The sequence below is a fragment of the Chitinophaga varians genome, assembly GCF_012641275.1.
Classification (GTDB): Bacteria; Bacteroidota; Bacteroidia; order Chitinophagales; family Chitinophagaceae; genus Chitinophaga; species Chitinophaga varians_A.
The window spans coordinates 807,399-922,741 of sequence record NZ_JABAIA010000001.1 but is presented as its reverse complement, the minus strand read 5'-3'; the positions used below and the strand labels follow the sequence as shown (position 1 = coordinate 922,741).

Below are 115,343 nucleotides of genomic sequence, written 5' to 3'. Positions count from 1 at the left end.
GTGGGCTACATCAACGAAAGTAATTGACAATTTAAATACTAGACAACTTAAAATTGCGGATCATGAAGTTTAAACTTATTCTATCATTTTTGCTTTTGACCACTTGTTTTGCAGCATTTAGCCAGGCAAAGCCATCTGAGAAATCTAAAACCCACAACATGACTGCTAATGAAAAAGGCCTGATTAAGGTGTCCATCCTGTACCCTTATGCTGAAGGTAAAACCTTTAATATGGAGTACTATGAAACTAAGCACATGCCCATGGTAGCGGGTTTTTTAGGGGCAAATCTGGTTAAATACACTATTGAAAAGGGACTTTCCGCCGGTGCTCCTGACCAGCCATTACCTTTTATGGCCATTGGTACTTTTTATGTAAAAAGTTTAAGTGAGTATCGGGCGGCTATTGCTCCAAATATAGATGCGATCCGTGCGGATTTTGCCAACTATACCAATGCCATTCCTGAGATTTTTGTGAGTGAAGTGGTAAAATAAGGCAGGCTTTTATCAAAACTCACCAGGGGTAGTCCGAAAAAAGATAGTTCGTCTTTACGAAACAATGCCAACTGAAAGCCCCCTCGGGCTTTCAGTCATTGAACCTATCTATTGTCCACGCCAATAATTCTACTGCTAACCAGAACGATCCCATGCCTAATATATAACCCACCAGTGACAAAACATATCCCTTTATCTTCTTTCCACCCAATATCTGGCCAATAGCCCACATGCTGTATAACAGCGATACCACTTCCGATGTCAGCTTCATATTTTTTCCGCTGATTCCCTGCACCATTGCAAACAACGTATATATCAACATCCCCGTGCCAATCACGAAACATAACATGATTAATACCTCATAATAATTGTACGCGCTTTTGCGCATAAACAATTTCAGCCAGGCGCCGATAAAAAGGCCCATGATGATATTGGCATAGCCGTAATGCCCTTCTATCCATGTGGTAAGGGCTGCAAAGGTTTCGTGCCGTATAGACCCGTCTACGTAATGGTCATGCTCGATATGAAAGAAATGGGTAACCAGCGTATACAGCAGCGAACATATGACAAGGAAAAGGACTGGTTTCACCAGCCGGCTCCTGTCTTCTGTAAGGAACCTCCTGATATTTATTCCGGGGCGGACCAACAGCTCTCTGATCGTATACAATATTCCCTTCTCAAAATGCAGCACGTGCTGCACCTCATGAATGATATAATGGCTATCCACTCGCTTCAATGCTACCGGATAGCCGCAGTGTCCACAATACTTATCAGCAACAGCCGCATTACATGATTTGCAATTCATCGTAGAAAATTATTTAGCTGAAGCTGCTGCACGGGATTGCAGCTCTTTTTTAATAGCTTTCAGCTGTTGAAATAAAGGGAAAAAGACCAGCGACAATGAAAACATCGGGGCTATATACACCACCTTCTTTTCTTTAATCATCAAAACACATACGATCGTTATGATGCACAGTACCAGGAATCCTGCTAGTATTCCCTGAATCCTGCTTTTTCTTTTCAGCAGATCTTTAGTGTCAGTACTTGATAGGTTCATATTTTGATTTTCACCAAAAATCCTGACTTTTTTCCTTTAAAACCCTACACTTGAGTGTAAATCTATGGCGATTTTAATGCTTATAATGAAAAATAACTCCCGGCCATGCGGTGTTGACAACCCACACAATTGATGAAGTGATTCAGATGGTATGAGGGGGCACGTTCGCGTTACCACTATCTCTCTGATCTGGCAATTGGATAACCCAACAATAGAAGGCTTACCAGGGCTGCAATGGCGTTTAGTAAACTGAACCAATCCCCCCATTTGTTGTACAATGTGGCATGATGCTGGATATTAACATTGCCTGACAACAAGGCGGGCGTGCCATTGTCGCTATTGGCTTCATACAAAACCCTGCCGCAGTAGTCATTGATAGTCAGTCTGCCGTGCCTGGCATTTCTCGCCATGCCATAACCGCCTTCCACGCATCTCATTATTGCCATCCGGCTGTGCAGCCAGCCATCCCGCTCAAAGTCCCAGGCCGGCACATATAAAACATTACAGTTTGAGCTGCCGTACCTGCTGATATCTTGCTGAAAATCCATGTCTTTACAAATAGCCACCCCTTCTGTGCCACCGTTCCTGAGAAACAAACCGGGTTCCTTTCCTGGTTTCAGGCTGTCCAGGAGTTCTCCTGCAAATAGATGTACTTTTTGATAATCTGCCAGCAAAGTTCCATCCTCCCCGATCACCCAGGCCCTGTTTTCGTAATAGTCTCCTTTTTGCAGTGTCACACAGGCTACGATGCCTATTTGATGTGCTATGGCCGTATCTTTAAACTGCCGGATAAAACCCGCCCGGCGATTGTCTCTTACGGTAAACATTTTTTCAGGAAACACCACCATCTTTGCCCCCTGCTTTACTAATTCCCCTACGCGGCGCAGGTAGAGGTTGGCCAGGTACATATCTCTGTCTTCTCCTTTTGTATCCTGCTGGTGATAGGCCTGTTTATCAATGGTAACCATACCTATCCGTAATGATTGAGTAGCAGGAGACATGTGATTCAAACGCACCACTCCCCACACGATTACCGCTGAAAGAATACTCAAGGTTACCAGGGAAAGTGTCCGGATAGACTGGTTTCGCTGATACCGATAGATAATGAGCGCGACCGCTGTCGGGAAAAAAGTAACAAGGAAGGTGATCCCTTGTATGCCTGTCAAAGCAGCTACCTGTACTACTGGTAAAAAATCGCATTGCGTATAGGCAATACTGCCCGCCGTTCCATCCCTGCTGGTAAGGAAGGAGATATATTCCATCGTGGTAACCAAAACAGGGAGCACAAATACAGCGGACCAATGCCGATAGGTGAGCGTTAGTTTTCTTGCAGCAATCACCTGTAAGGCAAAAATCAGCGGAAATAGCAGGGTAAACATAACCGCCAGGGGTAACGGCATAACACTTTGTAAATAAGGCAGCCAGCTAAGCCTACCTATTAAGTAACCCGTAAAAGCGATTAAAAATGCCCATTTGCTGTTAACTCGTAAAGAAAAATACAGTATAGGAACCGGCGCCACCCATAATAACCACCAAATGTGTGCAGACAGGCTAAAGGATAAATACCAGCAAATTCCCGCAAAAAGCACTCCTGCGGCTAACAGTGCTTTCGAAACCGGTTTTAAGTCCGACATGATATGAATTTAGTATTATTGTCAAAGCTATGCGGTTTTTCCGGTGTAGAATTGTATATTTTAGACAGGTTGGTGCTTTATGAGAAAATCCGCTACTCTGTTATTCTCCTTTTTAAACTGACTGGGAGTAGTGCCGGTAAACAACCGGAACTCACGAATAAAATGCGCCTGGTCAAAGTAATTGCATACATGACAGACATCCGTTAAGGTTTGGGTAGTTCGCATATACCTGACCGCCTTATTGAAACGCAATACTCTATGGTAATGCTTAGGGGTATAGCCGACATTCTTCAGGAAAACCCGCTCCAGTTTTTTATAGTACCAACCTGTTTGCCGGCAGATAGTGTCAATGGATATATCATCCGGGGTGTTTCGCAGTATGTCTATGGAATGGTTAACCACCTGCAGGTCCGTTGGTGTATTTTTTAGTTCGGTTTTCAGTAAAGTATCCAGTAGTTGTATCCGCTTATCATCAGTCGAATAGTCTGACAACTGGGTTTCCAGTCCTTTTACTGCTTTTCCCAATAGCAGCTCCGCCGGTAACAGGGTATTTAATAAATCAGCCATTGGCATATTGGTAAATGCTGTCATGCCTCCTGGCTTAAAACGAACGCCTAGTATGCTGGTTTCTCCCTTACCTTTTACATAAAAAATCTGGTTGCGCTGTCCCATAATTACCGGCCCATGCTGACGGATACCCTGCGGATTGTCAGCAGTGATCAACCAATCTGCCGGCAAACCAAAATTAAAGATTAACTCCACACGGCCTCCGGGTATTAAGCGGTCAGGTACATCCATGGTCCTGGCCGGTGCATGTAGCACCCAGTAGCATTCTATAAAGTCCGCCAGTTGCATGGATGGATAATATTGCCGGTAATGGTTCATGTATGGATTAAAATCAGATGTTATGGTTTATAAATCCTGATCCCTCAGCACTCCGCTGATCTAATATACAATAATCCTGTGGTACTTGTCAGGGTAGCCTGTCTCTGATATACTTTTTCATTACCAAACAAACGACTGATTGAACATTAAAGCAGCTTTAAACCACTACAAGAGGCCCGCTTCTACGGCTTTCTTAATCAGTGCCGCAGCATTGCCCACGTTGAATTTCTGCATTAAATTCCTCCGGTGCGTATCTACCGTTTGGGTACTGATGCTCAGTTGATCAGCAATAGCATGGGTAGTGATACCTGTGCCCACCAATTGTAATATTTCACGCTCCCGGGTAGTGAGCCGGGGATACGATTTACGGGAATGACCTGGTGAAAAAATAATTTGTTGCAGCGCCGGATGCATAGTGAAACGGTTGTCTATCACCTGGAAGATGGCTTCCACCAGTTCCTGCCTGGATATATTCTTTAGCAGGTAGCCGTCAGCCCCGCTGTCCAGCATTTCCAGTATCACACTTTTTTCGGTGTGATTGGTAAGGGCAATGACTTTGATATCGGCATATTTACTTTTTACGAGACGACAAAAGTCATGTCCCGACATTGCCGGCAAACTGATGTCCAATAGTACAAGGTCCGTATCCTGTTTCTCCAGGAACAGCAACGCTTCTTCCGCACCGGGAAAGACGCCGGTTAACTGTATGCCTTCAGTTCTGCTTAAAATACTGTTGAGTCCTTCCGCAACAATGACATGATCCTCCACAATAATTACCGAAATACTACTTGTTTTCATCTACATGTAATTCAATATTGATAATGGTGCCTTTGCCTACCGACGACCTACATTCCATTTTACCTTTCAAAAATTCCACCCGGTTTTGGATATTGTCCAGGCCAATACCCCGCTTGCCGGCGGCTACTGCCGTATCCATCCCTTTGCCATTGTCCTCCACCGTAATATAAACGACAGGCCCCTCTTGGCTGCATTGCACTAGCGCCTCAGTGGCTTCGGCATGTTTGATTACATTGGTCAGCAGCTCTTGGATGATGCGATAAATGATGATTTGGGTTGGCTTTGGGATATCCGTACGGAGGTTGATAGCACTAAAATCGACCTGCAGGTTTTCGCCGGACAAAGACCCACAGAGGTCTGTGATAGCAGTTTCCAGCCCTGAGCGAAGGAGTGCCTCCGGCATCATGTTACGGGCAATACGCCGTAACTCCGACACTGAATCATCCAGCTGTACAATCACCTTCTTCATTTCGGCGACAGGGTTGTCCCGCAAAGCATTCGTAAGGTTCAATTTTACCGCTGCCAGTGTTCCCCCCAAACCATCATGCAGATCGCGGGCCATCCTGGAACGCTCTTTTTCTTCTCCCTGCAGCAAGGCCTGGGTTAAAGCCGTGCGCTGCTGCTGTTGCAGGGATTGTACCGCCTGTTCGGCCCTTAATTTTTTTGTCTTATAGAAATATATAAAAAACAGCAAAACAGGTATCAGTACAAGCACAACACCCCAGATAATCATTTGTTGTGTTTTGGCATGGCCACGGATCACCAGTAGTTCCTTTTCCTTTTGTGCCAGATTATACTTTGTTTCCAATCCCGCTATCTGTATTCTGGTGGTGGTTTCATTCAGGCTGTCTGAAATAGCCACATACTTTTTCAACCATTGATAGGCATCCGCCGGGTGGCTCAATTCCGCCTCCAACCCGGAGAGATCATGATAGAGCTGTCGCCGGTCTGCCGCAGTAAAGTTATATTCCCGGTACATCTTCAATAAAATATCCCTTGCTGCGGCGATATGGTGCAAGTTTTCCATCAGCCGGGCTTTCTGATAAAGCAGTATCTGGGCATAATGACGGTTGTTCAATTTCTCCGTAGCTGCCAGCCCTTCATCGATATTAAATGTTGCCTGTTTAAAATCATTTGTATTGATAAAATACTGGGCATTGATACTGTAATAATAAGGGGCATACAGTGATCCAGGATTAGCCATCACATAAGCATGGGCGCTATCCAGGCAGTTCCGGGCCTGCTGATATGCCTGTTGCTCAATATAAATTTTAGCAAGATTGGTAAAATTATCAATCTGCCGGGGCTCGCCTGCCTGGTTGCGCTGATAGATACGAATTGATTGCATGCTATAGAGGATGGCTTTTGCATGATTACCCGCATTCAGAAAAGAAATGGCCAGGTTCGTATATCCTCTGGCCATGGCAGCGCTGTCACCCGATTTCATGGCCAGGGGGATTGCTTTATTCAGGATGATGTCTGTAAATTTCCGGTCATCACTTTCGCCCTGTGCAATCACCCCCAGATTGGCCCAGGCACGGCTTTGGTAGTGCCACGACAAAGGCGTTTCTCTTTTCTCCAGCAAGGAAATGGCTTTATTAAAAGCAGCAGCGCCACGCTGCGGGTCATCATCCATGTACAACCGACCAAGGTAAAAATAGCCCAACCCGGTATAGAACGGGTCATCTCCCGCCAATCGCAACCCCTGCTGATGGTAGGTTAACGCCAATGCGGTATCACTGCCGGCAATACTGTCTCCCGCCATAAATAGAGCCCGTGCCCTGGCTGTATCCACCATGATGCGTTGCTGCGCAATAGCTTCAAACGATACCAGCATCGTCCATAGTAACAATATTCCACCTCTTACTGCGTACATCCGAATGGTTTTAAAAATCATGGATAAAAGTCCGCTTTTCTTTTCGGGGAAAACATCACTGTTTTCCCTAAGTTTTTCTACCGGTTTTTATGGAGCTGAGAATGAATATTTTCTCCAATTGTCTGCCATTCCATTTATCAGGAATTTAGCAGCATACTTTTTACCTAACATACAGTATGTAAAAGATATGAAAAAAGTTCTTATTTGGTTAGCACCCCTTTTGATAGCGGCCTCCTTTTCCTGTAAAAAAAGTGATGGCAATAATGGCGTCGGCGGTACCGGTAAAGGCACCGGAAGTATCTATTTCCACGACACCAATGAAGGAATATTTAAAATGGATGTAAGAACAGGTAAGAAAACCCAGGTACTTCCCTATGATGTGAGCCGGTATTATTGGGATGTTAGTCGCGATGGGAAAAAAATACTGGAAACATCTGATCCGGACGATCCCAATAACCGGAACTACGATTTATACAAAATTAGAGACGCTAATAGTGGCGCCGTACTCTCCTCTTTCAAATGGTACAGCGGCTACGCCAATGCTACCCGTCCCATCTTTTCTCCTGATGGCGCTATGATTGCCATTACAGCTCCTTACAATGGGAAAATATTTATCGTAGATACCCAGGGAAACGCCCTGTACAACATATACGCCACCTCCGGGAGTTTCACCGGCAATCTGCAGTGGATGCCTGATAATACATTGCTCTTCACTATTAACAAAACCCTGTACAGGAGCAACACCACCTTTTCCGACTTTCGCAGGATTGCCTCTTTCAATAATTTCAATATGATTAGCCAACTGGCAGCGAACAATGCGGGTACCAGCCTGGTATTTATGGGCGCTATGCCCGGCGACGACAATGCCCATCTCTGGATGATCAACGCCGATGGCTCCGGGCTGAAGCAGATTACCCAGGGTAATGAAACAGAAGGCGCTCCCGCCTTTTCACCCGATGGCGCCTTGCTGGCTTTCGGCTCCGACCTGATACAATCCGTGGGAGTACCCTGGACCATCGGCGGCTCAGGACAGGGCATCGCACTGGGCAGCAGCGTATGGGGAATTTCTATTATGCCTGCCGACGGGAATGCCTATAATGTAGAAAACAATAATGCAGTATTTCACTTTCCGCAACAAGGAAAAAGAAACAACCGGGTGCCGGCAGACAGCGATCCTATGGAATGGCGATAGGACTATTATATGACGCTAATCCCCAATGGCCTGGTTTTATCTCTAAAATGCCGGGAGGTCAAAATGCTGCGTAGAATCTGCGGCTTTAATTGAGTAAAAAAGAGCGTAAATGAATAAAGCCTGCGCTGGTCGCAGGCTTTGAAATTTCTAGTGGTCCGGCTCCTCCTTTGAATACCTTCTACATAATTTTTTTGTTATCCACATTTTTTCATCCCAAATTCATATTTTAAAAAACTACTGAACTAGTAACTTAGCATATCTATCGGGTTTTTAGGACCCACCGGTTTTTTTAATAAAAAACACCTGATTAGATACTTATTTTTAGCCTATTTATCAGGATTCCATGCCTCTGGTTTCTCATTCTTAGGTTTAGGAGGAGGAGTCACTACTGTATCGGAAACCGGAGTATCATTCTTAACCTTATCAGAAGTCTCTCTGGCTTTACCCATCACTCCTGCACCAGGATCAACTACCGTCGAAGGATTAGCCATCGATGTTTCCACGCTGTTACCACATTGGTTAATATCAGCCGTCACTGATTTGATGAAGTTGAATACTATATTGGATTGTGGAGAAGTTTCTCTCACGATTTTCGGATCTTGTTGAACTGGTTGTTCTGGTTTAAACGGATCGTGAGGAGCGACACTGACTGATTCATTTTCTTTTTTTGGTATGAATCCAGAAAGTTGCTCTTCTGCTGTACTTCCCCCACCAGATAAACTGCGGGCAAAATTGAAAATATCTTGAAATGCCATATTGTTGTATTTAGATAAGTTATATTAATTTTACAAATTATGAGGACGCTCTGTTCCAAATTTTTGATTAGCATCTCTATAAAGCGGCTTAGTGTCAAAAATAGCATGGACTACATCCAGAACTGATACTGTTTCTGCCATTCCTTTTGCTCTGTATAATTTACTTGACTCTACAAGCTGCAAATAAGATATATTAACAGGAATTACTTTAGACGGAGTTAAATAATTAGTACTTGCAAGTGGCGGTCCATTCCCATCCGCAATAGGAAGAACTAAGTCGTCATAATTCAATGCAATATATCCACCAAACGTAATGGGTATTTCATAGGTAAATTGCTTCACCTGACGCCTTTGTGTTGCTGTGGTTTCAACGCGGGAGTTGGGAGAAATACTACCTGAAACATTAGAACTTGAATTCCATGATGTTGTTACTGTACCAGAAATTGTGCCCGTCAAAGAAAGCCCTAGTTCTGCATGTAACTCTCCACGACCGATAGCAGTACCTGTTCCTGTGAAACTTACCATGTTTGAATTGGTGGAAGCAATATCCGTTTTTGTAGTAACTTCCGATTTACTTTCAGCACCAGATTCATCTTCAGTACCTATATCGTCTTTATGATTATGATCATGATGGTTTTGTTTGGTAACATTGCCGGTAAGATTTTGTAGGCTATTAGTCAAACTCTCTGTCAAAATCGTCTGTATAGTCTGTGAAATTTGTCCTTGAAGTTCCCCGGCAACCAATCCGCCAAAAGTAGCACTTCCCGTAGTTGATAAAGTCCAGGAGATGGTATTTTCTATAGTAAATTCAATAGTGTCGGAAAACTGACGTACCTCAGCAGATCTATTGTCATAGGTCCTGGTAGATATTACGTCCGCAACGGGTGGAATGATATTCGACCTTTCTTCAAATAAGGGGGCTCCAATTTCGAAAAATCCGATCCATCCTCTTTGTGCAGCGTTCGGATCAGGGAAATTACCAAATTTCTGATCGTTTATAGAAACCCCTACTGGCCATAACGGGATTTGTTGATTTTTACTATCCAGCACAGGTACTCCTTTTTGATCTACTTTAACCCTTTTTAATTCAGGTACTTTTTTATTCAAAAAATCCTGAATTAAGTTAGGTGTTATTCCTAACTCTTCCATGTTTTCAACTGTGATGATGCGGCGTTTCGCGGCATCCACAGTGTAAGTGGTGATTTGTGGCATATTTTGAGATTATATTTGATGTTATTATGTTGCTTTCTTACAACAATAGTCCGGTGGTTTTTTAAACTAAGAATTTGGGATGAAAAGATGTGGGTAACAAAAAAGTTGTACAAAATATATTCAAAGAAGGAGAAAGAGCATGAAAAAGGGGCATGATTTGGTATGAAACAAAAGAGAACCGTCTTTAATAAATCGATAGGATTTATCAGCACAAGTATGGATCAAATAATTGGAATGACCCAACCTCAGAAGACATTTCTTACATGGCTTTTTGAAAAATGAGGAATGCTTCGGGCGGATCATCATTTATTAAACCTGTTCCGCTGTAGTGAGGTCATTATTGCGAAAAGAATATTCGTGGGTAATTTAGCCGGAAAATAAACTTCCCGGGATTGTTTGATAGCGCGTTTCTTAGTCTGGTGCATGATAAACCAGCAAACGGCGTCATGACTAATGACATTTTAAATCTTTTCATAAGGATTAACATTTTAGGAGCTAAAGAATAAAAAATTTAATCAATGCTACTGGATTAAATCGATGTTGAAAGTATTCTTATCTGGTATTCATCCGTATAACTTTTTTTAAGGCATAACAGGTTTACATTAAGTATTAACGGCGCTAAAAGCCGGATCAATATGAAAAGATCATAATGACTTCCGGTTGTTCTTTGGAGATTATCACTGTTAATAATTGAAGTATCAATATACAGTACACTTAGGGCTTAACAGGCATTACAAACCAGTCTTAACAACAATTATATTATTTTTGAGTTAACTGCTCTATGAGGTTCTTTGGGGATCTCAATTGATGCTGTATCTCCTGATTTTATTTCTTATTTCAGATACAATCTATATCAACCGTTGTTATATGGAGTAAACCTCAACAGCCGTAACTCAGTACATTTCTTAGATACGACAATTGGATTTCTTTAATGGACTTATTGAATGGTTAATACAAACTGGTTTACAAACTAAAAGAAACTGAGCTATAAAAAACTTTTTTGTCCAATCAAATGAAGCTGCTTTTTCCAGGTTATTTCAAGTTGATCAATATGAATATAGGATTTATTTATTGAAGTTGACAATTTTTTTTTGACAAAAATTTTTTAAAATGAATAGCAATATAAAATATTCCGATTTTCAAAAAAACAAACTTAAAATAGTGTGACTTAGAGGTCATCCAGGATAATGATTTGAATTGCAAATAAGAGTTAGAGGCGTCTGCTATCTTCATTTTTTAGCTGCAGCTACGGCTGGCATGAGAAGCGCTATTGCCCCTATTTTCCAGGCAGCCGCCACATCAAACATTACCACCGATCCTTTTCTTCAAACTGCAAACAAATGCAGTACGAAAATTGATGACAATCCATTTCTTCAAGCCGCAAACAAAGATGCCGTGAAGCAATCTCCACCCCCTGATATTGCTAAAAAGAAAGCAACCGAGAAAAACTGCCTGCTAAAAATAACAGACAAAAACACCAAGAAATAAAGGACAATTAGAACAAGAGTTTAAAACTTAGGCCCTAAGGATTATGTAACAGATAATATACTTTAGTAAAGGGTAATTAACCTGTATAAAGTACGGGAAAGAAATCGGGGTTATATAAAAGGAACTCAACTAAACGCTCGACTAAAAAACAAAACCCCGCGACTAGCGCGAGGTTTGTAAGTTGCTTGTGATCCCTATGGTACCAAACTCGAACTTTTTGTATATAGATCTGTGTAAGTTAGCCGAAATTGCGCTAGTTTAAGAGCAGCTTGCAGTGCTCTTAAACTGACGGCTGTGAATGGCAGTTGACGACCATTTCGCTAGGTATCGTTATGTTCAATTCGGCTATTCCCTATTGTGAATCCAGAGCAGCGAACCTAAAATATGCAACAACTGCTGATAGGATAAAAACTATCATCAACATTGGGAGCATTTTGTATTCCTTCTGCCTGACGTGAACAACCATACCCGCTAACATGATTGAGCAAAAGGCTGCTGCTGTCATAGGTGTCATAATTGGCGCGATGCCAGAAAGCCATGGGACTATAATGCCGATACATCCTAATAATTCCAGAACTCCTAAAATTCGAATTGGTATTATAGAGCTGCTCGGTTTCAAATGTCCGTCTGCGATGTGCTTTTCTTTACTTCCTGCAATTTTTCCATAACCCGGCAAAATAAAAAATGCGGAGAGAAGCCCCTGTATTATCCACAAAATTGTATTCATCTTTTCATTATGAAGTTAAAAATAATCGATTGAAAACGTTGATGGATGAGCACAGAAAGATGTCCGGAAAAATTTCCAGATTGCTCATCGAAAGATTTTATTTAAATAAAACCTCCTTATTCTTAACTTCTAATTAACCTTTTCTGGGCTGGTCTAACCAAAGATTGACATCTTCCATTTTATGGAGCAATTTGTGATAAACTAGGCTAATATAGTAAAAAATTATGCGAGTAAAAGTTGATTAACCTGTATAGTACGGGAAAGAAATCGGGGTTATATAAAAGGAACTCAACTAAACGCTCGACTAAAAAACAAAACCCCGCGACTAGCGCGAGGTTTGTAAGTTGTCTGTGATCCCGCTGGGACTCGAACCCAGGGCCCATACATTAAAAGTGTATTGCTCTACCAACTGAGCTACGGAATCATCATTCGGTTGAATGGAGCGCGAAGGTATACATTTATTTCATACTTCCAAAAAAATATTTTTACGGAATAATCAATCTGTCTACAAAACCTTCTCCAATAGCGGATTTTAGCATTTCTTTCGTCAGGTAACAATGATTGATAGCTTCCATATGTACGGCTGTTACACGGGTTTGTGCGGGGTGTTGCAGCACCTGCAACACATCTTCGGCCGTCATGGTGATAGGATCTCCGGTGATAAACTGTGCGGCGCCGGCATTGACGATGGTGTCTGTTGGCTGGTACTGGTCAAGTGTGGCTTTTACTTCATCGCACCAGATGGTGTCACCGGCGATATAGAGGCGGTCTGCGCCTTCTTCCAGTACAAAACCGGATACGGGCGCCATCATTTTGCCTATTTCACCGGTGCCATGTTGTCCACCGGTGCGGGATATACGAATTCCTTCCCAGGTGGTGCTGGTGTGGACTGGTATGAGCTGTGTAAAACCTTGTGCTGTGAGTTTTTCCACATCTTCCGGTTGACAGAACAGGGGTAGGTGTTTGGGCACGAGCTGCTGTGCCGCCACGTCCCAGTGGTCCCGGTGAAGATGTGTGACGATCAAGGCGTCAATTGTTTCCAGCATGGCTGACAGTGCCGCATCGCTCAGGGGCAGGTCTATGAGCGGGTTTCGGCGTGTGTTGGCGGCATTGGGAACGGTGTCGAGGGCGTCTTTGTGGCTGAGCATCGGGTCGACCAGTATCTTGTGACTGCCCCATGCTATGATAACGGTAGCGTGACGAAGAAAGTGTATTTGCATGATATTAAGATGAGAAACCAAATATACCATAAAAAATAGTCCGTACCTGCTAAGTACGGACCGGTGGTCATATAACGCTAACGAATAAACGTTTAAGTCTTCCGCAGTTTAACGGACTGCACAAAATGATGGTGCCCTTTTTCCAGTATCAGGCTGGCGCGGTAGCGGGTAGGGGCGATATTCTGTTCCAGGTTGGGTTTGTTGATGTCATCCCATATCTGGGTGGCAAGTTCCACGGTAGCGGCATCTGACAGGTGCGCATAGCGGTGGAAGAAAGATTCCGGGTTCTGGAAAGCGGTGGCCCGCAACGATTCGAAGCGGGAGATATACCATTTGCGGATATCTTTTTCTGCGGCATCTACATAAATAGAAAAATCGAAGAAATCTGACACGAAAATGGCCGGGTCTTTCTGTTGTTGCCGGGGTCTTACCTGCAACACGTTCACGCCTTCTACGATCACGATGTCGGGCTGTTCTATCCATTGCAGCTGACCGGGCAGCACGTCATATTCCAGGTGGGAGTAGAGCGGCGCGGCCACTCTTTCCTTGCCGGACTTCACATCTGCGAGGAAATGAATCAGCCTTTTGATATCATAACTTTCAGGGAAGCCTTTACGGTTCATGATTTTATTGGCTTCCAGTGTTTTGTTGGGATACAGGAACCCGTCGGTGGTGACAAGGTCTACACGCGGGTGATCGGGCCAGGCCTGTAACAGCCGTTGCAATACACGGGCGGTGGTGCTTTTGCCGACGGCTACACTACCTGCTATGCCGATGATGTAAGGCACTTTCAGCTCCTGGCTGCCGAGAAAGCTGCTGGTGGCTTTGTGTAATGTCTGTGACGATTTTACGTACAAATTAAGCAGGTGGGCCAGGGGCAGGTATATCTGGGTGATTTCCTCCTGCGTAAGCGGTTCGTTCATGCCCTGCAGCTGTTCCAGATCGTAATAGTCCTGCAGCTGCAGCAATGCATCGCCGCTCGTTTCTGCCCATTCTTCACGGGAGAAAGTGATATAGGGAGTATATCGTTCTCGTTTAAGGGACGTGGTCATTTTACAGTTATTCTTGTATATAAACAGTCTTGATGTTCAAAAATTCGTGTGTGCCTTCCAGTGACAGCTCCCTGCCATAGCCGGATTGTTTGACACCGCCAAAAGGCAGCCGGGCATCGGACCGCACCATCGCGTTGATAAATACGTTGCCGCTTTCTATCCGTGTGGCCAGGCGGGCGGCTTTGTCCAGGTCGCTGGTCCACAGCGCGGAACCAAGGCCGAAGTCAGTCTCGTTGGCCAGCGCTATGGCTTCGTCTTCGTCGGCAGCTTCAATAATCACGGCCACCGGTCCGAACGTCTCCTCCCGGAAAGCGGTCATATCACTGGTGACGCCGGTCAACAGTGTCGGGGCAAAGTTACATCCTTCATAGGTGCCGCCCAATTCCAGTTTGGCGCCCTGGCGGATGGTGTCCTGCAGTTGTTTGGCCAGTTCTTCAGCAAGGTCCGGACGGGCCATGGGCCCCATATTGGTACTGTCGAGGGTGGGATCGCCCTGCTGCAGGTGCTCCAGCAGATGGCGCACGGCGGCGGTAAAGGCGGGCACGATCTCTTTTTCCACGATCCATCGTTTGGCGGCAATGCAGGACTGCCCCGCGTTTTGCATACGTCCCTGTACGGCGGTCCTGGCGGCGGCTTCCAGGTCGGCATCTTTTAACACGATGAACGGATCGCTGCCTCCCAGCTCCAGCACCGTTTTCTTCAGGTATTTGCCTGCCAGTGCGGCCACACTTTTGCCGGCGGGCGTGCTGCCGGTCAGCGTTACGCCCTGCACCCGCGGATCGGCCACAATCGGCTCCAGGTCTTTGGAAGATACGAGCAACGACTGGAAAGTGCCCTCAGGAAAACCGGATTCCATAAACACTTTTTCGATGGCCAGCGCACAGCCGCTTACATTGCTGGCGTGCTTTAGCAGGCCGGTGTTACCGGCTAATACGTTAGGAATAGCGAAACGGAAAACCTGCCAGTAGGGGAAGTTCCACGGCATAATGGCGAGAATGATGCCCTTGGGCTCATAACTCACGTAACTTTTGTAGGCCTCCGACTCAATAGGCCGTGGCTGTAATATTTGAGTGATGTTCTCTGCGAAGTATTCTGCGGTGGCGGCACATTTCAACACTTCTGCCCTGGCTTCCTTCAGTGTTTTGCCCATCTCCTGTGTGATCAGGGCGGCATGTGCTTCCACGTTAGCTTTTAATGAACCTGCAACCTGCATCATCCATTTCCGGCGCTGCTCCAGCGGTACCTGTAACAACGTGCGGTAGGCCTTTTCTCCTGTCTGTAGCTTCTGTTCAATTTCCGCAGGGGTATGCGGCGTATATTCAGCAATGGTCTTCTGTGTAAACGGATTGATACTTGTAAACATAGCTGTAACCTTTTTGCCCGTAAGCAGTGAAATAATCACAAATTTAGCCATTTCATATTAAACACTCTTTCCCGCCGGGATGAGTGGAGAACTGTATCTTTGCATCTCCAAAAGACAGGTTATATGGCATTAAGCAAATGGAATATCATGATCATGGCCCTTTGCACGGGCCTTATCGTAGCTAATATTTACTACAGTCAGCCGCTGCTGGTACTGATGAGCCAGGAGTTCGGCGTATCTGAAAGCAATGCGGGGCAGGTGACTTTTTTTACACAGGTAGGTTATGCGCTGGGGCTCCTCTTCTGTGTTCCGTTGGGTGACAAGCTCGAGCGTAAAGGGCAAATTATCGCCATGACTGCAACGGCCGTAGTGGCCCTCGCAGCAGCAGGCTTCTCCCAAAACATCCTGATGCTGAAAATCACAGGACTGCTGATAGGTTTTACGTCTGTGGTACCTCAACTGATACTGCCGCTGGCAGCACATCTGACTGATGCGGCCAACAGGGGCAAGGTGATCGGCACTATTATGAGCGGACTGCTGGTAGGCATATTGTTGTCCCGCACGCTGAGCGGCGTAGTGGGGCACCACTGGGGCTGGCGTGCCATGTTCTTCATCGCTGCGGGTATCAGTGCGTTACTCGTGGTAATCATGATCTTTTCGTTTCCCCAAAGCAAACCACAGTTCACCGGTACCTACGGTGACCTGATGAAGTCGTTGCTCACGCTGGCCAAAGAACAACCGATGCTGCGTGAGGCATCTGCTATCAACGCCTGCTGTTTTGCGATGTTCGGCATGTTCTGGACCACCGTCGTGTTCCTGTTGTCTGATAAACCGTTCCTGTACACCAGCGAACAAATAGGCCTGATGGGCCTGGCTGCTGCTGCGGGCGCACTGGGCGCCCCGTTGATAGGGCGCATCGCAGACAAAAAGAATCCGCGTATAGCCATTGGGTATGGTATCATCTTCCTGCTGGCCGGTTACGCGATGTTTTATGTCTTCCAGGCAAACATCATCGGAATCATCATTGGAATCATCGCGATAGACCTTGGTTTACAAGGTATCCATGTCTCCAACCAAACACGCATATACGCACTGCTGCCGGAAGCACGCAACCGCCTGAACACCGTGTTTATGACGACCAGCTTTATCGGCACTTCCGTTGGCTCAGGCTTAGGGTTATGGGTTTGGTCAGTAGGCAAATGGAATGGGGTGTGTTTAGCCGGCACACTGCTGATACTTACCGCGCTGATGATATATTTGGCTACCTACAAAAAGCCTTCCCAGGGCTGAAGCCCTGGGCTACGTTTAGAAACCAGGGCTGCGGTTTCTTTACATCACATATAAACGCTATACACCTATCATTAGGGCTATAGTTTCTTTATATAACATTACAAAAGCTATACTCCCATCATCAGGGTCATAGCCTCCTGTATCACCTACCAGGACTACACGCCAACAGTCATAGCTACCACTGATGCAAGGACCCAAAAAACTAATCGTAGCCCAGGGCTTCAGCCCTGGGCCAAAAGGAGAGGCTCGCCATTTAGGCGAGCCTCTCCTTTTATATAAATGTCAGATTTTCTGCAGAAAACTATTCCACACGGGTAATTTTGAGCATGTTAGTTGGCAGGTGCAGTTTTACTGGTGTGCTGCCGGTGTTTACTGCCACATCGCCCACTTTGATGAATCCTCTTTCTTTCAGGATGTTGATCTGATCGAATACGATATCATCGAGGCTTTCTTCTTCTTCATAGTAGAAGGCGCGTACACCCCAGCTGAGGCTCAGTTGGTTTACCAGTGTTCTTTCTTTGGTGAACACGTACAGCGGTGAACGTGGACGGTAGCTGCTCAGCATAAAGCCGGTATAACCGCTCTGGGTCATGCCGATGAGGGCATCTGCGTCCAGGTCTTCAGCGATTTTACAAGCGTTGTAGCAGAGGGCGTCGCTGAGGAAGGTAGGGGAGTGGCGGTGAGGGATCAGGTTACGGTTGTAGATGATCGCTTCTTTTTCCACTTCCATGATGATTTTGTGCATGGTCTGGATCACCAGTTCAGGGAACTGTCCGGTAGCGGTCTCACCGCTGAGCATCACGGCGTCAGAGCCTTCCAGTACGGCATTGGCCACGTCGGTGATTTCGGAACGGTTCGGACGGGTGCGGTCGATCATGCTTTCCATCATCTGCGTAGCTACGATAACGGGCTTCGCGCGGTGGATACATTTACGGATAATATCTTTCTGGATCATCGGGATCTGCTCTACCGGCAGTTCTACGCCGAGGTCGCCACGGGCGATCATTACGCCGTCACTTTCCCAGATGATTTCTTTCAGGTTTTGGATCGCCTCCGGTTTTTCTATTTTGGAGATGATTTTGATTTTGGAGTTCCTTGCTTCCAGGCGCTTGCGCAGATCGGTCAGGTCTTTTACGCTGCGTACGAAAGACAGGGCTACCCAGTCCAGTTCCTGGTCGATGATGAACTCGAGGTCCACCACGTCCTTTTCGGTCAGGGCCGGCAACGATACTTTGGTGTCTGGCAGGTTAAAACCTTTTTTGGAAGACAGCACGCCGGGCAGGCTTACTTCGGCTTTGATTTCACCGGTAGGAAGCAGTTCCTTTACTACTGTTTCGATTTTACCGTCGTCCAGCAGGATTTTCTGGCCAACGCGAAGATCTTTGTACAGGTCAGGGTAGGAAACGTAGATTTTTTCCATGTTGCCCACTACTTTTTCGTTGACAAAGGTGAGGATATCACCTTTTTTCAGCGGCAGGGCGTTATTTTCAATTTCACCAACGCGGAGTTTCGGTCCCTGAAGGTCTCCGAGCATGGCTACGTTGTAAGGTTCGGTCTTGTTGATCTGACGGATATATTCAATGATCCGCAGTTTATCTTCGTGCGAGCCGTGGGAGAAGTTGAGGCGGAATACGTTTACGCCCGCTTTCACCAGCGCCAGCAGTTGTTCATAGGTATCACAGGCCGGACCAACAGTTGCCACGATTTTTGTTTTACGGGAAGAGTGTGCTCTGCCGGCAGCGTTGTCCATCTGCTTGTGATAGTATTTCGAAAGATCCTTTGTACTCATAAGTCTTATTTTTTAACTCGCAAGAATTTTAACAATCTTAAACCATTCGGGGTCAATTTCCTGTTTGGCTTTAACGGCTTTGTCCAGGGGGGTATAATGGATCTTGTCGTTTACGATCCCGATCATGACATTGTGAATGCCTTCGAGGAGGGCGTCTACAGCGGCATAGCCCATACGGCTTGCCAGGATACGGTCTGTACAGGAGGGAGAGCCACCCCTTTGGATATGTCCGAGGATACATACTCTGGTATCCAGTTGCGGACAACTTTCTTTAATGCGGCGTGCTACTTCATTGGCGCCTCCGGTTTCGTCACCTTCAGCCACCACGATCAGATTTACCAGTTTTTTGCGGCGTTCATTGGCCTGCAATTCTTCAATAATGTCGTGCAATTCGGTTTTGCGCTCAGGCATCATAATATGCTCGGCACCAGTGGCGATACCGCTGTGTAAAGCGATGTAACCGGCGTCACGGCCCATTACTTCGATCACAAACAGCCGGTCATGCGCGTCTGCGGTGTCCCTGATTTTGTCAATGGCATCGATCGCAGTATTCACCGCCGTATCAAAACCAATGGTGTTGTCAGTTCCCGCAATGTCCTTGTCAATAGTACCAGGCAAGCCTATACAGGGAATGTCAAATTCCTGGCTGAATTTCTGAGCTCCATTGAACGAACCATCTCCCCCGATCACAATCAACCCGTCAATGTTGTGCTTTTTCAGATTTTCATAAGCTTTCTTTCGCCCTTCATATTCATAGAACTCTTTGCACCGGGCGGTCTTTAAGATGGTGCCTCCGCGTTGAATAATGTTGGCAACAGATTTGGACTCCATCGGGAAGATTTCGTTCTTTAAAATTCCCCTATATCCATACATGACGCCGAACACATTCAGCTGATGATAAATGCCCGTTCTTACCACCGCACGAACGGCTGCGTTCATGCCCGGGGCATCTCCACCGGAGGTAAGGACTGCAATGTTGTTCAATTTTTTCATATAAATTGCTAAAAAAATATCTTAAAGGCGCACAAAAATAACATTTTGCAATTGTTTTCTAACAGTTATCTTATGAATTAACCTAAATATTTAATTTTAATCAAACAAAGTAGCTAATTTTTTTAAAAAATATAGGCATGTTGAAAAAGACTAATAAGAGTTGGTTGATATTAGGCATGAGTTTAATGACAATGGAAGGTATGGCACAACAAAAAAACTGGCAATATCCGGTAGCTAAAAAAGTAGATACCATTGATGATTACCATGGCACCCGTATCCCTGATCCCTATCGCTGGCTCGAAGATGACCACAGCGCAGAAACAAAAGCCTGGGTGGACGCTGAAAATAAAGTGACCCGGGAGTACCTCGAAGCCATCCCTTTCCGCCCCGCGGTTAAAAAAAGACTGGAGGAGCTCTGGAACTACCCCAAAAACGGCGCACCGGTTAAACATGGCAATTATTATTACTTCTTTAAAAATGATGGCCTGCAGAACCAGGCCGTCCTGTACCGCAGCACTACCCCCGACGGTACCCCGGAAGTATTTATAGATCCTAACAAACTGTCAGCCTCCGGTACTACCGCCCTGGGAGCCCTCACTTTCTCCAAAGACGGGAAATATGCGGCCTACCTGATCGCCAAAGCGGGGTCCGACTGGCAGGAGGCATATGTAATGGACGTGGCCACCCGCCAGCTGCTGTCGGATAAACTGGAATGGATCAAATTCAGTGGCCTCAGCTGGAGAGGCGATGGCTTCTACTACAGCCGCTACGACAAACCGGACGAACAAAGCAAACTGTCCAAAAAGAACGAATTCCAGAAAGTATATTTTCATAAAATCGGTCAGCCACAGGAACAGGACGAGCTGATTTACGTGGACAAGGAACATCCGCTCCGCAACGCTACTGTCAGCGTAACGGAAGATGAACGTTTCCTCATCCTCTCCACCACGGAAGGCACTTCCGGCAGAGAGCTCTGGTACCGGGATATGCAAAACCCGGCACAGAGGTCCTTCTCCCTGCTGGTGAAAGGTTTCGCGAACGAGCCCTCTGTAATTGACAACGACGGCGGCAAACTGCTGGTGCTTACCAACCATCAGGCGCCTAATTATAAAGTGGTGCTGATCGATCCGGCCAGCCCGGCGGAAGCCAACTGGAAACTGATAGTGCCGGAGAAAAAAGAAGTACTGCAGAATGTAGGCAACGCCGGCGGTAAAATGCTGCTGTCATATCTGAAAGACGCTTCTACCCGCGTATATCAATATGATTACAGCGGCCGCCTCGAACATGAAGTCAAACTGCCGGGCATCGGTACTGCCAGCGGCTTCGATGGCCGGAAAGAAGACCAGGAGCTGTTCGTTACCTATACCTCTTTCGTAGCGCCGCCAACGATTTACCGTTATGATATCAAAACAGGTAAGATGTCCCTGTTCAACAAAGCGGCGGTAAAATTCAATCCGGACGATTATGAAACCAAACAGGTATTTTTCACCAGTAAAGACGGCACCAAAGTGCCGATGTTCCTGTCTTCCAGGAAAGGCATGAAAAATAACGGCAACAACCCCGTGCTGATCTACGGTTACGGTGGTTTTAATATCGCACAAACACCCGCCTTCAGCGTTTCCAACCTGTACTTTATGGAACAGGGCGGCACCTATGCCGTGGTGGCGCTGCGCGGTGGCAGCGAATATGGCGAAGCATGGCATAAAGCCGGTATGAAGGAAAAGAAACAAAATGTGTTCGATGACTTCATCGGCGCAGCAGAATACCTGGTTAAAACCAAATATACCAATCCCGCTAAAATAGCGATCCGCGGCGGTTCCAACGGCGGCCTGCTGATAGGCGCCTGCATGACGCAACGTCCCGATCTCTTTAAAGTGGCGCTGCCGGCAGTAGGAGTAATGGATATGCTGCGCTTCCAGAAATTCACCATCGGCTGGGCCTGGGCAGTGGAATATGGCAGCAGTGACAACGCAGAGGATTTCAAATACCTGGTGAAATACTCACCGCTGCATAACCTGAAACCCGGTGTTGCTTACCCGGCTACGATGATTACAACCGCTGATCATGACGATCGTGTGGTGCCGGCACACTCCTTTAAGTTTGCCGCCACATTGCAGGCCAGCAACGCAGGCCCCAATCCGATGCTGATCCGCATTGAAACACAGGCAGGCCACGGCGCAGGCAAACCTACGTCCAAACTGATCGACGAGGCAACGGACATGTGGTCTTTCACCATGTATAATCTCGGTATGAAACCCTAGATAATTACGAATTACGGATTACGAATTACGAATTGAGGGTTGTCTTATAGAGCGGTTAATTATTGGCCTTTCTATAAAACAGCCCTCAATTCGTAATTCGTAATCCGTAATTCGTAATTGCTTTTTTCTTATCTTTAAAGACAGCGTACTAATATGGCATTATGAAGGTATTAATTACAGGTAGCAATGGACTGTTGGGACAACATCTGATCCCGGTATTCGTCCAAAACAAGACATACGATGTAATAGCCACAGGCAGAGGTACTAACCGTTCCCCTCAACGCGACCATTACATTTACGAAGCGGCAAACCTGCGGGACGCCGGCAGCGTACAGCAGCTGGTCCAGAAACATCAGCCGGACCTGATCATCCACAGCGGCGCCATGTCACAGGTGGACGACTGCGAGAAAAACAAAGATGCCTGCTGGGATACCAACGTAGGCGCTACCCGTTATCTCGTCAATGCGGCAGAAAAAATAAACGCCTCCTTTATCTTCCTCTCTACAGACTTTGTGTTCGATGGCCTTAGTGGCCCGTATGACGAAGAAGCTCCTGTCAATCCCATCAATTATTATGGTACAAGCAAAGCGGCGGCAGAACGACTGGTGCGTAACAGCAAGCTGTCATGGGCCATCGTGCGTACCGTGCTGGTATACGGCGTGTCCAACGATCCGCATCGCAGCAATATGATCACATGGGTGAAAAACAATCTCCAGCAGGGCAAGAAGATCAAAGTGGTAGACGACCAGTGGCGTACGCCTACCCTGTGCCAGGACCTGGCCACAGGATGCCTGCTGCTGGCAGAAAAGAAAGCAACCGGTACGTTCAATATTTCCGGCAGTGAAGTATTGACGCCTTATGATATGGCCCTTAAAACGGCCGAGTATTTTCAGCTGGACACCAGCCTGATTGAAAAGATTAGCTCCAAAAGCCTCGCCCAGCCAGCCGCCCGTCCGGCCAAAACCGGTCTGATCATCGATAAGGCGGTCAGGGAGCTGGGATATCATCCGCATACTTTCGCAGAAGGACTGGACATCGTGGCTGCGGAAATCAAATAAGCGCTAGTATTCCAGGTATGCCTTATTGATACCGAACTTACTCCTGTTTTCCTGCAACTCGCTTGTGGTATCTATCGGTAAAGATCTTACCGGTACGGCTACTTTATAAAGATTATCGCGGCGGTACATCACTACATTCTGTTTCCAGCTTTGCCTTTTTACCGCTTTTTTGGCGGCTGAAAGGCTGTCCTGGAACTCCTCCAGCACAACGAAATACGAAATAGAGTCTGACACAGCAGGCGTTGCCGCCCGGCTGCTGTCGGGAGCAGGCCTATGTTTGGTGCTGTCTATCGTCACTACCGGTGCAGGGATATTGACAGGCGCCTGACGGCCGATATACCACCAGGCGGCCAGTCCGCCAAGCAGGATCACCGCGCCGGCCACGGCCCACCACCATCTGAAAATACTGCCTTCTGTCACGGCCTCGAGCGTGTTTTCCTCTTCAGGGGTCATCACCGGCTCTACGGCCTCCGCGGACGGCGGCACCGGCACCTCGGCCGGCATGGCAGAAGCAGGGGGAATGGCCGGCGGTGCGGACGGAACAGCAGGTTCTTCCCGCTGTATCGGCGCAATGGGAATGTCGGCAGGGTCTACCGGCAGCTCTTCCGGATGGAAATGCAGATTGCCGGCAAAATCGCCCTGTAACTTGCCAATACCGGGCAGTTCCAGCGCCTGCCCGGGCTGCAGGGCCTCCCTGAATTCTTCAATGTACTTTTCCAGCTTCCGCTGCGCTACAGCCGGCACCAGGTTCTCCTTCAGGGCTATCCATTCCAGGCAGGAGCCGTCATCCTGCCACGACTGCGTGAAGACCACCTGGTCCCGCGGCGGCAGCAACGTTTGTGCGCCGGCGTTATACCTGGCCGGAAAGTGCTGGATGGAAAAGGTGCCAATGTGGGGAACAACGCAAATCCGCTGCCTGAACAATACTTCCTGGATATATTGCTGTAGTATCAACATGAAGAGGTGTTTGTGGTTAATATTCCTATGAAATCACAAAGCAGCAAAGCAGCAAATATCATCTTTGCGTCTTTGCTGCTTCGTCTCTTTGCGAGCAACTAAATTAACTCAAAATCAGAACTTCACCATAATTCCGCCTACGATGTTGAAACCATAGGTAGGATAAAGGTACCAGCGCTGATAATGGGAATTGAATATGTTATTGGCGTTCAGCCACAGATTGAAGTTTTTGCCGATATCGTAGGAAGCGCCGGCATTCATGTCCCAGGCGCTGCTCGTTTTGCCGAAATCCTTGTTGGGCAACACGTAATAGCTGCCGCTGAGGGCAAACAGGTCTGCATTCAGGTGCAACTTCTTATTAAACGTGTATTGCAGGAACAGGTCGCCCTGGAAAGGAGGCAGGTGCCAGGGTTTTACTTCAGTGGTCTGCTTGTTATAGTTGTACCAGTCGAAAGTAACCCTTGCCTGGAATTTCTCCTCTTCAATATAACCTACCTCCGCATGCAGCTGGAATGCGCGTAACTGCTCTTCGTTGCGGGTGGTGAAGTATTTGGTGTCTGCTGCGTCGTTCACGAACAGGGGCATATTGTACCACGTAACGGACGCAAACTTCGTGTTGTAGTTGAAATGCCCGCCCAGTGTACCTTTGATACCTGTATACTTTTCTTCTACGCGGGTATTGAGTATACCGTCCACCAGGCCATTGAGGAACGGATTTTTGTTGGCCAGATTACGGTAGGAGTTCTTGTCGAAATACGAAATCCAGCCGCTGCTCAGGATCAGCTTTTTGCGTACCAGGTGTGATTCATTCACGATGTCAGGCAGCAGGTAAAACTTATCGTTGGTCCAGGTGGGATTTACGCCGGCATGCAGCACAAAGCCCGGTTTGATGATGTCTACTGACGGATGGATGGCCACCACATTGTTGTTGATGTTACGGCCGTTGTCCTGTTTGTAGGTAGACAGGTCAAAAACACCTTCTGCTTTGATATAGATATCTTCAAATACCTGCTTGCGCACCGGTATTTTAGCGATGAAAGTATTTTCTGTGCGTTTATAGGAATCGTTGAAGGCGATGAACTTCACCGTAGGCTGGAACTGGAACGCCCAGTCGTTTTGCGGGCGGTTTTTAAGTCCCACCTGCGCGGTCAGCGTGTTAAAGGTCTGTGCCACGTCTTTTTTGTCGTATTTCACGCTGTCGTGGTTATAACCGTAGTAATGAACGGTATTGCGGTCATAACCGATGCTGGCGTCCAGCTGCATGGTGGGCAGGAGGTATGAACCGGAAGCCAGCGCATTGAGGTTGCTGTAGTTCTGGTCGGATATTTCCTTGCCTTGCGAGCTGGTGTAATTGACAAACAGGCCATAATTGTACACGTCTTTGCGGCCACTGCCGAAACCTGCCTGTACATATGGTGTTTTATAGTTGCCGTAACCAAGTTTGATAAAATTGTTCTGCAACATCGACAGGGAGTCTTTGCCCAATGCCAGTGGTTTCAGCGGCGCGGCCTGGTACATGAAATTCAGGTTGAGGGCCGGCACCTGGTATTTCAGTACGGGCCTGCTGGTGTCCACACCGGGCAGAGAAGCGGTCAGGTTCAGTTTATAGGCGTCACGGAGCTTAGGCTGGTTGGTGGAAATGATATCGATCGTTTCCTGTTTCAGCGGCTCCTGTGCCCATGCCTGCTGATGATGAAGGATGCCTGCAAGGCATATGCCTGCTATGGTAAAAGCGCGTTTGCGATGTATGTTGAGAATATTCATGCTGTCGTAATCTTAAAATCTTAAAATTTGAAAATTTAAAAATTCTCAAATGGCTACGGTTTCTTAGGTTTTTTACCAGCTGCTTTTTCTGCTGCTTCTGCCTGGGCGAACTTTTCTTTTGCTTCGGCTTTCAGCTCCGGAATGGGGCAGTTTTCAGCGATGCTCTGGAAAGTGGCCTTGGCGTTGAAGTAGTCCTGCTGACGGAAATACACGTCACCCAGCAGGATATATGATTTAGCCACCCACACATCGTAGGAAGGCGTGTTTTTGATCACATCGAAACCGGCTTTTTCAGCTGCTGCCAGGTCGTTCTGCTGCAGGTAGCAGTCAGCCATATCATAACGGGCTTCCGCACCGGTTTCAGATTTGGTCAGGCCGGCAACGGTTTTGAACTCGGCCAGCGCGTTGGCGTATTGTTTCGCCTGTTTTTGCGCTTTGCCCAGGTAAAAATGTGCGATGATCTGGTCATCGGTGCTGATGTTGGCGGTAGACAGGAGCATTTCGGCATAGTTGCCTACTTCGTCCCAGTGTTTCAGCTGATAGTTGCTGCGCAGCAGGCCACGGGTGGCGGCGAGGCTGTTTTCCTTGCTGGTGGCCAGGTCCTGTAATTGCAGGTAGTAGCTGCGCGCTTTATCATAGTTTTTGGTTTGATAGAAATTGATGTTGGCCGCCTGCAGGGCTGACCGCTCGGCGTACAGGCTGTTATTGCGGGACAACACAAATTCATATGCCGGCAGCGCGTTCGTATAGTCTTTGTTGTTATAGGAACACTCAGCCTTATAGAAATGGGCGGGCAGAATAAACTGGCCGTTGGGATATTTCTGGATATAGCTGTTGAAGGCGGTGATGGCGCCGGAGCAGTCGTTGTTGGTAAAACGCGCTTCTGCGGCGGCATAAGCCAGGGAGTCTTCTGCGGTGGCAGTAACGGTACGGCCACTGGCCTTCAGGAAAGCAAGGTAGTCGTCTGTTTTGCCCTGGCCAACGTAGATGGACTTGATGCTTTGCAACGCTTCGTTGCTTTCCGGTGAACCGGGGAATTTCTCTACTACCTGGCGGTAATAGGAGAGGGCTTTGTTTTCATTGTCTTTGTTATAGTAGCACAGGCCCAGCTTCAGTAAGGCTCTTGGGGCATTGGCGCCGTTAGGTTGTTTCTGCAGTACGTTTTCCAGGTAGGGAATGGCTTCATTGTATTTCTCCTGGGAGAGGTACGTGTTGGCGATTTCCATATCTGTCTGGTTGCCGAAGTCAGAGGTTGGGAATTTGTTGCCCAGTTGTTTCAGCAAGGCCAGTTTATCTGCCTGTTTGCCCTGAAGGCCAAGGATAATGGCTTTCTGGTAAATGGCATAGTCGGCACCGGGATCATTGTTGGTGATGACACGGTCGTACAGCGCGAGCGCTTTCGGGAACTGGCGCAGCATATAATAACAGTCGGCAGCGCGGAGGGTGGCGTCGTTGGCTATCCTCGTGGCATTGGGGCCGCTGGCTTTCTGTGCTGTTTCAAAATGCGGCAGTGCTTCGGCGTATTTGTCCTGTTTGAGGAGGCTGTAGCCGAGGTTATAGCTGGCGGTCTGTGCATTGGCTTCGCCGGATACCGGCGGCGTGCTGCTCAGATAGGCGTTCAGGTTAGTGATCGCTTTGTCCGTTTTATTCTGGCGCAGGGCTATTTCTGCTTTCCAGAACTGGGCCAGCTGCTTGGTCTGTGCGTCGTAAGGGTTATTGATGGCGATGTCCAGGAGGCGGTCGGCTTCTGCCAGCTGCTGGTCGTTGATCAGCTCAGTGGCTCTGCCGTAGGCTATTTTCTGGTACGCTTTCAGTACGGTCGGGTTTTTATCGCCGATCTGCTCGATGGTGGCGAGACCGTCGCGATAGTTGTTGGTATTCATGAAGAGGCTCACGAGTATTTCGCGGGCTTCTTTGTTATAGGCGGACTGCGGGTACGTCTTCACGAACTGTGTCAGTTCATTGAGGGCGGCGTCCTGGTAGCCCAGCTCATAGGAGAGTTTGCCGTAGTTGAAACGGGAAATTTCCTGTTGCTGTGCGTTGGAGCTGTTGTTGGCGCAGAAGGCGAAGGCGTTGCGGGCGTTGGCTTTCTGGCCGGTACGCAGGTAGCAGTCGCCCAGCAGGTACATGGAGTTCTGTCCCAGGGAGTCTTTGGAGCTGCTCAGCTGTTTGAACCCGCTGATGGCCTTGTTCAGGTTACCGGTCTGATAGTAGGAATAAGACAACTGATAAATATCTTCATTGCGTACTTCGTCGGCATTGTCCTGGAATTCCTGTAACAGGGGCAGGGCTTTTTTATAGTCTTTACGTTCGAAGTAAGCTTTGCCGAGCAGCTGTTTCATTTCTGCTTCGTAGTACTGGCCGCCCTGGCGCAGCAGCGGCTCGGTGTACGAGATCAGCTGGTCATGTTTGCCCTGGAAGTAATAGATCTCGGCGATGTAGTAAGGCACAATGTTTTTGTACTTCGGATCTTCCACCACCTTCTGGAAGCTGTTGAGCGCTTCTCCGTACTGATGGTTGTAGTAGGAGATAAAGCCATAGTAGTAATTGGCCGGCACATAGTACTTGCCCTGTATTTCCCGGATGCCGGCAAACAGGGGCTGTGCTTTCTGAAAGTCTTTGACGTTGAAGTAGCAATAGGCCAGTTCAAACTTCGCTTCGGCTATTTCCGCGTTGGAAAGGTTGTCGATGCTGGCTTTTTCGTATAGCGGTATCGCGTCTTTGAACTTGTTCTGGTGGAAATAATATTTGGCCAGCTGGTAGCTTACCAGTTGCTCGCGGGCGTTGTTATTGAATATTTTAAGGTATTCCAGCGCTATTTTTTCCGCATTGTCCTGTCCCAGTTTGAGGGCGCATACAGTGTAATAATAATAGGCGTCGGACTTTACCAGGTCGCGGTTGGTTTCATGGAAATAATCGATGTTGTCGATCGTTTGCTTGAAAAGCTGCATGGATACGCTGTACTTTTCCTGCTGGAAGTACTGTTGTGCATCTTTGAACACTTTTTCCGGATCGGTATAAATACGCGTCTGCTGCGCATGGGCAGCGGGCATCCCTGCGATACCTGCGCCGGCGAAAGTCAGCATGGATAAGTACAGATGTCCTGGAATAAAAACTTTTCTTATGAAATGCATGCTTTAGCTGTTATATCTTGAATTATGCGTTTTAAACGAATTCCTGCCGGAAAATATTTTCCCGTCAGGTATTATCGGAACAGTATCAGGGACACAAACCAGGCAAATATAAAAGTAATATCCTTTCTTTTCGGATCGGTTTTCCAACAATGTGGATAACTCCGGCTGTCTGGAAAAGGCTATTGCGCTATATTGCGGCAAATAATTTTATAGCGCAAAAACCTTACCTGTTATGAGAAAACTATTCTCAACCGGCTACACTGGCGGTGCTGTGAGCTTCTCCATGCTGATATTGCGGCTGATGTTCGGCGGCCTGTTGTTATTGCACGGATGGCCCAAACTGATCAATTTTGCTGCCAAAATGAATTCTTTCCCTGATCCTTTGGGCGTAGGGCATAAATTTTCTTTGGGGATGACCGTTTTTGCAGAAGTTTTCTGTTCTGTTTTACTGATGATGGGATTGCTGACCAGGCTGGCCGCAGTGCCCCTGGTGATCTGCATGTCAGTGATCGTGGGAATGGTACACCGGTCAGACCTGTTGGATTTTAACTTCGATAAGATCGAACTGCCGTTGATGTACCTGACCGGTTTCCTGGTGGTCCTGTTTACCGGGCCAGGTAAGTTTTCCATCGATGGCGCACTGGGCAAATAATCGTGGAGCGGTCTTTGTACGACCAGCTTTTTATATAAAAATCGGAAGCAATCATGTTTAGCAGTATAACGACGATCAGGGTAAGATACGGGGAAACGGACCAGATGGGATATCTCTATTACGGTAACTACGGCCTGTATTACGAAGTAGGCAGGGCGGAAGCCATCAGGGAACTGGGCTTCAGCTATCGTGAACTGGAAGAGCAGGGCGTGATCATGCCGGTAGCGGAACTAAATGTAAAATACCTTCGCCCGGCGTATTATGACGACCTGATAACGGTGAAGACTATATTAAAAGAACTGCCGAAAAGTTCCCGGATACAATTTCATAGTGAACTGTACAACGAAAAAGGGGAGTTGCTCAACGTAGGCGTGACCACACTGGTGTTCATCGATGTGAAAACCAAACAGAAAGCAGGCCTGCCGGAAGCACTGAAAGAACGGCTGGAACCTTTTTTTAAATAATTACGAATGGCGGATGATCATGTTTGATGTCCGCCATTTGACATTTCTGCAACTATGAGCAAAATAACCGCCAGCATCATTACCATTGGTGATGAACTGCTGATAGGACAAACGATTGATACCAATTCCGCCTGGATGGCACAGGAACTCAATGCATTAGGTATCTGGGTACATCGGCGTTTAGCCATTGGCGATGTACGGGAAGACATCCTGTCCAACCTCGCCAAAGAAGCTGAACTGTCTGATATCGTACTGATTACCGGAGGATTGGGGCCTACGGCCGATGATATCACCAAACCCACGCTCTGCGAATACTTCCAGACCCGGCTGGTGCAGGATGCAGCCACACTGCAGCGGGTGCTGCACATCTTCGAAAGCCGCGGCCTGCCGATACTGGAACGTAATGTGGCCCAGGCCCTGGTGCCTGAGTCCTGTACAGTGATTGCCAACGAGAGAGGCACCGCCCCCGGCATGTGGTTCGAAAAAGACGGGAAGATCTATGTGTCTATGCCCGGTGTGCCGCACGAAATGAAAGGCATCATGGAAAGTTACGTGCTGCCTCAGCTGGCGGCACATTTTAATACCCCTGCGGTAGTACACCGTACGCTGATCACCTCCGGTATGGGGGAATCATTTGTAGCGGAAAGGCTGATAGCTTTTGAAGCAAAACTGCCGCCACATATCAAACTGGCTTACCTGCCCAGCTATAGCCTGCTGAAACTGCGACTTACCGCCTTCGGTGCGGACAAAGTGACCTCCGCAGCTGAACTGACAGGCTATTTCCATGAACTGATGGCGTTATTGCCGGATATCACCGTCACTGATCAGGACATCAGCATCGGAGAGGTGCTGGGGCAGCTGCTGAAAGAAAGAGGAAAGACGGTAGGCACCGCTGAAAGCTGTACCGGTGGACAAATATCCACCTGGATCACAGCTGTTCCCGGTAGTTCCGCCTATTATAAAGGCAGCGCCATTACCTACGCCAATGAGATGAAAATGAAGCTGTTGGGTGTAAAAGCAGAGACATTGCAGACCTATGGTGCGGTAAGTGAGGAAACCGTGAAGGAAATGCTGGCCGGCGCCCTGCAACTGCTGGAAACAGATTATGCCATAGCCGTATCCGGTATCATGGGGCCCGACGGCGGCACCCCGGAAAAGCCGGTCGGCACCGTATGGGTGGCCGTTGGCAGCCGGGAGAAAATGACAGCCATCAAGTACCATCTGCGGTATGACCGGGAACGGAATACCCAGATGACCGCCGTGTATGCGATGAACGAGCTGCGTAAGCTCATTTTGGAATAAGCCGCAGCACTGACTGACTGAATTGATACAATTCCCTTATTTTTGTCCACACTAAAGCTAAAAACAATCTTATGGCCATTGTAGAATTGGTAATGCCAAAAATGGGAGAAAGCATCATGGAAGCCACCATTTTGCGTTGGCATAAAAAGACGGGCGATCACGTAAAAGTGGATGAAACCGTGTTGGAAATTGCTACGGACAAAGTGGACAGCGAAGTCCCCTCGATTGCAGAAGGGGTGATCGCCGAAGTACTCTTCAAGGAAAACGATGTGGTACCGGTGGGCACTGTGATAGCCCGTATCAATACCAATGCCGATGCAGCGGCCAATACTGCACCTGTACCTGAAACACCGGTAGCGGCCTCAGAGCCTAAGTTTACCGCTGCCGCCGTACCATCTGCTGCACCCGTTGCAGCTGCGGCCGCCCCTACACCTGCTGCCGGCGGCGCCAGATTCTATTCCCCGCTCGTGCTCACCATTGCGCAACAGGAAGGCGTTAGCTTCGCCGACCTGGAGAGGATTCCCGGTTCCGGCAGCGATGGCCGCGTGACCAAAAAGGATATCCTGCAATATGTGGCAGACCGTAAGGAAGGCAAGGTAGTCCCCGACGTAACACCTGTTGCGGAAACTGCTGCCACTCCTGCTACCGCTGTACGTAACACGCCGGCAGTAACCACTACCGTTGCTTCCCCTACCTATAACGGCAACGTGGAAATCGTGGAAATGGACCGCATGCGCAAACTGATCGCCAACCATATGGTGATGAGCAAACAAACCAGCCCGCACGTGACCAGCTTCGCAGAAGCCGATGTGACCAACATGGTGAAATGGCGCGATCGCATGAAAGGTGAATTCGAAAAAAGAGAAGGCGAAAAACTCACGTTCACACCACTGTTCATAGAAGCCATCGTGAAATGTATCAAACGTTTCCCGCTGATCAACTGCTCCCTCGACGGTGATAAAATCATTATCAAAAAAGATATTAATATCGGTATGGCCACGGCCTTACCTTCCGGTAACCTGATCGTGCCCGTGATTAAAAACGCAGACATGCTCAACCTGACTGGCCTCAGCAAACAGGTCAACGGCCTGGCCAATGCTGCCCGTCAGAACAAACTGAAACCGGAAGACACGCAGTCCGGTACCTTCACCCTCACCAACGTTGGCACTTTCGGCAGCCTGATGGGAACCCCCATCATCAATCAGCCGCAGGTGGCCATCCTGGCTGTCGGCGCTATCAAAAAACGCCCCGTGGTCGTGGAAACCGAACAGGGCGACTCTATCGCTATCCGCCATATGATGTACCTGTCCATGTCCTACGATCACCGTATCGTGGATGGCTCCCTGGGCGCTACTTTCCTGACTGCTGTGGCCCAGGAACTCGAAAATTTCGATCCCAAACGGACCATTTAGGGATTTTTGATTTACGATTTTAGAATTTCTTAAATCATCTGAGCAAATATAAAATAGAAGACGGGCGCGATATTATCGCGCCCGTCTTCTATTTTATACCTTACTTTAATCATTCGCTTAGATGGTCCACGAAATTCCAAAATCGTAAATCAAAAAATTCCCAAATAAAAAGAGGCGCTCGTGAAAGCGCCTCTTCAATTCCTTTGTGCCCGAATAAGGGATTAGTAACGACGGTCACGGGAGCCATATCCTCCTCCGCCACCACGATTACCACCACCTTTGAAATTATTATTCGGCTGTTTAGGTCTTGCTTCGTTTACCATTAATTGCTTGCCTTCTATCTCGCTGCCGTTTAAACTATCCATAGCCTTGGCTCCTTCTTCCTGATTAGGCATTTCCACAAAACCGAAACCACGAGAGCGGCCTGTTTCATGGTCTTTGATAACCTTAGCGGAGGTAACCTCTCCATAATCGCTGAAAATCTGATGGAGATCCTCATCGGTCAACCTATAGTGCAGGTTGGCTACGTAAATGTTCATGATAACTGAAATTAAAAAAATGAAAAATAATATACTGAAGTTATGAAATAAACATCAATAAAGTGGTGAAGGTTAAAAAATATTTCCGGCGGGTACCTGCCAGTTATTGCTTAATCATGCTGAAACCCTTTACAGTAAAGCATGTACGGCATTTTTATTTTGTAGGAATAGTTTGCGGTTTATCATAGAATAATGTTATTTATTGTTTTTATTTTTCATATGAATGAGGCACTGAATCATGTTCGCCACCCCTTTTTATGCCAGTCATTTCGGTTGACTGGACCGCGGTTTTACTGCTTTACGCTGCTTTTTGTTGTTTTGGCCGCTTTTGCCCGTTCCACCGCACCGGGATAAATTGACGATGCGGTGGCCGGATAAAACGGCATGGCATATGTATGACATTCGCGATAGACAAAGCCGCATCGGGAAGTGCGGCGGAAGAGCCTTGTGTTTTGTCCTCTTTTTTTCGTAAATTAATAGTAACCGTTAAATTCACTTTTTTATGGGAACAACGCTGAGCGAAACCTGGTTTGCGGATGGCTATATTGATTTTGAACTGAAGAAATACACCCTGTTGTCCTACCTGCAGGAGATCCACCGGGCCTTTAACCAAAACAAGCTATATCCCCAGCTGGCTGATATCATCTACCATTTTAACAATCTCCGGGCTTTCAGGGAAAACAAACAACTGATGGAACAACAGTTCCCCAAACGGTTGACCGGCATCGACCTGGAGAAACTGATGCTGCTGTACGAAAAAGTAAGTGAAGATGATGAGCTGATGCAGGAACTGGAAGAAATCATCGGATACGCCCTGTCTGCTATGAACGACACGATCCGCGACGGAACGGAGATTTACGAGTTTGTGCAGGACAAACTGCGGATTTCACCAGTGGGGCTGGTGCCGCTGGAAAATACATCGGGTTACCTGCTGCTGTGTGACGGGCGTTACAGCGATACGCTGGTATACAGCTATCATCTAACCATTTTTGAACGGCATGATGAACAGTACCGGGGCATCCGTACGGAATACCTGGAAGCGTACACAAAAGACCTGGTACACACTTGCGAGCACATCAAAACAATCCTGCTCAGGAAAAATAAGGCGTCTAACCCGGCGGTATATTGTGTGGAAACGCCCCTGGTATTGCCGGTCAACGAGACGCTGCTGCCGGTCGCAAAACGCAGCCTGGTGCGGTATATAGCCCTTAACGCAGCCTGATGTCTGATCAGTTGAGCGGAGGGGTGGCCGTGGCGGCGCCGTCAAACTGTACTTCAAGGGTATGGTCTTTCAGGAAGGGGGCGTAATACTGCTCCATTACCTTCCGGATCTTGTCTTTGGATTGCTGTATGTACAATTGGTTATTTTCCAGCTGGCTGCGGGATGTCTGGTACAGCTTTTTCTGCACGGCAGTATAGGTTTCGTCGTCCTGGAAGAGGAGCCAGCCCTTGCGGTTGGCCGTTTCCATTTTGTCTACTTTCAGCTCGTAGCTCATTAGCTTAGGCGCCGGCAAGTGAACAATGATCTTTTTATTGCTGACTTCCACCTTAAAATGTTTTTCGTCGATATTCACCCCGTATTTTGCCTGATAGGGGATAGTGACCCATACGGTGTTTTCCAGGAAAGCCTTCTTCAGATTATCGCTCCACCCGCCGCTGTCTTCAATGTTACTGCGTTTGATGCTGGCGGAGCCTTGTACGTCCAGGCTGGCCAGTTCGGCGATTTCCTTTACAATAGTGCTGTTGGAGATCACCTGCTCGCTGACATTGGAGGAACCAAAACGTTTGCCCAGCCAGAAAAGCAGCACGGCCAGTAGCAGAAAAGCAACAATATAGAGGATCTTCTTCATGAGGATGGTTTGATAAAAACAGGCAATATCTTACCTGGTCCGGCTGTAAATTAATAAAAAGCCGGAGTATAATGTGCGTTTAATCGTTAACGTTAGATTACCGGGTAAGGCTGTCAATCAGCGATGCATGTTGTGGATAGGCAGCCTGTAAGGTGGCCTTGTCTGCCAGCTCAAAATCGGCGAAGTCGAAGCCGGGTGCTACGGTACAGCCGGTGAGCGCATATCCGCCGGGCACTTCCACGCGGGAGGCAAACCAGTTGCCTGCGCAGATGATCACCTGCAGGCTCTCGCCGTTTTGAATATCCCGCCCCAGCTTGTGTGCCCGGAGCTGCCCGCCCGGCTCAATCTCATAGATGGTAAGGGTTTGGCCGTCATAGAAGTGCCAGATCTCATCAGCGGCAATGCGGTGAAAAGCGGAAAACTGTCCTTCTTCCAGTAAAAAATATATACAGGTAGACGCGTTCCGGTTGCCACCCATGCCGGCCGGCAGGGTGCTCATGTCCAGCATCCACTCAGAACGGTATGTTTCGAGAAAGGCGCCGCCTTCCACGTGTGGTTGTAATTTTAATTGATCTCGCCAGTGGGCTGCGGAATATTGCATATAGCACCAGATTATCGGGGTAATATAATAAAAAGAATAGTTGTCGGACTGTTATTTCGTATAAGCGTTCGGGTTATGACGCTGCATAAACTTTTCCGGATTAGGCACTTCTGTGAAGCCGAACTGCCGGTATAATTCGTGTGCATCCTGTGTTACCAGCAGCCATCTCCGCAGGGTTTGCAGCTCGGGGTGCTCCAGTATGGCGCGCATCAGCAGTTTGGAAAGACCTTTGCCGCGGTAGGCAGGTACCACAAACACATCGGCCAGGTAGGCGAAAGAAGCCAGATCGGTGATCAGCCTGGCAAATCCTATCTGCCGGTCGCGATAGTATAATCCAAAACATAAAGATCCTGCCAGTGTTTTTTCCACAACACTGACAGGAATATCTTTTGCCCAGTATGATTCTTTTGCCAGGAAATCGTGTATAACACTGATGTCCAGCCTTGATTTGTCAGTTGAAACAGTATAGTCTCCGTCTTTAACGAGGTAAATGGTAGTTGCCATAGTCAGTAACATTGAGCGTTACTAAATGTAGGCAATTTTTTCTAACTCGCTACTGCCACCTGTTGCATGGCCGGTGCCGGCATATGCGCGATAGTGGCCGGCGCATTATACCAGGACGGCATTTCGCCGTTGAACTGCAAATGGTCCTGTATGAACATCGCCAGGTTATAATAGGCCGTGGCCGGCATCTGCCACTGCGCCATATCTGTTTGCTGCAACGCATTCCGGAAACGGACCATGCGGGCAAATAGCTGTGGCGGCATGCCTATTACCCGGTTGAACAACCGCTCCAGCGTGGGACGGGACAACTGAAACGCCTTCGCCAGTTCTTCCACGCTCACATTGCCCTGACGGGCCAGGAGGTAATCGGCCATCTCGTCTGCCTGCTTCAGGCAGGGCGCATCACTTTGCAATACCTGTTGAAATGTCTCGTTCAGCACAGCGGTGATCTCCTGCGGGTCGCGAAGCTGCTGAAGGCGGTTTCCCAGCTGTGACCAAACTGCGTTCTCATGCAGGTCCAGGTTGCGGTAGTAATTGGTGAAAGACTCACCGTCAATGCCCAGCATACGGTAGCAGCCATAGGCGTTCAGTTGCACGACTGTCATCCGCACCGGGCCGCTCACCTGCAGCTGACAGGCGCTGGTAAAATGACCGGTCACGGCATGAGAAGGCAGCGTAAAGGCCGCATGGTCTGCCGGCTTTATCACCGCTGTCCCTTCCGGGATAAATACCATGTACTGGTCGCCCAGCGTAAATAAATGCTGCGGTAACTGTATCTGGCCGCGGGAATCATCTTCCCAGTAATAAAATTGTTTAACGAACGGACGCAAAGCATCTCCGGGATGACAGATATGGAAGTTCATAGGTACTAAAATGTGGTGTTAGTGGATATCGCTATCGCTGCAAATCACACCATACGCTAAAGTGGCGATTATTCATTGTAAATATATGTTTTTTGTTAAATATTATGAATTTTTTGATGTCTGAATTTGGAGATTCAGGGAGCTGTAAGCGAAAAAAAGACCGAAGCGATTGGTATTTAATCGCTTCGGTCTTTATCTCTGTGATCCACGGAAATCAAAAAATCCGTCAATCAAAAAATCCTTGAATTATTTCACGTCAAAGCCCCAGTTAATGCCTTTCTCCGTGGCAGGAACACCGGACTCGAGCCACTGTGGCGCAGGAGCGCCTTTCAGGAAGTGGTCGAAGAACTGTTGCTCGCGGCGCTGGATGTCTTTACGGTTCTGGCGTTGTACGAGGTTATGCGCTTCGTTGTTGTAGTTCAGCAGCCATACAGGTTTGCCAAGGCGGCGTAAGCCGGTGAACATTTCAATGCCCTGGTACCAGGGAACGGCGCCGTCGGCATCGTTGGCCATAATGGCAACAGGCGTATTTACTTTCGGAAGATTAAACAGCGGAGAGTTCTGTATGTACAGCTCCGGTTTGTCCCACAGGGTGGCGCCGATGCGGCTCTGGGAATGTTCGTATTGGAATTGGCGGTTCATACCGCTTTCCCAACGTATGCCGCCATAGGCGCTGGTCATATTGGCTACCGGCGCTCCGGCCCATGCCGCCTTAAAAAGGTTGGTCTGCGTGATCAGGAAAGCTACCTGGTAGCCACCCCAGCTCTGACCCTGTATCCCCATGTTTTTGCCGTCTACCCATGGTTGTTTGGCAAGATCTTCGGCCGCGCTCACGATATAATCGTAGGCGCTTTTGCCCGGGTAACCGTTTTCATACGTGATATCCGGTGCAAACACCAGGTAACCACGGCTGACAAAGAAGGAGATGTTCAGCCGGGATGGCGTAGGCGCGGGTGCCTGATAGCTATAGAGGCCATCGGTCAGTTTCTCGTAGAAATAGAAAATAACCGGGTATTTTTTGTTGGGGTCGAAGTCTTCCGGTTTATAGAGGATACCTTCTGACTGCTTGCCGGTGAAGGTGGTCCACTTATACAGGGAGGCGGTGCCCCAGTTGTACTCCTGCTGTTGCGGGTTGGTATTGCTGATTTTCACCGCTTTGTTCAGTTCGCCGGTATATACATTGGGCGATTCTGTATAACTGGCACGGGTATACGTATATGCGTTGGCGTCTTTCGCTTTCACCAGGTCCAGGTAGCTGTTGGGGCCCAGTACCAGCTGTTGCGGCCTGCGCAGCTTTTCATTTTTTGCCTGTAATTGCAGGGAGTAGAAACCGTTGTATTTGCTGCTGTCCTGGAAGGCACTGAGCACCAGCAGGTCGCCGGGATTGTAAAACTTCTGTTCTTCGTCCAGCTTCAGGACGCGGAAACGGGTTTTCTCCTGGCGGCCTTTGCCAAAGGTGATCATGGCAGGTGCTTTTTTGCCGGTGGGATCTACTTCCCAGATATCGTAACGGTCATAGAGGTATACAAACTTGTCGTTGTTGAGCCATCCTGCAATGCCGTATGGTTCCGGTACGTCGGGATGGTCATCTTCTTCATCAAACAGTTTGGTCGGAATGTTTTTGGTGATGTTGACTACGGTGCCGGTGGCATTATGATAGGTGGAATATTGTTTGTCCACCAGGTCGTACCACAGGATATACTGGCCATTGGGAGAGATGGAATAGAAGCCATCCAGTTTCTCTTTGATTTTTTTGCGGGAACCATCTTCCAGGTTGATCAGATAGCCTGTTTTGAGGGTACGGCCTATCCATTGCAGCTGAATGCGGTCGCCTTTATCGGTGTAACCGAGGGCGTAGCGGCCATTGCCTTCTGCGGGGATGACCACGTTCTCCAGGTCCTGATCGCCCAGCTGGAGGATACGTTTGGAGCCGGGATAATATATGGCAGCATAGTTCCTTTTCAGTTCCTTGTCTGCGTTTTTGAGCTGCATGGGTTGCAGGTAGTCATCTTTATAGTTCCAGATATCTACTTTGGCCACTTCAAAATCCACGATGCTGGTATCTTTTACCGGCAGGATGGGAGCGGTGCCAAAGAACAGGCGTTGCCCGTCTTTGCTGAACCAGATCAGGCTGTTGGAGCTGATGGTCCAGCGGGAGGGAATGCCGCTGCTGTTTTTATCGGCTGCGGTAATGGCGCTGTCCTGTCCGGGTTTATAATAAAACAGCTGGTAGAACTGCTGGAGGGATTTAGCGCTGTCGCGTGTACCGAAATAGGCGGCCTGTTCTCCCTTGTCATCGAAGGCGAATTGTTTGTAATCGCCATAGCCGCGGCTGAGCGTATCTGCCTTGCGGTTGGCGGTATGCCACAGCAGTACGCCGGAGCGGGACAGGGAGTCTTTTTTCTCCGAAGTGATTTCTATCAGAAGGTTATTACCTGGTTTGCTGAACACATATTCCGCCACGTTTTTAACGGAGTCCTGGCTGCCGTCTTTCAGTTGACGGATGACGAGGGTACCATTTTCATTTTTATCGCTGCTGCTTTTATCATCATCAGCACGGTCGTCATCGGCAGTTTTGGTAGTGGTTTTGCCTTTGGCTTTTGCGCTGTCGGCGGCTGGTTTTTCTACCAGGTATGCGAGCCATCCGCTGCCTTTGGCGGGTGTTTTAAAGGATTTGATGCCTGGGAGTTTCTGAAGGTCGCCGGTGGCGAGGGTAACGATGCCCATGGAATCTTTCGGCATTTCAGCCGGTTTTTTCTTTTTGATGCGGGCTTCGCGGGTGTCTTTAAACAGCGGTTTAATGCTGAATATCACATGCCGGGAATCGTTGGTGATCACCGGGCTGCTGCCACGGGCAATGGTCCGGGACTGGCCTGTTTTACGGTCATAGATGACCAGGGAACCGTCTCCTTCCTGCAGGGCGACGGTATACACCACCCATTGTCCATCGTTGCTGATCAGTTTAGTGCCGATATTTTGCCAGCTGTCGTACACGGAGTGGTCCAGCGGCTTTTTGGCAGGTTGTTGGGCATAAGCAAAAGAGGCCCCTAGCAGGGGAAGGGCCAGTAACATATTTCTCATGGTCACAAAGTATAAATTTTTTGGGCAAAAGTGCCAAAGACTTTTACCAGCGGCGGGCGGCAGGCATAGAACGCAAAAGCCCCCTGACCAATGGCTGGCCAGGGGGCTTTCGCGTTTTTGTTGTTTCGATTTATCTCATATGCAGATCACACGATAGAGGAAATTACCAGCCCGGGTTCTGGGTCAGCCTTCCTGCAGGATAGAGGGAAATCTGTCCGCTGGGGATAGGCTGAAGGTAGTTTTTCGGGTCGGAGAACACACGGGACACGGTAGGGGCATATACCAGGATATAGCCGTTGGCATCGCGGTCAAGCGTTTGTCCGGCCGGAGGAGGCGGCACTTTGGCGCCTTTGGCGATGTCGGGGTTGGTAGTTGTGTTCAGGTTAGCGCCTAAAGACCAGCGCATCAGGTCATGATACCGGAAACCGTCCAGCATCAGTTCCACCCTTCTTTCTCTTCTTACTTCCCAGATCAGGGGGGAAACATTGATTTTATTGGCCGGGTCACTGAATGCGGTACCATTCACACCTACCTGCTGTTCAGAGCCGAGGTATTGCAGCGGGGCCACACCGGCCCTTGCACGCAGTTTGTTCACGGATTTGTCCAGGTCAGCCTGGCTGAAGGTATATTTACCCATGTTGTTCAGTTCGGCGGCGGCTTCTGCGTAGTTGAGCAGCACTTCTGCCAGCCAGAACAGCGGAGCGTCGGTATCGTTGTAAGGCGCTACCACGTTGGCTACCAGCGGGTTCAGGAATTTAGCCGGACGATAGCCGGTGCTGCTTTGTCTGCCAGCCACCAGGTTGGTTTTGTAGCACAACACGGTGTCGATGGATTGCAGCAGGCGTTTGTCCCTGTTGGCCCGGGTATTCTGAATGTTGTCATCGCCTTTATAGAGCGGGGACAGGCTGATAGGCAGCCCGTCGGTGCAAACGAAAGACTCGATCGCGTTTTTGTTGATGCCAGACATGGTGGTACTGCTGGTCAGGTAGCCGATCAGGGAGTGAGTCAGGTAGCTGGGCAGATATTTTTTGTACAACAACACTTCCTTGCTGGTAGACAGGTCGATGGAGTTGTATGTGGTGGTGTAGTCTGTATTCAACACATACGGACCGGCGATCAGCTTTTCAGCGGCATCTTTGGCAGCCAGCAGGAACTTGTCGGCGCCTTGCAGTCCCACGGCGGTGTGGTATTTACGCCAGGTACCTTCGTACAGGCATATGCGTGACTTCAGTGCCAGCGCAATGTACTGGTTGATGGTATTGTCCTGGTCTTTTACCCGGAGGTTGGTGATAGCGAAATCCAGATCGTTGAGGACACTGTCCATCACCTGGGTGCGGGGATCGCGGCCTTTGTAGATATAGTTGCTGTCGCTGATGTCCATGGAATGTCCCAGCCAGGGAACATCGCCAAATTCTCTCACCAGGTTGTAGTAGGCCAGTGCACGGAAAAAACGGGCCACGCCTTTCCAGTGGTTTTTGGCTTCATCGGCCATCTGTACGCGGTCAGCCCTTTCCAGCAGAATATTGGCTTTACGCACGTAAGAGAAGTCCCATTTGGAATTGCTGGTGGGTATGTTGATGGTCAGCGGCTGGATGGTGGGCGCTGCCTGGTCATCAGACAGGGTGGTGAAGTAAAAATCACCGGTGCCGTTGCCATTGCCATATCCCGGGAACATCTCATAAAAAGACCAGCAATAAACGCGGACGTTGTCTTCTGTCCGCCAGAAATTATTGTCGTCAAAGGTGTCTGGCAGTCCTTTGTCAACATATTTCTTGCAACCTACTGTTGCAATGATCATCAATAATATAACGGGTATATATATACGCTTTGTCATGTGCTGCTGTTTTAGAAGTTTACCTGTAATCCGAAGGACCACGTTTTCTGGAACGGCCAGGTCCTGCCATAGATATTGCCTTCGCCGGTAGTGATTTCCGGATCGATGGGAACGCCTACGTTGGAGATAGTGGCAATATTCTGGGCGCTGGCGTATACACGTACTTTCTGCAGGTGGGCACGTTTGATCAGTGCGTCCGGCAGGGTATATCCCAGCGTGATGTTTTTCAGGCGCAGATATGCCAGGTTAAGCAGGTATTTGGATTGTGGGTAGAAGTTGTTGCCACCGGCGGCAGCGGTCAGACCCTGAACTTTACCGTTGGCATTGTTGGGATATGGGTTCGGGTATTTGGCGTTTGGATTGCTTTCTGTCCAGAAGTCCAGCTGGTGATCATACAGGATGTCGCCGGCGCGGTACAGCGGGATGGCGAGGTCACCGAGGCCCCAGTAGTTCTGTTTTCCTACACCCTGGAACAATACATCGAAATCGAACTGTTTGAAGGTAGTACCCAGTCTTACGCTGTATTGATAGCGGGGGAGGGCGTTACCGATACGTTTCAGGTCACCGTGGTCGTTCAGGGAGCCTTTGCCGCCGTCAATCACGCCGCTGCCGTCCAGGTCCTTGTATTTGATATCGCCGGGACCGAATTTAAAGGTACCGTCAGTCAGCTTGGACTGGTCGGGCAGCTTGGTCATATCGTCATCTTTGGTGAAATAACGGTCTGTTTCAAAGCCCCAGATCTCGCCCAGTTGTTTGCCGACATAGTTTTGGGTCAGCAGCATGGACGGGTTGTCCCACTGTGTAACAAATGTTTTGCTGTCCCAGAAGCTCAGTGTACCATATATGGTCCAGTCTTTTTTCAGCGGATAGTTCGCGTCAATGGAGATTTCGTAACCGCGGGTACGCAGTGCGCCATTGTTTACCATTGGGGCGGCAGCACCGAAAGCGGAAGGAACGGCTTTGCTGGTAAGCATATCAGAGGTATTACGCTCGTACCAGTCAAAGGTCACATTGATGTTATTGTTGAACAGGCTGATGTCTGTACCAAAGTCCAGTGTACGCACAGTTTCCCAGGTGAGGGATTTGGTTACTGCGGTAGGTGCGGCAACGCCTGGTGCATTGTTATTGCCTACCACCCAGTTTACAGTGCTGGTTGGCATGAACGGAATATAGTATACGCCGCCCAGGTCCTGGTTGCCCAGGGTACCATAAGAGGCACGGATCTTCATGTCAGACAGGATATTGCGGACCGGCTGGAAGAAAGACTCCTGGCTGATGCGGTAACCTGCGGACGCAGATGGAAAAAATGCCCAGCGGTCAGCAGGAGGGAAGGAAGAAGCGCCGTCATAACGACCGTTCAGCTCCAGTAACCATTTGTCTTTGTAGTTATAGTTCACCCTGCCGAAGAAACCTGCATAGGCGCGCGCAAGATGGAAACCGCTGGTGGACATGTCACCTACAGCCAGGTTGAATTCCGGTTTGGACTGGTCCAGTGGCGTCAGGCGGGATGCATTTACACCAACGGTGTCAGCATCTTCCGCATTGGCGCCCACCATTACTTTGATGGCGTGGTCTTTACTCAGCTTCTTATCGTAGGTGGCGTAGATGTTGAAAGTATTTACTTTATAACGGTTGGCGCGGTAGCCCATCTTGTTGTCGCTGGTACCGGCGGCCAGGTCTTTCAATGGCATAGTGGATTGCCAGAAGTCCCACAGCATTACCTTTCCGCCTACTTCATGACGCATGATGTTGTCGCGGCCAATAGTATAATCAGCACGTACGTTCAGGTCTTTGGTGAGTTTCAGGGTAGCGCCCAGGTTTACACGAGTGTAGTTGTCCACAACATCGTTGGTCGGAGCGTTGGCTAAATAGCCGGGAGTATGGCGGAAGTAGTTGCCCTGGTAGGTGCCGTACGGGAAGTACGCGCCCCAGCGCCACATGTATTGAAAATAGTTCTGGTATTGGTAAGGGTAGTCGTACTCGAAGTTACGGTACATCATTTTCAGGTCCAGGTCCAGCCAGTTGGTCACAGAGGCATTTACGGCGCCGGTGATGTTGTATTTCTTCACCTGGTCAGGATTGAGCTTCATCACGCCTCCGGTGTTGTTGTAGCCGGCAGACAGGAAGTAGGATACTTTTTCGCTGCCGCCCTGTACGCTCAGGTTGTGTACCTGTTGCGGGGACCATTTTCTGAGCATGATATCTTTAACGTCCCATACGCGGTAGAAATAAGCCGGGCTGCTGCCGGTAGGCAGGTCAAAATCTTCGCCGGGCACCATTTCGTTGCTTTTGCGGTTGTTGGCATATTTGTCCTGCCAGTTTTTGATGCCGTCGCGCAGTTTGCTCAGTTGCATACCAAACAGTTCAGGAGAGGTAGCACCAGTACGTTTGGCGGCGTTGATCAGTCCTGTCAGTTCCTGTACGGGATCAGCGAAATCAGGCAGACTGGTGGGGGAGTTCCAGCCAAAGTTGTTGGAGTAGGTAACTCTTGTCGGCATGTTACGAACACCTGATTTTGTTTTGATGAGCACCACACCAAAAGCGGCGCGGGCGCCATAGATGGAGGTGGAAGCCGCATCTTTCAACACGGAAACGCTTTCGATGTCTTCCGGATTGATCATGGTGAGGTCCGGTGTTTCCACGTTGTCTACCAGGATCAGCGGGCGGTTGCTGCCGTTAACGGAGCCCATGCCGCGGATGTTGATAGAAGGGCCGGCTGTTAAACCGCCGTTGGAATACTGGATGTTGAGGCCCGGAGAGATACCCTGCAGTGCTTTGGAGGGGTCGGTGATAGGGCGCCCCTGCATGGTTTTGCTGATATCTACGGTGTTAACAGCACCGGTGAGGTTGGCTTTTTTCTGGGTGCCATAACCTACCACGACTACCTGTTCCAGGGAACGTTCATCGGGCGACAGCAGGATGCGCAGGGCATTTTTGCCTACCGGTACGTCCTGCGGCTGATAGCCGATAAAGGTAACATGTACTACCACCGTGCCGGCAGGTGCGTCCAGTCTGAACTTCCCGTCCGGATCGGTCACGGTACCTTTTTTACCGGCGGTTATCGTAGCCCCGATAATGGGTTGCTGGCTGCTCTTATCCAGTACAGTGCCCGTAATGATATTTTGGGCCCATGAACTCGCATAAACCAGCAAAAAAATGAAAGTGAAAAGTAGCCTTTTCTTCATGTTTTTAGATTTAGATGTTGGCTGTTTTAAAAGTTTTTAGTTCTAACGTGTTGGAATACAGATAATTAAACTATTTTCTACAATCGGTTACTGTTTACAGAAAGAACGCAGTTTCTCACTCAGGTACACGGGAATCTTGCATTTATTTGCGTTTTAGTGCATGAAAGTAGCATAAAATTTCTTGAAAAAAAGGCAAATTACAGGAAAATGCGTTTATTTAATGTGAAATATTGCTAAAACACGCATAATCAATTTGGATTAGATTTTTCTACATTTGTGAACAAGCAAAAAATTCCCCACAGCATGTTGAAAGAAGAGCGCCAGGCGTTTATTATGAAGCAGATCAACCTGCACAACAAAGTTCTTTCCACCGATATCAGCGCCATGCTCAGTATTTCTGAAGATACCGTCCGAAGAGACCTGAAAGAGATGGCGGAAGAAGGCAAAGTATTGAAAGTGCATGGCGGCGCCATCGGCCGTTCTTTCCACTATCCGTTCGATGAAGGAAACTCCGTTTATGCACAGGCCGCAAAAAAGCAAATAGCGGAAAAGACACTGAAACTGCTGAAAAACGATATGGTCATCCTCACCGGTGGAGGCACCACGATGATAGAATTGGCAAAAGCGATACCGGTCAACCTGCGGGCCACGTTTTTTACCATCAGCCCCCTCGTGGCGCTGCAACTGGTAGAACATCCCAACCTGACCGTTATCACCATCGGCGGCCAGTTGTCCCGCAGTTCACATATTCATATAGGCGCCAGCGTTATCAACCAGCTGGCAGAGATAAAAGTGGACCTGTGCCTGCTGGGCGCCAACGGCTTCTCCATACAGGACGGCATGACGGAATCAGACTGGGAAGTGGTACAGGTGAAAAGGGCCATGTTAAGGGCTTCCAAGAAAATGGCCATCCTGAGCATCGCGGAAAAACTGAACTCTTCCCAACGCATGAAAGTGTGTGATCTCAACCAGATCAACTACCTCATCACAGAACTGGAGCCAGACAATCATTTTCTGGACGCCTATCAGCACCTGGACCTGGAATTGTTTTAACCTGCCATCACTCTGCCGGTCTTATGCTGCCAGGTAACCCGCGCCATTTGCAGGGCTACAGACAATACAATACAGGCCAGGCCTGCGTAGAAAGCGTTGTTGAGGTGCTTGTTCTCATGAAAAAGGATAAAAGCCAGCACAATACTGTACACCGGCTCCAGGTTAAAGCAGAGATTAACGGTGAAGGGTGAGATCTTTTTCAGCGCGTTCATGCTCAGGGTATACATACAAATGGTGCATAACCAGGCCAGCACCAACAGGTACATCAGGTCGGAAAAGCCCGGTATCACAGAGCTGACAGGGAAAAAATGCAGGTAAAAAGGCAGTGCCAGGGAGAGCACCACAAGGCCGGTGGATAATTCGTAAAAGGTAATGGTATTGGTATCAAAACGTTTGACCAGGCGTTTGTTGTACACGGTAAACAGCGCGGCAAACATCGCGGAAATAATGCCCAGCACAATACCGGTGCGGTATTGGGTGTCAAAATGAAAAATCAGCAGAATGCCGAAAAGCGTCAGCATAGAGAGCAACATTTCCGCCACGTCAAAACGGCGCCGGTTGATCAGCGGATCAAAAACAGCGGTAAAGAGGCTGGTGAGCGAGAAACAAATCACCCCGATAGATACATTGGAATATTTAATACTGCCATAAAAGAAAAGCCAGTGTAGGGCTACCACCACACCGGTAGCGCCTATCGGCACAATATCTTTCCAGGGAAGTTTGCGGAAGGTGCCCTGTAAACGGAACAGGACATACATGGTAACAGCAGTGATGAGCAACCGGTACCATACCAGTAATCCTTCATTAAGGGATATCAGCTTGCCTAAAATGCCCGTGAATCCTGCAAGAAATACAGAAAGGTGCAGCTGTAAAAACGCTTTTTTCATACACACTCAGTTCGGACCCGAAAAATCGTGGCCCGCTATTCAAAATTCAGATATTTGGGTATCGCGGTGCGAAGGTAAATACCCAAATATCCAAATACGCCAACTATCAGATTAATTAATTGGTAACTCTTTTTTTATAGTTACGGAAAAGGCTCTGCCATTGAATTTTTAATACGCCCAGCACACCTTCCTTCACAATGCCTTTACTCATTTTGGAATACCCTTCGCGACGGTCTTTGAACGTGATGGGGACCTCGGCGATGGTAAAGCCCAGTTTCCAGGCGGTAAATTTCATTTCTATCTGGAAGGCATACCCTACAAACTGGATCTGGTCGAGATTGATGGCTTCCAGTACGGTATTGCGGTAACATACAAAACCGGCAGTGGGATCCTTCACCGGCATCCAGGTGATCATGCCTACATAGATGGAAGCGCCGTAAGAGAGTACGGCCCTGTCCCATGGCCAGTTTTCGGTTTTCCCGCCTTTTACATAGCGGGAGCCTACTGCCACGTCTGCACCACCTTTGGCGCAGGCATCGTACAGGCGTACCAGGTCTTTGGGGTTATGGGAAAAATCGGCATCCATTTCAAAGATATACTGGTAGTTTCTGGCCAGTGCCCATTTGAAACCGTGGATGTAGGCAGTGCCCAGCCCCTGTTTACCGGAACGCTCTTCCAGGAACAGTTGTCCGGGATGTTCGTTTTGCAGTGATTTTACAATATTGCCTGTACCGTCAGGAGAACCATCGTCCACAATCAGGATATGGAAATTCTGCTGTAAGGAAAATACAGCGTCAATGATGTTACGGATATTGTCCTTCTCATTGTACGTAGGAATAATGACAAGCTTTTCCAATTCAGCCGATGAAGTTTTGTGTACTGCGAAAATAATTCAATTACGACGCAAGATACCTTGTTCCTGAAAAATATTACAGTTTTTTTAACATCATATTGTGATAGATTTCTGACAGTTTCTGCTTGGTATTGAGCGGAAAATCAGCTTTCATCATCCAGTCATAGTATTGAGGCTCAGCCTTCAGCACCTCTTTTACAGGGCGTCCTTTGTATTTGCCGAAGTTGAATACTTCCTGTCCTCCCTGCATCACAATACGGCGGGCGAAGTCGATATATTCTTCCTCTTTGGTGAAGTCTGCCAGTCCGTCGATGTCCTGTTGCAGGTTTTCGTAACGGCCGAGCTGGGCTTCCAGTATCTCGTAAGTGGCCAGCGCGTCTGCTTCGGCGCTGTGTGCATTCTCCAGCTGTTTGTCACAGTAGAATTTATAGGCGGCGGCCAGCGTTCTTTTTTCCATGAGGTGGAAAATACGCTGTACGTCCACAAAGCGGCGTTTAGACACGTCAAACTCCATACCGGTGCGGAGGAATTCTTCCACCAGCAGGGGGATATCGAAGCGGTTGCTGTTATAGCCTGCCAGGTCACAGTTTTCGAGGAACATCTTCAGTTCGTTGGCCGCCTGTTTGAAGGTAGGGGCGTCTTTCACGTCTTCGTCCTTAATACCATGGATGGCGGTAGATCCGGCCGGGATAGGCATTCCGGGGTTGATGCGTTTTACTTTTGACTGGGTGGTTTTATCAGGAAATACTTTGATAATAGCGATTTCAATGATACGGTCTGTGGCCACGTTCGTACCCGTCGTTTCCAGATCAATTACGGCCAATGGCCTTTTGAGGAGCAAAGAAGGCATTATATTTTGAAATTTAGATATTTAGAGATTTTTTGATTTGCGCAAAGGTAGCGTATTATTTGTGTAGCAGCTGCTTTAATGACGGGAAATCCAGACCGTCGTAGGTGCCGGAGCTCATCAACAGGAGATTGGCCTGGTGATAGTCCTGTGCCTGGAGGAAGGCTTCCAGTTGTGCGCGGTCGCTGAACACATGGAGGTCGCTGCGTCCGAACTTTTCGCGTACCAGCGCGGGTTCCAGGTCTGGCATGCGTTTGATTTCCAGCGCATGTTTGCTGTAGTATACGGCAGCCACATCAGCAGGGTCCATGGCGCCTTCGTATTGAGACAGGAAGCTGGCATTCAGGCTGCTATAGGTATGCAACTCCAGCACGGCGATAAGCCGGCGGTTGGGAAACTGTTGCCGGGTGGCTTCCATGGTGGCTTTCACTTTGGAAGGGGCATGGGCAAAGTCGCGGTAGATAACACTGTCCTCACTTTTGGCCACCAGCTCCAGCCTTTTGGCGGCGCCTTTGAAAGAGGCGATGGCGGCCAGGAATTCCTCATCAGAGAGCCCCAGCTCGTTGCACACCAGTTTGGCGGCGTGCATGTTAAGCAGGTTGTGTTCTCCGAATACAGCGAGGTCGGCAAACCCTTCGTCAAAGAACACGCGGGTAACGCCGTCCCGGATCATATGGATAGGGGTGGTGTAGGGCACCAGTTTCAGGTGACGGCCCTCGGCGGCCACCAGGCTGTTGAGCTCCGTATCTGAACTATTGTAGATCAGTGCGCTGCCGGGTTCCATCTGCCGGATAAAAAGGGCAAACTGTTCTTTATAAATATCGTAAGTGGGAAATACGTTGATATGGTCCCACGCAATGCCGGTCAATACAGCGATCTGCGGGTGGAGGAAAAGGAACTTGGGCCTTTTCTCGATCACGGAAGCCGGGTATTCATCGGCTTCGCAGACGATGAGCGGCGCGTCAGTCACGTTCACGGACTGGTTAAAACCTTCCAGTTTGGCGCCTACGAGGTAATCAAACCGGCGTTGGTTGTATTGCAATACATGCATGATCATGGCCGTGGTGGTGGTTTTACCATGACTACCGCCAACGGCTACCCGTGTTTTATTTTTACTTTCCTGGTAGATATATTCCGGGAAGGAGTAGATGTTGAGTTTCAGTTCGCGGGCCCGGACCAGTTCGGGATTGTCTTCCCGGGCATGCATGCCGAGGATGACCGCATCGATGCCAGGCGTAACGCGGGCGGGGTCCCAGCCGATGCTGTCCGGTAAAATGCCTGCCTGGCGCAGGTTAGACAGTGCCGGTTCAAATATTTCGTCATCACTGCCGGTTACTTCATAACCTTTTTGTTTGAGTGCAATGGCCAGCTGGTGCATCACACTTCCACCTATTGCGATAAAATGTACCTTCATACCTATTGGGTTATTTGGATATTTGGCTATTTTGTTATTGGTTTTGGGCGCAAAGTCCGCAAATCCAATAACAAAATTTTAAAATTTTCAAATATCCAAATTTAATATGTATCGTTGTTTTTTTTAATGCATTAATTATATTTGCAAAATAACGTTACAAAAGACGATTAAAAAAGTTGTCGTTATCATAAATCCCTATGAAATTTCGTTTACCAATTAAATTTTCTCCCATGAAATCGTATGTAAGAATTTTGGGCTGCGCCGGTATGATTTGTATCTTTGCAGCTTTCTTAACGTCCTGCGCAAGCCGCCAGAAACTGGGATGTCCGATGAGAGGAATGGCTAAGGCCCCTGCAGCGACGCATAATAAAATGAGCTAATAACAATGAATTGGAAAACGTTAACCAGTGAGGAACAGCTGCTGGAGATCAACGAGGCGTCAGCACAGCAGCCGGTAGTTATTTTTAAGCACAGCACGCGGTGTTCTATCAGCGCCATGGCCAAGTCCCGGTTGGAACGTGCGGCAGCTCCGGAAGGGTTAACGTTTTATTACCTGGACCTTCTGGCCCACCGTGACCTGTCCGGTAGCATAGCGCATCAGTACAAGGTCCCCCATGAATCTCCCCAGGTCCTGCTCATCCGTAACGGCGCCTGTATCTATGATGAAAGCCACAACGGCATCAGCATGGACGAGATTGCCGACCACCTGAACGGATAATAAACTAGCTTTGTGCTATATCAGAGTATAGCACCATGAAACATCGTATAGTAGTAGCAGTTACCGGCGCCAGCGGGTCTATCTACGCCAGGCAGTTGCTGAACAAGCTGCATGCCGCGGCCGACCAGCTCGATGAGGTAGCCGTTGTCATGACCGAGAACGCCAAAACCGTTTGGCAGACAGAACTGAAGAATGAAGATTACCGCGAGCTGCCCTTCCGTTTTTATTCACAGCAGGACTTCCACGCACCTTTTGCTTCCGGCTCCGGGAGATTTAATACCATGATCATCTGCCCCTGTTCCATGGGCACACTGGGACGTATCGCCACCGGCATCTCCAACGACCTGATCACCCGCGCGGCCGATGTGGTCCTGAAAGAAAGACGTAAACTGATCTGTGTGGTCAGGGAAACGCCCTATAATCTCATGCATATCCGTAACATGGAGACGGTTGTTCTGGCCGGCGGCATCATCTGCCCCGCCACACCATCGTATTACAGCCTGCCTGCCACCATCGAAGATGTGGCCGCTACGGTGGTAGACCGTATCATTGACCTGGCCGGCGTGGAACAGCAAACTTTCCGCTGGGGCAGTGACAATAAATAATACACCGGATTAATTATCTTCGTCGTTCATCAATTTACTTTCATCAACATCATGAAGATAGCCATCATCAACGGGCCTAATCTCAACCTGCTGGGCAAGCGGGAACCAGGCATCTACGGCAACGAGTCTTTCGAGGATTATTTCCAGCAGCTGCAAAAAGCCTTTCCGGCAGTGGAATTCAGCTATTTCCAGCACAATGTGGAAGGGGAGATCATCAACTATCTTCACCAGACCGGCTTTTCCCATGATGGCATCCTGCTTAACGCCGGCGGCTATACGCATACTTCGGTAGCCATCCGTGATGCTATCGCGGCCATTAAAACACCGGTGATCGAGATTCATATCAGCAATGTGTACGCCCGGGAAGAATTCCGGCATACCTCCCTCATCGCACCTAAATGCGTGGGCTCCATCTGCGGCCTCGGCATGAAGGGATACCGCCTGGGAGTGGAATATTTTGTTTCCCAGGGCTAAAGCCCCGGGCTTCTTAAAATGACTTTTTATTATGTAGACTGACAATGGCCCGGGATCATCTCCCGGGCCATTTTGTTTTTAGCAATACCTTGGGTTATCCCTGTACCATTCCAAATGGCCGCTGATAAGCCAGTCCAGCCGGAGGGCATAGTCAGCCACAGCTTCCCGGTGTTCTCCGAAATCCGGCCAGTCGTTGCACAACTGCCGGTACGCTGCCACTTGCTCTGCCCGCATATGCATCGCTATGCGGTAGGCCTCTTCCTGCGGACAATCATGCTCGTGTTGTATAACAGCTACCAGGTTCATGGCTTCCTGGCTGCGTTTTTCCTTGTCAAACGACAGCAGGTCGTTATCCCATGTAGTAAGTCGGCTGACAAAAAATCTGCGCTGCTGAATGGCCGGATGGCTGAACACTTCGGAAGGAAGCATAAAGCCGGAGATGACCTCTGCCAGGTCCAGGAAAGGATAGGCAGCGCCTAACTTCTCCCGCAGGTCGAGGTATTCCGCCAGGGAGGGATAGGTAAGATCGTGTTTGTAGCTGTATTGCTTTTCAAGCAGCTGCCCTTCAAAAAAGTAATGCCAGCTTGCCATGTAGCGTGTCATCCATGCCTGGGGCAAGGTGTGGCAGGCCAGTTCCTCATATACGATGGCAAACTGTTGAAACATGGCGTCTTCCTCCGGATAGGAAGGACTGCCGCGCAATATGGCTGTCAGCCGGTCGTGCGCGCCCTTTAGCTGAGGCAGAGGCCAGCGGGCGCAAACATCATCAAAAATAAATATCCACGTGAGCAGACGTGCCAGTGGAATCAGCTGCGGAAACGGACTGTCAGGGTACCAGAGCGCGGTCAACCGGCCAAAACCGGCTGCTTTGAATTGTTTGCGCGCATCCGTTGAAAGTGAAGTGTAGGAATCTATGAACGCGTGTACCGCTTTTTCAATCAGGGCATGGTCAGGATGGGTCCTTGAGGGAAAAGGATACTGCAGTTCAGCTAATAATGACTGCATAGTTAAAAGGTTTTCATAAAGACTAAATATAGTGGTTACTGCTGCAAAAAGAAAGTGGCCTGGCGTAAAAAAGTTGCATATGTCTCTGAAAATTAGTTTCTTGCGGGCACTCGAAAAAAATAACCAAATCACCGATAATTCAATAACCAGATATCTATTAACCTCTATCACAAAACCATTACTATGAAAAACACCTTGTTGAGCGGCAAACTGCTCGTTTGTCTGTGTTTCGCCGCCCTTTTCTTTTCGGCCTGTAGCAAGAAGGACGACCCCGCGCCTCCGGTCCCGGTGTACAACATGGACACGCTGTACGCACGTGCCGTAGCTGATGCCACGGTGGCCGACAGCAGCGAAATTTCCAACGCTTTGTGGCCTATCACGGCAGACAACACCAACCTGCAATGGAAAACTGTCAATGGCCAAAACTATGTGCTGATGGCCACTTTCATGCGTTTCCCCTCCAGCTATCCGGAAGGTGATTCCATCACCAACACCTGGGGCGAAGCCTGGCTGTTTATCCCCAAACAGATGAAAACCCGCATCGGGCAGGATTTTAAACCAGGATCGGACACGGTGCAGCGGGTATGTCAACTGTTAGGCCTGCCACCAGTGAATGCCAAAAGCAACACCCACATTGCCGAGGTATGGGTGAAAGCAGAGCGGCTGTACCGCCCCGCGGGCAATCCGGCCATCAATACTACCACTACCGGCTATACGCTGGTCAACGGCGTATCTGCCGATTATACCACCTGGTTTAACAACTACATCATTTTTGCCTATTACCGTCCGCTGATCGCTGCTACGGATTATCATTATCCGTGGACGCGTATGGGTTATACCTATGATTGGGCGCCGGGAGCCAGCAAGGTAGGATTGAGCGAGTACGTGGAATTGCCTTCTTCAGGCATGTGGGTGGAAAAAGTACGCCGGGTGGCGGATTATTTCCGTTAATCAATTACGAATTACAAATTACGAATTACGAATTACGAATTGAGGGCTTTCCTATAGAGCGGCCATTAAATGACCTTTCCATAAAAGATCCCTCAATTCGTAATTCGTAATTTGTAATTCGTAATTGAATTACAGGTATTTAAAGTTCGTTTTCGGCGTGATCTGCAGCAATGTCTGGTAGATCAGCTGAATGGTATTTTCGATGTCATCGCGTTTTACCATTTCCACGGTAGTATGCATATAGCGCAGCGGTAAGCTGATAAGCGCTGATGGCGTACCGTCATTGGAATAGGCAAAAGCGTCGGTATCTGTACCGGTGGCACGGCTTACGGCGTGCAGCTGGTAAGGGATATCGTTCTTTTTAGCGGTCTTGATGATCAGATCGCGCAGGATGTTGTGCACCGCAGGACCGTAGGTGATGCTGGGGCCGCCGCCACACTTGATTTCCCCTTCTATGTTTTTATTGATCATCGGGGTGGTGGTGTCGTGGGTAACGTCGGTAATGATGGCCACGTCCGGTTTAATACGTTTGGCGATCATTTCAGCGCCGCGCAGGCCAACTTCTTCCTGTACCGCGTTCACGATATAGAGGCCGAAAGGCAGTTCTTGTTTTTTCTCTTTCAGCAGGCGGGCCACTTCCGCGATCATGAAACCGCCGATACGGTTGTCGATAGCGCGGCAGATGAAGTAGTCGTAGTTCAGTTCATCAAAACCATCGTTAAAGGTGCAAACGCAGCCTACATGGATGCCCAGGTCTTCCACTTCCTTGCGGGAACGTGCGCCGCAATCCAGGAAGATGTTCTCCACTTTGGGCTGTGGCTCTTTGCCATCGCCGCTGCGCAGGCGGGTGTGAATGGCTGGCCAGCCGAATACGGCTTTTACAATGCCTTTTTCTGTATGGATGTTCACGCGCATAGACGGTGCAATCTGCTGATCGGAGCCACCATTACGGATCACATAGATCAATCCTTCCGGAGAGATATAGTTGACAAACCAGGAAATTTCATCTGCATGGGCTTCAATCACCACCTTAAAAGGGGCTTTGGGATTGATGATGCCTACTACAGAGCCATAGGCGTCTACCTGATGTTCGTCAATATATGGTGTCAGATATTTAAGCCACAGCTTTTGTCCTTCTTTCTCAAAACCGGTGGGAGAGGGATTATTCAGGTAGTCTTTAAGGAATGCCAGTGATTCCTTCGTGAGTATGGATTTCTGTTTTTTGGACATAATAGTATAGCTTTTTGAGACCGGACAAATGTAGCAAATTACCCATTATGACAAATGCTTCTTCAGGGGAACAGGCTGACCAGTATCAGATGGAGGAGTGCCGACAGTGCCATGAGGCCGTCCAGTCCGAAGTAGAACAGGTAGTCGGACGGATCATGATGCGCTTTCTTTGTCAGCAGGCCGGTAACGGCCACAGGTGCCAGCAGCGTGCATATCACCGGAATGGTGGTATAGTAGCCCAGCATGACGGCGCTCAGGGCAGACAACAGCAGGGTGATATAGTACAGCCGGTTGAGGCTTTTGTAATCCAGGTAAGTGATCAGGCTGCGGATACCTTCTTTTTTGTCTGACTCCACATCACGGAAGTCGAACAGGATGCAGATCGCATATATCAGCAGGAAGCGGTGCAGCGTAAACAGCATCAGGGGCCAGGACAGGCCCTGGTTGGCCACAAAGGCCGGCAGCAGGGTGGTAACGTAGGTCCATACGGCGGTAAGAAACAGTGTTTTGCCGATGGCTATCCGGCGCAGCCAGGTGAAGGGCTTATAAGGCACTTTAGGAGCGGAGTAGAGAAAGGTAAGGACTGCGGCGCCGCTAAGTACCAGCCAGTGGTTGCGCAACGGCCAGAAGTAGAACAGTGCGCCGGCCAGGCCAACGCCGCAGAGCATGAGCATCAGGTCCCGGTAACGGTCCACCCATTGCAGCCTTTCTGAAGAAGAATAGGAGCCGGGTGTCAGGTACCAGTGAAAATTGTAGCTGCAGATAGTGGAGAAGAAGACGAACAGGTAAAAGGTCAGTTGCGGGTATTGAAGCCCCAGCAGCTGATTGGTCTGCCATATCATCAGCAGGGCGCATAAGGCAATGAAGACCGATGTAAAGAGGATGAAATTAAAAATGGACCTTAACACCATCAATTACGAATTACAAATGACGAATTACGAATTAAGGGGACTACTATTACGCTCCAATTCGTAATTCGTCATTTGTAATTCGTAATTGACTACAAAGGTATGTTACCGTGTTTTTTTCTCGGCATGTTGACCACTTTATTTTCTAGCATTTTGAAACCCTTGATGAGTTTGGCGCGGGCCTGTTCCGGCATGATGACTTCGTCGATATATCCTTTTTCCGCTGCCAGGTAAGGGTTGGCAAATCTTTCGGTATAATCGGCCACCAGTTCGTTGGTACGCACTTCAGGGTCCGGAGCCGTATCTATTTCTTTTTTGTAGATGATTTCCACAGCGCCCTTAGCGCCCATCACGGCTATTTCCGCCTGCGGGAAAGCGTAGTTGAGGTCGGCGCCGATATGTTTGGAGTTCATCACGCAATAGGCGCCGCCGTAGGCTTTGCGGGTGGTGACGGTGATCTTGGGCACGGTGGCTTCGCAGAGCGCGTACAGCAGTTTTGCGCCGTTAGTGATGATACCGTTCCATTCCTGGTCGGTGCCGGGCAGGAAGCCGGGCACATCTACCAGTACCAGCAGCGGCACATTGAAGGCGTCGCAGAAGCGGGTAAAGCGGGCGCCTTTTACGGAGGCGTGGATATCGAGCACGCCGGCCAGTACGGCAGGCTGATTGGCCACAATACCGATGCTTCTGCCGCCGATGCGGGCGAAACCGACGATGATATTGTCTGCAAAGTCCTTGTGTACTTCAAAGAAGCTGTCGGCATCTGTCAGATGGGCGATCACTTCTTTCATATCATAAGGCTGGTTGGGGCTGGCGGGGATCAGCGTGTTGAGGGCTTCCCGCAGCTCGTTGCCCGGTTCATACGGATATACCGGTGCTGTTTCCTCGCAGTTTTGCGGGATATAGCTCAGCAGTGTTTTGATGTTTTGGATGCATTCCACCTCGTTGGCGCAGGCAAAGTGGGTAACGCCGCTTTTGGTGGCATGCGTTTGTGCGCCGCCCAGTTCTTCGGAGGTCACTTCTTCATGGGTCACCGTTTTCACCACGTTAGGACCGGTCACGAACATGTAGGACGTGTTTTCCACCATCATAATAAAATCGGTGATAGCGGGGGAATATACGGCGCCACCGGCACAGGGGCCCATGATGGCGGATATCTGGGGAATAACGCCGGAAGCGCGGGTGTTGCGGTAGAAGATATCGGCATAACCGCCGAGGCTTACCACTCCTTCCTGGATACGGGCGCCGCCACTGTCGTTCAGGCCCACTACCGGGGCGCCGTTCTGCATGGCGAGGTCCATGATCTTGCATATTTTGCGGGCATGTGGTTCAGAGAGACTGCCGCCATATACCGTGAAATCCTGTGAAAAGACATAAGTGAGCCTGCCGTTGATGGTGCCATAGCCGGTCACAACGCCGTCGCCGGGAAACTGTTCCTGGTCGGTGGTGATGCCGCGGTTACGGTTATGTACCAACATGTCCAGTTCTTCAAAAGAGCCTTCATCCATCAGCAGCTGAAGCCTTTCACGGGCGGTCAGCTTACCTTTTTTATGCTGGGAAGCGATCCTTACTTCTCCACCACCTAACATGGCCTCTTTAATCTTCGACTGTAATTCCTCTATCTTGTTCATATGCGGAAAATGAGTGATAAATCTGTTGCAAAAAATAAAGGATTCCTTTTAAGGAATCCCTGTGGTTGTAAATGTAATGTTTTTGAAAGATTATCTGTTCCGGCGGAACGGAAATTTTGGTGTGGCGACGGTGTCGCTGATATTACCGGAATTGTCCCGCAGAAAAACGACATAGTGTGCACTGTCACCGGGAGCGGGGTTGTAGGCAGCTGCAAAATCAATCTCCCCGAAAGGCATAATGACATCCGCTTTTACGCTGTTGCCCCTGTTTTGCCCGATTTTAGGCATTTTAAAGAATGTCCAGATGGTATCTTTGGTGATGGCTTGTTCGCTGTCTTTGAGCATGCCAACGGCAATGCTGTCTTCAATATCTCCGTCCCCGTCCTCTACCCGCATGGTGAGAATGAACTGTTTGGTGTCCGGGGTGATGCTGTCTGGTTGATAGCTTTTAAAGTATAGCAATGGTTTGGAGCCGATCTTATCTTTTTTACAAGCATAGAGCAAACCCGCGGCCAGGAGCAAATAGAGAAATTTCTTCATAAAACAAACCTACATTAATTTAGGAAATATACAAATATTCGGTTATCTCTGTCTCTCCAACGAAAAACGTTTTTTTCCCAACATTTGTTACTTGCTGGCTAAATTTATTCTTCTCCCTACCTTTGTGGTCTTTAAAGACCGATATACATGCGCGTAGTTTCGCCCGATTATATATTTTCCCTGAAGCCAGATGAACTGGAAACCGCTGCCCTGGAGCTGTTTAACTATCAGTACCAGGAGAATGCCCTTTACAGGGCTTATACCGATGCCCTGCGGATACAGCCCCGCCAGGTAGACAGTATCCTGAAGATACCTTATCTGCCCATTCAGTTTTTTAAGTCGCACCAGGTGGTGTGCGGACAGTTTGAGCCGGAGCTGGTATTTGAAAGCAGCGGTACTACCCAGACGGTCAACAGCCGGCATCTGGTGAAAGACGCTGCGGTATATACCCGCAGCTTTATGACGGCTTTTGAACAGTTCTATGGCCCGGTGACCGACTACGTGGTGGTGGGACTGCTGCCTTCCTACCTGGAACGGCAACACTCTTCGCTGGTATGTATGGTGCAGGAGATGATCGTCCGCAGCGGCCATGAAGAAAGCGGCTTTTACCTGTATGAGCACGATAAGCTGCATCAGCAGCTACAGTGGCTGGAAGCGCGGCAACAGAAAGTGCTGTTGATCGGCGTTACTTTCGGCCTGCTCGATTTTGCTGAGAAATACACCCTGCGGCTGCAGCATACCATCGTTATGGAAACAGGCGGCATGAAAGGCCGCCGGGAAGAGTGGACCCGCGACGAAGTACATGCTTTCCTGAAAGAAAGGTTAGGCGTGACCGTAGTACATGCGGAATACGGCATGACTGAGCTGCTGTCGCAGGCATATTCCCGCGGCCAGGGCTACTTTGAAACCCCAGCCTGGATGAAAGTACTGCTGCGCGATGAGAACGACCCGTTTCAGCTTTCCGCCGGCAAAGGTTCCGGCGTTATGAACGTCATTGACCTGGCCAATATCTATTCCTGCGCGTTCATTGCCACCGAAGATATCGGGAAAATACACGCCGATGGCCGTTTTGAGGTGCTGGGACGCCTCGATAATTCAGCCCTGCGCGGTTGCAGCCTGATGGTCAGCTAGGGAAATTACGAATTACGAATTACGAATTACGAATTGAGGGCTGTTTTATGGAACGGTTATTTAGTAGCCGCTCTATCAGGCAGCCCTCAATTCGTAATTCGTAATTCGTAATTCGTAATTGAAAAATGGTAACATATATCATTGTTTGACAGTTGTACCGGAAGGAGCTTTGACAGACATAAATTCCTTTTATGATTGTCAACTTTTTCCACCGGCTGATATTACCGGCAGTCTGTATGACACTGGTCATTTCGGCCTGCAGCCCTTCCCCGTCTTCATCAGCGGAACAAAACAAAAACATCGTGCGGCGTTATTTCGGCGAAGCCTGGGACCAGGGTAAGCTGGAAGCGCTGGACAGCCTGCTGGCACCGCAGTACATCAATCACACGCCCAGCACGCCTGACCCGCCACGTGGACCGGGCGGGCTAAAACCCATCATCGCCGCTTTCCGGCGGGCTTTCCCTGATTTGCATTTTGAAATAAAAGACCTTATAGCCAGCGACAGTATAGTGGTAGCGCGGGTGGTGATGACCGGCACCCAGCAGGACAGCCTTTTTCAGCTGCCACCTACCGGCAAAAAAATGGCGGTGAACCAGATCAATATCGAGAAAATCGTCCATGGCCGGATTGTGGAACACTGGCGGGTAACCGACGAGCTGTCCCTGATGCGGCAGCTGGGTTTTGTGCCCTGATGCGCGAACGCTAAAAAAGTGTAACTATGCAGTAATGAATGCTTATTGGCCATGCATCCGTTACTGCTTCATAATTTCAGCCGGCATATCGTTCTGTCGGACGAGGAAACAGCCTCGCTGCCTGCTTATTTCCGGCACCGGAAGCTGCGCAGGAAAGAAATGTTGCTGGAAGAAGGGGAAGTGTGCCGGTCAGAAAACTTTGTGATAAAAGGCGCGCTGCGCCAATACGAGACAGATGAAGAAGGCCGGGAACATGTAATCCAGTTTGCCTTTGAAGACTGGTGGATTTCGGACCCCTACAGTATGCATACCGGCACCCCTTCCATATACCATATCGATGCGCTGGAAGACAGCGAGGTATTACAGCTGGACCTGGACAGCCAGGAGCGGTTGTTTGCTGATTTGCCTCAAATGAATATTTATTGGCGCCTGATCATGCAGCAGGCGTTTATAGCCCTGCAACGCCGGGTGTTGTTTCTGCAGAAGCCGCTGGAGGAGCGTTATCAGGAGTTTCTGCGTACCTATGCCTGGTTTGAGCAGCGTATTCCGCAGCACCAGGTGGCCGCTTACCTGGGCACCTCCCGGGAATCGCTGAGCCGTGTCAGGAACACGGTGCTGAAAAAATAACCTATTCAGGGCTGTTGGCAGCCATTTTCAGCAGTGCCGGCAGTTTGGCCGGATCATACATAATATTGGCGAGGGCCGTCATATACGGAAAAGAATAGTGGTCCATGCCGAATTTGTTCAGCAGGTAAACGTCCAGTTGTTCCGGAGCGGTATGGCCCTGGATATAATCGCCTACATAGAAAAGAAACCGTTGTCTTTCTTTTTCAAACAGCAGCACCAGCGCTACTTTGTCTTTCAGCTGGTGATGAAGCGGGTTCCGGAATATTTTCAGTGCCTGTGCATAATGCGCGGTGGTAAGTGGTTCCGGCGGATTAGGCAGCAGCTGGGTGCAGAAATAGTCCACTGCCAGGTCGTCGAAGTAGCTGACGCCATTGTCTTCACCCGGGTCATTATGCCAGGTGGCCCATTGGAGGAGATCTTCGGGAGTACTGTTGCCGGACAGCAGCGCTTCCAGCTGGTGGATGACACCTTCACGGGTAGGGGTAGAGTCGGTAGCCTGTGTAATCGCGCCCACTATTTGCTGATAGTAGTCTTCGTGCATGGCCGACGCGGTCCTCAGTAAAAGGCGGGTAACATCTTCGCCTGACCCCTCCAGGTCGGCTGGTTGTAGGTTTATTTCTCCGTACAGGTCCTGTAATACTTCCTGTTTAGTTTTAGTTCCGCGCAAGTAAGCCTTCAGCAAACCAATAAAATAAACAGAGGTTACAGGGGGCATCTTATCTTTCATGGGCCTTTTTTAATCGCGCAATTGCGTTCAGACCAAAAATAGGATAAATTAGATAACAATTATTTGCCTGCTCCGGAAAACTAAAACATTTAATTTTCCGTAAGCTTTCTACAGGCAAACGTAAAAGTGGCACGTCCCCATAAAACTGGTGCAGTAATTGAGGAGTACTTTTCACGATTCATACCATCTTTATCTATACGGCAAGGCTATACGAACCGGCCATGGTACAGGCCGGCACAGGCATTTTTTAACAGCACACCCCCTTTTCGGATAACGGAAGCTTGTTTACAGTTGTTTTTAATCCCTTCAACTTTTTCACTCAGTTTTAAAAATTCACGAAAAATGGAAAACAAATCAATCAGCAAAAAAGTGCTCTTTTCCGGCTCTCTTGTAGCCAGTGCTATCCTGGGCCTGACTGCCCTGCAAACAAATGCCAACCCGGCCAGCTACACCAGCCTGGGTTCCGGCGCCGCTGTCAGAAGTGTGTTGACCGGCACCGCTTCGGCTGTTAACACTGTAGAGCTGGCCTGCTCCAAGGACTCCTCTGCCGCCAAATCCAAAGAACACAAGTGTTCCCAGGGCAAATGCGCTGAAGGCAAATGTGCAGGCGCCCCCAAAAAAGGCAAAAAAGCTGGTGGCAAACACAAATCCGATTCGACCAAATCCGGTCGCTGATCTTTCCCCGGGGAAAGGCCGGAACAAAGCAGTACCGGCCTTTCTGTTTACCTGTCATCACAAACGTAGGACCATGGTAGGACTAGGCTTTCGCCGCGAATTTGCGGAAGAAATGATCAGTGGAGAGCTGATCACACCCGACTTTATTGAGTTTGCGCCGGAGAACTGGATGAACATCGGCGGTTACTGGAAAAAAATGCTGCACCGTGTGTTGGAAAAGTACCCGGTATTGTGCCACGGGCTTTCATTGTCACTCGGCAGCCCTGAAGAACCGGACAAAGATTTCCTCCGCTACGTGAAATCCTTCCTGGAAGAATATCAGGTACGTATTTATTCTGAACACCTGAGTTATTCCAAATGTGACAACGCCCATCTGTACGACCTGCTGCCCATGCCTTTCCGCATGGATGCCGCGCGGCATATGGCCTCCCGCATCCAACAGGTACAGGACTATCTGCAGCGGCCGCTGGCTATGGAAATCATTTCCTACTACACGCCGGTGGCACCGGAGATGAGCGAAGCCGACTTTATCAATGAAGTGGTGCGGCGTTCCGGCTGCCAGCTGTTGCTGGACGTGAACAACATTTATGTCAACGCCTTCAACCATCAGTACGATGCCAGGGCTTTCATTGCACAGCTGCCGCTGGACAAGGTGGCCTATATCCATATGGCGGGGCATGAGCAGGTATCTCCTGATATGATCCTTGATACCCACGGGCATCCGATTGCTGATCCGGTATATGAACTGTTTGAATGGACCATCCGGCAGATAAAGCCGGTACCGGTGTTGCTGGAGCGTGATTTTAATATCCCGCAGATGCAGGAACTGCAGGAAGAGCTGGCGCGATTAAAATCTATCTGTCATCAACAATGGAAACACCATGAGCTCGTTGCCTGACAGCCGCCGGTTACAGCAGCGGTTTACCCAACATCTCCGTACCGGTGTGCGAACGACCATCCCCGGGGTGGCCCCGGACAGGCTGGCGCACTACCGCCACGCTATCTTCCATATGGTGAAAGATACTATGGAAAGCGCCTATCCGGTCACCTGCGCCAATATCCCGGCGCGGAAATGGGACCGTATGGTCCGGAACTTTTTCGCCCATCATGCCTGTACTTCCAACCAGGTGTGGAAGCTCCCCCTGGAGTTTTACACCTATGCGGTGGAGAATAACTGGGACGAAGTGTACGACATCCCTTATCTGAGCGACCTGCTGGCTTTTGAATGGGCAGAGATTGAAGTGTTTAATATGGAAGATATTGCCCCCGCTGCTTTCACTGCTGCCGGCAGCTGGCTGGAAACCCCGCTGGTACTGAACCCTGAGTACCGGTTATTATCTTTCAAATACCCCGTTCACCGGGAAGCCAAACGCGCACGGCTCTTAAAGGAGCAGGGCGCCTGGTTTGTGTTGCTGCACCGGGAGCCGGTCAGCGGCCATGTACAGTTTACGGGCTTGTCGCCGTGGCTGGCTTTTGTAACAGAGCAACTTGCGGCAGGTATAACGGTGAAGGATATACTGGAATATGCGCCACAACTTGGGATAACGGTAACGGATACACTGGAAAATGATACTATCGCTTTTTTAACTGACATGCAACGCCAACAGTTTGTGTTGGGCTTTCAACCCTGAAAAACATGCGCGCTTACGCTGCTTATGCACGCCGGCTATCGGCGCTTCGGGACATTCCGCTGCTTTTGCTCCGGCTGGTGCTGGCTTATGGCTATTACCACCCTGCGCGATTGAAATGGCAGGATATTCATGGTATCGGCGACTGGTTTGGCCAGCTGCACATTCCGGCGCCTTATGTCAGCGCCTATGTGGTGGCCATTACTGAGTCGGCAGGCGTGGTCCTGCTTACACTGGGCCTTTGGGTGCGGTATATCACCCTGCCACTGATGTTCAGTATGGTGGTGGCCATCATCACTGTACATTGGGCCAACGGCTTTGAGGCCGGTGATAATGGCTTTGAAATTCCACTCTATTATATCCTCATGTTGTTTACCCTGCTGGTGTACGGCAGTGGCAGAACCGGGCTGGACGCATTCCTGGAACGCTCCCGTTAGTCCTGGTCTTGCAGGTGCAGGGCGAAACCGCTTTTGCCTGTGGTAAAATGAGACTTCAGTACTTCATTTTCATCATAGTCCTGTTTGCCCATCCGGTAACGGATAGGAGCAGTGTAAGGGATGCTGACCAGCCGCTGTTCCAGGTCTTGCACAATGGCAGTATACCGTTCGTCTGATACGTGGTTGGCGCTGTAGACTACAAACGGTGGCAGTGGGGCTGCGCCTGCATACCAGAATACCCCATGATGCACCGGGAACAGGAGGTCAATAATATCACCGTGGATACCTTGTGGGCCGAGCGGTGCTGCAGCAGCGCCAGCGGTGATCATCAACATCACTTTTTTGTCTTTAAGGGTACCGTTGCCATAGCGGCCGCCGGTGCCGTAGCCGAAGCCATTGGTAAAAGTGCGGTCTATCCAGCCTTTGAGGATAGCCGGCATGCCGAACCACCATAACGGAAACTGTAACAGGATCACATCAGCCCATTTTATTTTTTCCTGCTCCGCGGTAATATCCGGTGATTGCTGGTTTTCCAGGAAGGCCTTTTTTGAAATGGTGTTATAAATAAGTCTTTCATCGGCAGGAAGCGCCGGAAAGTCCTGCCGGCCTGCCTCCGCCTTCCATTGCTGTTGGTAGAGGTCTGTTACTGCAACTTCATGGCCATGGCGCTGTAATATCTCTACCGCAGCGTTTTTCAGGGAGGCGTTCAGGGAACGGGGCTCCGGGTGTGCTAGTACAATCAATACTTTCATTTGTTGATGATTTGCCGTTAGGTTAATTTTGATGACGTAAAATTGTACAATTTGGTTGGTTGTTTCATTGTACTTTTTTTCTGTTTTTTTGTAATAAACCGACGGATATCATGGCAAAAGAAAACATTCATCAGCCCTTTGAGATAGTGGAGATTATAACAGAGGAGTGTCCGCAGGTGGAGCACGGGCATAATTTTTTTGAGTTGATATATATCGTGGAAGGCAGCGGGCAGCAATTTATCAACAACAACCAGTTTCCTTACCGCAAAGGGTATTTGTTCCTGGTGACACCAGAAGACAAACATCTGCTGGAAGTAGCGGAAAGGACACATTTTTTCTTTCTCCGGTTTAACAAGATATATCTGCAAAACCAGGATACCGCGCTGTTATACACACAGGAGTGGACGCACCGGATGGAATTTATTCTCGAACATGCCAGTCACCGGCCGGGCTGTATTGTATACCATGAGCCGGACAAGCAGCTGTTACCTGCCCTGGTGGCGGGGCTGATGCAGGAGCAGGCAGGTAAACCTTTATACCACAGCGAAGTAGTAAGGCAGTTGGTCAATACCATTATCACTTTGGTGGCCCGTAATATAGCCATGAAGCTGCCTGCGCAGATAGGCGACCATACGGCTACGCCTGTACTGGACATCATCGATTATATACAGGAACATATTTATTCACCGCAGGCTTTAAGGGCGGCTGTCATCGCCAAACATTTTCATATATCGCTAAGTTACCTGGGGCGTTATTTTAAAAAGCATACGGGAGAAAACCTGCAGGATTACATCATGCGTTATAAGCTGAAGCTGGTGGAGACCCGTTTAAAACACAGCGATCGCCGTATCAACGAGATTGCCGCGGAGCTGAGTTTCACAGATGAAAGCCATCTTACACGATTGTTCAGGAAACACCGTGGAATTAATCCATCTGCTTTCCGTAAACAATTTATGCTTCGCTGATCAGCTGGCTATCGGAAAGGAATAATTGCCGAGGCTGCAATCATGGAACTGTTGCATGATCTCTAATCCTTCTTCATAGGTGTCCGGTTTGATCACGAAGGCCTCCGCTCCGAGGTCGATGCATTGTTGTTTCTGAATCTCATTCAGAAAAGTAGAATAGATAATAACCCGGATAGGATGATAACGCGGATGTTGTTTGAGCAGCTCCAGTGTCTGCGTGCCCGTGAGACGGGGCATATTCAGGTCCAGAATGATAAGGGAGGGGAGAGGCTTCTCCAACAAAGTGTCCAGGTATTCCAGGGCCGTTACGCCGTCCTGGACAAAATGGATGTGTTCAGTAAAAGCAAGCTCTTTACACATCATTTCCATGATAAATACATCTTCGGGGTCATCGTCGGCTATGAGAATCTGCGGATACGTCTGCATGTTGTGACAAAAGTTTGTTAAAATCTCTCTGCAAAGCGGATGCCTTTCCTGTTGGACGGTGTTTGGAAGGAATTAAGCAGCGGGTTTGTCCGTACCCGGCAACAAAATGAGGAAGAATATCAGCGGCCTCGAAGAGCAATGAGGGTATCCCTGCGGGTACCCAGCCACCACAGTGCCTGAAGTATCATCAGGTTTTGGGAAGGGCTGCCGAAGGTATGCGATAACGTTTGTTGGGTACCGTGTTCATAGTCCATATCGTTATGGCCCATATTGAAGTATACCATTCTGTATTTGCGGTTGGTCCATACAACCGGGTAGTCCCCGCTATGCCATATCTCACTGGCTTTAGGGCCGGTACCCAGGGGGAAACTGCTGCTGTCAATGGATGCCAGCACCGTGATATCCTTGTTTTGCCGAAGGTGCCCGCTCCAACGGTACCACTCGTTAGGCGCCGCCTGGAACTGCGCCGGAAGGCCGCGGGTGGCCGGATGCCGGCGGTTTTCCACACGCAATACCGCCGTAGTGGGCCGCCAGGTATTGCTAACGTAGGAACCGGAGCCGAGGAAAGTGTAATGGTACCAATTCCAGTTTTGTGGTACGGCAGAAGGCGTTAGTGCAAAGGCGGCGAAATGGAAGCCTATCCAGGCGCCGCCGTTTTCCATATAATGTTGAAAAGCTTTCCGCTGGGCTGGCTTTTCAGGCCTGGTGTCGAGGAACAATACTACCTGGTAGCGGGAGAGAAAATGATGGTTCAGGTTTTGCCAGTTGCTGGTAGTATCATAAGTGAAATGATAACGGGCGCCCATCTCCGGAAACCACTGGTTGGCCTCCCGGACGAAGCTGATATGAGCCGCATCTTCGGCTGCCGTGAAAAAGGCGATGACCCTGAAGGCTGGTTGTTGTGCATAACTGTAGCAGCAGCACAACAACGAGCCTGATAACAGATAGCTGATAGCGCGGAGTTTCATGTATACAAAATACAACGCTATTGTTAATATTTTTCAATATTACCAGGGTATCTCCTGCCATTGATGGGTAAAGAACCGGTTGGTAGGAACGTCTTCCAGTGCGGCTTGCACAATAATCCTGGCCCCTTCCGGTATCTCAAGAAAAGCGGCAGCCGTGCCCATATCGGTTTTTACCCACCCCGGGCTGACAGTATAGGCGCGTACGTTGGTGTTACGGAGGGCTTCCTGTAAATACACTGTCAGCAGGTTGACCATCGTTTTAGAGCTGTTGTAGGCGAATTTTTTAACGTGATAAATGGGGGAAGAAGTGTCGGCCTGCAGCTGAATGCTGCCCAGTTCGCTGCTCAGATTGATAATGCGTCCAGCGGGACTTTGCTGCAGCAGGGGAAACAGGGCTTGTGTGAGCTGCAGTGTGCCCCATACGTTTACATCAAAGACGGCTTTGATGTCTGCTATATTTGAATGCATGATGGTATTGCTTATTCGCTCCTTCGGTAAAGCGGTACCCGCTACATGTGTAATCGCTGCATTGTTGATCAGTATATCGAGGTGGCCGTATTGTTGTGTCACCTGGTCGGCAGCGGCTGCAACCTGTTCAGGACAGGCAATGTCCAGGGGGAGGAAACTGATATGAGCGGAAACTTCCCGGAGTTGCTGTACGGCAGCCTGGCCTTTCGCCGCATCGCGGCAGGAGAGGATAACCCGTACATTTTTTTTGAGCAACTGGCGCGCGGTTTCCAGTCCGATGCCGCGATTGGCGCCGGTAATAAGTGCGGTTAATGTTGTCATGATAATAGCAGTTTTACTATTGCAAAATTCTTTTGATGTCGGCCTGCATTAATTGTCCCGGGGCAATTAATACAGGCTCAATTTTGCATACGGCGGCGCATCCTGCTAAGGGAAGAAGGAGTGACACCGATAAAAGAGGCGAGGTATTTAAGCGGTACCCGTTGTATATAGGCAGCGTGGTTTAGCAGCCGGTTATATCTTTCCTGTGGGCTGTCGAGCAACAGGGACGTGGCCCTGCACATGGTGCCGACCAGTACTTCTTCCATCAGTTTACGGCCGAATGCTTCAAAGCCGGGAATAGTGCGGTAGAGCACCTGTAACTCGTCATAGGAAATACTGGCCATGACTGAATTTTCCAGGGCCTGCAGATAATAGCGGCTAGGCTGCCTGGTGAGAAAACTGGCAGGCTCCATGACAAGCGTGTCTTCAAATACAAGCCAGGTAGTGGTCTCATCTCCTGTGTCGTCTATAGCGTAGAGCCTGAACAGCCCTTTTATGGCTACCGAAAGCATATCGCATAGCTGAGCTCTTCTCAGGAGGACTGTATTGGCCGGCACCTCCCTGAAAGCGAAATGCCGGAGCACGGCTTCAAGGTCTTTATCAGACAAGTCACAGTAATAAGTGATAAAGTCTGTTAGTATTTTTCGTTGGTCCATTGTGGTGAAAATTAAGCATTTTCAAACTGGCACTACCTTTGTCTTTATCATGATAAAATCACGCGATCATGAAAAAGCTATCATTTCTTGCTTTATTGATTATCAGTGTGTTAGCGTTTAGCAGGCCATTGGAGGCCCAGGTGCGACTCAATGTCAATGTGAATATAGGCAACCAGCCGGTATGGGGGCCGGTAGGTTATGATTATGCGCAATATTATTATTTCCCGGACATTGATGTGTACTATGATATTCCCCGGCGTCAGTATGTTTATTTGAATGGCAACAGCTGGCGGTTCTCGCCCACTTTGCCAACCAGATACCATTTTGATGTGTACAGGGGGTATAAGGTAGTGATCAATGATGCTCAGCCCTGGCTGCACCCTGACGTGTACCGTGGCCGTTATGCCCGTTACAAGGGACCGGGCTGGTATGGCAAGCAGGATATCATCCGCGACAGCAGGGACAGCAAATACTATGTGGTAAAAGGGCATCCGATGTATGGCAAAGGAAACAATGGCAACGGCAATGGCAATGGATGGAAAAATGACGATGAGAGGGGCCGTGACAACGGAAATGGTAATGGCAATGGTAACAGAGGCCGTGGTAACGGCAATGGCCATGGGCGGGGCCACGACTAAATAAACAAATAGTCAGACAAACATAAAATAATTAGAACGGATCCATCGTGAGAATTGGATAAATGGCCGGTCAGAAGCTACCCCCCGGAAGCTTTACCGGCCATTCCTGTTTTTACAGCTGGCAGTTGTTGCCGGTCAGTGCTTTTTTATAGGTATACAGGCCTGTCTTCGCTAACGCAGCGGTGGCTGGCCCTGATAATATTCAATTTTGGAGAGGAACATCTGCGCCATTTTTTCGCCGCGCCAGCAGGCTTCTTCCGCTTTGGCGCCTTCAAAGAGGCCGTTGACCGTTGCGTGGAACAGCTGTAGCCAGCGGTTGAAATGGAGACTGTTGACCGGCATGGTGGCGTGCGGATGGAAAGGCGCACCATGATAGGTGTGGCTGTCCAGCAGTACCGTGTCCCAGAAACGGTACATCTTTTCCAGGTGCTCCGGCCAGCGGTCTTGTATGAGATGGTTGAAGATAGGCCCCAGCAGTTCGTCTTCGCGGACCGTCCCATAAAAACTGTCTACCATGAGTTGTATATCGGCAAGTGAGGAGATGTCTCTCTTTGTTTTCATATAAATAAATACATTTTTGTCCTTAATTAGAAGCCCACGTTAGCGGCTGTCCTAAGGATGCAGGACAAAAGTAAGTATTCTTCCTATAATAAAGGATGAAAATATCTTTTATTTAGGTAAAAAAAAACGGCATCCGCTGTGGACGCCGTTTTTTCAGCATATTATTGTTTTTTCAGCGCGAAGTTGCCGGCGGCATCTTTTTCCAGGCTATAGCCTTTACTGAGTTCCAGCTTCCAGCCCTGGCCGGTGATCAGCTGGTCTGTGAAAGTGGCAGGCAGGCCGATATTCACCTTGTCCCATTTTGCGCTCAGGAGCGCTCCTTCGGTAACGGTGAGAATGCCCCAGGTGTCGGATATGCGCATGGTAGGGTATACGGTGCCGTAGTCGTCTATGGGTATAATATTGCTCGGATTGAAGGAGATGTTCATTTTCTCAAACCGCAGTTCAGTGTGTGGTTGTGTAATGAACAGCTTCGTATAGGCGGCAATTTGTTCCTGTATTTTCTTTTCCCTGGCAGTTTCTTCCAGCGTAATGGCATCGCCGTTGTACTCCCGTGCATAGGTGGCGGCAGCGGTTTTTACGTCGGCAGGAATGGATAACCTAAACGCCTGTACGAGAAATGGCGTCAGCTTTGAATCGCTGTTCAGCTGCCGGTTCCATCCCGGTTTCAGCTGGGACAGCATGTAACCGTACATGGGGATGGTCTGGTACGCGAACGACCGTACGAAAGTGGCATTGTAATGCAGGAAGTTGTACAGGTTTTTATCGAAATGTTTGATGGCCGCGGCTTTGTCGCGGTTGCAGATCATCATGCCGGTGAATTCTGCAATGCCTTCGTTCATCTCGAGTGCATTTTCCGTAGTGTCTGCGCCGGGATACAGTGCATAACGGCAATGGCGGAACGTCATCGCATGCAACAGATGCTCCTGCCTGGCGGCGGGAGACGTAGCCGCAATAGCCTGTTGTAAGGCAGCCAGCTCCAGCTTCAGGAAAATGCGCCCGTCTTTTTTATCAAGATGGTTGTTGGCCGGATTCGTGAGCCTGAAATGCAGCGTGGGTTGCGACCGGTGAAACAATTCGTGGGCGATCAGGTTGACCCGTTCGTCACGGTCGGTGGGCAGAGGCAACTCAATCATGGCCCAGTTGCGTCCTTCCCACTGAGTGGCGGTGTTGGCGGTATTAATCTTGGCGGGCAGTTTCCCGACATAGATATCACCCTGCTTTTGCAGATGGCCGGAGCTGTCAGGCATATTGGCGTACAGTTCCCGGGTGGCCGGGTTCACAAGCAGCATCGGTCCGTAGAGGTTGATGCCCCAAAGGCGTTGTTGTTTTTTGGTCACGGTGGCAGCTTCCTGAAAGGTACGCTGCGCCAGTGTGGCAACGGTATCGGATTGCTGGCATAAGGCTTCGCCGGCGGTGCAGCCTAACAACAGGCCGGCTAGGAGAAAATTTTTCATGTTTCGTTCGTTAAATAAAATGAGGACGGTTGCAGGTATATAAAAGAAAGGCGTAACGATGCGGTGTAATTTACATTAAAACAATGATACCGTGACGGAGAAAAACTGCGGGACGATGATTGGTCCCGCAGTCTGCAAATGTTTGAATATCAGTTAGTGCAGATAGCCGCCTTTTTGCAGGACATCGGCCCATACCGCATACCCTTCTGGTTTGAGGTGAAGCCCGTCCATCGTGAGTTCCGCCCTGAGATGTTTGTCTGCGTCGAGAAAATGCGGATAGAGATCGATGATGGTAACGTGGCTGCCTTTCAGTTGCCTGATTTGTTCATTCAGCCAAAGGATGTGTTCATCCTTACCATAGTGGTTTTTGAATTTGTTGAAAGCCGCATTCACCGGCAACAAGGTATAAAAATAGATCTGTGTTTTCCTGGAGCCTTTGCGGATACGGCTGATAATGGTTTTGTAGTTACGGAGAATGACGCTGTCAGGAATATTCCGGGATACGTCATTGATGCCTATAAGGACGAATATTTTAGCGGGCTTGCCGGCAATTACTTCGTTGAGCCGTTCCAGTACCCCGAAGGTGATATCTCCTGAAATGCCTCTGTTGACCGCATTGGGGAGCGACAACAGCTTGCCCCAGTCGGTGCCGGCGGTGATGCTGTTGCCCAGGAACACGAAATTTTTCCGGGTGATTTTTTCCGTATTGAACTTCGCCACCAGTTCCTTGTATTTTCCGGGGCGATGGGTACTGTCCCACGCCGGGGCCTGTGCCTGTACGTTACCGGTATAAAGGGCGATGCCCAGTAAGGCTCCGGTGAGCCATTTGCAGCATGTGTTGATCATGTAATAATAGCGATTCAGTTTTTATGTTATTGGTTGACGACCATGGCGGGAGCACCATTGAGCCGGCAGCGGTTTGTTTCAAAGCCGGTGACGTCGTTCAGCAGGAAAGTGGGTCTGGCATCGGGTTCCTGCGTTTGCACCTGTACGTCGTCGAAGGAAATATTTTTCGCATGCCGCACATAAAACGCGGCTGCCGGCAGGATGGTGCCAAACATCCGGTTTTCCGGATAGGCGGATGCATTTTCCGGAACAGCAGTAGCATAGCCGGTTGGCGTGCCGCCAGGCGCAATGATACGCACATGGCTGATGGTCACATTTTCCACCGGGTGGCCGGGGATACCGGAGATGCAGGAGCTGAGCCGGCTGGCGCTGCGCGCGATAATATTACTGATGATGACGTTCTTCAGGGTGCTGACGGTATTGCTGGGACCTTTCTTCCGGTCGCCGAGGCGAATGAAAACGGGTGTTTGGATGTCCTGCATGGAAACGCCTGAGATAATGACCTGGTCCATGCTGCCGCCATCCACTACTTCCAGCGCAATACCGGCGATAACGCTGGTGTCGTTGGTGATGCCCATCCATGGAAAACTTTTCTTCCAGTGGCGGCGGTTTTCTTCGGATGCTTTATGAATAACGATATTATTGACGGTGATATTTTTAAAGCCGCTGAAGGAGCCGGTACCAAATTTAAGTGCGTTGCAGTTACTGCGCAGGAGGCAGTTGCTGATGGTAATGTTTTCGCAGGAGGCGTTGATATCGCTTTTGAGGCAGAGGGCATCATCATCGGTATCGATGTTGCAGTCGGAAATGATGACGTTGGAGCTGCCGCTGATGTCGATGCCGTCGTTGTTGAAGTTGCCGTGGCTGTAGACTTTCAGGCCGCGGAGGCTGACATCGTTGCAGCCTTCGTATTTCTGCACCCAGTAGGCAGCGTTGCGGATATGCAGGTCTTTGACCTCAATATGCTGACAGTGATCGAAATGCAGCAGCATAGGGCGGATGGCGCCGGTTTTACTATCATCGCCCAGCTGGAAAGCGGCATGATCGCCCTGGCCGTTGATGGTGCCTTCGCCGCAGAGGATGATATTGGATGCGCCGGCGGCGTAGAGGAGCGCCGGAGCGCCGCCCCTGGCGGGCTTAGGATAAAGGGCCATATCAGCGATGCCGGTGAGGACAGCACCATACTCCAGGTAAACGCGGATGTCAGACGACAGTGTGAGCGGTCCGGTGAGGTAGTTGCCTGCCGGGATGATGACCGTACCCTGGCGACAGTCGCGGATGGCCTGTTGAATGATGGCGGTGTTGTCTGTATGGCCATCTCCCTTGGCGCCCCGGCCTGCGATATTGATGGTGCCTGCAAAGGCGGAGCAGAGCCAGGTGACGGCCACTAGTATCAGAATGCCTGTTTTCATAACGGAATTTTTATTTTATCTGGATGGTAAGAACCATCCGATAAAAATAAAAAAACGTGTTATAAAATGTATGTCTTCATAACATCAGTTTCGCAGGTGCTTGATGACAGCCAGTTGTTCTTCGAGATATTGAAGGGAAAGCCCGAAAGCATGCATCCATTGCTGGCGCAGTTTCTCCCAGTGGGGGAAATGCCGGCTGGTATGATCTGTGCCATTGATCGCATCCAGGTAGAGGGAGGCTTCCATAGCGGCCTGCTGATCAAAATGAAGCTCGGGCCTTTTCAGGTAGTAGTGGAGATATTTGTCTAGGTAGGTGACACTTTTGTTGCTGTTGAAGCTGGCCAGTACCAGGGTGTACATGCTGCCCACGCAACTCAGTTCGCTTTTCAGGAAAAGTGTGCCGATCATATCTTCCAGGTCGGTGTATTGGTTCACCGCGGCAAAATAAGCGCCTACTTTCCTTGTCTGCCAATTGGCGTCACCCAGTAATAAAGTTGTCAAGTCGTGTGTAATCAATGATTTAACCTGGTAGAAAGGCTCAATCCATTCATCATTCCCTGAACCGACATTCATATAGTAAGGTTTCACCCATTGCTGGAGGATGGAGGCGGGCAACTCAAAGCCATTTTCGTGTGAAGTAAGGCTGGCAAAGGGTGACAGGTGTCTGATAATAGCTCCGGCCGCGTGCAGGTCGGTCACTTTCTGCAAGTCATTCATGGTATAGGATAGCTTAATTGAGGGTAATTTACACGTAATGAACTAAAATAACAAATGGCAACATGACGCTATTTTCCGTAAATTCACGGTCACCCCTATACGATGCGTCATGAAAGAACCTGTTGTGATGGAATCCGCCTGGGCCCGGGATCTGTATTGGGCCAACAAACTTGTTTCCTGGATATTATTATTATCGCCAGCCACAATTGTCTTGTTGATTGCCTTGTTTGAAGGCGATGCTGAAGACGTGGTGATTTTTTTATTGCTGTTGACGGGCGTCTGTGCCGCTGCTGTTGTCTGCAGCTTTACCACAGTGCTGAGCATAGAAGGTGACCGGCTGAAGGTGGAATATGTGCAGTATTTCCGTCGGCGGAACCGTTATTTTAGTATAGCCGGCACCGTAATGGAGGTCCGGAAGTATGACGGCATCAAGGGAAAAGGGCTACGGGAAACACCTCCTCATTATTGGCTGCAAATTGTGCAAAACGGGGAGCTGAAATGGCACCTGGACAGCCGCAGAGGGTTTCAGCTGGAAAAAATGCTCCGTTTTGTACAGGCTTTCGCAGTTGCCCGTGCAAGCAGCTGAGGCTGCTTTGTCTGTTGACCGCCCGAAATCGTCCACATGTCAAATATCTTTTACCATGGCCCTGTCAACGGGTAGGTTTGTGTAAAATTGATATTTATGCAAACCTCTTCCCGACAAACTTACCTGGACTGGCTGCGGATCATTGCCATTGCCGCAGTGTTGTTTTTCCATTCCGCGATGCCTTATGTGGCTTACTGGGAATGGCATATCAAAAATAACGCTACCAGCCATGTTTTACTGGAAATGAATGATTTTCTGCACCGGTTCCGGATGCCGCTGTTGTTTTTTATCTCCGGGACGGTGAGTTATTATATGTTACAAAGCCGCAGCGGCAGTGGTTTTCTGGGTCTGCGCTTCCGCCGGTTGTTTGTGCCGCTGCTGCTGGGTATGTTGGTGATCGTTCCGCCGCAGGTGTACCTGGAGCGGGTCACACAGGGCTATCAGGGCAATTTCTGGCATTTTTATGCGGAGATGTTCCGTACCGGCGCCTATCCTAAAGGCAATATCAGCTGGCATCATCTCTGGTTCATCTGTTACCTGCTGGTATATGACATCCTCTGTGCGCCCTTGTTTGTGTGGTGGTCATCTCCCGCAGGGAAAAAATGGCTGCAAAAACTGAATACGCTGGCCACTGGTAAACGGATATACCTGCTGATAGTGCCCAGCGTGATCTGTCATGCTTTCCTGGCCCGTATGTACGGGGAAACCAATGACCTGGTCCATGACTATGCCTATTTCCCTTACTGGCTGCTTTACCTGGTGGCGGGTTTTGTGTGCATCGCCAACCCCTTGCTGATGGACAGCCTGGAGCGGAACCGCCGCAGCTCCTTTGCGGTGGCTTTTGTCAGTATTGTCGCCATCAATTATTTCCGCTGGAACAGCCTGGAGCCGGCGCATGGCTGGCATGGACCGGCAGGCTGGTGTTACACCGCACTGGCGGTTGTCAGCGCCTGGATGTGGGTATTTACCGCGGTAGGATATGGCAAACGGTACCTGAACCGGAAGAGCAGGGTGCTGGGGTATGCCAACGAGGCGGTGTATCCGTTTTACATTCTGCACCAGACGGTGATTGTGATATTGACTTACTATCTGGCCCCCTTGCACGAGGATATCGGGCTGAAATATATTTTTACCGTAGTGGTCACTTTCATGATAAGTATGAGTATCTTCCATCTGTTTATTCGTCCTTATGCGCCGATGCGCTTTCTGTTCGGGATGAAGCCGGCAGCGCGCCGGCAGCCTGTGGCAGAAACAGTGGATAACCTTTCTTTACAACCACAGACAGTACCAGCGACATGAAGTTTTTCATGAAATATATATTCCCCGCGTTATATGGGCTACTGGCGTACTTTACGATCCGCCTGCTGACAGACAGCGTTACCGGCATGGCCTTCTGGCAGCGGTCGTGGGGGCTGAACGGGATGGAAATGGCATTCAGCATCTGCATGGGATACATGTTCATATGGGCTTACAACCGGTTGATGGCCTACTATGACCAACGGTGGCAGGATAACTTTTCCACCAGGCGCATCGCGAAGGAGCTATTGGGCGTGTTCCTGCTCAACCTGGTGGTGCAGAACATCTTCCTGACACCCTTGGTGGCGTTGACAGACAACGGCCTGCAATGGTATGACCTGGTTGATATTAACACGGTCCCGTTGCTTTATGCCCTGATTTATTACGGAATAAGAAGAAGCAGTGCCTATCTACAGGCGTATATTCAAAATAAACTGCAATTGGAAAAAATCACCAATGATAAACTGGACACGGAATTAAAATTCCTGCGGGCACAGTATCATCCGCATTTCCTGTTTAATGCGCTGAACACGATTTATTTCCAGATGGACGATGATGTGGTGGCCGCCAAAAAAACAGTGGAACAGTTTGCGGACCTTTTGCGTTATCAGTTGTATGATCAGCAGGAGATGGTGGGCATCAGCCAGGAGATACAATACATGCAACGTTTCATTGACCTGCAGAAAATACGTTCCTCGCCCCGCCTGCGGCTGCAGCTGTATTTTGACGAGCAGCTGCAGGACGAAAAAGTATATCCGCTGCTGTTTCTGCCACTGGTGGAAAATGCTTTTAAATATATTGGCGGTGATTATCTGCTGCAACTGGAACTACGCAAGCAGGACGGAGATATTTGGTTTCACATCCATAATTCCATTCCGCTTGTGGCGCCGGAGATCGACGGGCTGGCGATCGAACGGGAAAAGGGAATAGGGCTGGAGAACCTGCAACGGCGGCTGGAGCTGCTGTACCCGGGCAGGCATCAGTTTTCCGCGGGAATAAAAGAACACGAATTTGTGGCAGCATTAAAACTCACTTTACAGACATGAACCCGGTAACTATACGTTGTGTGATCACAGACGATGAACCGCTTGCCGCCAAAGGCATCATGGGATATGCCGCGCGAACAGGCTTCCTGGAGGTTGTAGCGGTTTGCGAAGATGCGGTGCAGTTAAACACCGTGTTGAAGCAACAGCCGGTAGACCTGCTGCTGCTGGATATTGAAATGCCTTACATTTCCGGTATTGAGTTTCTGAAGAATTATCCGCAGCCACCGAAGGTGATTTTTACCACCGCCTATGAACGTTATGCCATGCAGGGTTTTGAGCTGGACGTGCTGGACTATCTGCTGAAACCGATCTCTTTTGAGCGTTTCCTGAAAGCGGCGAACAAAGCCTACGATTATTTCGCAGCGCAGCAGACAAGTGTGTCTCCCTACTTTTTCATCAGGTCAGACAAAAAACTGGAGAAGGTACAGTACCAGGATATTTTGTTTGTAGAAGCGCTGGAAAACTACGTGGCCGTATATACGACAGACAGAAAAATTCTGACCCATGCCACCCTCAAATCGGTGGTGGAGATGCTGCCGGCACAGCAGTTTATTCAGCCGCATAAATCGTATGTTGTCAACATACAACATATCGGGGCTATCGAAGGAAATATCCTGCACGTAGCGTCTTTCCAGGTGCCTATGAGCAAGTACCAGAAAGAGGAGGTACTGGAAAAAATTGTTAATAACCGCCTGCTCCGTAAATAAACAGCCCGATGACAGACCTTGTTACAACTGGCATCCCAATTGAGGCTTTTTTAAAAAACCGTGATTATGAAAAAGCTTTGTATTCCTGTGCTGGCTATAGCGCTGATGGCCTGCGGCCAGCAGCATAAACCGGAACAGGCAGAGGGCCGTGACAGTACCGCCGCCGCTACGCACGAAAAAGGCGGGGAGCCGGCGGATGAGCGAAGTTTCCTTAGTCATATGGCCGCGTCTGATCTGAAAGAAATCAAGCTGGGCGAACTGGCTGCCCAGAAAGCCAAAGACCCCAGGGTGAAAAAATTCGGTGCCGATATTGTGAAGGAACGGACAGCTTCCACCTTGCTGTTGCAGGAGATCGCCCGTCAGGAGGGTTCCACACTGGCGCCGCAGCTGAGCCGTGATGACCAGGATGAGATTGGGTTGCTGCGTGACCGCGATAACATGGACCGGGCTTATATTACACGGATGGTGAAAGAACAGAAACGGACAGCTGAAAGACTGGCCCAATATTCCAATGCAAAAGATACAGCCATCAGTTCTTATGTCAGGAGAACTTTGCCAATTGTAAATGCGCGTTATGATGAGGCTAACAAGATCCTCGAAGATATGCGCAAACAGATGAATAACCGTGACATCTCGCATGATTGATTTTAATCCGGCTATCCAGCGGTTTGCCAGTCCTTTACCTGAATAAGTTGATTATTTGATTTTTGTACCGAGATAACTCCTGCCTTCTGCGAGATGATTGATCGCGTCTGCCATGCGTTGTATCCTGGCATCGGGCACACTTACCTCCATCAGCCATTGCAGGCATTTTTCCTGATCGGCAGGTGGCATGGCCTGGAAGTTGCGCAGCGCGGCGGGTTCGTCGCGGAGGCATTCCATAAAGTCGCCGGGAATGATTTCTTTGGTTTGTTGCCCGGCCGGATATAGTATCAACCTGACGCGGTCGCCGGCTTCTTTCTTTATTTGTTTGCGGATGGCGGCTTTTACGGGCAACATCATGACGCCTTTTTTAAAAGGCATCAGGTTGCAGGGAGGCAGCTCATACTGATCAATGAAGCCGTGTACTTTGCGCATACCGAAGTAGCCCTGTTGGCCTTTGGGCACGTCGGGAAGGCGGATGAAAGTCCATCCGCCTTTGCCGTCGAAGCGTTCGAGTAAAAGTTCCTGGTCGATCAGTGGTGTCTCCATAGCTGACAATGGCCACCAAGATAGCTAATTTTATTGCAGGAAGTACAGTGCGATGCGGTTGAAATCTTCCGCCAGTTCCACATTGGACAGGTGTACGGCGGGCAGCATGACCAGCTGTGCGTCCGGAATGGATTCTGCGAGGTAGACGCTGTGTTCCGGTAAGGTAACGGTGTCGTTGTCTCCTCCGATGACCAGTGTACGGTGGGTAATTAACGGGGCTGTGTTACGAAGATCGCTATCGCGTACGGCGGCGAAAGAGCCTGCCAGCCCGGTGGGGGACATGGCCAGTATCACTTCCCGGAAAGGCTGTATGCGGGCGTCATTGGCGGAGATCAGTTTTTCGGGGAACCAGTTGCGGATGAACATCTGTGCAAATGGCGCCATGTCGGCATGCTCCCGGAGGGATTTGATATTGTTGTTGAAGCCGTCCTGCGGGCCGAGATGCGCGGCCGTATGGGCCAGTATCAGTTTGTCTATTCTTTCCGGCATATGAATGGCGATGTACTGGGCGATAAAGCCGCCAAGCGACAGGCCGATGAAATGAACACGGTCGAAGCCGAGGTGGTCCAGCAGTTCAATAACGTCTATGGACATACGGTTTATTGAATAGTCGCCGGCCGGTGAACCGGAAGCACCGTTGCCCCTGGTGTCGAAACGTAAAACTCTGAAATGCGGCGTGAATGCGGCTATCTGCGCATCCCACATGTGATAGTCCGTAGCAATGGAATTAGACAGTACCACCACTGGTTTATCTTCCTCGCCGTCCAGCTGCCAGGCAATGCGTACCCCGTCGGCAGTGGTGAAATATTGTTGTTGGCCTGTGATGATCGCTGTGGCGGTGATGTTATTGTTGTTCATGTTGATATCGTTTTTTGTTTTATTGACAAGTCAAAATTAGGAAGGGCGGCGCTGGTGGCGGAGGTATATACCCGGGTTTATTCTGTATATTTACAGGTATGGAAAAATTACTGTACCGGCCGTTCGATTTACAGGTGTCAGCAGAAGAGCAGTGGGAGAAACTACCACTGGTATATCACTTTTTTGAGATCGTGCATATACTGGAAGGCAGCGGTTCCCGCGAGGTGAACAGGAACAAACTGACTTTTTCCCAGGGTGATACCTTCCTTTTTACGCCCCTGGATTGCCGGGGATTTCACAGCGAAACACCGACACGTTTCTGTTCGATCCGTTTCTCTGAGATATTTATCTCCCAGTATAAACAGGCACAGGACCAGGAGCGTGCGCTCCGGTGGCTGAAACAACTGGAGCACATATTCTTTCAGCACAACCGCTTTCAGTGTATACAGATCACCGATCCGGCAGACCACCGTATTATCGGGCAGCTGATACACAGCATGATTGAAGAACATGAGCAGCAGAAGGAACACTACCAGGAGAATATGCAACATTTTATCTCGCTGTTGCTCAACATACTGGCCCGCAATGTGGCCGACAGCAGCCGGGAAAGTTCCCGCCATGAGACCGAAGAACCACTGATCAACAGCATGCTGGTACATATACATACGCATATCGGGGAACCGGATAAATTAAAAATGGATTACCTGGCCGCCAGTTTCCATCTTTCCGGCAACTATGTGAGCGAATATTTTAAGAAGTTTACCGGTGTGGGACTGCAACAGTATATCAGCCAGTACCGGATTAAGCTGGTAGAACAGCGGCTGCTCAACAGTGCGCTGACGATAGGCCAGATCGCTGACGAGTTCGGGTTCACCGATGAAAGCCATCTTAACAGGGTGTTCAGAAAGCATCATGGCGTGAGCCCTACCGTGTTCCGTAAACCGGCGGTGAAAGGACAGGTCGCATGAACAGTGAAGGCTAAGTCAATAGCAGTTTTAAAGAAGGGATAATGCCTGAAAATGCTATCATTCCTTTTGCCTATTGAGATATTTGTATTTTGCAAGGAAAATAGAAAAGAAGATGTCTGTTGACCGTAACCTGTATAATATTCCTTCGTCGCTTGCTGTGGCTGATATCATTCACCAGGTGGAATCTGACCCTAATGAAGTGCCCTGGGTGCAAGGGGTTCCCAGGAAAGAACAAATCCACATTGAAGATTATGATTCGCAGTGGCCTGTATTGTTTGAAGAGCTGAAAGTTGCGGTGCAACAGGCCCTCGGCACAACAGCCCTGCATATAGAGCATGTTGGTTCCACCGCGGTGGCACAGCTTCCGGCCAAACCGGTGATAGATATAGACGTGACCGTAGCTGATGCTTCGAGAGAAGAGGCGTATGTTCCTGCCCTTGAAACACTGGGCTACCGGCTGGAAGTCAGAGAGCCCTCGTGGTACCAGCATCGTATGCTCAGGCTGGAAAACCCGCGGGTGAACCTGCATGTTTTCAGTCCTGATTGCCCCGAAGCCATCCGGCATATCCTGTTCCGTAACTGGCTCCGGGAACATGCGGAGGACCGTGACCGTTATGCTGCCATCAAATATGAAGCGGCCCGGGGTGTGGAGAATGCAGGCGCTTACAATGTTAAAAAAAATGCTGTGGTGAAAGCGATCTATGAACGCATGTTCACAGCATTGGGATTGGTGGAATAGTTTTTTCTGTTGAACTATTTCAGGACCACTACACTATTCCTGGCTATCATCTTTTTGCAGACGACTGAAAAACAGGCAGGCCATAAGCATAAATGCCGGTACAAATAATGGTTTCATGTCGTTTAACGTTGCGGTGGGACGGTGCTATCCCGTTGCGGTGCCTAGATAAGAATAGGTGATATAACGGCCGGCCATATATGAAATTCCCTTAAATTCGGTCTATATCTTAAACCAACACACAACTAGTTATGAAGAAACTCCTCTTGTTAGCCTCCTGGTTACCTTTAATGGCTGTAGCACAGGATAAGGGCATGCATTTCGAGCACGGCACCAGCTGGGCTGAAGTAAAAGCCAAAGCAAAAGCAGAGAACAAGTACATTTTTGTGGACTGTTACACCACCTGGTGCGGTCCCTGCAAGTACATGTCTGCCAACATTTTCCCCCAGGAGTCGGTGGGCAACTTTATGAATGCCCGGTACATCAATGTAAAGGTACAGATGGACCAAACGGACAAAGACGGTGAAGATGTAAAAAAATGGTATACTGACGCCCGGCAGATAGAAAAGGATTACAGCATACGCGCTTATCCTACTTTCCTGGTGTTTGGACCGGACGGGCAGATCGTAGACCGCCAGGTAGGCGGTGCTGACGCGGAGCAGTTCATCGAAAGATGTGCCGCTTCCCTGGAGCCGGCCAAACAATACTATCCGCAGCTGGCTAAATACCAGGGTGGCCAGAGAGATACCGCTTTTCTGCGTAAGCTGGCTTACCTGGCGCTGGAAAAATATGATCAGGCCAATGCCAATGCGGTGGCCAAAGATTATCTCAGTCAACAAAAAGACCTCTATACACCTGTCAATATCAACTTTGTGAGCAAATTCACCCAAAGCTCCAAAGATCCGGGTTTTGATATGTTCCTGCATCATGCGGACAAAGTGAACAAGGTGCTGGGCGCTGGCAAAGCAGAAGAGAAAGTACTGGCGATTGCGGCCAACGAAGAAGTATATCCCCGTCTGCGCACCAAAGACAACACTGCGCCGGACTGGGCCGGCATTGAAAAAGATGTGAAAGCCAAATACCCTGCTATCGCAGAAGAGCTGATACTGAAATCCAAAGTCAGGTACTACGTATTTACCAAAGATGCAGACCACGCTGTGACCAGCATCGTGGCCTATATGAAAAAATACGGCCACAAAGCAGATCCACAGTCACTGAACGAATATGCCTGGACCATCTTCGAAAAATGCAATGACGCCAAATGCATAGAAGAGGCGTTGGAATGGAGCAAACGTTCTTTCAAAGACAATGAGATCCCTGCTTTTATGGACACTTATGCCAACCTGCTGTATAAAGCCGGTAAAAAGTCGGATGCCCTGGTATGGGAAGAAAAAGCCATGAACAAGGCTGACGGCGACGAGAAAAAGAACTATGAATCTACCCTTGAAAAAATGAAAAAAGGGGAGAAATACTGGGACTGATCCTCGTAACCCGAAAAGTCTTTAATGATAAAGGCGTGCCTGAACTACAGGCACGCCTTTATGTTTTATGTACATCCTCTCTCCGGAAATGCGGTTGCAGTCATAAGTAGTAGTTTCAGTGAAGCAGCACGAAGATTTTATAGATTCCACGGACCTGAAAAACCTTTAACCCAAAATCCATATACATGAGAAAACAATTCCTGATGATCACCCTCGCCGGTTGCGCTATTGCCAGCTCCTGCGAAAAGAAGGACACTGCCGGTAATCCGGACCATCCGTCCAATGCTAAAACCACCCGTATATCGTTCACCGTTACAGACGTTGTTACCGGTTTTGCCGTCCCGGATGCTGCCATTACGGTGAAAGCGCCTGATGGAAAAGAAAGCCGGCTGACAGCCGGAAAAAATGGTGAGGTATCCTTCCCGGCCACCAACGGGAAATTCACTTTCGTGATAAGCGGGCAGGGATATAACCAACTGGAAACCTATTTCTCCGCCGGTGAAGATTCCGTTATCCGCGCGCAGGTCCACCTGGACCCTCAGGTGAATACCGCTGCTGCGAGGAACACGGAAAATGCCAATACCGTCACCATCAGCGGATATTTGAGCGATGCTACCGCCCATGCGCCCCTGGCGGATGTGGCGCTGGACCTGGGCGGCCATACGGCCAGAACAGACAGCAGGGGCTATTTCAGCACCACTTTCCCTGTTGAAGCGCCTGCGGCCGATCTGTCTGTAAAACCCGCAACCATCACCCTCAGTGCTGCCAGGCCAGGGTACGTTACACATGTATTGAAGAATTTCTACCTTATACCCGGCGCCTATACGTTTAAGATCGCGCTCCGTGATGCCGGAGCACAGGCCGCGCAGGCTGATGGCAGGACCGGCAACGAAGAGGTGGAATACCTGAGCCAGGGAATGCTGGACAGAACAGCCGGCGATGCACAACAGCGCGAAGCGTTGGCTGTCGCTGCAGAACGTAGCATGGCGGCCAACGGAAAGGCAGCTGCTGCATTGAGCCTGCCTGCCAGTATCCGCGTAGGGCTCAACTGCTCCTGCCTTACCTGTAGCAGCGTACAGGTCATGAGCCTGGAATCCTATACCGGAACAGGACTTGACAACGAGTGGATTTCCAGCTGGAAAGCCGCTTCCCTGCAGGCGGGCGCGGTAGCTTACCGCTCTTACGGCGCATGGCATGTGCTGCATCCGATAAAAAGCAACTATGATATCTCCAGTACCACCTGCTCACAGGTATGGGGCAGCCAGACCGCTTCGTCCTGCATCAATGCAGCCAGTGCTACCGCAGGTGTCTACCTGTCACAGAACGGCGCTATTTTCAGGTCAGAGTATTCCGCTGAAAACAACAATGCCGGCTGTGGCGACGGATATAGCGGCACCGGCAGTTCATGGCCCTGCATCTCTGATGCCCGTTGCGCCGGACGCGCCACCAGCGGCCATGGCAGAGGCATGTGCCAGTGGGGCTCCAGCTTCTGGGCCAGTGATAAAGATTATCGCTGGATACTGAACCATTACTATAATCCTGGTGGGGTAGTAGTGCAGTAATACCGGTGGCCACCCGGAGATGCCGTTATTACTGTTTCTCCGGGTGTCTCCAACCGTGGCTATGAATTTTGATATTTTTACGATAGTATTGTAAATCTTTCGCTTAACAAAGCTATCGAGTATGCCTATGGGTCATTCAGTACAACTATTCAAGTGGCTGCCGGGAAATAATTTCAAGTCATTGTTTTGTATGGTATGCGGATGCCTGTGGTTTAGCATGCTTACCGCACAAAAAGGCATAGATACGGCTTATGCCGCACAAATTGGAGATTTCCGGCAATGGATAACTATGAAGGGAGATAATCGTAATGCACCATTGTTATTGTGGTTGCACGGAGGACCGGGAGCTTCTGCCATTTCCTACGCCGACAGGTTTACCAATAAACTTCGCAAGCACTTTATCGTTGTGCAATGGGACCAGCGAGGAACAGGGAAAACAGCGACGCTAAGCCCTGACGCTCCACTCTTATTGGCTGCCATACACGAAGATGTACAGAAAGTCATCATACATCTCCTGCAACACTATAACCGGAAAAAACTGTTTCTGGCCGGTAATTCCTGGGGAGGATACCTTGCTATACAGGCAGCGGACAAAGCTCCCGGACTGATTTATGCCTGTATCCTGATCAGCCCGGGTATTGCCATGGGAGAAAGCGAAAAATTGTCTCTCCGGTTTGTGACATCAGAAGCGCAGAAAAGAGATGATCAGAAAGCGCAGACCGAAATAGCATCTATCCATTATCCATTTGAGCGGGAAGAAGATATTTTCCTGCTGCGGAAATGGATGTTCACCTATCATGGACAGAAAGTTTACAAAGCCCTTCCTCCGCAAGAAGAATATTTGAAACTGGCAAGGCCCTGGATGAGTGTTATTAAGCAGTATAATGACTTCAACCCGATAACAGAAATAAAGGAAATCAAATGCCCTTTATATTTTCTGCTGGGCAAAGATGATTATATCACACATCCGGAAGTGGCCGAACAGTTCTATAACAGCGTTACAGCTCCCAAAAAAAAGCTGTACTGGTATAACGCCGGTCACATGATCACACTACAACAACCGGGAAAGATGCAAAACACTATTATAGAAGAAATTCTTCCCGCCGCCGCAAACTAATCCCTTTTATGACAGTATTCAGGATTGATCAGCAATTCCTGTTTGTATGCAGCTTAAATCTGGTTCAGGAAATTACTCAATGACTGCTCCGTTTGCAGGCCGATTTTTTTTCTGATCCTGTACCGGCTTACTTCCACACCCCGGACGGTAATATTAAGCAGCTGGGAGACCTCCTTGGTGGTTAAATTCAGCTTGATGTAGGTACACATCTTCAGATCGGTATTGGTGAGCTGCGGGTATTGTTTTTTCAGTTTGTTCAGGAAACCATCATTGAGTTCGTCAAAATGTGCGGCAAATGCATCCCAGTTGGCATTGATCTTCTCCGTGTCCCTGATCAGGTCAGTGATGCTTTTGATATCGTGGTCATTGTTCGTTTCCTGGGTAAGGCGGGACACTTTCTCCTTTATCTTGGTGAGGGTGTCGGCTTTTTCCATCAGGTGCATACTGGTATTGGCCAGTTCTTTTTTCTTCAGCAGGATCTCCTGTGCTAATTTTTCATTCTGAAGTTTGATGATTTCCTTTTCGTTTTTCTCCAGCTCCAGGTGGTGGATGTATTTCAGTCTTTTTTGCTCTTCCTCGAACTTTTGCTGTTGTACCAGTAATTTATGCTGCTGGTGTCTTTGTATCAGCCATATCAGGCCGGCGAAGAGGGACAGGTAGCCCAGTATGGCCCAGACGGTTTTGTACCAGGGCGCTCTGATCACAAAGCTGTAGGTCGCTACAGCAGATTCATTGTGTTGGTTGTCGCGGGCTTTGATTTTGAAGATATATTTTCCGTTTGACAGGTTTGTATAATCTTTTTCCGTTTTAGTGTCCCAGGCCGACCAGTCGCTGTCATAGCCTTCCAGTTGGTAGCTGTACTCAATGCTTTTGCGGGACTCGTAGGAGGGGGAACTGTATTCAAAATGAAAGGCATTAAAGGCAGCGGGCAATGAGGGGAGTTCCCCGTCGCCAACATGATGATAACCGCCAAAGATGGTACTATCAGCTTTGCCGGTACATTTTACCATACCTAAACGAATGGTAACATTGGGTTTCGCTGCCGCATATCTTTTGTAATCCAGGTGTATCAGGCCTTTTTCATAACCAATGAATACGTTTTCCCGGTTATAGATATATATGTTTTCAAACTTCGGAAGAAGTTGTCCGGTCAGTTCGGGGAAGTAGATAACATTTGGGTTGCTGGTGGCATCGGCAGGGAAAAAATGGATGACCCCTGTTCCTTTTTCGTTGCTAAACCAGATGTTGCCTTCTTTGTCTTCTGTCAGGTAGTGTATTTTTATGTTGCCCAACACCGCAGCGAGGAACGCCGAAGGGGAAAACCGGTTTGTCTGTGGATTAAATTCATAGAGGCCGTGGGCGGTGGCGAAGAGGATCCGGTTTTTTATCTTGAAGACGAAGTTATTTAACGCAGAAGGCAGCCCGTCGTTGGATGTGTACAGCCGGGACGTGTATTTTTTCTTGTCTTGTGATAAGCTGAAGCGATAAATGCCGCGGTAGGGGTGAGATGCCCAGATGTCTCCGTTGTTGTCCAGGGCCATAAAGCGGTAGGAATCGGGCAGGCCGTCCATTTTGCCTTCGTCTTTAAAGTTATCGCTTTCATAGCGGAGCCGTTTCAGGCCGTTGTAGGTGCCTACAACGATATCCTGTGCCGGATATACGGAAGACAGTGGCAGAAAATACCAGCTGCCGGTGCCACCGGAAAGGAGATGGGCTTCGGTGCCCTGTACGTCATAACTGCCGATGTCATTGCCCAACAGCAGGTGCCCGTTGATGTCATGGAGGTTCCAGGCTTCGCGGTTCTCTGTGTTTTTGACGAGCGAGAAATCATCTTTTGTTACACGCACTTCACTATTGCCGGGCAAGGGCGCGCTGTATAACCCGTTGGAAGTACCCACATACAGCCGGTTATGGAATATCCGTGTGGAATATCCGGGCAGGTTGTTGGCTTTGCCGATCTGAAGGTACCTCATGGCGGAGTTGTAATTGATATAACTGATCCCGCTGTTTAATCCGGTCCACAGGTTACTGTTGGCGTCCACGAAAATGCTCAATGCATTGTTGTTTTGAAGCCCCTGTCCATCAGAAAAGCTCTGCCATTCATTATTTTTTATGTTGACTACCAGGCATCCGCCGGAGGAAGTGGCCATGGCAAATTCGGCGTCGTTGATTTTAGCGGTGGTGTTGATATATAAATTATTATGCCCGGTAAAATTTTGTGTGGTGATGGTATTATCATGCAATAAAAAGATACCGTTGGTCCTCGTCACAATGAAAACACTGTCTTTTCCGACAGGCACCATACCGGCAATAAGCACGCCCGCCAGCTTTTTACTCTCCGGCAGTGGCGTCCACTGGCCTTCGTTCAATTGCATCAGTCCTGCCACCCGGTCTGACGCGTAGATCCGGTCGCCGGCGCGGGCCATGAACAGCCATTGGGAACCGGACAGATGTACCCGGACGGATTGACCGTTGTATTCGAAGATGCGGTCGTCGGCCTGGAAAAAGATCCGGTTGCCCATCATGGCAATATGCCATACATCGGCGAACCTGGTATGCTGTTCCGGAATTTTGTTTTTTAAAGAGGTATATGTCAATATGCCATTCGGGCCGGGGGAGAAGTACCCTATTTCGTCTTGTCCTCCGACATAGATTTTCCCGTCATCGCTGATAGCCAGGGACCATATCACGGTATTGTTGGGCAGCGGGTATAATTTCCAGTGACTGCCGTCGAAACTTAGCAGTCCTTCATTGTTGGCAAAATACATGACCCCTTGCTTGTCCTGTGCAATGTCCCAGTTCTGGCTGCCGCCGTGATAATCGAATTTGGTGTAGTTGACCACTGCGGGAATACCTGTTCCGTTTTGGGCGTGTACAGCATGGCAGTATGTTGACAACAGCCCGAAGAAAAACAGCATATTAAGCAAGGTCCTCGTCATATTTCAGGTTCCACCGGTTGATGTAGTAGTATTGTAGTAGTGTCTTTTGCCATAAAAGTAGAGAATTACGGGATAAGACGTAGTAATGAAGTAGCGTTTTATTAACTTTTTCTGACAGGCTGACCTACTTTTGTTTTTCCACGATCCACTTATTCAGGAACGAGCCAAAAACTAAATTTTACGTATGAAAAAAAAGTTCTTTAGAATTTTTATCTTCTTTGTGCTTTCCATTATCGCCCATTTTAACACCAATGCCCAAAACAAAATCTTAAAAGGTACTGTGACGGATGACAAAAATGCAGCTGTCATCGGGGCTTCCATAGGCGTGAAAGGTACGGTTATCGGTACCTCCAGCAATGAAGCAGGAGCTTTTACCCTTTCTGTGCCTCCCGGGGCAGACTCCATTGTTGTGTCGATGGTAGGTTTTAAGCGCCAGGTGGTCGCTATCACCGGTACTACTTTACATATTCAGCTGGAATCTTCCAGCACCGGGCTGGAAGAAGTAGTGGTAGTAGGTTATGGTACGCAGAAGAAGGCCGACCTCACCGCACCGATCACCACCGTGAATACGGAAAACATGCTGAAGCGGACTACCGCTTCACCTATGGAGGCGCTGCAGGGAAGCGTCCCCGGCGTGCAGGTAGTCACCAGCGGCGCCCCGGGCAGTTCCCCGAACGTCCGTATCAGAGGGGTGGGATCATTTAATAATGAAAATCCATTATATGTGGTGGACGGCATGTTTGTCAATGACATCAGCTTTCTTAATCCCAACGATATTGCTGACATGTCCATTCTCAAAGATGCGTCCGGTGCAGCCATCTATGGGGTGCGTGCGGCCAACGGCGTGGTGTTGATCACCACCAAAAAAGGAAAAACCAATATGAAGACCCGCGTGACCTACAATGGCTATGTAGGTGTGCAGAAACCGACGCATGTCCTGAAAATGGCCAACGGTCAGCAATACACGGCATTTTCCCTGCAAAGAGGTTCCGTTGCGGACACCGGCACAGTGCTGTTGTCTTCCCAGAAATACGGGGGTAGTGGCCTGAATCCCACCACCAGCACCGACTGGTACGATGTGATACTAAGAAAAAGCGCTCTGCTGACAAACCATGGAATTGATATCCAGGGAGGAAGTGACAAGATAACTTATTCCATGGGGCTCAACTATACTTATCAGGATGGTATCCTGAATGCGCTGAACAACTTCAAAAGATATAACGGACGGCTCCAGCTGGAAGCCCGGGCATTCCCCTGGCTGAAGGTGGGCTTCTCTGCTATCTTTAATAATTCGGTCACCTACAGTCCCAACAGCTCCGCATTCCTGGACGCCTATACGGCCTCCCCGTTGTTCCCGGTGTATGACAGCACCAACGTGAACGCCTTCCCGGTAAAATTCACCGCCCCTTCGGTGATCGGAAGATCTGATGATAAAAACCCGATGGCCTCCGCCTATTATAATTATGACCGGTCAAAAGCATTCCAGGTGCTACCGACCATATATGCAGAAGCAGGTTTCTGGGAAAATAAAATCACTTTCCGGTCGCAGTTAAGCCAGATATACGGTTCCTTACTGGGAACAAAATACAGGCCTGTGATGAACCTCGGCCCCGGCGCCGGTTCTACGGTATCTCACCTGACATCCATCCAGGAGCGGACCACCAATTATATATTGGACAACCTGCTGACCTATAAGGACAGCAAAGGGCTGCACCACTGGAGCGTACTGCTGGGACAATCAACCAGGGAAGAGCGCTGGCGCCAGACACGGACAGAAGCAGACAATGTGCCTAACGTGGAAGAGTCCTGGTACGCCGGCCAGGGTACCCCCAGCGCTGCCTACTACGGAGAGAATGGCACCCGCAATGCAGGTCTGTCCTATTTTACCCGCGCTACCTACGACTTTGACAATAAATACCTGCTGACCGCCACCTTCCGCGCAGACGGCAGTTCCAAGTACCAGACCAAATGGGGATACTTCCCGTCTGTAGGCCTGGGATGGGTTCTCAGCAAAGAAGCATTTATGAAGGACCAGCGCATCTTCGATTTCTTAAAACTCAGAGGCAGCTGGGGCCAGCTGGGTAATGACGGTGTAAATGCCAACGCGGGCTATGCGATCGTTAAAACCGGTAACAGCACTTCCGCGGTATTCGGCAGCACCGGCGGCGCCAACGGGGAGTATGTGCCGGGCTATTCTGTGAACCGGTTCTTTACAGACATCAGCTGGGAAGTGGTGACAGAGTGGGATGGTGGCGTTGACTTTGAAATGTTCAAAGGGAAATTAAGCGGCTCTGTCGACTATTACAACAGAAAAACCACTAAAGCTGCCTTCTATCGTCCATTCCCCTTTACTTACACCACTATTTACGGCAACTGGGCTGATATGCAGAACAGTGGCTGGGACTTCGCCCTGAACTGGAAAGACAAAATAGGTCAGGTAGGTTATTCCATTGGCGCCAATCTGTCGACCTTAAAAAACAAGGTCACCAATTTAGGAACGCTCCCCAGCTCTACCAGCGGCTTCCCTGAGTGGACCGCAGAGTTTCCCAATCGTATATTGGTAGGTGAACCGATCAACTATTTCTACGGATACGAATTTACCGGAGTTTACCAAACACAACAGGAGATTAATAATGACCCTGTAGCTGTCCATTATAATCAGACATCTTCGTCGCCTATCCTTCCCGGTTTCCCTAAATATAAAGACCAGAACGGCGACGGTGTGCTGGATGACAAAGACCGTATCAACATGGGAAGCTATCTTCCTAAAATGACCTATGGTTTCAACATCGGGCTTACCTATAAGCAGTTCGATTTCAGCATCGCTTTCCAGGGCGTGTCCGGAAACAAAATATTCAACCTGAACAGGGGAAGGCTTTACAAAGCGTCCACCTCGCTGAACCTGGATGAAAAATTTGCCAGCAGCCTGTGGACCGGCCCGGGTTCTACCAACGCCTACCCTTCTGCGTACGCACTGGGACAGGGCTGGTTTAAAGTCAGCAATTCCTTTTTCGTAGAAAGCGGCGCTTACCTGCGTATCCAGAATATCCAGCTGGGTTACAATTTTAATGTGGGCAAAAAATCCCCTGTTGGAATGAGAGTGTTTGCCACCGCTGACAGGCCGTTCCTGTTTACCCGGTACAATGGTTTCACGCCTGAAGTAGGCACCAATACCAGCGGCGGTTACCCGGTGTCAGGTTATGACGCGAACGTTTATCCCGTTTCCTCCACTTACAGCTTAGGTGTCAGGGCTACTTTCTAAGGATGTCTCCCGTGAACGGATAAACGAAAATGTTTCCTGTAACAGCAAACAAAAAAGAAAACATGAAAAGCTATATATCGATCTTTTTTCTGATCATACTTGTATCTACGGGCTGTTCCAAGTTTTTAGACCGCCCGCTGGAAAATCAGCCACAGGCTACCAATATCGACTATACGGATTTATCGCTGATGTACCAGCCGGTGTCTGGTGTGTACAGAACAGCTGCCAGTGGCACCTTTGCCAAATGGATCAGTGTCGCCATCCGTTCCTCGCACAGTGATGACGTAGCGCCGGGCAATGATGACGCCGGACAGAACGCCATCCATAATTTTCAGAGTGATGTGACCGTAAAAAGCTACTGGGGCATCAACGACATGTGGATCAGCATGTATTCTGTAGTATTGGGCGCCAACAGCGCGCTGGCCGAATTGGATAAATTCGGAAAGAACATCCCGGCCAACGATGCGGACAAGATGAAACTGCTGGCAAAATATCAGGCGGAAGTCCGCTTTTACAGAGCGCTGGCCCATTTCTGGCTTTGCAGGACCTACGGCGCCGTCCCTATTCTTGGCATAGAAAGCAACGACCCTACCACCCTGGGCGCTGCCACCAAAAGCACCGTGGAAGAAGTGAAAAAACATGTTATTGCTGAAATGGATTTTTGTATTGCCAACCTGGAAGACGCCCGTCCCAATGCGGCCACCCACATCGGCGCCGTGACCAAATACACCGCGCTGATGTTAAAGGCGAAAGCGGCCATGGACCTGGCCGGCAATAACAACGGTAGCCCTTACTGGGACGTGGTGCTGGATTGCACCAACCAGATCGTTAACAGCGGTAAGTTCTCACTCTTTAATGATTATTACCAGCTGTTTAAAAAGCCCGGTAAGTTATGTGATGAATCCATCCTGGAACTGCAATATTCCGACTTCGGAAAGTCTACCGGTGATATCGTTATCTCCGGTGGCCCCGGTGAAGAATGGGGCAACTTCTTTTTCTTCCAGGGCCCGGAAAACACCTACAGTCCTGTCATTACCGGTCCGGGTTGGATGGTGCCCACGCAAAAGGCAGTGGATTTCCTGACTTCACGTAACGACAGTATCCGCCTGAAAACAACGATCCAGTACTGCGGTGTCAACGGAGTTCCCGGCACTTATTCGGTTACACCTGATGGTGATACCATTTCAGGCAACGCTTCCAGGAAGAAATACTTTAACGGAAAAGCCTATTCTCCCCGCTCACAAATGACGCCTGACAGGATAGATTATTATGGCGCAAATAATAACGTTCGTATCATGCGTTATGCAGAAGTGCTGCTCATGAATGCGGAAGCCAAAATCCGTAAGGGACAGAGCGGCGATGCAGCAGTGAACCAGGTGAGGAACCGCGTGAAGCTGGCATCACTTTCCAATGTAACATTGCAGCAGGTGCTGGACGAACGCCATGCAGAACTGATTTGCGAATGGTGGGGTGAAAGGTTCAACGACCTGGTGAGAACAGACCAGGCCGCAACGGTGCTGCCAGGTTTTGTAAAGGGACAAAGTGAGTTCATTCCCATCCCGCAGGCACAGGAAGATGTAAACCCAAGACTCAAATAAATCAGACAGACATTTAAGCAGATGAAAAAAAGTATTTATGGTCTTTTAGTGATAGTGGCGGGATGCTGCTATATGGCCACAGCACAGGCGCAGTCGGTTAAACGGCATAAGAAATGGAAATTGACCTGGAGTGATGAATTTAACTACACCGGGCTGCCGGACAGCACCAAATGGGGATATCAAACGGGTAAGTCAGGCTGGGGAAATAACGAGCTGCAGTTTTATACCGCCGCAGATACCAATAACGCCAAAGTGGAGAATGGCAACCTGTACATCACCGCCAGGAATTCCGGCAGCGGCGATCATCAATACACTTCAGCGAGGATGACCACCCAACATAAAGGGGACTGGAAATATGGCAAGCTGGAGGTGAAGGCCAAACTCCCCAAAGGAAGAGGGCTGTGGCCTGCCATCTGGATGTTGCCTACAGGAAATGAGTATGGCGGATGGCCGGAGAGCGGCGAGATAGATGTAATGGAACATGTAGGATATATGAAGGACAGTATCTTCGGTAGCCTGCACAGCAAAACCTACAATCATATCATCGGCACACAGAAAACAAAGGGCATCTTCATTAAAAATCCTTATGATAAATTTCATGTGTACGCTGTTGAATGGACACCGGACCATATCACCTTCCTGCTCGACGGGAAGGTGTATTACCAGGTGGCCAATGAACACAAAGGCCATGAGGGATGGCCTTTTGATAAAAAGTTCTACCTGTTGCTGAACGTGGCTGTTGGCGGTAACTGGGGAGGTAAGGAAGGTGTGGACGAGACAGTGTTCCCGGCTGCGATGCAGATAGATTATGTAAGAATGTATGACATGGCGGACCAGTGATTAAGCAGTTTCTTGCAGCGGCTTAGCTGAGTGTTGCAGAAAAAGGCCAGGATAGTTATATTGGGCTGCGAACAAATACAATTACTAACATCTTTAAGTAAACCTCCCACACATGAAACAGGTAAAAGTTGCCTTATTAGGCGCCGGATTTATTGCTGATATTCACATGGAAAGTTATGCCCGGTTTGTGCCGGAAGCGGAAATAGTGGCGGTTTATGCGCGTAATGCCGAAAAAGCCGGTGCCTTTGCTGCCAAACATCATATCGCGCAGCACTTCTCTTCTATCGATGAGCTGATCAACAATGCCGACTTTGATGTGGTGGATATCTGTCTCCCTAACTTCCTGCATAAGGAAGCCACCTTAAAGGCCGCTGCCGCGGGGAAACACATTATTATAGAAAAACCGCTGGCTGTTACACTGGAAGAAGCCGATGAAATGATCGCTGCCTGCGAAAAGGCCAACGTGAAACTGATGTATGCGGAAGAACTTTGTTTTGCGCCCAAATATGAACGCGCCCGTGCATTGGTGGAAGAAGGCGCTGTAGGGGAGATTTATATGTTAAAACAGTCGGAGAAACATTCCGGCCCGCATTCCGACTGGTTTTACGATGTAAATCAGTCTGGCGGCGGCGTATTGATGGACATGGGGTGCCATGGCATCGCCTGGTTCCGGTGGATGCTGAAAAACAATAAGGCGGTGAGCGTGATGGCATCTATGAAAACAGTGCTCCATAAAGAACGAACAAAAGGAGAAGACAATTCTGTTGTGATCATAGAATTTGAAAACGGCGTCACCGGTGTAGTGGAAAACTCCTGGGCCAAACACGGCGGCATGGACGACCGCAGCGAAATTTACGGAACAGGGGGCGTGGCCTATGCCGATTTGTTCGTGGGCAATTCGGTATTGGCGTATAGCCGCAACGGTTATGGCTATGCCATGGAGAAAACAGATACCACGGTGGGCTGGAGCTTCTGTATTTTTGAAGAAGCGTTTAACCAGGGATACCCGCAGGAACTGAAGCACTTTATTGATTGCGTGTTACACGACCGCGAACCGCTGGTGACCGGAAAAGACGGCCGGGCCGTACTGGAAATTATCTATGCCGCCTATGCTTCTGCCGGGGAAGGCAAAAAAATCATGCTTCCGTTTGACCAGCGGGTGGAGAAGCCTATCGACTTGTGGCTGAAACCATCTCCCAAATCATAAAAACAAAAATATGGAAATAAGGATTTATCCTACATATGACGACCTTTCTGCGAAGGCGGCGGAACAACTGTTGCTGTTGATGGCCGGTTATGATAAGCCGTTGCTATGTCCCGCCTCCGGCGATACGCCGGCAGGATTGTACAAAGTATTGTCAGAGAGATACCAGGAGAGGAAAGAAGACATGTCTGCCTGGAGTTTTGTGGGGCTGGACGAGTGGGTGGGCCTCAACGGCAGTGATGAAGGAAGTTGCCGGTATTTCATTGACAAGACGTTGTTTCGTCCGTTGCAGGTGACCAGCGAACGTATTTGTTTTTTTGACGGTCGTTCTGCTAACCTGTCCAAAGAATGCGTTGACGCGGAACAATTTATCAGTGAGCGGAACGGCATAGACGTAGCTGTCCTGGGGGTGGGCATGAACGGGCATATTGCCATGAACGAGCCCGGATGTTCAGTGGACGGCCGGGCACAGATTGTAACGCTGCATCCTGTGACAAAACTGGTGGGGCAGAAATATTTTACGCAACACCTCGAGCTGGAAGAAGGGATCACTTTGGGAATGGGCACCCTGATGGAAAGTAAACATATCATTTTGATCGTGAGCGGTAAACACAAATCCAGGATTGTACGGAAGATGCTGGGAGAGCCGGCTACAAATGAGCTGCCTGCGAGCCTGCTGTTGCGTCACCCGTCGGTGACTGTTTTTTTGGATGAAGATGCTGCTTCCGGTCTGTCAAATCAGGATTTACATGGAGATAATAGGAATTGACCTCGGCGGCACCAACTTACGCGCCGGCGTTGTAAGGGACGGCGTTCTTCAGCCGGTTGTTTCGCGGCCGCTGAAGGCCCGGGGAAGCCGCCTTGAAGTGACAGAACAGATTTTCGGGATAATAGATGAAATGATAGATGACGATACAACAGCCATTGGCATTGGTGTGCCGGGGCTGGTGGACCCTGTCAGCAGGATATTGTACGACGTGGTGAATATCCCGGCTATCAATGAAACAGACCTCCGTGGGATATTGGAACAACGGTACCGCCTACCCGTAAAAATAGAAAACGATGCCAATTGTTTTGCCCTGGGAGAGTACCATTTCGGCGTTGCGCAGCCTTACAGATCTGTTGTCGGGTTGACGATAGGGACCGGACTGGGCGCAGGGATTATCAATAATGGCAGATTGCTGGCCGGAAAACACGGAGGGGCGGGAGAATTCGGGATGATCAGTTATCTCGACAAAAATATGGAGTACTATGTCAGCGGCCGTTTTTTTGAGCATGTGTACAAGACGCAGGGGGAGATAGTTTACAGAAGGGCGGTGGAGGGAGATATTGAAGCGTCTTATATGTATGATGATTTTGGCAGGCATCTGGGAGAAGCCATTAAACTGGTCCTCTATGTATTGGATACGGAGTGTATTGTTATTGGCGGTGCGCTAAAAGCGGCATTTTCCTTTTATGCCAGAAGCATGTGGGAAACGGTGCGTGGCTTTGCCTTTCAGCGTTCTGTGCCCGAGCTGAAAATAGCAGCGTCTGTCCTGCCGGGCAGCAATGTGTTGGGCGCAGCGGCCCTGCATCTGTCGCCACGGACGAATAGCCGGGTTAATAACTAAATAAATTTTTGTGTATGGCCGATAATAAAAATACAGCCGCACATTTTGATGCTATTGTGGTAGGCAGTGGTATCAGCGGAGGATGGGCAGCCAAGGAACTGTGTGAAAAAGGGCTCAAAACACTGGTGTTGGAGCGTGGCAGAAATGTAGAGCATGTAAAGGATTATCCTACTGCCAACACCCCGGTTTGGGATTTTAAATACCGTGGCGCGGTGCCAAAAGCGGTACGGGACGCCAATCCCTTCATCAGCAGGGCTGCCGGATATGACGACAGTACCGCCCACTTCTTCGTAAAAGACGCGGACCATCCTTACATCCAGGAGAAACCTTTTGAATGGATACGCGGGTACCAGGTAGGCGGGAAATCACTAACATGGGGAAGAGCGTGTGCCCGTTGGAGTGAGATGGACTTCACAGCTCCGCATCGCTATGGGTACGGAATTGAATGGCCCATTGGGTATAAAGACATCGCGCCGTGGTACAGCCATGTGGAGAAATTCATTGGTGTTTGCGGCAACAGGGAAGGGATAGATACCATGCCGGACGGTGAGTTCCTGCCAGCGTTTGAATTGAATTGCGTAGAGCAGCATTTGAAAGATGTGGTGGCCGAAAAGTTCAATCGTCATTATGTGTCCGGCAGATGGGCACAGGTGACACAGCCGCAGGATATCCATAAAGAACAACACCGGCAGTGCCTGAGCCGCAACCTTTGTATGCGCGGGTGCCCGTTTGGCGGCTACTTTAGCTCCAATGCCTCCACATTGCCATGGGCGGAAAAAACGGGTAATCTGACAATACGGCCTTTCTCCGTGGTACATTCAGTCATCTATGATGAGCAGTCCGGCAAAGCTACCGGCGTAAAGGTAATCGATGCGCAGACAAAAGAGGAGGTTATCTACCACGCAAAAATTATTTTCCTCAATGCATCGGCCTTAAATACCAATCTCATTTTACTGAATTCCATTTCCAAACGTTTTCCGAACGGATTGGGCAATGACAACGGGCTGCTGGGAAAATATATCTGTTTCCATAACTACAGGGCGGGCATGAGCGGAGACTTTGACGGTTTTGAGGATAAATATTACAAAGTGTCGAAACCAGCGGAATGTATTATCCCCAACTTCAGAAATGTTTATCAGCAGGATACTGATTTCGTAGGCGGATATGTGATTTTCAGCGCCGCCTACCGTGAGAAACGCTATGACTCTCCGGGGATAGGGGCCGCGTTTAAGGAAGCAGTCAGTCAGCCGGGGAAATGGGGCGCGTATATGTATATGCAGGGAGAAACCATTCCCAAAGAAAGTAACCATGTCCGGCTGAGCAAAGACCAAAAAGACCAATGGGGCATTCCTTTACTGATCACCGCAGTGGACTATGATGAGAACGATGATAAAATGGTAAAAGATTTTATTGAACAGGGAAAGGCAATGCTGACAGCTGCCGGCGCAAAGAACATTACGGTGACGGATAATCATCAGCCGCCGGGACTGGACATACACGAGATGGGAGGCGTACGCATGGGCAAAGATCCCGCTACTTCCCTGCTGAATGAATGGAACCAGCTGCATCATTGTAAGAATGTGTTTGTAACGGATGGTGCCTGCATGACCAGTACCGGCAACCAGAGCCCATCCATTCTGTATATGTCGTTAACCGCCAGGGCGGCTAGTTATGCGGTGGAGCAATTGAAAAAGGGAGCGTTGTGAGGGAGTTTTATTTCATACCTTCACGGCATGGATGCGCTGCTAAAAAAGACGTCTTATCTGCCACCTCTGCCGCTACGCCCGTACATTGACCGTTTCTGGACCTGTGAAGGCACCACCCCGGCTTATGCCACGCCCACCATGGCGATGGGCACCGGCGCGGAAATGATCTTCCAGCTGAAAGCACCGATGACACTGGTGTCCAAAGATAATGTCTTTAACACACCGCCTTTGCAGGCTATCTATTGTATCCGCCACCAGCATTACAAAACGATGGTCAACCATGAACATTTCTTTATCGCGGTCCGGTTTAAAGCCGGTGCTGTCAGGCATTTTTGTCCTGCTGCTGTAGCGGATGTGGTGGAGTGTTTTCCGGATATCAATGTGCTTTATGGAGATGAAGGCAAAAGGTTGACAGAAAAACTGCGCCATAATGCGGGTTTGCCGCAGCAGCTGGCGCTGATCAGCGACTTTCTGTTGGGACTTCTCGGTAAGTATCACCGGCCGCAGTTGCTGGTAGATGAGGCGGTAAAGCGGTTGTACTACGACCGCGACATCCCCGACCTGGTGTCTTTCAGTGCCAGCCTGGGAAGCAGCTATCGCCAGTTTGAACGGCTGTTTACCCATTATATGGGTGTGACGCCCAAATCATTTATACAGACAGCTCGACTAAACAATACGCTGAAATACCTGCTGTTCCGGCAGATCAGCGACTACCTTCCGGTCGCATTTGATTTCGGGTATTATGACCAGTCCCATTTTATAAAGGCCTGCAGGAAATTTTTCGGCGATAAGCCCCGTGCCATTTTATCTCCTGCAAGCCATGATCAACACTTCTACTTGTCCTCTTTCAGTGCATCAGGTTCGGAGGAGAGAAAATAGACCTTCAGGTCCTTTGATTTCCATCCTTCCAGTTTTTTTATGAATTCAGCCAGGTAAGGCTGTGCGAAATGATATTTAAGGCCGGCCTGGTCGCGGTAATGTTCAATCAATGTAAATGCACCCGGCTCCGTTGGTTCAGGATACCAGGTATATTCCATACAACCTGTTTCCTTCCTGGTTAATATGGCCAGTGTTTCCAGTGCCTGGCTGAATGCAGCGGCTGATTCAGGCCGGATATACAGTTTAGCGATAACGAATTTTTCTGTAGCGGTATTCATCGTGTATAATTTGTTGGCAGCCGGTATGGTCCTGCCTTCAGATGCTTGTTTGTCCGGATTGTTCAACGGACGGCTGAAGGCGGGAATTGACAATGTCAGGCAGGCAAGCTGCCAAAGGAAAGTCCTGGTGCGGTTCATAACAAAAGGTGATTAGATTGAATGATACCGTAAAACTAGGCCTCCCGGCGATGGTAAAATTGTATAAATCTGCCAACCTTCTTTGATTTCACTTCAATATGGCAACTTTCCTTTTCAACCCCCGATTTGGCAGTTTGGACCAGATAACAAAAAAAGTGCGCCTCCGAATAGGATAAGTTTGCATTATGCTGTTTTAGTTACCCTTTAAAACTAAAAAGATGATTAAAGTATTAGTGCTGGCATGTATTGCATTGATATGCCTGGCCATTACCGTCAGGGCACAGCGATCAGGCAGGTTGCACAAGGCTTCTGCAGGTGTCCTTATTCAGGCTTTTAAGGTGTCCAGCGTGGATGCCTCGGACAGGAGCGGGTTGTTGGAAGCAACGGAGTCATTAGGCAGGGAAATACGAATGACCATTATGGACAATACGCTGAGGCTGGATATAGCCGAGGAGGACAAGCCGTATATCTTCAGGAAGTTATCAGATACTACTTACTATCTGACAGACAACTATCTTACCTACAGGCTGTCATTGGCCAGAGTTCCGGGAATGAGCAGTTTCATTCTGGTAAAGTACAACAGGAAAGGAAATGGGGCCGCATGGCAAAGTTTAACGGCCAGGAAGATGTAGCGGGAAGGTATTCCCTTTAACACAAGTTTAACACCCCTCTCCCAAACACCAATAGGAAGATCCGTCCCCCTGCTGTTTTATAGTCATACACGGCGGTTATTTCCGACCGATATTTCACTCACTTGACTAAAAAACAGTTTTTATGAAGTACAGGGTATTTTTTGCAGCCATCATGGCAACAGCAGTAACAATGACAACCGTGACCGGGGCCATGGCGCAGCAAGCACCATCCAAAGAGCAACGCAAACAGGCCGGCGATACCGCCCGGAAAGATAACAGGCATGCAGTAGTGCCCGTGGGCAAAGGCGGCGCTAAAGCAGATACAGCGCGTAAACCGGTTAGAAAACATTAAGGTGGCACCTGCTGTATAACAGCAGCTTGATATGGTTTTGTGCACCACGTGGTCTCCTGCTTCAGCGGGGGACCATTTCTACATGGCGGATGGTGCCCCGCCGAAAAGAAACAAAAAATTAATGATGGACGCATAGGGGGATACACCGGTCAGCGGCGTTTTGAGTATACTAACGAGCGGAGGCCACCGGGGACCAGTTCGGGATCTCCTCCATAGCCATATCAGAAGTACTGTATTATATTTTGTAAAACTTATTGCTTGTGCGTGAAGACGGTCTCTATAAACAGTTTCGGCTGGGATTCGAAAAATTTTATAACCCGCTTTGCATCTACGCCAATAGTTTCGTAAAGGAACCAAGCGTCTGCGAAGACATTGTACAGGAAGTGTTTATCAGGATCTGGGAAACACGGAAAGACCTGGTACAGTCCGACAACCTGAGGTTTTATCTGTTTACGGCTGTACGTAATAATTGCCTTACTCATCTCAACAGAGAGCAACGGATGACCGTATACAGTCTTTCAGACATTGATCTGGAAGATGATGATACCGTTGATATCATGCCTTCTGTTGATGATACATTGAACTACCACGCCTTGCTGGGGCAGGGAATAGAACAACTTCCTCCCAAATGCAAAGAGGTGTTTCTGCTTTGTCGCCTGGGGGAACTGAGCAATCAACAGGCGGCCGACAGCCTCGGTATTTCTGTTAAAACAGTCAACAACCAATTATGGAAAGCATTAAAGATGCTCAGGGCTTTTGTGAAGAATACAGGTATGGGGCTGTTATTTTTTTTATGAACAGCATAGGAAAATACGATACGATTTTGTTTTCTAAGTAGGAGAGGAAAAAAGATGGAACTACCTGACAACATAAAAGCAATTATTATAAACAGGCTTCGGGGAGTGATCTCACCGGAAGAAGCGGCGACGCTTGAAGAATGGCAGCAGCAACATGCTGTAGACGATGAAGCGCTGGACCATTATCATAGAATATGGACGGAAAGCAGCAGCACGGTACGCCAGCCGCACTTCGATACGGCGAAAGGCTGGCAGCGTGTGGACCAGCGCCTGAAAGACACCGGTATTGTTGAACCCGGAGAAGTCCGCACGGCCGGCTTAAGGAGATACTGGGGCCTGGCCGCTGCCGCAGCTGCGGCGATAGTCATCATGATTGCCGGCTACTGGATGTTCTTTCAGCCAACAACACAACAACAGATCACCTGGTCTAAAGTGGTTACTGCTGATGCAACCAACAAGTATGTAAAACTGCCTGACAGTACGTTGGTGTTGCTTCGCAAAGGCGCTACCATTACTTATTCGGCTGGTTTTGGCCAAAACGACCGACTGCTGACGCTCACCGGGGACGCCTTCTTCGATGTGGCATCCCACGAAAATATCCCGTTCCGGATACAAACGGAAAAGACGGTGGTACAGGTACTGGGCACTTCTTTCGTGGTGAACTCTAATGCCGGCGCCGACCGCGTGGTGGTGGTGACCGGAAAGGTGCTGTTCACGGACAAGTCCAAACCCGAAAACCAGTGCATTGTCTCGGCTAAGGAGCAGGTGTCTTTTATGGGCGACACCTTCGTAAAGAAAAATGTAAGCGATTCAAATTACCTGGCATGGCAAACCGGTACGCTGAGGTTTACCAATACACCGCTGAAGGAAGTGGTGAAAGAACTTTCTGCTTATTATGGTACTGCCGTTAACGTGAATGATACCTTAAAAACAGGATCGGTAAAGGTAACGGCCAGTTTCCGGGAACAGCCCCTGAAAGAGGTGCTGGAAGAGATTACGGTCATCACCGGGCTGCATTACCGTCAACAGCAGGACAGCATGGTAATTTATTGATCTTCCTGTAAAACGGATTCGAATAGCAAGTAATTTAATATAGATGATAAAAGGGGTGTCCGCTCCGCTACGGTTTCGTAAAACAGGACTGCAACTATTACTACTGATATTGATTATTCTTGCCGGCAATATAACGGTCACTGCGCAGACCGGATTGCTCGGAAGGAAATTTACGTGCCATGAAACCCATGGCACGATTCCTTTTTTATTGGAAAGGGTGAGTGCCTATAGCGGAACAGTGATCGAATATGCCGGCGGATACCTGGATGGAAACGGAGAGATGCGCCTTGCAGCAGGGGTGACAACGCTGGACGCAGTGCTCCATATATTACTCGACGGAAAATATGTGAAGATAGAAGAGCGGAACGGAAAGGTGATGCTGGTGCCTTCTGCCATGGCGCTGACGAGCGACAGCGCAACGAATGAGTACACCCTGTTTGGTTATATCATGGAAGAAAACAGCCTGGAGCCGATACCTTATGCAATGATAAAAGACCAGGAATCAGGACGTGTATGCCAGTCCAACAGGTTCGGGTATTACAGTCTCCCGGTGAAAAGCGGCCTTCATCATATTAAGGTGATACACGCCGGTTATCCGCCTGTAACATCAGCGGTGACTGTTGGCAGTACGATCAGGCGTAATTTGATGATGCGTGCCGCCGTATTGCCGGAAGTAAAGGTAACACCGGGCTGTATGCTGCAAAAGGACGGAGGCTCCAGCGTGGAAAAATATCTTGCTTCTGCCTATACCAATTTTTTGGGAGAGAGCGACCCGGTGAGATCGTTGTATCTGCTGCCGGGAAATATTGAATCGCAGGAAACGACCGGTAAATTGATGGTACGCGGTGGCGACCCGGAGCAAAGTGCTTTCCTGCTGGACGGCAACCAGGTTTTCAATCCCACGCATTTACTAGGGGAATTGTCTATCGTTAGCGAAGGTGCGTTGAAATCAATCCGGCAGTTTAAGAACGATTTTCCCGGCAGATTTGATGACGCGTTGTCTTCTGTAACGGAAGTCAACACGAAAGACGGCAGTATGGATACCTGGAGCGGACAGGTAAACGCCGGCCTGCTGGCAACCGCAATGGCAGTAGACGGGCCGCTGATAAAAAACCGCACTGCCGTGCTGGCCTCTGTCCGGAAAAGCTGGTCAGACCCGTTGCTGAGGATGCTGGACAGTAATTACCGATTGCGGTTTTATGATATCCATTTCAAAATCACGCACCTGCTGGACAGCAACAATAAAATAATGCTCAGTGGCTATATGGGGAAAGACCGCCTGGAGCTGATACAAAATGAATATCAGAATCTGCAGGTATGGGGTAACCGGCTTGCCACCCTCAACTGGAACCATGTGATCGGCGCCCGTTCTTTTGTGAACACCACCCTGAATGTAAGCAACTACCATAACCTGGCCGGTATGCAGCTTATCCTTTATGATGATTCAACAGGGGAGGAAAAAGAAACCAAAGCATATAACAACTATGCGTCAGTAGAGCGTTACGAGGCAAGGACGCAGTTCGAGATGAATGCATCGGCAAATCTGCAGTTCCGCTTTGGCGGCAAGTTTTTACATACCGTCATTCACCCTTTCGGGACAAACGTCACACCCAACCTGGGAGAAGTACCGGAAGGTACCAAGCCCATGAAGCCACTGCCTTTCACAGAATATTCCCTCTATTATGAAAATGAATTTAAACCGGGCAGACGTTTCCTGCTAAGGCCAGGATTGCTTTTCAGCGGCTACCGGTACAGGACATTTCATTACAATACTTTACAGCCGCGGCTGTTTGCGGCTTACCGGATAGGAAAAAATCAGCAGCTGACTTTTTCCTATGCCAGGATGGGGCAGTACCTGCATCAGGTGACAAGTCCCTTCCTGGGCATCAATAGTGTGTTATGGGTGCCCAGTACTGCTGTATTACGGCCTTCGGAAAGTGATATGTTCAACCTGGGGTACAGCTTCAATGATAACAAAGGCACGCTGTTATCAGCGGATGTCTACTACCGGAAAATGAATAACGTCACCAACTTTGCGGAGAAAGGAAATATCTTTTACAACGAAGATACCTGGGAACAGGATATTATCACCGGGAAGGGATGGGGCTATGGCGGTGAGCTGCTGGCCGGAAAGCGATGGCAGAAATGGCAGTTGCAGTTGTCTTATACCCTGGCCTGGGCCTGGCGCCAGTTTGACGAAGTGAATGATGGTGAGAAATTCCCTTTCCGTTTCGACAGGCGCCATCAGCTGAACATCGCGGCCAGCTTCCGCCCCAACAAACACTGGGACATCGGCGCGGTGTGGTACTTCAGCACAGGCGACTGGATGCGGCGGCCCATGGGGACACTGCCAGGAGAGGAAGGGGAACCGTTCCGATATGAAGGCGAGTCTTACTATGATAAACGTAATCCCAATTATCACCGGCTCAACTGTAATGTGAACTATCGTTTTGTTACCGGCACACAGAAACATAAGATTTCAGTGGGTGTTTATAATGCCTATGGCTCCAATGGGCAATACTCTTCAGACGTCATCAATACGCGTGATAACAGCAATGTTACCCTGTCAGGCGGCCGGATATTTGACCTGACCTATTATCTCTCCTATACATTGAATCTGTAACCGGGATTTCTTTAAAAAAAAATAAACACTGCGTAGGAAGTTCTTCCTGTTAGCTGTTTTAACAGTAGAGGATTATATCTGTGCTGTATGTAACTATTGTCTGTTATCCGCCTGCTGTTGATACAATGGCCGGTACAGACGGGCTATGCCTCATGCTTATCAGGAATCAATTTAATAAATCAAAAAAGTATATGAAACACGTAAGAACTCAATCAGGGATATCTCTGACAGGTATCTCCTGTGCACTGTTGGTAGCAGCCACCTTTATGTCCTGCAAAAAGAACAATGACTCCGCCCCGCAACCTTCTGCGAAAAAAAGTGCCGGCATACAGATCGTGCACACTGCCCCTAAAGTTGGTGACCTGACGGTGGAAATAGATGGGAAAAAATTGCCGGAAAAATTGCCATTCCTCAATCCTTCCAAAGGTTACATAACCGTGGCTTTTCAAAACGAAAGCAGCCTGAAAGTGACGCAGGATGGCAACAAGGTGATTGTAGACACCAAATTCCGGTTCAACGACAAAGGCGCCTACTCACTGTTTCTGTATGATACCTTAAATACTAATAAAGTGAGGGCCGTGTTGCTGAACGATAATCTTGCTGATCCCGGAAAAGGGAAGACCAGCCTGCGCTTCCTGCACTTGTCACCGAATACTGCCGCAGTGGATATTGATGTTTTCAAAGGCAGTGACAGTATCCGGCTGGTGAACAATGCAGCCTATATCAGCGATAAACCGGATGTGGCGGTGTTGTCTCCCTTTAAGGCCATCGCTTCCGGCGATTACCGGGTGAAAGTAAAAACAAAAGCCGGTACAACTATTACAACCGTCCTTGATATACCGTCTGTAAAACTGGTGGAAGGAAAAGTGGTGACGCTTTATCTCAGCGGACTCACCAAAGCTTCCGGGGCCTTAGGGGTCGGCCTCCAGTTATGGCAGCACAGATAAGCAATAGGGAAACCATGTCTAAAGCCGTCCCATTCCTGGGACGGCCTTTTTTATAGCCGTTTTTGTTCTCCCCGTAAAGAATGAGTGGCCCATTATTACATAGCAGTACATTTTATTTTATCAGGGTGATATTATAATATTGCAGGCAGAACGAAGAGATCATTAAAAAGAGTGGAACACACGCGATAGGAATAGGCGTACACAGTTATTAAACTTTTTAAATCAACTTTATTTGCCGGATATTTCTTCATACAACGGGAAGGAATTCCTGAATGCTATTGCGGGCGGCGATGAACTGGCCTATGCGCAACTATACAGGCATTACTGGAATGAGGTGTACTCACTTGCGTTGTCATTCTTAAAGTCTCCTGCCCTGGCTGAGGATACCATCCAGGAGGTATTTGTAAAGCTGTGGCTCAAAAAGGAAAACATTCCGGAATGGAAGGATTTCAGGGCCTACTTTATGACGATGGTGCGTCATGAAATTATCAATACCATGCGGCAAGGCAGACGCCAGATGCTGATCCGTGACCTGGGCCCGGGCGAGGATGTTGCCGCGCCTTCCCCCCAGGAAGCATTGCTACAGCACAAAGAGGCGGCCGGCCTGATACAGACAGCGCTCAATGGCTTGTCTGCAAAACAACGCGAAGCTTTTTTACTGAGCCGTACCAATGGACTCTCACACGATCAGATTGCCGCACACATGCAGCTGTCGAAGAAAACGGTGGCCAACCTGATCACCCTCGCGCTCAACCATATACGGGATTTTCTAAACCAGCAGGGCTATCTCACGGAACTCTTACTGGTGGCTGTCTGCCTGTTTTTTGAAAAATAATATTGTTTTTTTCGGGAGTATCATTTTCTTTTTACGTCTTATCTCTGCCGGCGTATGCGCCCGGTCTATAAAAGTATATTCATGAATACGCCATTTGCTGAACTGATAGATGCCTATCTGACCGATTCACTGACTCCGGAGCAGGAGGCGGCCTTTATAGCTATGCTGGAAGATAAAGCCAACCGTGATATATTGGACCGTATCATGGCTGAAAAGGCCTCTGCCGGGGCCTTTGTGGGAGAAGAAGACGTTGCCCGCCGGGAGAAGAGCCTCCTGGCATTGCAGGAGAGATTGCAGCACCTCCGTGAGGAAGCAGTTCCGGTGACGAACGTTCGTACGCTGTACCGCTACAGGTGGGCGGCCGCCGCGGCGGTATTACTGTTGCTGACTACCGGCATTTATTTCCTGCGGCCTGTGGGCCGGAAACAGGCAACTGAAACAGGACAACTGGGCGTTAAACATCCGGACATCGCCCCCGGCAGGAATGGCGCTATCCTTACCCTTTCTGACGGTGCTGTAGTTGTATTGGACAGCATGCCTGATGGCGAAGTGGCCAACCAGCAGGGCACAAAGGTCATGCTGCAAAACAATGCCCTCACCTATGCGCCCGCCGGAAGCTCCGGCACACCTGCTTTAAATGTGCTGTCTACGCCCAAAGGGCGGCAGTTCCGCGTAGTATTGCCTGATGGTACCGCCGTATGGCTCAATGCCGCATCGGCTATTACCTACCCCACCGTATTTAACGGCAGTGAAAGAAGGGTGGAGATCACCGGAGAAGCCTACCTGGAAGTAGCTGCCAATGCCCGGCAACCGTTTTACGTCAGCATCAACAAACAGACCTCCATACAGGTATTGGGTACCAGTTTTAACGTGAACGCCTATACGGATGAACCGGTGATGAAAACCACCCTGCTGCAGGGCAGCGTGAAAGTAGTACAGGACGGAAAAGCCCATCTGCTGAAACCCGGGGAGGAAGCCATTGCCGCATCCAACTCAGCTGTCCGCGTACAGCCGGCCAACATAGAAAAAGCCGTGGCCTGGAGAAAGGGAATATTCGATGCGGAAGGCGAAGGGACCGATGCTTTTCTACGCCAGTTGGCCAGATGGTATGACCTTGAAATAGTTTACCGTGGCCCGGTACCGGAAAAGAAATTTCACGGGAAGTTAGGCAGGGACCTGCAATTGTCACAGGTGCTGGAGGTGCTTGATCAATTTAATATTCACTATCAACTCGAAGGAAAAGTACTAACGATACAGTAAACCACCATTAAAATAATTTTCTCACCATTAAAAACCAATTATGCCCTGATGATCTGAAACAGGGACAACAGCAGAAAAAACCGGAAGTGTTTGCACCACTTCCGGTATAACGTTCTGGCTGGTCCTAAAAACAACCGTATTGCTCAATACAGGACTGCTTTATTATCAACCAATAAACTGATGCAAATGTATGCAATTAAATACTTTTTGTAACCAGGAGCGTGTTGTCTTTACAAACCGCTGGTCTATCCACCTAATGTTGCGAGTGATGAAACTGATCGCGATTTTTATGTTTGTCTGCTGCCTGCACATTTCTGCCAGGAGTTTCTCCCAGAAAATAACGTTCACCGGAAGCAAAATAAAACTTGAAACGGTGCTGGAAGAAGTAAGAAAACAAACCGGCTTTGTGGCTTTGTACGATGATGAGGTGCTGAAAAGCGCGCTTCCCGTTACCATCGCCGCCAATAACCAACCATTGGAAACATTCCTGAAGGATGTATTCAGGGACCAGCCGCTGGTGTTCATCATTAAAAACACGTCCATTATTATCAGCCGGAAATCCTTATCCACAGCGACTGTACTGGTTGTGCCCCCGGTAAAGGGAATTGTGCGCAGTGCTGAAGGCACGCCACTGCCGGGAGTATCTGTCAGAGTGGCCGGGGCCAACAATGGCACCATTACGGATGCTAATGGCAGGTTCACCATCGCCGTAAAGGAAAATGATTTATTGAACATCACCTATCTGGGATTTCGTCCTGTTACAGTGGCGGTAACCGCCTCTGGCACACTCGCGCTGGTGGGGGCTGAGAAAAAAGTGACGGATGCAGCCGTCCTCAACACAGCAGATGGCGCTGTTATTCTGCTGGAAGCAGATCCTACGGAACTGGAGACTGTTACTGTCAATACCGGCTACCAGCAGATATCAAAGGAACGCAGCGCCGGCTCTTTTTCCAATCCTGATATGGGGGTGGCCCAGGACCGCAGCACCAGCATGAATATCCTGCAACGGATAGAAGGTCTCGTACCGGGACTGGTGATCAATAATTCGCCTAACGCCGTGGCCGACGGGACTACCTTCCAGGTGCGCGGTCTCAGTACGATCAATGCGGATAAAAATCCGTTGTACGTGGTAGATGGCATGCCGCTCAATGATGTGTCTTCTGTTAATCCGCAGGACGTGGAAAGCATCAGTGTCTTAAAAGATGCTACTGCCGCTTCTATCTGGGGCGCCCGTGCTTCCAATGGTGTTATCGTGATCACCACAAAAAAAGGATATGCCAATGAACGCCTTAGTGTAAACTACGACGGGTTTGTCAGCTTCAGAGGCAAGCCGGACATCAGTTATTTCCCTGTGCTGAACAGCGCGCAATATATCCAGGCATCGAAAGAAACCTTTGATCCGGTTAACCGGCCCTATGGCATGGCCACCACCTATGACCCGGGAAATGATAATCCTACCGGGCTATCGCCCGACAGGCAAATATTGTACGATATGTACAGAGGAATATTGACAGCCGCACAAGGTAACGCTAAACTGGACAGTCTGTCCCATATCAGTAACCTGCGGCAGATAAAAGACAGCTGGTACCGCCCTGCAAGGCTGACGAACCATACGCTGTCTGTTGCCGGCGGCTCCGGCAAATACTCTTTTTATGGATCTGTGGCATATACCGGTACCACCGATTATACGCCGGGCAATTCCAACAATGCGTATAAAGTAAATACCCGTCAGGACTTTAAGTTCAATAAATACCTGAAAGTTTTTTTGCTGACAGATATCACTAACACGGTGACATCTTCCAACCGTGCTGTTTCGCCTGATGCCCGCTTCCTGCCTTACCAGCTGTTCAGGGACGGTAATGGCAAAAGCATCGATATGCCCTATATGGGCTATCTGAGCGAAGAGGCCAGAGCAAGTATGGAAGCCGCCGGTAAAATCAACCTGAATTATAATCCTATAGAAGATATCAATACCGGCGTCACAAAAAGTAATGGCTCGCTTGCCCGCATCAATAGCGGCATGACGATCAACCTCTTCAAAGACCTGCGGTTTGAAGGAATGTATGGCTACGTAAAAGGCAATGTCCGGACAACCGCTTACGATGATAATACCAACTACCGACAGCGGGTACAGACCGTGAATTTTACGGAAGTGACGCCCACCGGTAGTATCCCGATGTACCATCTGCCCGTCGCCGGCGGACAATACCAGGTCACGAATTCAAACCAGGACAACTGGGTGGTCAGGAATCAGCTTATATATGATCATAGCTGGATGAAAAGCAGGCATCAGCTGACGGCCATGGCAGGACAGGAAGCACAGGAACAAAAAAGTATTTATAATACGAACCGCCAATACGGCTACGATCAACGATTGCAGACCTATTCGCTGGTCAACTACCGGCAGTTGACCACCATTGGGGTGCCAGGCCCCGTCATGCCGTCTTCCATGAACGGCTCTTTTTTAAACGCGGATTCGATTTTTACGGAGAAAGAAGTATTGTCCCGTTTTACCTCCTGGTACGTCAATGCTGCTTATACCTATAACCGGCGGTATTCACTCAATGCCTCGTGGCGTAAAGACCAGAGCAACTTGTTTGGCAGGAACAAAGCAGCACAGAGCAAGCCTGTATGGAGCATAGGCGGTAAATGGGATATCTGTAATGAACCATTTTTTGAAGCTGTCAGAGGTGTGAATAACCTGGCGCTAAGAGTGACTTATGGTATCACCGGCATTTCACCCGTCCCGGGCAGCGCCGCTTCTTTTGATGTGCTGACAGCCCTTAATTCGGGGAATGCGCCTGGCGGTAAAGCCATGTATGTTTCCGCGCCGGCTAATCCCAATCTGACCTGGGAAAGCACTAAGACCGTCAATATCGGTATTGACTTCGCATTTTGGGGAGACCGGCTTACCGGTTCCGTTGACGTATACCGGAAAAAAACGACCAACCTGCTGGGAAGTGTGCCAGTCAACCCTCTTACAGGCTTTACCACCATATTCGGTAATGCCGGCGATATTACCAATAAAGGCATTGAACTCACCCTTTCGACGGGTAACATCCTGACAAAGGATTTTAAGTGGATCACGATGCTGACCATGTCCTATAACAGGAATAAGATAGATAAACTGGCGCAGCAATTCCCTTACACCACCGGTACGCAGATGGTCCACGATGCGAATTATATCGAAGGACGCCCTGCCTTTGCGCTATGGGCTTATGATTTTGCAGGACTGGACCCAATGGGCGACCCCTTGGTGAAGCTGCATGATAAAAGCACCACTAAAGATCCTGTTGGCGTAAAAGCAGGAGATGTGGTATATATGGGAGTTTATCAGCAACCCTGGAGCGGAGGGTTCTCTAACCTGTTCAGCTATAAATCATTCTCACTGAATGTTAATATCACCTACAACATTGGCAACAAAATGTTCCGCGATGTAAACCGTACTTATACCGGTTATGGTTTTATTCAAACCCTGAATTTCACTGCAGGCAACTTGCATGCAGATTTTGCCAATCGCTGGAAGCAGCCGGGAGATGAGGCACATACCAATATACCTTCTTTTGTCAGTACCCAGGAGAACTATGCCCGCCGTAATACCGACTATTATGTATATGGTAATATCAACGTGGTGGATGCCTCTTATGCTAAGGTCCGCGATATCACGTTATCGTACGCACTGCCTGCAACCACAATAAAAAGGATCCGTGCGGAGCAATTGACGCTTCGGCTACAGGTGTCCAACCTGATGCTGTGGAAAGCGAACCATGATGGCATCGATCCTGAATTCCATGATGCCAGGTACGGCTACCGTGCTGCTATGCCGGTGAACCAGGGTGCTGTCACTTTAGGTGCTCATTTAACACTGTAAAAACTATTGACATGAGGCTACTTAACCGAAAACATATTTATCCGCTGATAGCATTGGTGGTCCTGTCAACACAGGAAGCCTGTAAAAGGGATTTCCTGGAAATCAACCCCAAGGGGGTGCTGGTGGCGGAAAGAACAGCTGACTATGATCAGCTGCTGAACTCTCTCCCGCTCACAGTGACGCCGCACCTGGTATCCGGTGATGAGGCGGCTGGCGTAGAGCCTTACTTTACCGGTGAAACATTGCCGGAGAGCCAGAAGTCTTTCCGGTGGGAAAATGATATTTATCTGCCGGACGCCACCTCCATGGAATGGACCGTGATCATGCAGATGGTGTATCAGTATAATAAAGTCATCAATGAAGTAATGAATGCCACAGATGGCAGTGAGGCGCAGAAACAATCATTGAAGGCCGAAGCCCTTGCCTGCCGCGCCTGGGGATACTTTATGATGGTGAATTTTTATGGAGCGCCGTATAATGAAGCCACTGCCGCTACAGATCTGGCGGTGCCCAGGGTGTTGACAGCTGATGTGTCAAAAACAACATTTACCCGCGCTACTGTAAAAGAAATCTACACCCTCATTGTGGAAGACCTTACAGCGTCATTGCCTTATTTGCCCGTTGCGCTGACCAACCGCCTCCGGATGTCGAGGCCTGCTGCAGAAGGATTGTTGGGCAAGGTGTATGTCTTTATGGGACAATATGACAAAGCATTGTCATCTTTGAATGCAGCGATCAATGACCTGCCCGGTGCCAGCATCCCGGCAGGCCTGTACGATTTTCGGAAGGAGCTTGCCCCCGGCGGCGCCTTTACGCCGGTTAGCCCCATAACAGGGCCAGCCAGAGGCAATTTAAATATCGATCAGGAAGTCCTCTTTCTCAAACAGACCGTCAACTATTTCAACTTCCTTTTTTCCGGTGTGGTGCTGAGCCCTAAAACTGTTGGCCTCTATCTGCCCGGCGATTATCGCCGTGCATTCCTGACACCGAATCCTTTTGGTGATTTTACCCATGCCTATCCTGGTGGTATGCTCAGGGCATGGGGGAGAGGCGGGATAAGCAACATCGGCGTAAGCGTTCCGGATATCTGCCTGTTGAGGGCTGAATGTAAGTCACGCATGAATGACCTTGCCGGCGCCGTGGCGGACATGGAGGCATTCCGGGCAATGAGAATGCCTGCGGAAGAAGCGGTAGTGCCTGCTGCTATTGCGGCGGATAAGGTAGCATTGACGACATTCATTCTCGATGAAAGAATCCGTGAATTTCCCTTGCAGGGATACCGGTGGTTTGATATGCGTCGCCTGTCTGTAGACCCGGTGTATAAATCTACGGTTGGCACCACGCATACCGTCTATGATGTGAGCGGTGCCGTGAAAAGCTCGTACACACTGCGTCCGGAACGGCTGACTTTCCGTGTTCCACTGTATATCGCCAATGCCAATCCGGATATGCCGCAAAATCCGTAACTACATTTTTTGATTAACCGGGCCGTTCGTTTACCGATTGTCTGTATAAAGCAGCAGTCCTGCCATCGCTTTGCCTGATCGGATGGTACACAGGCCGTGAAATAATTTCTGTAAAAAATAAAAGCAAACCAAATGATGAAAAAGAGTATGATAATGGCCTTATACTGCTTGTATGCAGCTATTGCCTTCGGACAAAAGAAAGACGCAATCATTGCCATAGGGGTCGCCCCCCTGAAGGTCGATTCTATGTGGATAGCTGAGGGAGAAAAGGTAGTCACGATCGGGCCCAATAAAGGAGGGGAATTTATATATCGCTTTACAGGGACTTTCCCGAAGTCGGTCAGACTGGGTATCAGCACGCCTAAAAAAGGAGAGCTGCCTTTGTTTCTCGAAGCGGGTGACAAACTGAATATCAAAACGGATTTTGAGGCCAATACGACCTTCTCCGGTCCCGGTGCTGCCAATGCCACCGTCTTATGGAACTACACTTACCAGTATATGCTGCGTAATACCACGGCAGATGCCACTAAGATGACGATGAAGGAATACTATGACATGGTAGACCATGCAGAACAGGAATCGATCGATATACTGGAGGCCAATAAACAAAAGGTGACACCTGCTTTTTACCAGGACCAGTCCATAACGCTGAAATACCGGAAGTTAAGCTCTGTAGTGCTGGCGCCGTATTTTTATCATCTTGGCTTTAAGAAAAAAATGTCTGAAGTGCTACCGGATAGTTTCTGGAAACTGGCGGACAATGTTGAGATGAATGATAGTCTGCTCAGCAACGAATCCTATAATATTTTTATGAGAGGGGCCTATCCTCCGCTGCTGGGCTGGCGTGAATCATTTGAGCAGGGCCGGCTGGACAGTGCCATGGAATATTCTCAGGTATTGATGCAGCGGTTAAGGTTGATTGAACAGCATTACATCGGAAAGGTGCGCAGCATGGCCATGGCGATTACGCTGAATACCCTCATCGGAATGGCGAAAGACGTG

102 protein-coding genes and 1 tRNA gene (1 of these 103 only partly in view) are annotated in these 115,343 nt (G+C 49.1%); 54 read left to right on the top strand and 49 right to left on the bottom strand.

Annotated features, from left to right (window positions below; all coding sequences use genetic code 11):
• The first annotated feature begins 62 nt into the window (after positions 1–62).
• Positions 63–491, top strand: coding sequence for an EthD family reductase (locus HGH92_RS03810; RefSeq protein ID WP_168869422.1), 429 nt, complete (start codon positions 63–65; stop codon positions 489–491).
• 91 nt (positions 492–582) lie between these two features.
• Here the strand turns inward: HGH92_RS03810 and HGH92_RS03805 are convergent, their stop codons facing one another.
• The 5 genes from HGH92_RS03805 to HGH92_RS03785 all read right to left on the bottom strand — a co-directional run bounded on the left by HGH92_RS03805 (position 583) and on the right by HGH92_RS03785 (position 6,741).
• Complete coding sequence (locus tag HGH92_RS03805; protein ID WP_317166406.1) at positions 583–1,218, bottom strand: DUF3667 domain-containing protein; 636 nt, start codon at positions 1,216–1,218, stop codon at positions 583–585.
• A 506-nt stretch (positions 1,219–1,724) separates the two neighbouring features.
• Entirely contained in the window at positions 1,725–3,182 is a 1,458-nt protein-coding gene (locus HGH92_RS03800) for a nitrilase-related carbon-nitrogen hydrolase (RefSeq protein ID WP_247654823.1), read from the bottom strand.
• Positions 3,183–3,242: 60 nt separating this feature from the next.
• Complete coding sequence (locus tag HGH92_RS03795; protein WP_168869419.1) at positions 3,243–4,067, bottom strand: helix-turn-helix domain-containing protein; 825 nt, start codon at positions 4,065–4,067, stop codon at positions 3,243–3,245.
• A 165-nt stretch (positions 4,068–4,232) separates the two neighbouring features.
• Positions 4,233–4,865, bottom strand: a complete 633-nt coding sequence (locus HGH92_RS03790) for a response regulator (protein WP_168869418.1) — start codon at positions 4,863–4,865, stop codon at positions 4,233–4,235.
• The gene (locus HGH92_RS03785; RefSeq protein WP_168869417.1) at positions 4,852–6,741 is read right to left on the bottom strand and encodes a tetratricopeptide repeat-containing sensor histidine kinase; all 1,890 of its coding nucleotides are present in this window, start codon (positions 6,739–6,741) and stop codon (positions 4,852–4,854) included. Before HGH92_RS03785 ends, HGH92_RS03790 begins: the two co-directional genes overlap by 14 nt.
• 187 nt (positions 6,742–6,928) lie before the next feature.
• On the opposite strand from HGH92_RS03785, the gene HGH92_RS03780 reads away from it, so the two are divergent.
• On the top strand, positions 6,929–7,933 hold the full coding sequence (locus HGH92_RS03780) for a TolB family protein (protein WP_168869416.1): 1,005 nt from the start codon (positions 6,929–6,931) through the stop codon (positions 7,931–7,933).
• Positions 7,934–8,259: 326 nt separating this feature from the next.
• On the opposite strand, the gene HGH92_RS03775 is transcribed toward HGH92_RS03780, so the two are convergent.
• Together HGH92_RS03775 and HGH92_RS03770 are read right to left on the bottom strand one after the other, a co-directional pair.
• A complete protein-coding gene (locus HGH92_RS03775; RefSeq protein ID WP_168869415.1) occupies positions 8,260–8,688 on the bottom strand; it encodes a hypothetical protein in 429 nt (142 codons plus the stop codon).
• A gap of 30 nt (positions 8,689–8,718) precedes the next feature.
• On the bottom strand, positions 8,719–9,900 hold the full coding sequence (locus tag HGH92_RS03770; protein WP_168869414.1) for a hypothetical protein: 1,182 nt from the start codon (positions 9,898–9,900) through the stop codon (positions 8,719–8,721).
• Positions 9,901–11,097: 1,197 nt separating this feature from the next.
• On the opposite strand from HGH92_RS03770, the gene HGH92_RS03765 reads away from it, so the two are divergent.
• Complete coding sequence (locus HGH92_RS03765) at positions 11,098–11,388, top strand: hypothetical protein (protein ID WP_168869413.1); 291 nt, start codon at positions 11,098–11,100, stop codon at positions 11,386–11,388.
• Between the two features lie 352 nt (positions 11,389–11,740).
• Here the strand turns inward: HGH92_RS03765 and HGH92_RS03760 are convergent, their stop codons facing one another.
• From HGH92_RS03760 to HGH92_RS03740, 5 genes are all read right to left on the bottom strand, one after another.
• Entirely contained in the window at positions 11,741–12,115 is a 375-nt protein-coding gene (locus HGH92_RS03760; RefSeq protein ID WP_168869412.1) for a DoxX family protein, read from the bottom strand.
• A 351-nt stretch (positions 12,116–12,466) separates the two neighbouring features.
• Positions 12,467–12,539 (bottom strand) — tRNA-Lys (locus HGH92_RS03755).
• Positions 12,540–12,600: 61 nt separating this feature from the next.
• A complete protein-coding gene (locus HGH92_RS03750) occupies positions 12,601–13,335 on the bottom strand; it encodes an MBL fold metallo-hydrolase (protein WP_168869411.1) in 735 nt (244 codons plus the stop codon).
• A gap of 92 nt (positions 13,336–13,427) precedes the next feature.
• Positions 13,428–14,387, bottom strand: coding sequence for a type I pantothenate kinase (coaA, locus tag HGH92_RS03745; RefSeq protein WP_168869410.1), 960 nt, complete (start codon positions 14,385–14,387; stop codon positions 13,428–13,430).
• A gap of 7 nt (positions 14,388–14,394) precedes the next feature.
• A complete protein-coding gene (locus tag HGH92_RS03740) occupies positions 14,395–15,750 on the bottom strand; it encodes an NAD-dependent succinate-semialdehyde dehydrogenase (protein ID WP_168869409.1) in 1,356 nt (451 codons plus the stop codon).
• Between the two features lie 123 nt (positions 15,751–15,873).
• On the opposite strand from HGH92_RS03740, the gene HGH92_RS03735 reads away from it, so the two are divergent.
• Positions 15,874–17,040, top strand: a complete 1,167-nt coding sequence (locus HGH92_RS03735) for an MFS transporter (RefSeq protein WP_168869408.1) — start codon at positions 15,874–15,876, stop codon at positions 17,038–17,040.
• Between the two features lie 301 nt (positions 17,041–17,341).
• Here the strand turns inward: HGH92_RS03735 and pyk are convergent, their stop codons facing one another.
• Both pyk and pfkA read right to left on the bottom strand, forming a co-directional pair.
• Complete coding sequence (gene pyk / locus HGH92_RS03730; RefSeq protein WP_168869407.1) at positions 17,342–18,829, bottom strand: pyruvate kinase; 1,488 nt, start codon at positions 18,827–18,829, stop codon at positions 17,342–17,344.
• A gap of 12 nt (positions 18,830–18,841) precedes the next feature.
• The gene (pfkA, locus tag HGH92_RS03725; protein ID WP_168869406.1) at positions 18,842–19,822 is read right to left on the bottom strand and encodes a 6-phosphofructokinase; all 981 of its coding nucleotides are present in this window, start codon (positions 19,820–19,822) and stop codon (positions 18,842–18,844) included.
• A gap of 200 nt (positions 19,823–20,022) precedes the next feature.
• On the opposite strand from pfkA, the gene HGH92_RS03720 reads away from it, so the two are divergent.
• Both HGH92_RS03720 and HGH92_RS03715 read left to right on the top strand, forming a co-directional pair.
• Positions 20,023–22,083, top strand: coding sequence for a prolyl oligopeptidase family serine peptidase (locus HGH92_RS03720; RefSeq protein ID WP_168869405.1), 2,061 nt, complete (start codon positions 20,023–20,025; stop codon positions 22,081–22,083).
• A gap of 161 nt (positions 22,084–22,244) precedes the next feature.
• Positions 22,245–23,141, top strand: coding sequence for an SDR family oxidoreductase (locus tag HGH92_RS03715; RefSeq protein ID WP_168869404.1), 897 nt, complete (start codon positions 22,245–22,247; stop codon positions 23,139–23,141).
• Positions 23,142–23,144: 3 nt separating this feature from the next.
• On the opposite strand, the gene HGH92_RS03710 is transcribed toward HGH92_RS03715, so the two are convergent.
• The 3 genes from HGH92_RS03710 to HGH92_RS03700 form a co-directional block, all read right to left on the bottom strand.
• Positions 23,145–24,098 carry a hypothetical protein gene (locus HGH92_RS03710; RefSeq protein ID WP_168869403.1) on the bottom strand — a complete coding sequence of 318 codons (954 nt, stop codon included), beginning with the start codon at positions 24,096–24,098 and terminating at the stop codon, positions 23,145–23,147.
• Between the two features lie 114 nt (positions 24,099–24,212).
• Positions 24,213–25,862: a hypothetical protein gene (locus tag HGH92_RS03705; protein ID WP_168869402.1), complete on the bottom strand. Its 1,650-nt coding sequence runs from the start codon at positions 25,860–25,862 to the stop codon at positions 24,213–24,215.
• Between the two features lie 53 nt (positions 25,863–25,915).
• Entirely contained in the window at positions 25,916–28,996 is a 3,081-nt protein-coding gene (locus HGH92_RS03700; protein WP_168869401.1) for a tetratricopeptide repeat protein, read from the bottom strand.
• 232 nt (positions 28,997–29,228) lie between these two features.
• On the opposite strand from HGH92_RS03700, the gene HGH92_RS03695 reads away from it, so the two are divergent.
• The 4 genes from HGH92_RS03695 (at position 29,229) to HGH92_RS03680 (ending at position 32,826) form a co-directional block, all read left to right on the top strand.
• Positions 29,229–29,648 carry a DoxX family protein gene (locus HGH92_RS03695; RefSeq protein WP_168869400.1) on the top strand — a complete coding sequence of 140 codons (420 nt, stop codon included), beginning with the start codon at positions 29,229–29,231 and terminating at the stop codon, positions 29,646–29,648.
• A 53-nt stretch (positions 29,649–29,701) separates the two neighbouring features.
• Positions 29,702–30,112, top strand: coding sequence for an acyl-CoA thioesterase (locus HGH92_RS03690; protein WP_168869399.1), 411 nt, complete (start codon positions 29,702–29,704; stop codon positions 30,110–30,112).
• A gap of 54 nt (positions 30,113–30,166) precedes the next feature.
• The gene (locus tag HGH92_RS03685; RefSeq protein ID WP_168869398.1) at positions 30,167–31,414 is read left to right on the top strand and encodes a CinA family nicotinamide mononucleotide deamidase-related protein; all 1,248 of its coding nucleotides are present in this window, start codon (positions 30,167–30,169) and stop codon (positions 31,412–31,414) included.
• A 71-nt stretch (positions 31,415–31,485) separates the two neighbouring features.
• Entirely contained in the window at positions 31,486–32,826 is a 1,341-nt protein-coding gene (locus tag HGH92_RS03680; RefSeq protein ID WP_168869397.1) for a dihydrolipoamide acetyltransferase family protein, read from the top strand.
• A 221-nt stretch (positions 32,827–33,047) separates the two neighbouring features.
• On the opposite strand, the gene HGH92_RS03675 is transcribed toward HGH92_RS03680, so the two are convergent.
• Positions 33,048–33,365, bottom strand: a complete 318-nt coding sequence (locus HGH92_RS03675) for an RNA recognition motif domain-containing protein (RefSeq protein WP_078672202.1) — start codon at positions 33,363–33,365, stop codon at positions 33,048–33,050.
• A 502-nt stretch (positions 33,366–33,867) separates the two neighbouring features.
• On the opposite strand from HGH92_RS03675, the gene HGH92_RS03670 reads away from it, so the two are divergent.
• Positions 33,868–34,587 (top strand): hypothetical protein, encoded by a 720-nt coding sequence (locus HGH92_RS03670; RefSeq protein WP_168869396.1) that lies wholly within the window; start codon positions 33,868–33,870, stop codon positions 34,585–34,587.
• A 7-nt stretch (positions 34,588–34,594) separates the two neighbouring features.
• On the opposite strand, the gene HGH92_RS03665 is transcribed toward HGH92_RS03670, so the two are convergent.
• The 7 genes from HGH92_RS03665 to HGH92_RS03635 form a co-directional block, all read right to left on the bottom strand.
• Positions 34,595–35,215: a DUF4230 domain-containing protein gene (locus HGH92_RS03665; RefSeq protein WP_168869395.1), complete on the bottom strand. Its 621-nt coding sequence runs from the start codon at positions 35,213–35,215 to the stop codon at positions 34,595–34,597.
• 97 nt (positions 35,216–35,312) lie between these two features.
• The gene (locus HGH92_RS03660; protein WP_168869394.1) at positions 35,313–35,816 is read right to left on the bottom strand and encodes a cupin domain-containing protein; all 504 of its coding nucleotides are present in this window, start codon (positions 35,814–35,816) and stop codon (positions 35,313–35,315) included.
• Between the two features lie 51 nt (positions 35,817–35,867).
• The gene (locus HGH92_RS03655) at positions 35,868–36,320 is read right to left on the bottom strand and encodes a GNAT family N-acetyltransferase (RefSeq protein WP_168869393.1); all 453 of its coding nucleotides are present in this window, start codon (positions 36,318–36,320) and stop codon (positions 35,868–35,870) included.
• Positions 36,321–36,361: 41 nt separating this feature from the next.
• A complete protein-coding gene (locus HGH92_RS03650) occupies positions 36,362–37,183 on the bottom strand; it encodes a helix-turn-helix domain-containing protein (RefSeq protein WP_168869392.1) in 822 nt (273 codons plus the stop codon).
• A 246-nt stretch (positions 37,184–37,429) separates the two neighbouring features.
• Positions 37,430–40,264 carry a prolyl oligopeptidase family serine peptidase gene (locus HGH92_RS03645; RefSeq protein ID WP_168869391.1) on the bottom strand — a complete coding sequence of 945 codons (2,835 nt, stop codon included), beginning with the start codon at positions 40,262–40,264 and terminating at the stop codon, positions 37,430–37,432.
• 163 nt (positions 40,265–40,427) lie between these two features.
• On the bottom strand, positions 40,428–42,098 hold the full coding sequence (locus tag HGH92_RS03640; protein ID WP_168869390.1) for a RagB/SusD family nutrient uptake outer membrane protein: 1,671 nt from the start codon (positions 42,096–42,098) through the stop codon (positions 40,428–40,430).
• An 11-nt stretch (positions 42,099–42,109) separates the two neighbouring features.
• Positions 42,110–45,283: a SusC/RagA family TonB-linked outer membrane protein gene (locus HGH92_RS03635; RefSeq protein ID WP_168869389.1), complete on the bottom strand. Its 3,174-nt coding sequence runs from the start codon at positions 45,281–45,283 to the stop codon at positions 42,110–42,112.
• A 303-nt stretch (positions 45,284–45,586) separates the two neighbouring features.
• Between HGH92_RS03635 and HGH92_RS03630 the strand changes: the two genes are divergently transcribed.
• Positions 45,587–46,336 (top strand): DeoR/GlpR family DNA-binding transcription regulator, encoded by a 750-nt coding sequence (locus HGH92_RS03630; RefSeq protein ID WP_168869388.1) that lies wholly within the window; start codon positions 45,587–45,589, stop codon positions 46,334–46,336.
• Here HGH92_RS03630 and HGH92_RS03625 read toward each other — a convergent pair.
• The 4 genes from HGH92_RS03625 to HGH92_RS03610 all read right to left on the bottom strand — a co-directional run bounded on the left by HGH92_RS03625 (position 46,333) and on the right by HGH92_RS03610 (position 50,337).
• Complete coding sequence (locus tag HGH92_RS03625) at positions 46,333–47,223, bottom strand: DMT family transporter (RefSeq protein ID WP_168869387.1); 891 nt, start codon at positions 47,221–47,223, stop codon at positions 46,333–46,335. The two genes, HGH92_RS03630 and HGH92_RS03625, sit on opposite strands and share 4 nt — an antisense overlap.
• 115 nt (positions 47,224–47,338) lie before the next feature.
• The gene (locus HGH92_RS03620) at positions 47,339–48,079 is read right to left on the bottom strand and encodes a polyprenol monophosphomannose synthase (protein WP_078672214.1); all 741 of its coding nucleotides are present in this window, start codon (positions 48,077–48,079) and stop codon (positions 47,339–47,341) included.
• A 73-nt stretch (positions 48,080–48,152) separates the two neighbouring features.
• Positions 48,153–48,926 carry a 3'-5' exonuclease gene (locus HGH92_RS03615; RefSeq protein ID WP_078672215.1) on the bottom strand — a complete coding sequence of 258 codons (774 nt, stop codon included), beginning with the start codon at positions 48,924–48,926 and terminating at the stop codon, positions 48,153–48,155.
• A 55-nt stretch (positions 48,927–48,981) separates the two neighbouring features.
• Positions 48,982–50,337, bottom strand: coding sequence for a UDP-N-acetylmuramate--L-alanine ligase (locus HGH92_RS03610; protein ID WP_168869386.1), 1,356 nt, complete (start codon positions 50,335–50,337; stop codon positions 48,982–48,984).
• Between the two features lie 385 nt (positions 50,338–50,722).
• Here HGH92_RS03610 and ytxJ point away from each other — a divergent pair, with 385 nt between their 5' ends.
• The 3 genes from ytxJ to aroQ are packed head-to-tail and all read left to right on the top strand — an operon-like array spanning position 50,723 to position 52,134.
• Positions 50,723–51,055: a bacillithiol system redox-active protein YtxJ gene (gene ytxJ, locus HGH92_RS03605; RefSeq protein ID WP_168869385.1), complete on the top strand. Its 333-nt coding sequence runs from the start codon at positions 50,723–50,725 to the stop codon at positions 51,053–51,055.
• Between the two features lie 35 nt (positions 51,056–51,090).
• Complete coding sequence (locus HGH92_RS03600; protein WP_168869384.1) at positions 51,091–51,660, top strand: UbiX family flavin prenyltransferase; 570 nt, start codon at positions 51,091–51,093, stop codon at positions 51,658–51,660.
• A 51-nt stretch (positions 51,661–51,711) separates the two neighbouring features.
• The gene (gene aroQ, locus HGH92_RS03595) at positions 51,712–52,134 is read left to right on the top strand and encodes a type II 3-dehydroquinate dehydratase (RefSeq protein ID WP_168869383.1); all 423 of its coding nucleotides are present in this window, start codon (positions 51,712–51,714) and stop codon (positions 52,132–52,134) included.
• Positions 52,135–52,212: 78 nt separating this feature from the next.
• Here the strand turns inward: aroQ and HGH92_RS03590 are convergent, their stop codons facing one another.
• Positions 52,213–53,139 (bottom strand): terpene synthase family protein, encoded by a 927-nt coding sequence (locus tag HGH92_RS03590; protein ID WP_168869382.1) that lies wholly within the window; start codon positions 53,137–53,139, stop codon positions 52,213–52,215.
• Between the two features lie 183 nt (positions 53,140–53,322).
• Between HGH92_RS03590 and HGH92_RS03585 the strand changes: the two genes are divergently transcribed.
• Positions 53,323–54,090, top strand: a complete 768-nt coding sequence (locus HGH92_RS03585) for a hypothetical protein (RefSeq protein WP_168869381.1) — start codon at positions 53,323–53,325, stop codon at positions 54,088–54,090.
• Between the two features lie 129 nt (positions 54,091–54,219).
• Here HGH92_RS03585 and HGH92_RS03580 read toward each other — a convergent pair whose 3' ends face one another.
• From HGH92_RS03580 to HGH92_RS03565, 4 genes are all read right to left on the bottom strand, one after another.
• The gene (locus HGH92_RS03580) at positions 54,220–55,320 is read right to left on the bottom strand and encodes a M42 family metallopeptidase (RefSeq protein ID WP_168869380.1); all 1,101 of its coding nucleotides are present in this window, start codon (positions 55,318–55,320) and stop codon (positions 54,220–54,222) included.
• 62 nt (positions 55,321–55,382) lie between these two features.
• Positions 55,383–56,231, bottom strand: coding sequence for a UbiA family prenyltransferase (locus HGH92_RS03575; protein WP_168869379.1), 849 nt, complete (start codon positions 56,229–56,231; stop codon positions 55,383–55,385).
• An 89-nt stretch (positions 56,232–56,320) separates the two neighbouring features.
• Positions 56,321–57,859 (bottom strand): acyl-CoA carboxylase subunit beta, encoded by a 1,539-nt coding sequence (locus HGH92_RS03570; protein ID WP_168869378.1) that lies wholly within the window; start codon positions 57,857–57,859, stop codon positions 56,321–56,323.
• Between the two features lie 90 nt (positions 57,860–57,949).
• A complete protein-coding gene (locus HGH92_RS03565; protein ID WP_168869377.1) occupies positions 57,950–58,399 on the bottom strand; it encodes a hypothetical protein in 450 nt (149 codons plus the stop codon).
• A gap of 147 nt (positions 58,400–58,546) precedes the next feature.
• On the opposite strand from HGH92_RS03565, the gene HGH92_RS03560 reads away from it, so the two are divergent.
• The 3 genes from HGH92_RS03560 to HGH92_RS03550 all read left to right on the top strand — a co-directional run bounded on the left by HGH92_RS03560 (position 58,547) and on the right by HGH92_RS03550 (position 60,849).
• Positions 58,547–59,530: an acyl transferase gene (locus HGH92_RS03560; protein ID WP_168869376.1), complete on the top strand. Its 984-nt coding sequence runs from the start codon at positions 58,547–58,549 to the stop codon at positions 59,528–59,530.
• 191 nt (positions 59,531–59,721) lie between these two features.
• A complete protein-coding gene (locus HGH92_RS03555) occupies positions 59,722–60,222 on the top strand; it encodes an ester cyclase (protein WP_211092526.1) in 501 nt (166 codons plus the stop codon).
• Between the two features lie 51 nt (positions 60,223–60,273).
• On the top strand, positions 60,274–60,849 hold the full coding sequence (locus HGH92_RS03550; RefSeq protein ID WP_168869375.1) for a Crp/Fnr family transcriptional regulator: 576 nt from the start codon (positions 60,274–60,276) through the stop codon (positions 60,847–60,849).
• A gap of 1 nt (position 60,850) precedes the next feature.
• Here the strand turns inward: HGH92_RS03550 and HGH92_RS03545 are convergent, their stop codons facing one another.
• Positions 60,851–61,576 carry a hypothetical protein gene (locus tag HGH92_RS03545; protein ID WP_168869374.1) on the bottom strand — a complete coding sequence of 242 codons (726 nt, stop codon included), beginning with the start codon at positions 61,574–61,576 and terminating at the stop codon, positions 60,851–60,853.
• A 342-nt stretch (positions 61,577–61,918) separates the two neighbouring features.
• Between HGH92_RS03545 and HGH92_RS03540 the strand changes: the two genes are divergently transcribed.
• From HGH92_RS03540 to HGH92_RS03525, 4 genes are all read left to right on the top strand, one after another.
• Positions 61,919–62,251, top strand: coding sequence for a hypothetical protein (locus HGH92_RS03540; RefSeq protein ID WP_168869373.1), 333 nt, complete (start codon positions 61,919–61,921; stop codon positions 62,249–62,251).
• A gap of 73 nt (positions 62,252–62,324) precedes the next feature.
• On the top strand, positions 62,325–63,149 hold the full coding sequence (locus HGH92_RS03535) for a DUF692 domain-containing protein (RefSeq protein ID WP_168869372.1): 825 nt from the start codon (positions 62,325–62,327) through the stop codon (positions 63,147–63,149).
• On the top strand, positions 63,133–63,882 hold the full coding sequence (locus tag HGH92_RS03530) for a DUF2063 domain-containing protein (RefSeq protein ID WP_168869371.1): 750 nt from the start codon (positions 63,133–63,135) through the stop codon (positions 63,880–63,882). Before HGH92_RS03535 ends, HGH92_RS03530 begins: the two co-directional genes overlap by 17 nt.
• A 5-nt stretch (positions 63,883–63,887) precedes the next feature.
• A complete protein-coding gene (locus tag HGH92_RS03525; RefSeq protein ID WP_168869370.1) occupies positions 63,888–64,316 on the top strand; it encodes a DoxX family protein in 429 nt (142 codons plus the stop codon).
• Here HGH92_RS03525 and HGH92_RS03520 read toward each other — a convergent pair.
• On the bottom strand, positions 64,313–65,068 hold the full coding sequence (locus HGH92_RS03520) for an NAD(P)H-dependent oxidoreductase (RefSeq protein WP_168869369.1): 756 nt from the start codon (positions 65,066–65,068) through the stop codon (positions 64,313–64,315). The two genes, HGH92_RS03525 and HGH92_RS03520, sit on opposite strands and share 4 nt — an antisense overlap.
• A 110-nt stretch (positions 65,069–65,178) precedes the next feature.
• Between HGH92_RS03520 and HGH92_RS03515 the strand changes: the two genes are divergently transcribed.
• Positions 65,179–66,033, top strand: a complete 855-nt coding sequence (locus HGH92_RS03515) for an AraC family transcriptional regulator (RefSeq protein ID WP_168869368.1) — start codon at positions 65,179–65,181, stop codon at positions 66,031–66,033.
• On the opposite strand, the gene HGH92_RS03510 is transcribed toward HGH92_RS03515, so the two are convergent.
• The 4 genes from HGH92_RS03510 to HGH92_RS03495 all read right to left on the bottom strand — a co-directional run bounded on the left by HGH92_RS03510 (position 66,034) and on the right by HGH92_RS03495 (position 68,872).
• Entirely contained in the window at positions 66,034–66,459 is a 426-nt protein-coding gene (locus HGH92_RS03510; RefSeq protein WP_168869367.1) for a response regulator, read from the bottom strand. It lies immediately after the preceding gene.
• Between the two features lie 119 nt (positions 66,460–66,578).
• The gene (locus tag HGH92_RS03505; RefSeq protein WP_168869366.1) at positions 66,579–67,427 is read right to left on the bottom strand and encodes a ThuA domain-containing protein; all 849 of its coding nucleotides are present in this window, start codon (positions 67,425–67,427) and stop codon (positions 66,579–66,581) included.
• A 39-nt stretch (positions 67,428–67,466) separates the two neighbouring features.
• On the bottom strand, positions 67,467–68,216 hold the full coding sequence (locus tag HGH92_RS03500; RefSeq protein ID WP_168869365.1) for an SDR family NAD(P)-dependent oxidoreductase: 750 nt from the start codon (positions 68,214–68,216) through the stop codon (positions 67,467–67,469).
• Between the two features lie 77 nt (positions 68,217–68,293).
• The gene (locus HGH92_RS03495; protein WP_168869364.1) at positions 68,294–68,872 is read right to left on the bottom strand and encodes a Crp/Fnr family transcriptional regulator; all 579 of its coding nucleotides are present in this window, start codon (positions 68,870–68,872) and stop codon (positions 68,294–68,296) included.
• 68 nt (positions 68,873–68,940) lie between these two features.
• On the opposite strand from HGH92_RS03495, the gene HGH92_RS03490 reads away from it, so the two are divergent.
• Positions 68,941–69,510 (top strand): hypothetical protein, encoded by a 570-nt coding sequence (locus tag HGH92_RS03490; protein WP_168869363.1) that lies wholly within the window; start codon positions 68,941–68,943, stop codon positions 69,508–69,510.
• Positions 69,511–69,681: 171 nt separating this feature from the next.
• Here the strand turns inward: HGH92_RS03490 and HGH92_RS03485 are convergent, their stop codons facing one another.
• The 5 genes from HGH92_RS03485 to HGH92_RS03465 all read right to left on the bottom strand — a co-directional run bounded on the left by HGH92_RS03485 (position 69,682) and on the right by HGH92_RS03465 (position 74,503).
• The gene (locus HGH92_RS03485; RefSeq protein WP_168869362.1) at positions 69,682–70,071 is read right to left on the bottom strand and encodes a group III truncated hemoglobin; all 390 of its coding nucleotides are present in this window, start codon (positions 70,069–70,071) and stop codon (positions 69,682–69,684) included.
• A 161-nt stretch (positions 70,072–70,232) separates the two neighbouring features.
• Positions 70,233–71,528, bottom strand: a complete 1,296-nt coding sequence (locus HGH92_RS03480; protein ID WP_168869361.1) for a hypothetical protein — start codon at positions 71,526–71,528, stop codon at positions 70,233–70,235.
• 153 nt (positions 71,529–71,681) lie between these two features.
• Positions 71,682–72,374, bottom strand: a complete 693-nt coding sequence (locus tag HGH92_RS03475; protein WP_168869360.1) for a GDSL-type esterase/lipase family protein — start codon at positions 72,372–72,374, stop codon at positions 71,682–71,684.
• A gap of 26 nt (positions 72,375–72,400) precedes the next feature.
• A complete protein-coding gene (locus HGH92_RS03470) occupies positions 72,401–73,786 on the bottom strand; it encodes a glycoside hydrolase family 28 protein (RefSeq protein WP_168869359.1) in 1,386 nt (461 codons plus the stop codon).
• A gap of 84 nt (positions 73,787–73,870) precedes the next feature.
• On the bottom strand, positions 73,871–74,503 hold the full coding sequence (locus tag HGH92_RS03465) for a DUF6000 family protein (protein ID WP_168869358.1): 633 nt from the start codon (positions 74,501–74,503) through the stop codon (positions 73,871–73,873).
• A 109-nt stretch (positions 74,504–74,612) separates the two neighbouring features.
• Here HGH92_RS03465 and HGH92_RS03460 point away from each other — a divergent pair, with 109 nt between their 5' ends.
• The 5 genes from HGH92_RS03460 to HGH92_RS03440 all read left to right on the top strand — a co-directional run bounded on the left by HGH92_RS03460 (position 74,613) and on the right by HGH92_RS03440 (position 78,783).
• Positions 74,613–75,089 carry a hypothetical protein gene (locus HGH92_RS03460; RefSeq protein WP_168869357.1) on the top strand — a complete coding sequence of 159 codons (477 nt, stop codon included), beginning with the start codon at positions 74,613–74,615 and terminating at the stop codon, positions 75,087–75,089.
• A 96-nt stretch (positions 75,090–75,185) separates the two neighbouring features.
• Positions 75,186–76,388, top strand: coding sequence for an acyltransferase family protein (locus tag HGH92_RS03455; protein ID WP_168869356.1), 1,203 nt, complete (start codon positions 75,186–75,188; stop codon positions 76,386–76,388).
• Between the two features lie 8 nt (positions 76,389–76,396).
• Positions 76,397–77,431 (top strand): sensor histidine kinase, encoded by a 1,035-nt coding sequence (locus tag HGH92_RS03450; RefSeq protein WP_168869355.1) that lies wholly within the window; start codon positions 76,397–76,399, stop codon positions 77,429–77,431.
• Complete coding sequence (locus HGH92_RS03445; RefSeq protein ID WP_168869354.1) at positions 77,428–78,138, top strand: LytR/AlgR family response regulator transcription factor; 711 nt, start codon at positions 77,428–77,430, stop codon at positions 78,136–78,138. The genes HGH92_RS03450 and HGH92_RS03445 overlap by 4 nt, the downstream gene beginning before the upstream one ends.
• Positions 78,139–78,204: 66 nt before the next feature.
• Positions 78,205–78,783 (top strand): DUF4142 domain-containing protein, encoded by a 579-nt coding sequence (locus HGH92_RS03440; protein ID WP_168869353.1) that lies wholly within the window; start codon positions 78,205–78,207, stop codon positions 78,781–78,783.
• Positions 78,784–78,834: 51 nt separating this feature from the next.
• Here the strand turns inward: HGH92_RS03440 and HGH92_RS03435 are convergent, their stop codons facing one another.
• On the bottom strand, positions 78,835–79,329 hold the full coding sequence (locus HGH92_RS03435; protein WP_168869352.1) for a YdeI/OmpD-associated family protein: 495 nt from the start codon (positions 79,327–79,329) through the stop codon (positions 78,835–78,837).
• 30 nt (positions 79,330–79,359) lie between these two features.
• Positions 79,360–80,187 carry an alpha/beta fold hydrolase gene (locus HGH92_RS03430; protein WP_168869351.1) on the bottom strand — a complete coding sequence of 276 codons (828 nt, stop codon included), beginning with the start codon at positions 80,185–80,187 and terminating at the stop codon, positions 79,360–79,362.
• 98 nt (positions 80,188–80,285) lie between these two features.
• Between HGH92_RS03430 and HGH92_RS03425 the strand changes: the two genes are divergently transcribed.
• The 5 genes from HGH92_RS03425 to HGH92_RS03405 all read left to right on the top strand — a co-directional run bounded on the left by HGH92_RS03425 (position 80,286) and on the right by HGH92_RS03405 (position 86,051).
• Entirely contained in the window at positions 80,286–81,155 is an 870-nt protein-coding gene (locus HGH92_RS03425; protein ID WP_168869350.1) for a helix-turn-helix domain-containing protein, read from the top strand.
• Between the two features lie 112 nt (positions 81,156–81,267).
• Positions 81,268–81,894 carry a GrpB family protein gene (locus tag HGH92_RS03420; RefSeq protein WP_168869349.1) on the top strand — a complete coding sequence of 209 codons (627 nt, stop codon included), beginning with the start codon at positions 81,268–81,270 and terminating at the stop codon, positions 81,892–81,894.
• A gap of 248 nt (positions 81,895–82,142) precedes the next feature.
• On the top strand, positions 82,143–83,372 hold the full coding sequence (locus HGH92_RS03415; RefSeq protein ID WP_168869348.1) for a thioredoxin family protein: 1,230 nt from the start codon (positions 82,143–82,145) through the stop codon (positions 83,370–83,372).
• A 185-nt stretch (positions 83,373–83,557) separates the two neighbouring features.
• Positions 83,558–84,934, top strand: coding sequence for a SpoIID/LytB domain-containing protein (locus tag HGH92_RS03410; RefSeq protein ID WP_168869347.1), 1,377 nt, complete (start codon positions 83,558–83,560; stop codon positions 84,932–84,934).
• Between the two features lie 217 nt (positions 84,935–85,151).
• Positions 85,152–86,051, top strand: coding sequence for an alpha/beta hydrolase family protein (locus tag HGH92_RS03405; protein ID WP_168869346.1), 900 nt, complete (start codon positions 85,152–85,154; stop codon positions 86,049–86,051).
• Positions 86,052–86,104: 53 nt separating this feature from the next.
• Here HGH92_RS03405 and HGH92_RS03400 read toward each other — a convergent pair whose 3' ends face one another.
• Positions 86,105–88,990 (bottom strand): triple tyrosine motif-containing protein, encoded by a 2,886-nt coding sequence (locus tag HGH92_RS03400; protein ID WP_168869345.1) that lies wholly within the window; start codon positions 88,988–88,990, stop codon positions 86,105–86,107.
• A gap of 184 nt (positions 88,991–89,174) precedes the next feature.
• Between HGH92_RS03400 and HGH92_RS03395 the strand changes: the two genes are divergently transcribed.
• The 8 genes from HGH92_RS03395 (at position 89,175) to HGH92_RS03360 (ending at position 100,089) form a co-directional block, all read left to right on the top strand.
• Positions 89,175–92,252 (top strand): SusC/RagA family TonB-linked outer membrane protein, encoded by a 3,078-nt coding sequence (locus HGH92_RS03395; protein ID WP_168869344.1) that lies wholly within the window; start codon positions 89,175–89,177, stop codon positions 92,250–92,252.
• A gap of 62 nt (positions 92,253–92,314) precedes the next feature.
• A complete protein-coding gene (locus HGH92_RS03390; protein WP_168869343.1) occupies positions 92,315–93,850 on the top strand; it encodes a RagB/SusD family nutrient uptake outer membrane protein in 1,536 nt (511 codons plus the stop codon).
• A 21-nt stretch (positions 93,851–93,871) separates the two neighbouring features.
• Complete coding sequence (locus HGH92_RS03385) at positions 93,872–94,690, top strand: family 16 glycosylhydrolase (RefSeq protein ID WP_168869342.1); 819 nt, start codon at positions 93,872–93,874, stop codon at positions 94,688–94,690.
• Positions 94,691–94,802: 112 nt separating this feature from the next.
• Positions 94,803–95,897, top strand: a complete 1,095-nt coding sequence (locus tag HGH92_RS03380; protein ID WP_168869341.1) for a Gfo/Idh/MocA family protein — start codon at positions 94,803–94,805, stop codon at positions 95,895–95,897.
• Positions 95,898–95,907: 10 nt separating this feature from the next.
• The gene (locus tag HGH92_RS03375) at positions 95,908–96,663 is read left to right on the top strand and encodes a 6-phosphogluconolactonase (RefSeq protein ID WP_168869340.1); all 756 of its coding nucleotides are present in this window, start codon (positions 95,908–95,910) and stop codon (positions 96,661–96,663) included.
• Positions 96,644–97,504, top strand: coding sequence for an ROK family protein (locus HGH92_RS03370; RefSeq protein WP_211092525.1), 861 nt, complete (start codon positions 96,644–96,646; stop codon positions 97,502–97,504). Before HGH92_RS03375 ends, HGH92_RS03370 begins: the two co-directional genes overlap by 20 nt.
• Positions 97,505–97,518: 14 nt before the next feature.
• Positions 97,519–99,210 carry a GMC oxidoreductase gene (locus HGH92_RS03365; protein ID WP_168869339.1) on the top strand — a complete coding sequence of 564 codons (1,692 nt, stop codon included), beginning with the start codon at positions 97,519–97,521 and terminating at the stop codon, positions 99,208–99,210.
• A 27-nt stretch (positions 99,211–99,237) separates the two neighbouring features.
• Positions 99,238–100,089 (top strand): helix-turn-helix domain-containing protein, encoded by an 852-nt coding sequence (locus HGH92_RS03360; protein WP_168869338.1) that lies wholly within the window; start codon positions 99,238–99,240, stop codon positions 100,087–100,089.
• Here HGH92_RS03360 and HGH92_RS03355 read toward each other — a convergent pair.
• Positions 100,044–100,505, bottom strand: a complete 462-nt coding sequence (locus tag HGH92_RS03355; RefSeq protein WP_168869337.1) for a putative quinol monooxygenase — start codon at positions 100,503–100,505, stop codon at positions 100,044–100,046. The two genes, HGH92_RS03360 and HGH92_RS03355, sit on opposite strands and share 46 nt — an antisense overlap.
• A 218-nt stretch (positions 100,506–100,723) precedes the next feature.
• On the opposite strand from HGH92_RS03355, the gene HGH92_RS03350 reads away from it, so the two are divergent.
• The 11 genes from HGH92_RS03350 to HGH92_RS03300 all read left to right on the top strand — a co-directional run.
• Positions 100,724–101,137, top strand: coding sequence for a hypothetical protein (locus HGH92_RS03350; protein ID WP_168869336.1), 414 nt, complete (start codon positions 100,724–100,726; stop codon positions 101,135–101,137).
• A gap of 142 nt (positions 101,138–101,279) precedes the next feature.
• Positions 101,280–101,489, top strand: coding sequence for a hypothetical protein (locus HGH92_RS03345; RefSeq protein ID WP_168869335.1), 210 nt, complete (start codon positions 101,280–101,282; stop codon positions 101,487–101,489).
• A 260-nt stretch (positions 101,490–101,749) separates the two neighbouring features.
• Entirely contained in the window at positions 101,750–102,286 is a 537-nt protein-coding gene (locus HGH92_RS03340) for an RNA polymerase sigma-70 factor (RefSeq protein WP_168869334.1), read from the top strand.
• Between the two features lie 54 nt (positions 102,287–102,340).
• Positions 102,341–103,339 carry a FecR family protein gene (locus tag HGH92_RS03335; protein ID WP_168869333.1) on the top strand — a complete coding sequence of 333 codons (999 nt, stop codon included), beginning with the start codon at positions 102,341–102,343 and terminating at the stop codon, positions 103,337–103,339.
• A 43-nt stretch (positions 103,340–103,382) separates the two neighbouring features.
• Positions 103,383–105,962 (top strand): TonB-dependent receptor, encoded by a 2,580-nt coding sequence (locus HGH92_RS03330; protein ID WP_168869332.1) that lies wholly within the window; start codon positions 103,383–103,385, stop codon positions 105,960–105,962.
• A gap of 191 nt (positions 105,963–106,153) precedes the next feature.
• On the top strand, positions 106,154–106,909 hold the full coding sequence (locus tag HGH92_RS03325) for a DUF4397 domain-containing protein (protein ID WP_168869331.1): 756 nt from the start codon (positions 106,154–106,156) through the stop codon (positions 106,907–106,909).
• Between the two features lie 232 nt (positions 106,910–107,141).
• A complete protein-coding gene (locus tag HGH92_RS03320) occupies positions 107,142–107,744 on the top strand; it encodes an RNA polymerase sigma factor (protein ID WP_168869330.1) in 603 nt (200 codons plus the stop codon).
• Positions 107,745–107,825: 81 nt separating this feature from the next.
• On the top strand, positions 107,826–109,004 hold the full coding sequence (locus HGH92_RS03315) for a FecR family protein (RefSeq protein WP_168869329.1): 1,179 nt from the start codon (positions 107,826–107,828) through the stop codon (positions 109,002–109,004).
• A gap of 268 nt (positions 109,005–109,272) precedes the next feature.
• The gene (locus HGH92_RS03310) at positions 109,273–112,875 is read left to right on the top strand and encodes a SusC/RagA family TonB-linked outer membrane protein (protein WP_168869328.1); all 3,603 of its coding nucleotides are present in this window, start codon (positions 109,273–109,275) and stop codon (positions 112,873–112,875) included.
• Between the two features lie 11 nt (positions 112,876–112,886).
• Positions 112,887–114,341 carry a RagB/SusD family nutrient uptake outer membrane protein gene (locus HGH92_RS03305; RefSeq protein ID WP_168869327.1) on the top strand — a complete coding sequence of 485 codons (1,455 nt, stop codon included), beginning with the start codon at positions 112,887–112,889 and terminating at the stop codon, positions 114,339–114,341.
• Between the two features lie 153 nt (positions 114,342–114,494).
• Positions 114,495–115,343: the 5' portion of a TlpA family protein disulfide reductase gene (locus HGH92_RS03300; protein ID WP_168869326.1), read on the top strand. It continues 537 nt past the right edge of the window; only the first 849 of its 1,386 coding nucleotides appear in the window; it begins with the start codon at positions 114,495–114,497; its stop codon lies beyond the right edge, outside the window.

Coding starts and splice junctions, on each gene's coding strand:
- HGH92_RS03345 (WP_168869335.1), top strand. CDS start 101,280: ATGAAGTACAGGGTATTTTTTGCAGCCATCATGGCAACAGCAGTAACA.
- HGH92_RS03445 (WP_168869354.1), top strand. CDS start 77,428: ATGAACCCGGTAACTATACGTTGTGTGATCACAGACGATGAACCGCTT.
- coaA (WP_168869410.1), bottom strand. CDS start 14,387: ATGACCACGTCCCTTAAACGAGAACGATATACTCCCTATATCACTTTC.
- HGH92_RS03440 (WP_168869353.1), top strand. CDS start 78,205: ATGAAAAAGCTTTGTATTCCTGTGCTGGCTATAGCGCTGATGGCCTGC.
- HGH92_RS03460 (WP_168869357.1), top strand. CDS start 74,613: ATGAAAGAACCTGTTGTGATGGAATCCGCCTGGGCCCGGGATCTGTAT.
- HGH92_RS03590 (WP_168869382.1), bottom strand. CDS start 53,139: ATGCAGTCATTATTAGCTGAACTGCAGTATCCTTTTCCCTCAAGGACC.
- HGH92_RS03400 (WP_168869345.1), bottom strand. CDS start 88,990: ATGACGAGGACCTTGCTTAATATGCTGTTTTTCTTCGGGCTGTTGTCA.
- HGH92_RS03780 (WP_168869416.1), top strand. CDS start 6,929: ATGAAAAAAGTTCTTATTTGGTTAGCACCCCTTTTGATAGCGGCCTCC.
- HGH92_RS03710 (WP_168869403.1), bottom strand. CDS start 24,098: ATGTTGATACTACAGCAATATATCCAGGAAGTATTGTTCAGGCAGCGG.
- HGH92_RS03610 (WP_168869386.1), bottom strand. CDS start 50,337: ATGAAGGTACATTTTATCGCAATAGGTGGAAGTGTGATGCACCAGCTG.
- HGH92_RS03355 (WP_168869337.1), bottom strand. CDS start 100,505: ATGAACCGCACCAGGACTTTCCTTTGGCAGCTTGCCTGCCTGACATTG.
- HGH92_RS03365 (WP_168869339.1), top strand. CDS start 97,519: ATGGCCGATAATAAAAATACAGCCGCACATTTTGATGCTATTGTGGTA.
- HGH92_RS03670 (WP_168869396.1), top strand. CDS start 33,868: ATGGGAACAACGCTGAGCGAAACCTGGTTTGCGGATGGCTATATTGAT.
- HGH92_RS03315 (WP_168869329.1), top strand. CDS start 107,826: ATGAATACGCCATTTGCTGAACTGATAGATGCCTATCTGACCGATTCA.
- HGH92_RS03625 (WP_168869387.1), bottom strand. CDS start 47,223: ATGAAAAAAGCGTTTTTACAGCTGCACCTTTCTGTATTTCTTGCAGGA.
- HGH92_RS03665 (WP_168869395.1), bottom strand. CDS start 35,215: ATGAAGAAGATCCTCTATATTGTTGCTTTTCTGCTACTGGCCGTGCTG.
- HGH92_RS03305 (WP_168869327.1), top strand. CDS start 112,887: ATGAGGCTACTTAACCGAAAACATATTTATCCGCTGATAGCATTGGTG.
- HGH92_RS03325 (WP_168869331.1), top strand. CDS start 106,154: ATGAAACACGTAAGAACTCAATCAGGGATATCTCTGACAGGTATCTCC.
- HGH92_RS03410 (WP_168869347.1), top strand. CDS start 83,558: ATGAGAAAACAATTCCTGATGATCACCCTCGCCGGTTGCGCTATTGCC.
- HGH92_RS03705 (WP_168869402.1), bottom strand. CDS start 25,862: ATGAATATTCTCAACATACATCGCAAACGCGCTTTTACCATAGCAGGC.
- HGH92_RS03650 (WP_168869392.1), bottom strand. CDS start 37,183: ATGAACTTCCATATCTGTCATCCCGGAGATGCTTTGCGTCCGTTCGTT.
- HGH92_RS03695 (WP_168869400.1), top strand. CDS start 29,229: ATGAGAAAACTATTCTCAACCGGCTACACTGGCGGTGCTGTGAGCTTC.
- HGH92_RS03335 (WP_168869333.1), top strand. CDS start 102,341: ATGGAACTACCTGACAACATAAAAGCAATTATTATAAACAGGCTTCGG.
- HGH92_RS03505 (WP_168869366.1), bottom strand. CDS start 67,427: ATGAAACTCCGCGCTATCAGCTATCTGTTATCAGGCTCGTTGTTGTGC.
- HGH92_RS03800 (WP_247654823.1), bottom strand. CDS start 3,182: ATGTCGGACTTAAAACCGGTTTCGAAAGCACTGTTAGCCGCAGGAGTG.
- HGH92_RS03515 (WP_168869368.1), top strand. CDS start 65,179: ATGGCAAAAGAAAACATTCATCAGCCCTTTGAGATAGTGGAGATTATA.
- HGH92_RS03560 (WP_168869376.1), top strand. CDS start 58,547: ATGCGCGTAGTTTCGCCCGATTATATATTTTCCCTGAAGCCAGATGAA.
- HGH92_RS03645 (WP_168869391.1), bottom strand. CDS start 40,264: ATGAGAAATATGTTACTGGCCCTTCCCCTGCTAGGGGCCTCTTTTGCT.
- HGH92_RS03655 (WP_168869393.1), bottom strand. CDS start 36,320: ATGGCAACTACCATTTACCTCGTTAAAGACGGAGACTATACTGTTTCA.
- HGH92_RS03640 (WP_168869390.1), bottom strand. CDS start 42,098: ATGACAAAGCGTATATATATACCCGTTATATTATTGATGATCATTGCA.
- HGH92_RS03435 (WP_168869352.1), bottom strand. CDS start 79,329: ATGGAGACACCACTGATCGACCAGGAACTTTTACTCGAACGCTTCGAC.
- HGH92_RS03500 (WP_168869365.1), bottom strand. CDS start 68,216: ATGACAACATTAACCGCACTTATTACCGGCGCCAATCGCGGCATCGGA.
- HGH92_RS03635 (WP_168869389.1), bottom strand. CDS start 45,283: ATGAAGAAAAGGCTACTTTTCACTTTCATTTTTTTGCTGGTTTATGCG.
- HGH92_RS03360 (WP_168869338.1), top strand. CDS start 99,238: ATGGATGCGCTGCTAAAAAAGACGTCTTATCTGCCACCTCTGCCGCTA.
- HGH92_RS03450 (WP_168869355.1), top strand. CDS start 76,397: ATGAAATATATATTCCCCGCGTTATATGGGCTACTGGCGTACTTTACG.
- pfkA (WP_168869406.1), bottom strand. CDS start 19,822: ATGAAAAAATTGAACAACATTGCAGTCCTTACCTCCGGTGGAGATGCC.
- HGH92_RS03495 (WP_168869364.1), bottom strand. CDS start 68,872: ATGGACCAACGAAAAATACTAACAGACTTTATCACTTATTACTGTGAC.
- HGH92_RS03575 (WP_168869379.1), bottom strand. CDS start 56,231: ATGGTGTTAAGGTCCATTTTTAATTTCATCCTCTTTACATCGGTCTTC.
- HGH92_RS03415 (WP_168869348.1), top strand. CDS start 82,143: ATGAAGAAACTCCTCTTGTTAGCCTCCTGGTTACCTTTAATGGCTGTA.
- HGH92_RS03675 (WP_078672202.1), bottom strand. CDS start 33,365: ATGAACATTTACGTAGCCAACCTGCACTATAGGTTGACCGATGAGGAT.
- HGH92_RS03510 (WP_168869367.1), bottom strand. CDS start 66,459: ATGCAGACGTATCCGCAGATTCTCATAGCCGACGATGACCCCGAAGAT.
- HGH92_RS03740 (WP_168869409.1), bottom strand. CDS start 15,750: ATGTTTACAAGTATCAATCCGTTTACACAGAAGACCATTGCTGAATAT.
- HGH92_RS03490 (WP_168869363.1), top strand. CDS start 68,941: ATGAAAAAGCTATCATTTCTTGCTTTATTGATTATCAGTGTGTTAGCG.
- HGH92_RS03570 (WP_168869378.1), bottom strand. CDS start 57,859: ATGAACAAGATAGAGGAATTACAGTCGAAGATTAAAGAGGCCATGTTA.
- ytxJ (WP_168869385.1), top strand. CDS start 50,723: ATGAATTGGAAAACGTTAACCAGTGAGGAACAGCTGCTGGAGATCAAC.
- HGH92_RS03760 (WP_168869412.1), bottom strand. CDS start 12,115: ATGAATACAATTTTGTGGATAATACAGGGGCTTCTCTCCGCATTTTTT.
- HGH92_RS03475 (WP_168869360.1), bottom strand. CDS start 72,374: ATGATCAACACATGCTGCAAATGGCTCACCGGAGCCTTACTGGGCATC.
- HGH92_RS03420 (WP_168869349.1), top strand. CDS start 81,268: ATGTCTGTTGACCGTAACCTGTATAATATTCCTTCGTCGCTTGCTGTG.
- HGH92_RS03330 (WP_168869332.1), top strand. CDS start 103,383: ATGATAAAAGGGGTGTCCGCTCCGCTACGGTTTCGTAAAACAGGACTG.
- HGH92_RS03615 (WP_078672215.1), bottom strand. CDS start 48,926: ATGCCTTCTTTGCTCCTCAAAAGGCCATTGGCCGTAATTGATCTGGAA.
- HGH92_RS03310 (WP_168869328.1), top strand. CDS start 109,273: ATGAAACTGATCGCGATTTTTATGTTTGTCTGCTGCCTGCACATTTCT.
- HGH92_RS03520 (WP_168869369.1), bottom strand. CDS start 65,068: ATGAAAGTATTGATTGTACTAGCACACCCGGAGCCCCGTTCCCTGAAC.
- HGH92_RS03785 (WP_168869417.1), bottom strand. CDS start 6,741: ATGTACGCAGTAAGAGGTGGAATATTGTTACTATGGACGATGCTGGTA.
- HGH92_RS03525 (WP_168869370.1), top strand. CDS start 63,888: ATGCGCGCTTACGCTGCTTATGCACGCCGGCTATCGGCGCTTCGGGAC.
- HGH92_RS03700 (WP_168869401.1), bottom strand. CDS start 28,996: ATGCATTTCATAAGAAAAGTTTTTATTCCAGGACATCTGTACTTATCC.
- HGH92_RS03375 (WP_168869340.1), top strand. CDS start 95,908: ATGGAAATAAGGATTTATCCTACATATGACGACCTTTCTGCGAAGGCG.
- HGH92_RS03715 (WP_168869404.1), top strand. CDS start 22,245: ATGAAGGTATTAATTACAGGTAGCAATGGACTGTTGGGACAACATCTG.
- HGH92_RS03535 (WP_168869372.1), top strand. CDS start 62,325: ATGGTAGGACTAGGCTTTCGCCGCGAATTTGCGGAAGAAATGATCAGT.
- HGH92_RS03455 (WP_168869356.1), top strand. CDS start 75,186: ATGCAAACCTCTTCCCGACAAACTTACCTGGACTGGCTGCGGATCATT.
- HGH92_RS03580 (WP_168869380.1), bottom strand. CDS start 55,320: ATGTCCAAAAAACAGAAATCCATACTCACGAAGGAATCACTGGCATTC.
- HGH92_RS03565 (WP_168869377.1), bottom strand. CDS start 58,399: ATGAAGAAATTTCTCTATTTGCTCCTGGCCGCGGGTTTGCTCTATGCT.
- HGH92_RS03550 (WP_168869375.1), top strand. CDS start 60,274: ATGCATCCGTTACTGCTTCATAATTTCAGCCGGCATATCGTTCTGTCG.
- HGH92_RS03775 (WP_168869415.1), bottom strand. CDS start 8,688: ATGGCATTTCAAGATATTTTCAATTTTGCCCGCAGTTTATCTGGTGGG.
- HGH92_RS03470 (WP_168869359.1), bottom strand. CDS start 73,786: ATGAAAACAGGCATTCTGATACTAGTGGCCGTCACCTGGCTCTGCTCC.
- HGH92_RS03770 (WP_168869414.1), bottom strand. CDS start 9,900: ATGCCACAAATCACCACTTACACTGTGGATGCCGCGAAACGCCGCATC.
- HGH92_RS03405 (WP_168869346.1), top strand. CDS start 85,152: ATGCTTACCGCACAAAAAGGCATAGATACGGCTTATGCCGCACAAATT.
- HGH92_RS03390 (WP_168869343.1), top strand. CDS start 92,315: ATGAAAAGCTATATATCGATCTTTTTTCTGATCATACTTGTATCTACG.
- HGH92_RS03680 (WP_168869397.1), top strand. CDS start 31,486: ATGGCCATTGTAGAATTGGTAATGCCAAAAATGGGAGAAAGCATCATG.
- HGH92_RS03660 (WP_168869394.1), bottom strand. CDS start 35,816: ATGCAATATTCCGCAGCCCACTGGCGAGATCAATTAAAATTACAACCA.
- pyk (WP_168869407.1), bottom strand. CDS start 18,829: ATGAGTACAAAGGATCTTTCGAAATACTATCACAAGCAGATGGACAAC.
- HGH92_RS03545 (WP_168869374.1), bottom strand. CDS start 61,576: ATGAAAGATAAGATGCCCCCTGTAACCTCTGTTTATTTTATTGGTTTG.
- HGH92_RS03790 (WP_168869418.1), bottom strand. CDS start 4,865: ATGAAAACAAGTAGTATTTCGGTAATTATTGTGGAGGATCATGTCATT.
- HGH92_RS03430 (WP_168869351.1), bottom strand. CDS start 80,187: ATGAACAACAATAACATCACCGCCACAGCGATCATCACAGGCCAACAA.
- HGH92_RS03380 (WP_168869341.1), top strand. CDS start 94,803: ATGAAACAGGTAAAAGTTGCCTTATTAGGCGCCGGATTTATTGCTGAT.
- HGH92_RS03480 (WP_168869361.1), bottom strand. CDS start 71,528: ATGAAAAATTTTCTCCTAGCCGGCCTGTTGTTAGGCTGCACCGCCGGC.
- HGH92_RS03425 (WP_168869350.1), top strand. CDS start 80,286: ATGGAAAAATTACTGTACCGGCCGTTCGATTTACAGGTGTCAGCAGAA.
- HGH92_RS03465 (WP_168869358.1), bottom strand. CDS start 74,503: ATGAATGACTTGCAGAAAGTGACCGACCTGCACGCGGCCGGAGCTATT.
- HGH92_RS03530 (WP_168869371.1), top strand. CDS start 63,133: ATGAGCTCGTTGCCTGACAGCCGCCGGTTACAGCAGCGGTTTACCCAA.
- HGH92_RS03395 (WP_168869344.1), top strand. CDS start 89,175: ATGAAAAAAAAGTTCTTTAGAATTTTTATCTTCTTTGTGCTTTCCATT.
- HGH92_RS03690 (WP_168869399.1), top strand. CDS start 29,702: ATGTTTAGCAGTATAACGACGATCAGGGTAAGATACGGGGAAACGGAC.
- HGH92_RS03600 (WP_168869384.1), top strand. CDS start 51,091: ATGAAACATCGTATAGTAGTAGCAGTTACCGGCGCCAGCGGGTCTATC.
- HGH92_RS03630 (WP_168869388.1), top strand. CDS start 45,587: ATGTTGAAAGAAGAGCGCCAGGCGTTTATTATGAAGCAGATCAACCTG.
- HGH92_RS03350 (WP_168869336.1), top strand. CDS start 100,724: ATGATTAAAGTATTAGTGCTGGCATGTATTGCATTGATATGCCTGGCC.
- aroQ (WP_168869383.1), top strand. CDS start 51,712: ATGAAGATAGCCATCATCAACGGGCCTAATCTCAACCTGCTGGGCAAG.
- HGH92_RS03685 (WP_168869398.1), top strand. CDS start 30,167: ATGAGCAAAATAACCGCCAGCATCATTACCATTGGTGATGAACTGCTG.
- HGH92_RS03555 (WP_211092526.1), top strand. CDS start 59,722: ATGATTGTCAACTTTTTCCACCGGCTGATATTACCGGCAGTCTGTATG.
- HGH92_RS03810 (WP_168869422.1), top strand. CDS start 63: ATGAAGTTTAAACTTATTCTATCATTTTTGCTTTTGACCACTTGTTTT.
- HGH92_RS03795 (WP_168869419.1), bottom strand. CDS start 4,067: ATGAACCATTACCGGCAATATTATCCATCCATGCAACTGGCGGACTTT.
- HGH92_RS03370 (WP_211092525.1), top strand. CDS start 96,644: ATGGAGATAATAGGAATTGACCTCGGCGGCACCAACTTACGCGCCGGC.
- HGH92_RS03735 (WP_168869408.1), top strand. CDS start 15,874: ATGGCATTAAGCAAATGGAATATCATGATCATGGCCCTTTGCACGGGC.
- HGH92_RS03485 (WP_168869362.1), bottom strand. CDS start 70,071: ATGAAAACAAAGAGAGACATCTCCTCACTTGCCGATATACAACTCATG.
- HGH92_RS03585 (WP_168869381.1), top strand. CDS start 53,323: ATGAAAAACACCTTGTTGAGCGGCAAACTGCTCGTTTGTCTGTGTTTC.
- HGH92_RS03385 (WP_168869342.1), top strand. CDS start 93,872: ATGAAAAAAAGTATTTATGGTCTTTTAGTGATAGTGGCGGGATGCTGC.
- HGH92_RS03720 (WP_168869405.1), top strand. CDS start 20,023: ATGGCACAACAAAAAAACTGGCAATATCCGGTAGCTAAAAAAGTAGAT.
- HGH92_RS03750 (WP_168869411.1), bottom strand. CDS start 13,335: ATGCAAATACACTTTCTTCGTCACGCTACCGTTATCATAGCATGGGGC.
- HGH92_RS03540 (WP_168869373.1), top strand. CDS start 61,919: ATGGAAAACAAATCAATCAGCAAAAAAGTGCTCTTTTCCGGCTCTCTT.